The sequence below is a fragment of the Paenibacillus xylanexedens genome (genome assembly GCF_017874615.1).
Taxonomy (GTDB): domain Bacteria; phylum Bacillota; class Bacilli; order Paenibacillales; family Paenibacillaceae; genus Paenibacillus; species Paenibacillus xylanexedens.
On sequence record NZ_JAGIKV010000008.1, the window covers coordinates 1 to 115,343 of the forward strand.

General features: G+C 47.2%; 106 protein-coding genes (1 of these 106 running past the window's edge). 31 read left to right on the forward strand and 75 right to left on the reverse strand.

All coding sequences use genetic code 11. The annotated features are described in order from the left end of the window. Nucleotides 1–637: 637 nt before the first annotated feature. The 11 genes from J2Z28_RS12070 to J2Z28_RS12120 all read right to left on the reverse strand — a co-directional run bounded on the left by J2Z28_RS12070 (nt 638) and on the right by J2Z28_RS12120 (nt 12,030). Nucleotides 638–2,305 carry a hypothetical protein gene (locus J2Z28_RS12070; RefSeq protein WP_211082688.1) on the reverse strand — a complete coding sequence of 556 codons (1,668 nt, stop codon included), beginning with the start codon at nt 2,303–2,305 and terminating at the stop codon, nt 638–640. Nucleotide 2,306: 1 nt separating this feature from the next. Then, nucleotides 2,307–3,092 (reverse strand): ABC transporter ATP-binding protein, encoded by a 786-nt coding sequence (locus J2Z28_RS12075; protein ID WP_211082689.1) that lies wholly within the window; start codon nt 3,090–3,092, stop codon nt 2,307–2,309. Nucleotides 3,093–3,326: 234 nt separating this feature from the next. Further along, the gene (locus J2Z28_RS12080) at nt 3,327–4,835 is read right to left on the reverse strand and encodes an RICIN domain-containing protein (protein WP_244988252.1); all 1,509 of its coding nucleotides are present in this window, start codon (nt 4,833–4,835) and stop codon (nt 3,327–3,329) included. A gap of 34 nt (nt 4,836–4,869) precedes the next feature. Then, entirely contained in the window at nt 4,870–5,061 is a 192-nt protein-coding gene (locus tag J2Z28_RS12085) for a hypothetical protein (RefSeq protein WP_211082690.1), read from the reverse strand. 135 nt (nt 5,062–5,196) lie between these two features. Continuing rightward, nucleotides 5,197–5,826, reverse strand: coding sequence for a PepSY domain-containing protein (locus J2Z28_RS12090; RefSeq protein WP_211082691.1), 630 nt, complete (start codon nt 5,824–5,826; stop codon nt 5,197–5,199). Nucleotides 5,827–6,055: 229 nt separating this feature from the next. Continuing rightward, nucleotides 6,056–6,856: a PepSY domain-containing protein gene (locus J2Z28_RS12095; RefSeq protein WP_211082692.1), complete on the reverse strand. Its 801-nt coding sequence runs from the start codon at nt 6,854–6,856 to the stop codon at nt 6,056–6,058. 376 nt (nt 6,857–7,232) lie between these two features. Next, nucleotides 7,233–8,609, reverse strand: coding sequence for a sensor histidine kinase (locus J2Z28_RS12100; RefSeq protein WP_211082693.1), 1,377 nt, complete (start codon nt 8,607–8,609; stop codon nt 7,233–7,235). Beyond that, the gene (locus J2Z28_RS12105; protein ID WP_211082694.1) at nt 8,606–9,361 is read right to left on the reverse strand and encodes a response regulator transcription factor; all 756 of its coding nucleotides are present in this window, start codon (nt 9,359–9,361) and stop codon (nt 8,606–8,608) included. The genes J2Z28_RS12100 and J2Z28_RS12105 overlap by 4 nt, the downstream gene beginning before the upstream one ends. A gap of 55 nt (nt 9,362–9,416) precedes the next feature. Next, complete coding sequence (locus tag J2Z28_RS12110) at nt 9,417–10,061, reverse strand: SDR family oxidoreductase (RefSeq protein WP_211082695.1); 645 nt, start codon at nt 10,059–10,061, stop codon at nt 9,417–9,419. Between the two features lie 316 nt (nt 10,062–10,377). Next, the gene (locus J2Z28_RS12115) at nt 10,378–11,559 is read right to left on the reverse strand and encodes an NAD(P)/FAD-dependent oxidoreductase (RefSeq protein WP_211082696.1); all 1,182 of its coding nucleotides are present in this window, start codon (nt 11,557–11,559) and stop codon (nt 10,378–10,380) included. Nucleotides 11,560–11,583: 24 nt separating this feature from the next. Further along, nucleotides 11,584–12,030 (reverse strand): DUF1641 domain-containing protein, encoded by a 447-nt coding sequence (locus J2Z28_RS12120; RefSeq protein ID WP_017691658.1) that lies wholly within the window; start codon nt 12,028–12,030, stop codon nt 11,584–11,586. Nucleotides 12,031–12,715: 685 nt separating this feature from the next. On the opposite strand from J2Z28_RS12120, the gene J2Z28_RS12125 reads away from it, so the two are divergent. Beyond that, nucleotides 12,716–12,892, forward strand: coding sequence for a CsbD family protein (locus tag J2Z28_RS12125; protein ID WP_074092719.1), 177 nt, complete (start codon nt 12,716–12,718; stop codon nt 12,890–12,892). A 165-nt stretch (nt 12,893–13,057) separates the two neighbouring features. Here J2Z28_RS12125 and J2Z28_RS12130 read toward each other — a convergent pair whose 3' ends face one another. Then, the gene (locus tag J2Z28_RS12130) at nt 13,058–14,059 is read right to left on the reverse strand and encodes an NAD-dependent epimerase/dehydratase family protein (protein ID WP_211082697.1); all 1,002 of its coding nucleotides are present in this window, start codon (nt 14,057–14,059) and stop codon (nt 13,058–13,060) included. Nucleotides 14,060–14,211: 152 nt separating this feature from the next. Between J2Z28_RS12130 and J2Z28_RS12135 the strand changes: the two genes are divergently transcribed. Then, nucleotides 14,212–14,730, forward strand: coding sequence for a cupin domain-containing protein (locus J2Z28_RS12135; RefSeq protein WP_211082698.1), 519 nt, complete (start codon nt 14,212–14,214; stop codon nt 14,728–14,730). 26 nt (nt 14,731–14,756) lie between these two features. Here the strand turns inward: J2Z28_RS12135 and J2Z28_RS12140 are convergent, their stop codons facing one another. The 8 genes from J2Z28_RS12140 to J2Z28_RS12175 form a co-directional block, all read right to left on the reverse strand. Beyond that, entirely contained in the window at nt 14,757–15,839 is a 1,083-nt protein-coding gene (locus J2Z28_RS12140; RefSeq protein WP_211082699.1) for a DUF1835 domain-containing protein, read from the reverse strand. 67 nt (nt 15,840–15,906) lie between these two features. Next, nucleotides 15,907–16,566: a TVP38/TMEM64 family protein gene (locus J2Z28_RS12145; RefSeq protein WP_211082700.1), complete on the reverse strand. Its 660-nt coding sequence runs from the start codon at nt 16,564–16,566 to the stop codon at nt 15,907–15,909. A gap of 268 nt (nt 16,567–16,834) precedes the next feature. Next, nucleotides 16,835–18,469, reverse strand: a complete 1,635-nt coding sequence (locus J2Z28_RS31790; protein WP_415841447.1) for an HNH endonuclease — start codon at nt 18,467–18,469, stop codon at nt 16,835–16,837. Between the two features lie 382 nt (nt 18,470–18,851). Then, a complete protein-coding gene (locus tag J2Z28_RS12155) occupies nt 18,852–20,024 on the reverse strand; it encodes an acyltransferase (protein WP_211082701.1) in 1,173 nt (390 codons plus the stop codon). 280 nt (nt 20,025–20,304) lie between these two features. Next, on the reverse strand, nt 20,305–21,651 hold the full coding sequence (locus J2Z28_RS12160) for a cryptochrome/photolyase family protein (protein ID WP_211082702.1): 1,347 nt from the start codon (nt 21,649–21,651) through the stop codon (nt 20,305–20,307). Nucleotides 21,652–21,687: 36 nt separating this feature from the next. Then, complete coding sequence (locus tag J2Z28_RS12165; protein WP_244988253.1) at nt 21,688–23,043, reverse strand: response regulator; 1,356 nt, start codon at nt 23,041–23,043, stop codon at nt 21,688–21,690. 67 nt (nt 23,044–23,110) lie between these two features. Next, nucleotides 23,111–26,206, reverse strand: a complete 3,096-nt coding sequence (locus tag J2Z28_RS12170) for a hybrid sensor histidine kinase/response regulator (RefSeq protein ID WP_211082703.1) — start codon at nt 26,204–26,206, stop codon at nt 23,111–23,113. Between the two features lie 239 nt (nt 26,207–26,445). Next, nucleotides 26,446–26,874: an SRPBCC family protein gene (locus J2Z28_RS12175; protein ID WP_244988254.1), complete on the reverse strand. Its 429-nt coding sequence runs from the start codon at nt 26,872–26,874 to the stop codon at nt 26,446–26,448. 227 nt (nt 26,875–27,101) lie between these two features. Here J2Z28_RS12175 and J2Z28_RS12180 point away from each other — a divergent pair, with 227 nt between their 5' ends. After that, nucleotides 27,102–27,869: a class I SAM-dependent methyltransferase gene (locus J2Z28_RS12180; protein WP_211082705.1), complete on the forward strand. Its 768-nt coding sequence runs from the start codon at nt 27,102–27,104 to the stop codon at nt 27,867–27,869. Between the two features lie 311 nt (nt 27,870–28,180). Here J2Z28_RS12180 and J2Z28_RS12185 read toward each other — a convergent pair whose 3' ends face one another. Next, a complete protein-coding gene (locus tag J2Z28_RS12185) occupies nt 28,181–29,215 on the reverse strand; it encodes an NADH:flavin oxidoreductase/NADH oxidase (RefSeq protein ID WP_211082706.1) in 1,035 nt (344 codons plus the stop codon). A 48-nt stretch (nt 29,216–29,263) separates the two neighbouring features. After that, complete coding sequence (locus tag J2Z28_RS12190) at nt 29,264–29,455, reverse strand: tautomerase family protein (protein WP_211082707.1); 192 nt, start codon at nt 29,453–29,455, stop codon at nt 29,264–29,266. Nucleotides 29,456–29,944: 489 nt separating this feature from the next. On the opposite strand from J2Z28_RS12190, the gene pepT reads away from it, so the two are divergent. After that, nucleotides 29,945–31,183, forward strand: a complete 1,239-nt coding sequence (gene pepT, locus J2Z28_RS12195; protein WP_211082708.1) for a peptidase T — start codon at nt 29,945–29,947, stop codon at nt 31,181–31,183. Nucleotides 31,184–31,319: 136 nt separating this feature from the next. Here pepT and J2Z28_RS12200 read toward each other — a convergent pair whose 3' ends face one another. Continuing rightward, on the reverse strand, nt 31,320–32,012 hold the full coding sequence (locus J2Z28_RS12200) for a Crp/Fnr family transcriptional regulator (protein ID WP_211082709.1): 693 nt from the start codon (nt 32,010–32,012) through the stop codon (nt 31,320–31,322). A 664-nt stretch (nt 32,013–32,676) separates the two neighbouring features. On the opposite strand from J2Z28_RS12200, the gene J2Z28_RS31795 reads away from it, so the two are divergent. Further along, entirely contained in the window at nt 32,677–33,135 is a 459-nt protein-coding gene (locus J2Z28_RS31795; RefSeq protein ID WP_415841452.1) for a methyl-accepting chemotaxis protein, read from the forward strand. 148 nt (nt 33,136–33,283) lie between these two features. On the opposite strand, the gene J2Z28_RS12210 is transcribed toward J2Z28_RS31795, so the two are convergent. Beyond that, nucleotides 33,284–34,720: an alanine/glycine:cation symporter family protein gene (locus J2Z28_RS12210; protein WP_211082711.1), complete on the reverse strand. Its 1,437-nt coding sequence runs from the start codon at nt 34,718–34,720 to the stop codon at nt 33,284–33,286. 289 nt (nt 34,721–35,009) lie between these two features. Here J2Z28_RS12210 and J2Z28_RS12215 point away from each other — a divergent pair, with 289 nt between their 5' ends. Continuing rightward, a complete protein-coding gene (locus tag J2Z28_RS12215; protein WP_211082712.1) occupies nt 35,010–35,939 on the forward strand; it encodes a response regulator in 930 nt (309 codons plus the stop codon). 173 nt (nt 35,940–36,112) lie between these two features. Here J2Z28_RS12215 and J2Z28_RS12220 read toward each other — a convergent pair whose 3' ends face one another. Continuing rightward, nucleotides 36,113–36,289: an aspartyl-phosphate phosphatase Spo0E family protein gene (locus J2Z28_RS12220; protein WP_017691636.1), complete on the reverse strand. Its 177-nt coding sequence runs from the start codon at nt 36,287–36,289 to the stop codon at nt 36,113–36,115. A gap of 435 nt (nt 36,290–36,724) precedes the next feature. Between J2Z28_RS12220 and J2Z28_RS12225 the strand changes: the two genes are divergently transcribed. Then, the gene (locus tag J2Z28_RS12225) at nt 36,725–37,348 is read left to right on the forward strand and encodes an acetate uptake transporter (protein ID WP_091012490.1); all 624 of its coding nucleotides are present in this window, start codon (nt 36,725–36,727) and stop codon (nt 37,346–37,348) included. 212 nt (nt 37,349–37,560) lie between these two features. After that, nucleotides 37,561–38,073, forward strand: coding sequence for an acyl-CoA thioesterase (locus J2Z28_RS12230; protein WP_026081401.1), 513 nt, complete (start codon nt 37,561–37,563; stop codon nt 38,071–38,073). Nucleotides 38,074–38,080: 7 nt separating this feature from the next. On the opposite strand, the gene J2Z28_RS12235 is transcribed toward J2Z28_RS12230, so the two are convergent. Next, on the reverse strand, nt 38,081–38,719 hold the full coding sequence (locus J2Z28_RS12235) for a TetR/AcrR family transcriptional regulator (protein WP_017691633.1): 639 nt from the start codon (nt 38,717–38,719) through the stop codon (nt 38,081–38,083). A 195-nt stretch (nt 38,720–38,914) separates the two neighbouring features. On the opposite strand from J2Z28_RS12235, the gene J2Z28_RS12240 reads away from it, so the two are divergent. Next, nucleotides 38,915–39,682: an SDR family NAD(P)-dependent oxidoreductase gene (locus J2Z28_RS12240; RefSeq protein WP_017691632.1), complete on the forward strand. Its 768-nt coding sequence runs from the start codon at nt 38,915–38,917 to the stop codon at nt 39,680–39,682. Nucleotides 39,683–40,133: 451 nt separating this feature from the next. On the opposite strand, the gene J2Z28_RS12245 is transcribed toward J2Z28_RS12240, so the two are convergent. From J2Z28_RS12245 to J2Z28_RS12255, 3 genes are all read right to left on the reverse strand, one after another. Further along, nucleotides 40,134–40,421, reverse strand: coding sequence for a hypothetical protein (locus J2Z28_RS12245; protein WP_415841448.1), 288 nt, complete (start codon nt 40,419–40,421; stop codon nt 40,134–40,136). 138 nt (nt 40,422–40,559) lie between these two features. Then, nucleotides 40,560–41,897, reverse strand: a complete 1,338-nt coding sequence (locus J2Z28_RS12250) for a sensor histidine kinase (RefSeq protein WP_211082713.1) — start codon at nt 41,895–41,897, stop codon at nt 40,560–40,562. Further along, entirely contained in the window at nt 41,897–42,574 is a 678-nt protein-coding gene (locus J2Z28_RS12255; protein WP_017691629.1) for a response regulator transcription factor, read from the reverse strand. The genes J2Z28_RS12250 and J2Z28_RS12255 overlap by 1 nt, the downstream gene beginning before the upstream one ends. Nucleotides 42,575–42,827: 253 nt before the next feature. Here J2Z28_RS12255 and J2Z28_RS12260 point away from each other — a divergent pair, with 253 nt between their 5' ends. From J2Z28_RS12260 to J2Z28_RS12270, 3 genes are read left to right on the forward strand one after another with little or no spacing between them, the layout of a single operon-like run. After that, nucleotides 42,828–43,658: a polyphosphate polymerase domain-containing protein gene (locus J2Z28_RS12260; protein WP_211082714.1), complete on the forward strand. Its 831-nt coding sequence runs from the start codon at nt 42,828–42,830 to the stop codon at nt 43,656–43,658. After that, entirely contained in the window at nt 43,651–44,331 is a 681-nt protein-coding gene (locus J2Z28_RS12265) for a DUF4956 domain-containing protein (RefSeq protein WP_211082715.1), read from the forward strand. Before J2Z28_RS12260 ends, J2Z28_RS12265 begins: the two co-directional genes overlap by 8 nt. 27 nt (nt 44,332–44,358) lie before the next feature. Next, nucleotides 44,359–46,668: a carbohydrate-binding domain-containing protein gene (locus J2Z28_RS12270; RefSeq protein WP_211082716.1), complete on the forward strand. Its 2,310-nt coding sequence runs from the start codon at nt 44,359–44,361 to the stop codon at nt 46,666–46,668. Between the two features lie 229 nt (nt 46,669–46,897). On the opposite strand, the gene J2Z28_RS12275 is transcribed toward J2Z28_RS12270, so the two are convergent. Both J2Z28_RS12275 and J2Z28_RS12280 read right to left on the reverse strand, forming a co-directional pair. Next, nucleotides 46,898–47,476 (reverse strand): class I SAM-dependent methyltransferase, encoded by a 579-nt coding sequence (locus J2Z28_RS12275; RefSeq protein ID WP_211082717.1) that lies wholly within the window; start codon nt 47,474–47,476, stop codon nt 46,898–46,900. 26 nt (nt 47,477–47,502) lie between these two features. Continuing rightward, complete coding sequence (locus J2Z28_RS12280) at nt 47,503–48,174, reverse strand: FHA domain-containing protein (protein ID WP_211082718.1); 672 nt, start codon at nt 48,172–48,174, stop codon at nt 47,503–47,505. 449 nt (nt 48,175–48,623) lie between these two features. On the opposite strand from J2Z28_RS12280, the gene J2Z28_RS12285 reads away from it, so the two are divergent. Continuing rightward, the gene (locus J2Z28_RS12285; RefSeq protein WP_211082719.1) at nt 48,624–48,779 is read left to right on the forward strand and encodes a hypothetical protein; all 156 of its coding nucleotides are present in this window, start codon (nt 48,624–48,626) and stop codon (nt 48,777–48,779) included. A gap of 379 nt (nt 48,780–49,158) precedes the next feature. Here the strand turns inward: J2Z28_RS12285 and J2Z28_RS12290 are convergent, their stop codons facing one another. The 4 genes from J2Z28_RS12290 to J2Z28_RS12305 form a co-directional block, all read right to left on the reverse strand. Continuing rightward, nucleotides 49,159–51,747 carry a DUF2339 domain-containing protein gene (locus J2Z28_RS12290; RefSeq protein ID WP_211082720.1) on the reverse strand — a complete coding sequence of 863 codons (2,589 nt, stop codon included), beginning with the start codon at nt 51,745–51,747 and terminating at the stop codon, nt 49,159–49,161. 177 nt (nt 51,748–51,924) lie between these two features. Next, nucleotides 51,925–53,235, reverse strand: a complete 1,311-nt coding sequence (locus J2Z28_RS12295) for an MFS transporter (protein WP_211082721.1) — start codon at nt 53,233–53,235, stop codon at nt 51,925–51,927. Between the two features lie 276 nt (nt 53,236–53,511). Then, complete coding sequence (locus J2Z28_RS12300; RefSeq protein ID WP_211082722.1) at nt 53,512–54,156, reverse strand: bifunctional 2-keto-4-hydroxyglutarate aldolase/2-keto-3-deoxy-6-phosphogluconate aldolase; 645 nt, start codon at nt 54,154–54,156, stop codon at nt 53,512–53,514. A 65-nt stretch (nt 54,157–54,221) separates the two neighbouring features. Next, nucleotides 54,222–55,019 (reverse strand): IclR family transcriptional regulator, encoded by a 798-nt coding sequence (locus J2Z28_RS12305; protein WP_211082723.1) that lies wholly within the window; start codon nt 55,017–55,019, stop codon nt 54,222–54,224. A gap of 289 nt (nt 55,020–55,308) precedes the next feature. Between J2Z28_RS12305 and J2Z28_RS12310 the strand changes: the two genes are divergently transcribed. Beyond that, nucleotides 55,309–55,896, forward strand: coding sequence for a P-loop nucleotide/nucleoside kinase family protein (locus J2Z28_RS12310; RefSeq protein WP_211082724.1), 588 nt, complete (start codon nt 55,309–55,311; stop codon nt 55,894–55,896). A gap of 152 nt (nt 55,897–56,048) precedes the next feature. Here the strand turns inward: J2Z28_RS12310 and J2Z28_RS12315 are convergent, their stop codons facing one another. After that, entirely contained in the window at nt 56,049–57,086 is a 1,038-nt protein-coding gene (locus J2Z28_RS12315; protein ID WP_211082884.1) for an LCP family protein, read from the reverse strand. A 115-nt stretch (nt 57,087–57,201) separates the two neighbouring features. On the opposite strand from J2Z28_RS12315, the gene J2Z28_RS12320 reads away from it, so the two are divergent. Continuing rightward, nucleotides 57,202–58,176 carry an aldo/keto reductase gene (locus J2Z28_RS12320; protein ID WP_062836693.1) on the forward strand — a complete coding sequence of 325 codons (975 nt, stop codon included), beginning with the start codon at nt 57,202–57,204 and terminating at the stop codon, nt 58,174–58,176. A gap of 144 nt (nt 58,177–58,320) precedes the next feature. Here J2Z28_RS12320 and J2Z28_RS12325 read toward each other — a convergent pair whose 3' ends face one another. The 3 genes from J2Z28_RS12325 to J2Z28_RS12335 all read right to left on the reverse strand — a co-directional run bounded on the left by J2Z28_RS12325 (nt 58,321) and on the right by J2Z28_RS12335 (nt 59,986). Further along, nucleotides 58,321–58,782 carry a MarR family winged helix-turn-helix transcriptional regulator gene (locus tag J2Z28_RS12325; protein ID WP_211082725.1) on the reverse strand — a complete coding sequence of 154 codons (462 nt, stop codon included), beginning with the start codon at nt 58,780–58,782 and terminating at the stop codon, nt 58,321–58,323. A 134-nt stretch (nt 58,783–58,916) separates the two neighbouring features. Further along, nucleotides 58,917–59,594: a TIGR00266 family protein gene (locus tag J2Z28_RS12330; RefSeq protein ID WP_017691614.1), complete on the reverse strand. Its 678-nt coding sequence runs from the start codon at nt 59,592–59,594 to the stop codon at nt 58,917–58,919. Further along, nucleotides 59,591–59,986 carry a winged helix-turn-helix transcriptional regulator gene (locus J2Z28_RS12335; RefSeq protein ID WP_017691613.1) on the reverse strand — a complete coding sequence of 132 codons (396 nt, stop codon included), beginning with the start codon at nt 59,984–59,986 and terminating at the stop codon, nt 59,591–59,593. Before J2Z28_RS12335 ends, J2Z28_RS12330 begins: the two co-directional genes overlap by 4 nt. A 164-nt stretch (nt 59,987–60,150) precedes the next feature. Between J2Z28_RS12335 and J2Z28_RS12340 the strand changes: the two genes are divergently transcribed. After that, a complete protein-coding gene (locus tag J2Z28_RS12340) occupies nt 60,151–61,365 on the forward strand; it encodes an MFS transporter (protein ID WP_211082726.1) in 1,215 nt (404 codons plus the stop codon). A 196-nt stretch (nt 61,366–61,561) separates the two neighbouring features. Continuing rightward, a complete protein-coding gene (locus J2Z28_RS12345) occupies nt 61,562–62,419 on the forward strand; it encodes an aldo/keto reductase (RefSeq protein WP_211082727.1) in 858 nt (285 codons plus the stop codon). A gap of 153 nt (nt 62,420–62,572) precedes the next feature. Here the strand turns inward: J2Z28_RS12345 and J2Z28_RS12350 are convergent, their stop codons facing one another. The 9 genes from J2Z28_RS12350 to J2Z28_RS12390 all read right to left on the reverse strand — a co-directional run bounded on the left by J2Z28_RS12350 (nt 62,573) and on the right by J2Z28_RS12390 (nt 74,538). After that, nucleotides 62,573–64,672, reverse strand: a complete 2,100-nt coding sequence (locus tag J2Z28_RS12350; RefSeq protein WP_211082728.1) for a glycosyl hydrolase family 18 protein — start codon at nt 64,670–64,672, stop codon at nt 62,573–62,575. Continuing rightward, nucleotides 64,673–66,244, reverse strand: a complete 1,572-nt coding sequence (locus J2Z28_RS12355; protein ID WP_244988255.1) for a chitinase — start codon at nt 66,242–66,244, stop codon at nt 64,673–64,675. 372 nt (nt 66,245–66,616) lie between these two features. After that, the gene (locus J2Z28_RS12360) at nt 66,617–67,681 is read right to left on the reverse strand and encodes a pectinesterase family protein (protein WP_211082729.1); all 1,065 of its coding nucleotides are present in this window, start codon (nt 67,679–67,681) and stop codon (nt 66,617–66,619) included. Then, nucleotides 67,678–68,790 carry a glycoside hydrolase family 88/105 protein gene (locus J2Z28_RS12365; protein ID WP_211082730.1) on the reverse strand — a complete coding sequence of 371 codons (1,113 nt, stop codon included), beginning with the start codon at nt 68,788–68,790 and terminating at the stop codon, nt 67,678–67,680. Before J2Z28_RS12365 ends, J2Z28_RS12360 begins: the two co-directional genes overlap by 4 nt. An 88-nt stretch (nt 68,791–68,878) precedes the next feature. Beyond that, entirely contained in the window at nt 68,879–69,847 is a 969-nt protein-coding gene (locus J2Z28_RS12370; protein ID WP_211082731.1) for a LacI family DNA-binding transcriptional regulator, read from the reverse strand. A gap of 39 nt (nt 69,848–69,886) precedes the next feature. Next, nucleotides 69,887–71,482: an extracellular solute-binding protein gene (locus J2Z28_RS12375; RefSeq protein WP_074092752.1), complete on the reverse strand. Its 1,596-nt coding sequence runs from the start codon at nt 71,480–71,482 to the stop codon at nt 69,887–69,889. A gap of 68 nt (nt 71,483–71,550) precedes the next feature. Then, nucleotides 71,551–72,432 carry a carbohydrate ABC transporter permease gene (locus J2Z28_RS12380; RefSeq protein WP_211082732.1) on the reverse strand — a complete coding sequence of 294 codons (882 nt, stop codon included), beginning with the start codon at nt 72,430–72,432 and terminating at the stop codon, nt 71,551–71,553. 29 nt (nt 72,433–72,461) lie between these two features. Next, entirely contained in the window at nt 72,462–73,367 is a 906-nt protein-coding gene (locus tag J2Z28_RS12385; protein ID WP_047841090.1) for an ABC transporter permease, read from the reverse strand. Between the two features lie 367 nt (nt 73,368–73,734). Continuing rightward, nucleotides 73,735–74,538 carry an AraC family transcriptional regulator gene (locus tag J2Z28_RS12390; protein ID WP_211082733.1) on the reverse strand — a complete coding sequence of 268 codons (804 nt, stop codon included), beginning with the start codon at nt 74,536–74,538 and terminating at the stop codon, nt 73,735–73,737. A 117-nt stretch (nt 74,539–74,655) separates the two neighbouring features. Between J2Z28_RS12390 and J2Z28_RS12395 the strand changes: the two genes are divergently transcribed. Beyond that, entirely contained in the window at nt 74,656–75,879 is a 1,224-nt protein-coding gene (locus tag J2Z28_RS12395) for an MFS transporter (protein ID WP_211082734.1), read from the forward strand. Between the two features lie 78 nt (nt 75,880–75,957). Next, the gene (locus J2Z28_RS12400) at nt 75,958–76,740 is read left to right on the forward strand and encodes an ABC transporter ATP-binding protein (protein WP_211082735.1); all 783 of its coding nucleotides are present in this window, start codon (nt 75,958–75,960) and stop codon (nt 76,738–76,740) included. A 199-nt stretch (nt 76,741–76,939) separates the two neighbouring features. On the opposite strand, the gene J2Z28_RS12405 is transcribed toward J2Z28_RS12400, so the two are convergent. From J2Z28_RS12405 to J2Z28_RS12425, 5 genes are all read right to left on the reverse strand, one after another. Further along, a complete protein-coding gene (locus J2Z28_RS12405; protein ID WP_211082736.1) occupies nt 76,940–77,668 on the reverse strand; it encodes a class I SAM-dependent DNA methyltransferase in 729 nt (242 codons plus the stop codon). A gap of 146 nt (nt 77,669–77,814) precedes the next feature. Then, the gene (locus J2Z28_RS12410; RefSeq protein WP_211082737.1) at nt 77,815–79,110 is read right to left on the reverse strand and encodes a glycosyltransferase family 2 protein; all 1,296 of its coding nucleotides are present in this window, start codon (nt 79,108–79,110) and stop codon (nt 77,815–77,817) included. A 160-nt stretch (nt 79,111–79,270) separates the two neighbouring features. Beyond that, nucleotides 79,271–80,146: a diguanylate cyclase domain-containing protein gene (locus J2Z28_RS12415; protein WP_036612242.1), complete on the reverse strand. Its 876-nt coding sequence runs from the start codon at nt 80,144–80,146 to the stop codon at nt 79,271–79,273. 112 nt (nt 80,147–80,258) lie between these two features. Then, nucleotides 80,259–81,368: a glycosyl hydrolase family 8 gene (locus J2Z28_RS12420; protein WP_211082738.1), complete on the reverse strand. Its 1,110-nt coding sequence runs from the start codon at nt 81,366–81,368 to the stop codon at nt 80,259–80,261. A 101-nt stretch (nt 81,369–81,469) separates the two neighbouring features. Further along, on the reverse strand, nt 81,470–81,910 hold the full coding sequence (locus tag J2Z28_RS12425) for a MarR family winged helix-turn-helix transcriptional regulator (protein WP_244988273.1): 441 nt from the start codon (nt 81,908–81,910) through the stop codon (nt 81,470–81,472). 210 nt (nt 81,911–82,120) lie between these two features. Here J2Z28_RS12425 and J2Z28_RS12430 point away from each other — a divergent pair, with 210 nt between their 5' ends. Beyond that, on the forward strand, nt 82,121–82,564 hold the full coding sequence (locus J2Z28_RS12430) for a GNAT family N-acetyltransferase (protein WP_211082740.1): 444 nt from the start codon (nt 82,121–82,123) through the stop codon (nt 82,562–82,564). 166 nt (nt 82,565–82,730) lie between these two features. On the opposite strand, the gene rlmN is transcribed toward J2Z28_RS12430, so the two are convergent. The 3 genes from rlmN to greA all read right to left on the reverse strand — a co-directional run bounded on the left by rlmN (nt 82,731) and on the right by greA (nt 86,121). Then, complete coding sequence (gene rlmN / locus J2Z28_RS12435) at nt 82,731–83,825, reverse strand: dual-specificity RNA methyltransferase RlmN (protein WP_211082741.1); 1,095 nt, start codon at nt 83,823–83,825, stop codon at nt 82,731–82,733. A gap of 179 nt (nt 83,826–84,004) precedes the next feature. Then, a complete protein-coding gene (locus J2Z28_RS12440; RefSeq protein WP_211082742.1) occupies nt 84,005–85,360 on the reverse strand; it encodes a sodium-dependent transporter in 1,356 nt (451 codons plus the stop codon). 284 nt (nt 85,361–85,644) lie between these two features. Beyond that, nucleotides 85,645–86,121, reverse strand: coding sequence for a transcription elongation factor GreA (greA, locus tag J2Z28_RS12445; protein ID WP_017691594.1), 477 nt, complete (start codon nt 86,119–86,121; stop codon nt 85,645–85,647). A gap of 293 nt (nt 86,122–86,414) precedes the next feature. On the opposite strand from greA, the gene J2Z28_RS12450 reads away from it, so the two are divergent. After that, a complete protein-coding gene (locus J2Z28_RS12450; RefSeq protein ID WP_415841453.1) occupies nt 86,415–87,284 on the forward strand; it encodes an arylamine N-acetyltransferase family protein in 870 nt (289 codons plus the stop codon). A gap of 163 nt (nt 87,285–87,447) precedes the next feature. Next, a complete protein-coding gene (locus tag J2Z28_RS12455) occupies nt 87,448–88,131 on the forward strand; it encodes a 4'-phosphopantetheinyl transferase family protein (protein WP_211082744.1) in 684 nt (227 codons plus the stop codon). Nucleotides 88,132–88,297: 166 nt separating this feature from the next. Here J2Z28_RS12455 and J2Z28_RS12460 read toward each other — a convergent pair whose 3' ends face one another. Further along, on the reverse strand, nt 88,298–89,044 hold the full coding sequence (locus J2Z28_RS12460; RefSeq protein ID WP_211082886.1) for a Bax inhibitor-1/YccA family protein: 747 nt from the start codon (nt 89,042–89,044) through the stop codon (nt 88,298–88,300). Nucleotides 89,045–89,251: 207 nt separating this feature from the next. Next, on the reverse strand, nt 89,252–89,608 hold the full coding sequence (locus J2Z28_RS12465) for a nucleotide excision repair endonuclease (RefSeq protein WP_211082745.1): 357 nt from the start codon (nt 89,606–89,608) through the stop codon (nt 89,252–89,254). A gap of 672 nt (nt 89,609–90,280) precedes the next feature. Here J2Z28_RS12465 and pdxR point away from each other — a divergent pair. The 3 genes from pdxR to J2Z28_RS12480 are packed head-to-tail and all read left to right on the forward strand — an operon-like array spanning nt 90,281 to nt 93,120. Beyond that, a complete protein-coding gene (gene pdxR / locus J2Z28_RS12470; RefSeq protein WP_211082746.1) occupies nt 90,281–91,732 on the forward strand; it encodes a MocR-like pyridoxine biosynthesis transcription factor PdxR in 1,452 nt (483 codons plus the stop codon). A 12-nt stretch (nt 91,733–91,744) separates the two neighbouring features. Further along, on the forward strand, nt 91,745–92,665 hold the full coding sequence (locus J2Z28_RS12475; protein WP_211082747.1) for a D-alanine--D-alanine ligase: 921 nt from the start codon (nt 91,745–91,747) through the stop codon (nt 92,663–92,665). After that, a complete protein-coding gene (locus tag J2Z28_RS12480) occupies nt 92,662–93,120 on the forward strand; it encodes a GNAT family N-acetyltransferase (protein ID WP_244988256.1) in 459 nt (152 codons plus the stop codon). The genes J2Z28_RS12475 and J2Z28_RS12480 overlap by 4 nt, the downstream gene beginning before the upstream one ends. 132 nt (nt 93,121–93,252) lie before the next feature. Here the strand turns inward: J2Z28_RS12480 and J2Z28_RS12485 are convergent, their stop codons facing one another. The 5 genes from J2Z28_RS12485 to J2Z28_RS12500 all read right to left on the reverse strand — a co-directional run bounded on the left by J2Z28_RS12485 (nt 93,253) and on the right by J2Z28_RS12500 (nt 98,343). Further along, nucleotides 93,253–94,038, reverse strand: coding sequence for a glucose 1-dehydrogenase (locus tag J2Z28_RS12485; protein WP_076251972.1), 786 nt, complete (start codon nt 94,036–94,038; stop codon nt 93,253–93,255). Nucleotides 94,039–94,181: 143 nt separating this feature from the next. Further along, on the reverse strand, nt 94,182–95,645 hold the full coding sequence (locus tag J2Z28_RS12490) for a GNAT family N-acetyltransferase (RefSeq protein WP_211082748.1): 1,464 nt from the start codon (nt 95,643–95,645) through the stop codon (nt 94,182–94,184). Between the two features lie 244 nt (nt 95,646–95,889). Beyond that, nucleotides 95,890–97,398 carry a copper amine oxidase N-terminal domain-containing protein gene (locus J2Z28_RS12495; protein WP_211082749.1) on the reverse strand — a complete coding sequence of 503 codons (1,509 nt, stop codon included), beginning with the start codon at nt 97,396–97,398 and terminating at the stop codon, nt 95,890–95,892. A gap of 208 nt (nt 97,399–97,606) precedes the next feature. Further along, nucleotides 97,607–97,735 (reverse strand): hypothetical protein, encoded by a 129-nt coding sequence (locus J2Z28_RS31485; RefSeq protein ID WP_017691584.1) that lies wholly within the window; start codon nt 97,733–97,735, stop codon nt 97,607–97,609. Nucleotides 97,736–97,875: 140 nt separating this feature from the next. Then, entirely contained in the window at nt 97,876–98,343 is a 468-nt protein-coding gene (locus J2Z28_RS12500) for a DUF1877 family protein (protein WP_211082750.1), read from the reverse strand. Nucleotides 98,344–98,439: 96 nt separating this feature from the next. Here J2Z28_RS12500 and J2Z28_RS12505 point away from each other — a divergent pair, with 96 nt between their 5' ends. Both J2Z28_RS12505 and J2Z28_RS12510 read left to right on the forward strand, forming a co-directional pair. Next, nucleotides 98,440–98,904: a DUF4385 domain-containing protein gene (locus J2Z28_RS12505; RefSeq protein ID WP_211082751.1), complete on the forward strand. Its 465-nt coding sequence runs from the start codon at nt 98,440–98,442 to the stop codon at nt 98,902–98,904. 104 nt (nt 98,905–99,008) lie between these two features. Beyond that, nucleotides 99,009–100,316, forward strand: a complete 1,308-nt coding sequence (locus J2Z28_RS12510; protein ID WP_211082752.1) for a VWA domain-containing protein — start codon at nt 99,009–99,011, stop codon at nt 100,314–100,316. A 22-nt stretch (nt 100,317–100,338) separates the two neighbouring features. Here the strand turns inward: J2Z28_RS12510 and J2Z28_RS12515 are convergent, their stop codons facing one another. Further along, a complete protein-coding gene (locus J2Z28_RS12515; RefSeq protein WP_211082753.1) occupies nt 100,339–101,154 on the reverse strand; it encodes an SDR family NAD(P)-dependent oxidoreductase in 816 nt (271 codons plus the stop codon). Nucleotides 101,155–101,403: 249 nt separating this feature from the next. Between J2Z28_RS12515 and J2Z28_RS12520 the strand changes: the two genes are divergently transcribed. Next, nucleotides 101,404–102,063 (forward strand): TetR/AcrR family transcriptional regulator, encoded by a 660-nt coding sequence (locus tag J2Z28_RS12520; RefSeq protein WP_211082754.1) that lies wholly within the window; start codon nt 101,404–101,406, stop codon nt 102,061–102,063. Between the two features lie 132 nt (nt 102,064–102,195). On the opposite strand, the gene J2Z28_RS12525 is transcribed toward J2Z28_RS12520, so the two are convergent. The 4 genes from J2Z28_RS12525 to J2Z28_RS12540 form a co-directional block, all read right to left on the reverse strand. Beyond that, a complete protein-coding gene (locus J2Z28_RS12525) occupies nt 102,196–103,257 on the reverse strand; it encodes an LLM class flavin-dependent oxidoreductase (RefSeq protein WP_091035571.1) in 1,062 nt (353 codons plus the stop codon). Between the two features lie 191 nt (nt 103,258–103,448). Beyond that, nucleotides 103,449–103,706 (reverse strand): hypothetical protein, encoded by a 258-nt coding sequence (locus tag J2Z28_RS12530; protein ID WP_074092774.1) that lies wholly within the window; start codon nt 103,704–103,706, stop codon nt 103,449–103,451. Between the two features lie 109 nt (nt 103,707–103,815). Continuing rightward, entirely contained in the window at nt 103,816–104,628 is an 813-nt protein-coding gene (locus J2Z28_RS12535; protein ID WP_211082755.1) for a class I SAM-dependent methyltransferase, read from the reverse strand. Nucleotides 104,629–104,781: 153 nt separating this feature from the next. Beyond that, a complete protein-coding gene (locus J2Z28_RS12540) occupies nt 104,782–105,123 on the reverse strand; it encodes a zinc ribbon domain-containing protein YjdM (protein WP_211082756.1) in 342 nt (113 codons plus the stop codon). Between the two features lie 238 nt (nt 105,124–105,361). Between J2Z28_RS12540 and J2Z28_RS12545 the strand changes: the two genes are divergently transcribed. Further along, nucleotides 105,362–106,513 (forward strand): VanZ family protein, encoded by a 1,152-nt coding sequence (locus tag J2Z28_RS12545; protein WP_211082757.1) that lies wholly within the window; start codon nt 105,362–105,364, stop codon nt 106,511–106,513. Between the two features lie 167 nt (nt 106,514–106,680). On the opposite strand, the gene J2Z28_RS12550 is transcribed toward J2Z28_RS12545, so the two are convergent. The 7 genes from J2Z28_RS12550 to J2Z28_RS12580 all read right to left on the reverse strand — a co-directional run bounded on the left by J2Z28_RS12550 (nt 106,681) and on the right by J2Z28_RS12580 (nt 113,906). After that, nucleotides 106,681–108,138, reverse strand: a complete 1,458-nt coding sequence (locus J2Z28_RS12550; protein WP_211082758.1) for a carboxylesterase/lipase family protein — start codon at nt 108,136–108,138, stop codon at nt 106,681–106,683. 280 nt (nt 108,139–108,418) lie between these two features. After that, nucleotides 108,419–109,513 carry a metallophosphoesterase family protein gene (locus tag J2Z28_RS12555; protein WP_211082759.1) on the reverse strand — a complete coding sequence of 365 codons (1,095 nt, stop codon included), beginning with the start codon at nt 109,511–109,513 and terminating at the stop codon, nt 108,419–108,421. Then, nucleotides 109,513–109,851 carry a DMT family transporter gene (locus J2Z28_RS12560; RefSeq protein ID WP_083684565.1) on the reverse strand — a complete coding sequence of 113 codons (339 nt, stop codon included), beginning with the start codon at nt 109,849–109,851 and terminating at the stop codon, nt 109,513–109,515. The genes J2Z28_RS12555 and J2Z28_RS12560 overlap by 1 nt, the downstream gene beginning before the upstream one ends. Next, nucleotides 109,848–110,618: an HAD family hydrolase gene (locus J2Z28_RS12565; RefSeq protein ID WP_211082760.1), complete on the reverse strand. Its 771-nt coding sequence runs from the start codon at nt 110,616–110,618 to the stop codon at nt 109,848–109,850. The genes J2Z28_RS12560 and J2Z28_RS12565 overlap by 4 nt, the downstream gene beginning before the upstream one ends. A 96-nt stretch (nt 110,619–110,714) precedes the next feature. After that, complete coding sequence (locus J2Z28_RS12570) at nt 110,715–112,088, reverse strand: ABC transporter substrate-binding protein (protein WP_211082761.1); 1,374 nt, start codon at nt 112,086–112,088, stop codon at nt 110,715–110,717. Between the two features lie 37 nt (nt 112,089–112,125). After that, the gene (locus J2Z28_RS12575; RefSeq protein WP_243391263.1) at nt 112,126–112,971 is read right to left on the reverse strand and encodes a carbohydrate ABC transporter permease; all 846 of its coding nucleotides are present in this window, start codon (nt 112,969–112,971) and stop codon (nt 112,126–112,128) included. Between the two features lie 59 nt (nt 112,972–113,030). Continuing rightward, on the reverse strand, nt 113,031–113,906 hold the full coding sequence (locus J2Z28_RS12580; protein ID WP_036671737.1) for a carbohydrate ABC transporter permease: 876 nt from the start codon (nt 113,904–113,906) through the stop codon (nt 113,031–113,033). 198 nt (nt 113,907–114,104) lie between these two features. Between J2Z28_RS12580 and J2Z28_RS12585 the strand changes: the two genes are divergently transcribed. Both J2Z28_RS12585 and J2Z28_RS12590 read left to right on the forward strand, forming a co-directional pair. Then, nucleotides 114,105–114,671, forward strand: a complete 567-nt coding sequence (locus J2Z28_RS12585; RefSeq protein WP_211082762.1) for a GbsR/MarR family transcriptional regulator — start codon at nt 114,105–114,107, stop codon at nt 114,669–114,671. Nucleotides 114,672–114,911: 240 nt separating this feature from the next. After that, nucleotides 114,912–115,343, forward strand: partial view of a hypothetical protein gene (locus J2Z28_RS12590; RefSeq protein ID WP_244988257.1) — the 5' portion only. Its footprint extends 288 nt past the window's final position; only the first 432 of its 720 coding nucleotides appear in the window; it begins with the start codon at nt 114,912–114,914; its stop codon lies off the right edge, out of view.

Below are 115,343 nucleotides of genomic sequence, written 5' to 3' on the forward strand. Positions count from 1 at the left end.
GCCAACCGTCGCTCGCATATGGACTCCCGCGCTTAGGGCTTCGGCGAAAAGCAGCATTTTGTGATGGGCTTGACAAAAACGTTCATAGCAACGAACCTGATACACGCTATTTGGTCCTTTTAGCATGAATCTAATATCTAACAAATCTTAGGCACGTTATTGTGCCTGGATTGGTTCTTTTTCAAGCTAAATAGCTACTTTTCCGAAGGATAGCGTTCCTGAGGTTCGTTAGAATTTATATTTCAGATTTTCACCCTGAATAGGTTGTCTCAGGTTCGTAAGCGCTGCGGCGAAGGTTTCCTTGGGGTAGTATCACCTATCAAAAAGAGCTAACCTAGACGTAAGTGTCCCGGTTAGCTCTTTTTAGCTCTTTTTAGCCCTTCTTGGTTCTTCTTAGCACTCTTAACTCTTCTAGGCTCTTATCACTTCGTCCTTCTACTTTCTAATCCCTTATCGCTTTTGCTCTTGCTCTTGCTCTTACTCTTGCTCTTGATTCCTTGATTCTTTGGCTCATTTTTTTCCAATCGCTCTCTGTACGGATTACATTAAGTTTTCTTGTAAACCGTCCCTCTCAACGTAATCCACCTCTTTTCTTTCCTTCTTTTACTCTTTTATTCTTCAGTTCTGCTGCAACTTCTCAAACAGCAACCGACCTCTTCCTCGCCGTCTTCTTCTCTCGAAACAGCAGCGTCCACAGCAACACATTCGCTACGATCAGTAGCGCACCATAGATCCATACGCCCCCTGACACCGAGCGGAAAAAGACATGGACTCCCCATAACATGGCAAGCACAGGGAGGGCGGCGAATACATACCAGCCATCACTTTGCTGTGCCATACTGAAGGATTGGGAGAACGGCGGCTTACGCAGCAACAATTTGCCTGCCAGTGGGACAAGCGCCGTAGCTGTCAGCATAATAATTGCAATATCCGGCAGTATCCGTGATCCAAATGTCCAGGTAAACAAAATGGCATTTGCCAGAAATATAGGCAGGAACATGTTGCATAAGAAAGCCTTCAGAGCGCCTTTATATAACGCGCTATCGTTCGCCATCGGTGCAGCGCGAAAGGTCCAGAACGCCTTGTATTGTCCCGAAAATTTCAGCATGACCACCACCGTTACAACCAGCATCAGCACGATGTAAAAGGTGTATACAAACGAACTTTGTCTAAACTCCGCCCAAGTAGAAGATTGCAATTCGGTAAACCAAAATACATAAGGTAAAACAAATGATAAACCAAGCGATGGATACACCTTCAGCTTGAATTCCCGTTCATTACGCATCATGCTGGCTGACAGACGGAAGCATGCTTGCTCCTCTCTGGAACGACTGACCACCTTGGAGATCAAACGATCCCATCTTCCGCGTCTGCGTCCGGAGGACTGACCCGAATGTGCCATTTTTTCCAAATACAATTCAAAGGAAGGCATAAGCTTCACATATACGATCATACTCACCACAGGAACCAAGACTGCCAGTGCTGTGAACGTATAGATCCACACATTCCCGCCCCCTGCAAACAACCATTCATATGCGGCCGCATACCATAACGGAGGCAACAGCAACTGCCACCATGCCGGGGTAAATACCATACCAAAATCAATAATACTGAACGAACGGATGACCAGCTGATAACCGATTGCAATCCCCACGGAAAGCAGAATCTGTACCATATTGATCATATCCTTCAGCTTCTCACCATCCAGAAACTTCATCATGAACAGATAGATCAAGGACGTTGTCACCAGAATCAGCATATTGATCAGAATCAGTTCTACAAGGAAAATCAGAAAAAATCCGATCCCATGCGTCACCAACGCGGCAATTAGCGGTATACCGGTTAATGAACCGGTCAGTAATAGCAGATATATGCCCGCATGGATGGCTCGGGCCATACCCACCGTTCGTCCATTAACGGGCTTGGTCATAATGATATTTCGATCCCTAATGTCCAGCAGCACAGAGGAAAAATCCGAGATCATGGACGTCATGATCATAAACATTAATATGCCAAACACAAGGCCCATCTGAAGCATGAAATGCCCCGTATCCCAGACGATGAAGGGAACCATCATCAGTCCCATTAATCCATACAACCACAGGGATCGAAGAAACTGATTCCCTTCCTTGCGCTCCTTTTTCCCTGAATTGTTGGACAAAATGGTAGGTACTCTGCGTTGATCCATCTGGAATTTCACCCGCAAAATCAGGCGAAGCACATCATAATCCGCCCCTGTTCTGGCGATAATCGGACGAAAGCGATCCAGAATCTTGAGTGTGCGGAAGTCGGAGGATTCCTCCATATCAGTACACCTCCTGCACAATCGATACAAATCGCTCTGCAATGGCTTTGTGCTCATTGAAGCCTGTCAATTGATTAAATACTTCCTCCAACGTCCCTTCCATGGACTGCTGTTGGAGCTGCTTGAACGTACCGTCTGCCACCACGCGTCCTTCAGCGATCAGTACAATTCGACTGCTGATCTTCTCCACCACATCCATGATGTGTGACGAATAGAAGATCGTTGTGCCTTTGGCTGACAATTGTGACAAAATCTCTTTGACCACCATCACACTATTGGCATCCAATCCGCTGAGTGGTTCATCCAGAAATAGCAGATCCGGGTCATGCAGCAGCGCAGAGATTAACAGCACTTTCTGACGCATACCTTTGGAAAAGGATGCAATGCGGGAATGATATGATTTTTCCAGCCCAAAACAATCCATCAATAGCTTGGCTTTGTAATCCGCATCTGCATAGGACATACCGTATAACTCTCCCGTAAAAGTCAGATACTCCGCAGGCGTTAATTGTTCGTACAATTCCGCCACCTCCGGAACATAGCCGATTCTGCGCTTATACTCTACATCCCCATCCGCAATATCTTTACCAAAGATCCGCACCGTGCCTACATATCCTTCAACCAGCCCGAGTAAAATCTTAACCGTTGTACTTTTGCCAGCCCCGTTTGGGCCAATATATCCAATCATCTCACCGCGATTCACTTCCAGATCGATGCCGTTCAACACATAACGTCCGTTGTATCTCATACGCAAGCTTTCAATGGATAGCACTTGTTGTTCACTCACTTCGTTATCCAGCTCCTGTCTCTATCTTTTTCTACAATTCTACTAGTTTACCACAGATTGGGATGGTAATGATCGGAAATAGGTCACGATATGAGCCATCAGCTGGATATCCCTTTCGAGTAAAAGCATCACGTAACATGCGTGAATACAGCACAAAGCCCCTGTCCCACCTTATGGTAAGAGACAAGGGCTTCCACTTTATGTTGAACCTTATTTTATAATATCTAAAACGTCTTATTGCACCTTAACAATCTGAAAATGCTGATTCGTGCCGCCATTATCCGTCCACTGGATGGCCGCAGCCCCATCTGCCAGGGATTGACTGGAGATGTCCAAGACCTTGCTTGTACTGCGGTTCTTCAGTTTATAATAACCACCACCTACACTGACGAGCTGCCATTGCTGGCTGGCCCAGCCACCATCATTCCACTGTTCAATGACAGCCCCGTCGTTCGTGGAACCATTCTCCACGCCAATTAGCTTGCCACTGGAACGGTTGATGATTTTGACATAACCGCCACCCGCATCGGTAATCTGCCACTGTTGACTTGTCATCCCCCCATCTGCTCGCTGCTCCAGATCCGCACCGTTGGCGGAAGAACCCCCGATGACATTCAGCAATTTGTTACTCTTACGACTAATCAGCTGATATGAAGCATTCGGGTCCCAGACATCCGGTGTACTCACTCCGGTCACAGTCCCTGTTGCTGTATCAATCGTAATACTGCTGGCCCAGTTCATCGCCAGACTGGTTGCGCTAGGGAACGATAGGGGCAGCCAAACATACTTGGAATCCTGCACAGGTCCGCTCCATGCACCAGCCCAGCGATCACCCATGTAGAGATAGGATGTGGTCTGTGAACCTTCTACTGGAACAACATAGGTGGATTGAGAACCATATGTTGTGCTGTCTCCAAAATTGCTTAGGCCGCTCCATGTGCCTGTAATGCTAGAGGCTGTCGCATATTTGGCCTGATTTGGATTCCAGCCGGTTGCACCTGAGGTAATCAGGAAGTAGACACCGTCTTTTTTGAATAGGGCTGGTGCTTCACGATATTGTCCGGGCCATAGTGTTGTGACAAGGGATTCAACACCCAGGAAATCTGGGGTCAGCTTATATATATTCAGATCTGCATTCACTCGGGTCGCGGAGATCAGATAAGCGGTTCCGTTATCGTTGTACACCGTCATATCTCTGGAATCATACCCAAGTGGACGATAACTGCCCACATACGTGTAGTTGCCATCAACCGTATTCGAAGTAGCTACCGCTACTCGGGCCTCGCCATAATCCAGACCATTCTCCTTGTGCATCCACAGCACATATTTGCCGGTAGCACTGTTATAGATGACTTTTGGACGTTCAATGTTGGAGATATTTAGCTCGGCTGCCGAGCTGCTGGTGAGCACATCATTGCGATACTCCCAGTTCTTCAGATCCGATGAACGATACACGGATACGGCCTTGAACGTTCCATTCGTATTACGGTTCTCCCCAAACCAATAATAATACCCATTTGCCTTGATCATCCCGCCCCCATGAGCATGAACGACATTACCATTGGTATCCTTGAACTGTATCCCGTTCGTTACACTGAGCGGAGCAGCTGAAGCATTCGGTCCGGGTGCGAGCAGCATCCCTATTGATTGCAGCGCCAAAACCAAAGCAAGCAGATAACTTAAGCGCCGGGTAAAGCGACGTGAATGTGTATTCTTTTTCAACCATCCATCGTTCATAGCCATATCGTAATGCACCTCCATGTTTTTTGTGAAGCGCTTACATAAAAGAAAATCGATATGTCTCATCTGCCTCCGATCGATGATGCATTTCAGCAATAGAATTCCTGGCAATAATGGCTGAGCGTTCACCTCCCTGATTCCGATTGTATCCGCCACGTTCCTGCTCGAATAGTGAACAATCCGGCGGAAGATGTACAATTTTATAATCCGCTCTCTCGATCAACAGCAAAAAGACGCTTCCCCCGAAGCGTCCTCTGCTATACCTGCCCTGCCCCTCCATGATGTAACGATCTCTAGCTGTGTGCGGCTGTTCATAGGCAGGTTTTTATATGATGTTTTATCGGCGTATACTCGCCCTTATTGCTTAATCTTGGTCGTCAAAATCCTGGTCAAACGATAACACTTTACCTGTGTTGGCATCGATATCTACATCTGCTTCACCTTGAGCGGTTCTCAGCTCGATCTCATACACATAGCGACCATCATCATGATCCAGCTCGACTTTGGTTACTTTGCCACCCGTAACTTGTTTCAACGCAATGTTTGAAGCTTGGGTTGCCGTCAATTTGACCTGCTTGGAAGCAGAGTTATTGGACGTGTTGCCTGTTGCAGTACCTTTATAATCGTCGTCATCATCGTAGTCTTCATCATTCACAACCGCAAGAATTTTGCCTGTATAAGCATCCAGACGAACGACAACATCATTGGTTCCTTTTCTGTCGATCTCAACTTCATAGAACGTTTGGCCGTTTCTACGCTCCAGATCCACGTCATCCACTTTACCATCGGCTGCTTTTAACGCCAACGCTTTCGCTTGTGATGCATTCAGCATTTCACCTGTGCTGTTCTGATTCTGTGTTACAGATTGTGTTGTTGACGTTGGTGTAGTTTGCACCGATTGTCCGTTCACATTCCCGCTAGCCGCTACGGCCGATCCACCAAGTAATACTGCTGCTGACAAGCTACCAATCCAAAGTTTATGTTTGTTCATCATCATCATTCATCTCCTCGTTGTTGTTGTTTTCGTTCTCGTCTACATTTATAGAATAACCTGCAGGAATGAGAGATCAGCGAGAGTTAGATTAGAATTTGATGAGAAAATGAAGAGAATGCTCATTTAACAGGTATTCATTGTTCATCTAATTGAAAAAGATGACCCCTAAACTAGGAATCATCTCTCTAAAGCAGTTTAACACTATATTTAATGTGTTCCTTGTAACATGTTAATCATCGTCCTCATCCCAAGTCACCGAACGAATTGCTCCTGAGATGGCATTCACTTGCACAATAGCCTCCCGGCCATCCTCCAAATCAATTTCAACCAGATAATATGGATTCCCGCTGTTGGTTCCACGCAGTTCGATGTCGTCCACTTCCCCCGGAACCTCCGCAAGTGCCTTCTGTTTGGCTTGTTTCTCGCTCAGAAACTGAGGTTTGGGATCATCCTTGGTTGTTTCAGTTGTCGGGGCTGCTATTGTTTTGGAAGCTATCGTCTCTCCCGTGTATGGATCAATCGTGAGTTCTTCTCGGCTGTTATCCTTTGCCTTCACTACCGCGGTGTATACCGGACTGCCTTGCTGCTCCACAAGTTCAAGCGAGACCAATTGGTTATCTGTTTGTTGTTTTAACAACGCCGTCTTGATCTGCTCTCGGCTCCATAACGTCTTCTCTTCCGCTTGCGGGTTCGACTCCAGCCGTTTAATGGAATTCACAGCAGCTGTAACGGCATCCACTTGCACATCATATAGGCCGGTCTCCGAACGGAGCTGCATGATATACGTCCCTTCCTTCAACGTCGAATTTACAATCTCTCCTGGATATTGATCAAGCACCGATTGTGCTGCCGCATCTGCCGTAAGTACCGCACCAGTTGATTGCCAAGGCTTCCACCACACCACAACTGCCACAATCAGCACAACGAGAAGCCCTGCACCCCACCAGAGTGACCTTCGCGATTTCGCCCATCCAATGTTCCCTTGTTCATGCCGTTTCATCTCCGGTGGTCGCTGCTCATGCTCTGTCATCACGTTTCCCCCTTATAACTCTCCCAATAGCCCGAGTTCATCTGTTATATATTCGGTCTGGAGTTTAGTTACCAATGGCTACTACATAAAATGAACTAATCTTTTACACAGTAACGGAGAGGACAGAAATAACCTGAAAAAGCGAAGCTAAAAGCTTTCTGAAAGAAAGCTACTTCGAAAGCATACACTTCGCCTAAAAGCTTTCTGAAAGAAAGCTACATCGGAAGCATACGCTATCCCCGGATTTTCCCCTTGAGAAAAGGGAATCAAAAAAATCTGGGGATAACAGCGATTGGAAGGTTGTTCTGTCATCGTAGTGTCAGTGTGAACAATCTTTAGTTCAGTTTATTTAGTATATAAGAGAAGAATGAGAATTTCATGAGAGCGGCCCGTTCTGAACCGATAAAGGCAAAATAATTGAAGCCTCGGTGCCTTCACCCTCGGTGCTGGTCAGTTCGATCCGTGCTCCAACTGCCCCTGCAAGCTCTTTGGCAAGTGACAATCCCAGACCTGAACCGCTTGCGCCTAAGCTGCGTGTCCTGGCCGGATCAACCCGGTAGAATCGGTCAAATACCTTCTCCAGCTCGTCCTCCCGCATACCAATCCCGGTATCCACGATCCGAATACGGCACTCTTGCCCCTTGGCTTCCAGCCTGACTTCAATTGCATCTTCACTATACTTCCGGGCATTATCCAGCAAAATAAACAAAAGCTGCTTCAGCTTGCTCTCATCGCTGATCGCCCAGATTGGACCTGGATCTTCACACCGGACTTCGCGGTGATAGGCTTCGCGAAACGCACGTGTGGAGTCTGTAGCCAGTCTTGTGATATCCACACGCTCCAACTGTACATTCCACTGCTCTGGCTGCTTTGCAAGCAGTAACAGTTGCTCGGTCATCTCTCTCATGCGAACCGATTCGGACAGAATCGCTTCCACCGCTTCATCAAATACCTCGGGCCGCTCTTTTCCTCGCCGCTGTAGCAGACTAGCGTAGCTCTCAATAATGGTCAGCGGTGTTTTGAGCTCATGAGATGCATCGGATACAAATCGCTCCTGTCGCTCAAAGTTGGATTCGAGCAGATCCATCATCCGGTTGAACGTCTGTCCCATCGTTTTCAGTTCATCCTTCGATCCTTCCTCCAGTGGAAGACGCTTGAATTGTCCGCTGGACTGTATGTCAGTCATCGTGCGTGTCATCTGCTGAATCGGTCTGGTCATCCGGTTCGCCAGAATCCGACTGGAGATAATGGCTGGGATGAGAGCAACAATCGTGACCGCCACAAGCACAGTTCGCAGTACAGACAGACGATTCTCCGTCTCTGCAATGCTCTCGGTGACCTGTACATTCACCACCTCGCCATCAGGCCAGATGACCGGGACTGATACCCACACATAACCAATCTGCTCAACCTGGGTATACTCCGATTTCTTCTCACTTTCGTACTTATAGGGCAGCTTGCTCAGCTGCTCGGAAGCTGCTGTTGTCGTCACCGGGGAACTGGTGCCGTCTTCATTAACAATCCGAAGCATGCCGTTCACAGGCGCGTAGGCCCGCAACAAGTCATCCGGCGGAATGGAGCCGGCAGACTGACGCACTCCTTTGACAATAGACTCCGCTTCCGCTTCCACCCGATTAACCTCGTTATCAATCGACATCCGCTCAAACACGATGTAGACCGACAGGTTCACCGCGATTAACAGCACAGCAAATAATACAGACGAATATCCGTAGATTTTACTGCGCAGGCTCATAACTGTTCCTTCAGGACGTATCCAACGCCCCGTACGGTATGTATTAAGGGCGGTGTGAATCCGTTATCCACCTTTTTGCGCACATAACGGATGTACACATCCACCACATTGGTATCTCCATAATAATCGTATCCCCACACGGCCTGCACAATCTGGTCACGACTGAGCACCTGACGTTGATTCTGAAGCAGATACACGAGCAGGTCGAACTCACGTGGAGTAAGCTCAATAGCCACACCATCTCGGGATACCTCTCGCGTTCCTTCATTTAGTTTCAACCCGGCAGCCGTCAACCAGCCCGCCTCAGCTTCTTCCTTATGCCCTGAAGAGTCATTCCCCATATCAGCAGGTGTAGACGAAGAAGCGGAAGAAACAACAGACGCCACTACACTAAGCCGCAATGCAGCCCGAACTCTGGCAAGTAGCTCTTCAATCTGGAACGGCTTGGTGATGTAGTCATTGGCTCCGAGATCCAGGCCGGATACTTTGTCTTCTACAGAATCTTTGGCAGTGAGCATAATGATCGGAACCGTAGCATCTTTGGCCCGAACTCGCCGCAACACTTCAATTCCACTCAGACCAGGCAACATCACATCAAGCAGAATTAGATCCCACTGTCCTTCTGCATACTTCTCCAGTCCTTCTGTTCCACTACCAGCCTTGCCCACCTGATATCCCTCATACTGTAGTTCCAGTTCCAGCAGACGTGCTATTTTGGGCTCATCCTCTATGACCAGCACGGCTTCGTTCATGCAGCGCTCCCCCTCATCCCCATCATTTCATTCTCCCGTTATCTTACAATAACATCTACAATTTGCCCAAGGCATCTTCAACCGGATGCTCCCCCGCAATTAGATCAAAGGCCATCCGGTACGTCTTCTCTTCCTGCAAAGAAGCCACGATTACGCGGGCTACATCTTCACGCGGGATGCTTCCTGGCTCCAGATCGGTTCCAACTGCAATCTTGCCTGTGCCCGGTTCATTCTTGAGACCACCTGGACGTATAATCGTGTAATTGAGATCACTTGCGAACAACACACGATCCGCATAATGTTTCGCCACGTAATAAGGCTTAATGGACTCTGACCATTTCTCCCGTTGATCTGCGCCATACGCACTGACCAGAATATATCTGGAGATTCCCTGCTGCTCTGCGGCTTCCATCGTCTTGACCGCACCGTCGAGATCAATAAGCAGTGTTTTGTCCTGACCGGTAGATCCGCCAGAACCCGCCGTAAACACAATGGCATTATGATCCTTCATTGCCTCAGCCAAGTCCTCAACACTACCCTCCAGATCACCGATCACCACATCGGCACCGAGTTCCTTCAGTGCGTCCGCCTGCTCCGGTTTGCGGATCATGGCCGTTACTTTATGTTTGCCTTCCTGTACCAGCTGCTCCACCACAAACTTACCGATTTGTCCATTTGCTCCTATAACTAAAACGTTCATACGTCATTTCTCCTCTCAGTTGAACGGACCGTTTGTTGCGGCTCCCCGTTCCTTTTATTTAAAGATGCTCATCCTATAATTTAAACGAAAGCCGGCGCTTCTAAGCGCCGGCTTCATGTCCATGCCCGTTCAGTACATCTATGAAATGTGAAGTCTTCCGTTGTCCCATTAATATGCCATATACCCTAGGTGGTTTATACGCCACCTCACATCGACCACTTCTGCCGCGCCCATTTACATCTGGATATCTGCAATTCTCTATAAAAGTTACAACCAAAAAAGACGCCCAAAAGGGCGCCCTTGAATGGCATTAAGATTAATAAGCCAGTGCGAACAAACCGTGAATATGAGCCAGGTAACGGATGTTACTTGCTTCTTTCATCATGGTTGCAGGCAGACCTTTCAGACGAGTCTGGTTGCCACCGATCATGCCGACAGCATCTTTACGACCCAGACTTCCCAGCGTACCGGAGAATACTGGTGTGAAGGATTCCATTGCGCCACCTTTGAACATTACGCCCAAGTTGTGACCGATGGTTTCACCCATTTGCCAAGCCAATTGTGCTGTTGGAGGGTACGGGCGAGCGCCTTCACTAGGGAAGACCACTGCGCTGTCACCAGCAACAAACACGTCTTTGTGAGAAGTAGATTGCAGAACTTCCGTAACTTTCGCACGGCCACGATCCACTTCAATTCCGCTGTTAGCAACAACCACGTTGCCTTGTACGCCACCTGTCCATACGAGCGTGCTCGTAGGGATGGAGCTGCCGTCTTTCAGCAGAACTTCGTTTTCTTTCATCTCAGTAATCGCTACGCCAACGATGAAGTTAACGCCACGTTTCTCAAGACTTGATTTAGCACGCTCAACCAGCTCTGGCGGGAATCCTGCCAGGATGGAAGGACCTGCCTCAACCGTGTGCAGGGATACTTCTTTGAAATCGATCCCTTTTTCTTGACATACTGCAGGAAGCAGGTCAGCGAATTCGCCAACAAGCTCAATACCAGTCAAGCCGCCGCCACCAATAACAAACGTAGCGTCTGCTTTGTTGCCGGACTGTTTGTAAGCATCAAGACGCGCTTCAACGTGTGCACGAATACGGTTTGCATCGCTAACCGATTTGAGCGTGAAGCTGTACTCTTGCAATCCCGGAATTCCGAAGAATGCCGTTTCGCTGCCCAAGGCAACGACAAGTGCATCGTAAGAGTATGTGGAGCCGCTGGTCATCAGAACTTTTTTCTCGTCCGGCTTGATTGTATCCACCGTATCGATTTTCAAGTTCACGTTTTTGCCACGCAGCAATTTTTCGAGTGGAAGAGCAACTGCTTGTTCAGCAATGCTTCCCGCTGCAAGACGGTGCAGTTCCGTGATAATTTGGTGTGTAGGGTAACGGTTCACGACAGTAATTGTCGCTTCTTCCGGAGACAAGTATTGACGCGCAGTCAATGCAGTCAACAGACCGCCGTATCCTCCACCCAAGATCAAAATTTGCTTCGACATATCCATCCTCCGTTCTTCTAAGTCTTAACGTTTCGGTTGTTGACGCTCGTTCAAGATGCTCAAGAAAGATTGAGCAAAACGAAGCGATTGTTGTACGTTTGGATCTTTAAGCATTTTCAGCATAGCGAACAAGCCAACTGAAGTTTGCTCTGTTTGCGCACGGTCATTGGCTTCGATAGCAGCAGAAGCTACACCTTTAGCTTTGTCTACAACAGGCTTAGCGAACTCGCCCATTGCGCTCATTGTGTCGCTGATCAGAACTTTGTCTGTTGCTACACTTTGTGCAAAGTCATAAGCTTTTGTCATAGCAGTAACCATTTCAGCCAATTTAGGCAGGTTCTCCACCAGAACGGTTAAAGACTCCTGTACCTCAGGCTTCATCAGTTGATCCAGAACGTCCAAGGACTGGCGCTCGGAAACGTTGGCACCTTCTGTAACTGGCACCTCTTGTTGAGTAGGCGATTGTGACATAAGAGAAAGTCCTCCTTTACTTTGGGATAGAAGTCCGCGACTTTCATGATGCCTGTCAAGCAGAGCCGAACCACAAAATACATCGAATACATCTAAATGTACCAAATTTCACACAATAGGATGAGCGTAGCTCAGGGCCACTCCCATATCATGCATTGTATCTTGGATCTATTGCGGACAACATGTGTTGACGCACAAAACGACAAGCAGGCCGAAACCGAACTCTATACCCTTATATTACACCTCTTACACATGAACATGAAAAAGAAATTTTTTACACTTGTGAAGATATTGTGAACATTGTAACAAAATCGATTTTTTTGTCAACCCATGAAGGCAAGCTAACGCCGTCGATCCTCCTGTCCAAGATCCGTATTCCTACCACATGTGGTATGAAGACAAGATCACATATGACCAGATATGCGATATGTACACAAGGAAGGATTCGTTTATCCAAAATTTCAGGAATTGTTTTCCAATATCACAATTTTCATGCAACGAAATTGGTCACTGTCGTTATTATGCAGCGTTGGGCTCAGCCTTATTCCATCATTGAGACATCTTTTCTATTTCAAGTATGAACCTCTTGCGTTACGAATGCAAAACTTGGAACAAAGCCATTGCGTTTAGAATGCGGACATCCCGGTTAATAAGGACTACACCAGAAACGAAGGAGATGTTCGATATGAGTAATTCAACTGGCGACAAAATCAAAGCAGGCGTAAATAAAGCCAAAGGCGAAGTGAAGGATCAGATCGGTAATGCAACCAACAACAGATCCCTTCAGGCTGAGGGTAAAAAAGACAAAGCCAAAGGTGCTGTACAGGATAAAATTGCCGACATTAAAAAAGATCATCACTAGATCCTTTTAATGTGAGGTCCAACAGCACGAAGATTTCGTGCAATAGATCGTTTTAAAATAGCCTGACCGTCCGTGTTCGGATGAAATTCGAAAATGAGACGGAGGCGCAAAAAAGCCAAGGAAGGTGTTACTCAATACACCCTTCCCTGGCTTTTTTTGTGCATTTTATACTGCTGGAACTGCGTATCTTGCCATATCGATAATGAAACTGCGCGTTTCCCTTGTTGTATGGTATTCACGGCTGAACTGTCTGACCCATTCGGGATGTTCCCGATACCAACGGAAGGTTTTTTCCAATCCCTTTTCCAACGTGGTTTGTGGTAACCAACCCAATTCCGCTCGCAATCTGCCTGAATGTACGACCAGACTGGACCCTCTGGACTGGGTTGGTTCTTGCTCCCGAATCTCTACAGCAGCTACGGATCGATCCATTGGTTTCAATATCTCCCCGATCTCCTGCATGGTTGTTCCAAGCCCTGTTGATATGTTGTAGACCTGTCCGTCTTTGCCTTTCAGCATGATCTGTTCAATGGCCCGGAGGGCATCATCTACATACAAGAAATCACGCACTGCCGATCCCTGGATATCCAGAGGCAGTCCGTCCAGCATCCGACCAAAATTTCGGGGAATAATACGGTCTGGCAACTGCCATGGACCATAGAGGTTGGTCAAACGAAAGAGTTTGACTGGAAGCTGGTAACATTGAGCATAGGAGTGAGCCAGCATTTCACACGCGACTTTGGACGCGGAATAAGGAGAGACGGGTGCATACGGATCTGATTCGTGATAAACTCTGCCCCAATCGCCGCCATACACTTCAACGGATGAAGCCAGCAAGACTGGAATGTGATGTTCCGTAGCATATTGCAGGACAGACTGTGTGCTGAGTGTATTATTGCGGAAGACTTCCCCTGGCTGATGATACGAATAATCCACGTGTGGCATGGCCGCCAGATGGATAATGTAATCTGTTCCTGGAGGTAGATGAATCCGGTCTGATGCAAGGTCACAACAGATGAACGCCATCTCATGCAGAGGAGAGATATGAACAAGCCTCTGACAATAATCATCCCGATCCAGAAGGGTAATTCGATGCCCCTTTTGCGCCAAATACTGTGAAAGATTAAATCCCACAAATCCAGAAGCCCCTGTAATCACAATGTTCACACACGATTCCCCCTTGCGATTTATACAACGAGTGCATTGAAGAGAGTTTATGTACTGAGTATACCCTTAAAATGATACATTTTGTATCATTTTACAATTGTTTTTTGTTCGTCCTTGAGGTTATCGGGTAATTTATAGGGAGGTGATGTGAGATGAATGAACGGAAAAAGGACATAGAGACGTTATTCTTTCAGGATGACGGTGTAATTCCCAATCATCCGACCCTGCCTGTGCTTTTGTATAAGAACGTATGGGCTGAAGAGGCCCTTCACGCAAAATCGTTGCTGAACCGTAATGGATGGGGAAATAGCTGGTTGAATGGTGTGTTCAACTATCATCATTATCATAGTAATGCTCATGAGGCTCTTGCTGTGGTGAGTGGATTCGTTAAACTGATTTTAGGTGGAGAAAATGGTCAGAAAGTTTACCTTCAAACAGGCGACGTTGTCGTGCTTCCCGCTGGAACAGGGCATAAACGTCTGGAGTCCAGTACTGATTTTCGTATTGCCGGTGCTTATCCTGGCGGTATGAGTTACAACACACGCACAGGTGAGGAAGACGATCGTGCCAAGGCTCTTCAGGAAATCCGAAAGGTCCCAATCCCGGATACCGATCCGGTCTATGGGCAGCACGGACCGCTACTAGAAATCTGGAATGGTAAGAAATCATAATAGATATGAAGATAATTCAATCCCTTTCAGCGCCCGGCAAGCCGAATACTGTAATACCTCATTGCAAGTGGCTTTCCATCCATTTCAAGTTGGCCTTGCAGCACCAGTTGTCGTAGACGGTACTCCACAAACGCATCACTTATATGCTGGCTACTTGTACCAATCACTTCACCCACAATACGAGCTGCTCGGATATACTTGCCTGACTCCCAGTTCGGTGTCAGTTCCCTCACCTTCTGCATAATGTACTCGTCCAAAGCATCTTCAGTTAAGCTCCGAATCACGCCATTCTCCACCATACGTAATAGCCCAGGCTGTACCGAAAGTTCCAGCCAATCCTGCTCCAGTTGGCGGCGCTCTTGCTTGGACAATGGCTCTTGCTCAGAGCAAACGTGCCACATCGCCAGAAGCTTTTCCGGAAGAATCTCGCCTGTGTGGAGCACATCGTATTGAACTTCAGGTTTATCAAATAATTGCTTATATAAGCCACTCGTTTCGATAAGATATATGGGACTCCCGGTGTTCCGCAATAGATACATGGCATAGAGTAGTCCCGTCTTCTCCCGTGCATTATTCGCATACCAGATAATGATCGACGTCTTGGAATCAAAGGACTGTATTGTGGCGTTGAGCTCAAATAATGATTCCAGTTCATGCATGCCATATGCCTCACGGTCATTGAGACACATTCGTTCGGTCAGCCAGAGATGCCTGCGTTGCAAGTCTGCACGCCGGGTGAGATCACCCAACGGACCCACAGCATAATCATCATCATCCATAGAGAAAAAACTCCGTTTTTCCTGATCAGGTAATGTACTCATCCCCATTTTTAGACTACCTAGAGGTGAGTCTCCAAACGTGATATGAATTTCATTTGGCTTCTCGACCTCGGCCAAAGCCTGTTGCTCTAGCCTACCCAGATCCAGAGGTGTATCCAAATCCCGAAACAGAGATTGCATTGTTTGCGCGAAATCTACTCTTTCTCCTTGCTCTGCCTGCCGCTTGACCACGAGTTCTGATTTCATGTAGAGCACACGCAGTAATGAACGAAGTTCATCTTCATTCATGCGATTTAACATTCGACTGAATGCAAAGATATCGTCAATCATGCTGATCCTCCTTCCTGCCAACGTCAATATTGTCAGAATCAATTCTGCGCACTGATAGTTCTTACATTTATGAGGAAATTGATTTTCCACCGGGTTGATTCAGATCATGCAGCTCTTCACCATCTGACGATGAACGGGTAAAATGTCGCTCCAGTTTGCGGCTTGCCCACAGGGATACCGCAATGAACAGCAATACGCCTACCCAGCGTACAGGGTGCTCCAGAAATTGTTCCACATTGGAACCGATATACGTAACTGAGAAGATCATGATCGCTTTACCACAGCCCACCGCAAGCAAGAAGGATAATAATCGCATTCGTGCGATACCTGCCGCCACATTAATAATGACGAACGGACCTACCGGGAAGATACTCAGCAGAAAAACATAACTGAATGCATTCCTTCGAATCCATACCATACTGCGTTGCACACGGGGTTTGCGTGCCCATCGCTCTACAAAAGCGGATTTCCCGATCTCCCGTACGATCAGGAACGTAACGGTACAACCGAGGACCATACCGATCCATGAATATAAAAACCCTGCCCACAGACCGTATACCGCACCGTTCACGCCTACAATTAATAGCGTTGGAAGTGGCGGTACAAATGATTTCATAAACGTAAGCAAAATTCCCGGTAACGGGCCCAGGGAGCGAAACTTCTCCAGCCAGAAACGAATATTTTCTTCCGTAATATATGACATAATGTCCAATGCTGCCGGGGTCATCTGCATCCATCCAATCTATACAGTCTAAGTTCTTAGGTTTGATGTTCACTATACATTTCATCATTCATATGGATGATGAAGCTTCTTTAGCAACTCCCTCCCAGTATAACGTACATCTTCGATGAACACCGTTGTCAATTTGAAGAAATTATTGCACAGCGAACTCACCTCCCACCCAAATCAGAATTAAATCAAAAAAGCACACCTCGACCTCTGTGGTCTTGGTGTGCTCTTTATATCAAAACCCCAATTCCATCTTCGGGGGCATTTATCCTTCTTCCAGTTGCGCTTCCTGCATGGCCAGTTCAATCAATTCTGCCTGATGGGCAGCATTCCATTCGGGAATACCGGAACGCATGAACTCTTCGGCATCCATCGCTGCTTTGGACTGGTTGCACAGATTACAGGCGCAGACACAGTTGAGCGGGGTGGTATGTCCACCTTTGGCACGCGGCAATAGATGGTCAATCGTATCTCCATACGATCCACAGAAGTAACAAGTGTAGTGATCCCGGGTCAGAATATACCGTTTGAAATCCTTGTTGCTGAACAATCGGCGAATCGTGTACCGATTGACCACCACAGCTGCTTTTTCCTTGACCAGCGTGGCCGCAAGCTCCATGTCCACTTCTTGATGCCAACGTCTGCCCTTGTCCGTCTTGCCCCTCATCCGTACCATGCCTTGCCGGTTGGTCCGGAGCGAAGCCGGATCTTCCGGGTCGATGGCTACCGGGGCCGACGGGGTCTGGCGGCGGGGACGGCCATCCGTGCCAGCCCCGTGGCTGCGGCTGGCATGCGCGGGTCGCTGCCCGGATGCAACGCGGGCAGCGTCTTCGCCGCTCGCCTTGGGCGCACGCGCCTGGCGCGGCTTGGACCCTGGCGAGCCAGGCTGGCGCACGGGCGCAGGAGGCCCTGCCTCCGCAGCAGCCCCCGGCGCTTGCCCGGGCTCGCGCCCGGCGGCGGCAGGCTGTGCCTCCGCCGCCGTAGGTGCAGCGACCGTGGTGGCATCGCCACGGTCGCTCAGTGCCGGCGCATGGGCCTCAGCAGCTACGCTGCGGGCCTGCCCTGCGCCGGGCGCGAGCGCGGCAGCACGCTTGCGGCGCCGCTTGCGCTTGCGTTTGGCTGCGGTCGGTTGATCCGCAGCCATGGGCTCTGCTGCCGGGCCTTGCGGCTCAGCCGGCAGCAGAGCTTGTTGGGCCGCCGCAGCTTGCTCGGCGGCCTGCACTGCAGCGGCAGCTCGCGCGCCTGCCCGCTGTGCACTGCCCTTCTCATTCGCAGCAGCATGCCCCCGCGAATGCCCTTCTTCCCCACGCCAGTGCTCACCTGGCTGTGGCTCATCTCCTACCTCACCTGCCAAACCATCATGCTCCAGACTCGTCTCTCTCAGCTCATTGCCCGTTATGCTCTCTGATCGCTTGCTCTTTCTCCGTCTTCTCCTCTTCTTCCGAATACCCGAAGAAGAGGGGGAGGAAGTCACCAAGTCAGCATGTTCATCGTCATTCGAAGATGACGATTCTACTGAAGGTTGAGACACCAGACTTCTTTCAGACTCAGACACCGTAGCAGATACCTGCTCCATACCATGGGAGGTACGACCTGCCTCATTTCTCGCAGATGCAGAGGGTCTGGCAGTAACAGCACGTGTCTCCAAGCCATCCCGTTGATGCTCGATCCGTTCATTCGTTCGTCCGCTCACGCTTGAACCTGACTCGTGGTCAGCCTGTCCACCAAGCTGGCGACAGCTGCGGCAGGCTCCACGCCTGGCTCCGGGACCTGCCCGCTTTCCGGTTCTGCGCCGGAATTCGGACATCGGCCGCTGTTGTCCGCAATACATACACGTTTTGCTCAGTCGCGCTTCTTGTTCCGTCTTTCCTTGCCGGAAAGGGGCTGGCCCCGTCTCCATGTTGTCACCTCGGTTCCGTATGAATCCGGTTTCTTTCTATTGTATCACATCTGCTCGTGAACACCCTCATGGCCATAGGCCTGATAGTCTTTCGAGTTGTACTCCTGTGTCTGTTCACTGCATTCGTGAAGAATGTGTTCCACATATTCCAATATATCTTGCATCGGTCTCCCGCATTTTTCGCATGTTGTCATTATATTCACCTTAATCCTGTCATCCATAATGTATTATCGTTCCGCCTTATGATTACCCCGCATACATGAAAAAGAAACACTCGTTCCCCACATCCAGCATATCTGTATAGACGAATAAACCGCTCCCTGCTCTCCCCTAAGGTAGACCAAGAAGCGGTTTATTATTCCTGTGTTGGAAATACATCTTATCAAGCGTCCAGTTGGCCCGAGTTCTGTTGTGGGACCAGACGTGGTTTGGGTTTTGGCAGATTGCCAAAGATGACCCATGCATATGGAACAAACCTTGCCGTCAATCCAACGACGATCCACGAAGCGATTAGAGCTACACCGAATCCTCCGGCATACCATAGATGCACTAACCACGATACTCCTGTTTGAGGTGGATAATTCCGATACACAAGCAGGAAGAATGGATGAATCAGATAGATGCCAAAGGACAATGCCCCAAGCCGATTCAGCGGCTTGACGATAAGTGACGGCCCTTTGCGATAGAGCAGATAGGCAATCTGGATAAGCACCAGCGCACAAGCAAAGGTATGCACATTCCAGAAGAATTCATACCACAGTGTGTTATATGTTGCGATCTTCAGACGCAGCAGGTAATAGATATACACATGGCCAAGTCCAGCAATGATCCATACCGCCCAGAGCAGAATCCATGAAGCTACGCGTCCTTTGGTTGCATTGGCCCGACTGATGACAAACCATTGCTTGATTTTAGGGAAATATACCCCGATAAAAGCACCCAGCATGAAATAGGAGAAGTATGAGAACGCCCAGCTTCCCTTGTTGGGTACCTGGAATCCATATTTATTACTTACGATGAATGCCCATTGAATCAATAGTCCAATCGGGACAGACCATTTCACCACAGAAGGATACTTCTTAAGCAACCATAACACCAATGGGAATAACAGATAAAATTGCATGTTAATAAACACAAAGTACAGATGTGTATAGGCCTTACCTGTAAACAATTTCGTGATAAAACTTACTGCCGATTCATTAAACGGACGGCCCTGATAATGCGTGAAATGCAGCAACACAAAATACATCAATGAAAACAGGAAATACGGAAGCAAAATATACACAAATCTTTTCTTGTAGAAGTTACTCACGAGTTTCTTGTCCAGCGGACGGGAATAATAGTTATAGAACAATACGAAACTGCTCATAAAAATAAAGGTTGGCGTACCATATTTCATAAAGATATTAATAAAGTTGTACAGCCAGTAGTAGCCTGAGCCCGTCATGTCCACCGTCGCGTAGGACGTAGAATGCACGCTGAGTACGCCGATAATTGCCAGGGCACGCACCAGATTCAGCTCTGGAATTCGCTCTCTTTTCAGTGTTTCACTCATGTTTACGTTTCTCCTTAATGTGTTCGTCAATAGGTCAGATATGACTTAATACAATAAAGCTCTCTACTATTAAAAGCCATAATGCTTAAGATGGATAGTCCATTTTCTTAACAATTCCTAAATTTTCAACACATTTCACACTATTTTCATGTCTATATATGTAAAAAAGACCGCGAGTACGCGGTCTGTGGAACATCCTGCTCTCAACCAAATGAATATTGGATCAACCGGATGAGAATGGTAAATTTGGATTTGAACATCATCACGCCCCTGACTGAGTCTACTTCCCACGACTCGCCAGAATCTGTTTATACACGTCAATAGCTGCCTGTCTCGATGCCTTCAGATCCACAATGGCATCCTTGCGCGGCTGATGGATGTCCTTGCTATGCAGATCCTTCAATTCAGGCAACCACTTGCGAATATAATCACCTTGCGGATCATACTTCTCGGATTGCGTTACCGGATTATTCACGCGAAAATACGGGGCCGCATTCTCACCAAGTGAGGCACACCATAACCAGTTACCACGGTTTTGAATGTTATCATAGTCACGCAACTTGCGCCTGAAATAGGTTTCACCCAAGGTGAATGGGCATTGCAGGTTTTTGGTGAGAAACATCGCCGTGAGAATCCGCAGCCGGTTTGGCATATGTCCGGTTTCATTCAGTTCCGTCATGGCTGCATCAATAATCGGAATGCCTGTCTCCGCCTTGCACCACCGTTCAAAGTGATCATCATGGAGAGACGAGAGATCGTACACCTTTTCATATGTAAAATAGTGACTCTCATAGACTGCTCGATACAGATAGAAGTCGCGGAAGCACAACTGCCTGATCCATTCCCCAGCCTCAGCCGTGCGATTCGCCGCATCATACATTTTGCGAATGGATACAGCCCCCACAGCTACGTAAGAACTGAGATGACTTGGCTCGTACGCCTCATATTCATCCCGATGATCCCCATATTCAGCAATTCGATCCGACAAAAATTGATTCAACAGCAGATGCGGGTCCTCGTCATTCGAACCACTGCCCTCCAGCAACTCCGAAGGTACCTGCATTGCATCCGGCCATTCAATCTGACGATCACTCACCTTCAACTCTGCAACCGTTGTTGCCGAAGGAGGGTTGGGATGTTCATTCATGAATTCCACCCACCTCCGATGAAAAGCCGCAAATACCTTATAAGGCTCCGACTTGCCTGTAAAATTGGCAAATCCATTCAGATCCATCAGCAGATGATCCGTCAGTTGTGTGAACGAAACCTCGTGCGCCTCACTAACTTTGCGTATGGCCCTATCCCGCTCGATTGCATATGGCGTCATCTCCCGATGCACCACAATCTCGTCAATCTCGCCTTTGAATTCGTTCAGGATGAATTCAACCACTTCAGCCGGTTTGCCGTAAGCAACATGCAGTTTTCGTTTGGCTTCAACATACTGTCTGCCTAATTCCGCTGCATGCTGCCTGAAATTCACACCGCTGTGTTCCTTCTCTCGGCCTTGCCGCAGGAGGAATGGATCATAGATGAGAACATGCACACTCTCTTCTTGGTGTTCCCGCAAATAATCAAATGCGGCCAGATCATCCGTACGCAAGTCTTTGCGGTGTATGAATAGCTTCATGCCTCACCCTCCTGTCTGAACTTAAGTTACATACGTTTATTTGTCCGTCAGGTTCTGATATAACCTGCTTGTTTCCGGTTCCGGCTGATGTCCCAGATCCTCATTCAATGTCAATTTAAATGAATGATATAAACGAAGTATGCCTTGCTGATCATCCATGGATGCATACACTTCCATCATGAGTCGACAGATCTCTTCCGAATAAGGCTCCCGTTCCTGCAATATCGTTAATTGCTCAATCACTTCCTTGCCACGACCATGCTCCATGTCCCATCTCGCGATATCCATAACCAGCCCTGTATACTTGCGTCTGAGTTCCCTTGCTTTGGCCTGTGCCCAACGATAATCATGTTCTTCCAGATAATCACCACGATATAGCGGAATCATATGCCTCAAGTCATCGACATTGTCTGATGTGATGACGTGGTAAACCATGGATTTTTCAAATTGATCCACATCACTTACCAGATTGCCTGATAACAGACGATAACGGTTCATATTGTACTCCAGCTTGCCTGTCATGTTCCATTCCTTAAGCAGCTTTCGAATCTGGTACACGGAAGTATGTAGATGGGTTAATCCCTTTTCCTGGGAAACATCACCCCATAGCTTATCCAGCAGAATCTCCTTGCTTACCCATTCTTCCCTGTGATGAAACAAAAAAGCAAACAATTCCTGTGATTTGGTTGTGCGCCACTTATGTTTCTTGGCACCCTGATCCAAGCTTCTGTAGATATCCAGATGTTTGAACGTAAGCAGCCCCGGAACTTCAGTATCCAACTCCACAGGTTCAGGTTCCGATCCCTGTACCTCTGCAGTGGCTGCAACTTGAGAATTATGCGACATTATGCCCGCGATTCGATCAACGGTTTTGGCCAATCGGGTCGAGCTGACCGGTTTCAGTACATAATCCAGTGCATGCAGCTCAAATGCTTCCACTGCATGGTCCGCATAAGCCGTAACAAAGATAATACGAATACTCTGATCCAATTGCTGTATATATTCAGCCGCTTCCAGGCCATTCATCTCCGGCATTCCAATGTCCAAAAATACAACATCTACACGTTCCTTTGCCAGAAAATGAAGACCATCACGAGCTGTTGAAAAACATTGCACGGGTGTAATTCGTCCGTCCGTTCGTAGTAGTCGCTCCAGATGAAGCTGCGCTGGCTTCTCATCATCGATCACAATGGCTCTCACCGTTCTTTCAGCCTCCTGCCATGAAAGATTCAATAGGAATACCGATTTTATCGGCATCCGCTTATTAGGGCGTGTCTCAAAACTCTGAAGTGCATCTTTTACCGCCTTTTCGCCCCCTGCTACGTCACTTTCCCTTGACGTGCCCCGGCACGCCTGCGTAAAACTTCCTGGCTTGGAACGAAAATTCGGCAAAATCTGCTTCCTTCGGAGTTTTCAGACACCCCCTAGTCTGTTAACCATAATTGCTTCACTTGGCACACTAATTGGAATAATCCACCTTTTGCACAGGGATACGGAATCGGATCTGCGTGCCTTTACCCACATGGCTATGAATCTCCAGCCCCTGACCATAGAGAGACATCAGGCGACGGTTTATATTTTGCAGCCCCACACCTCCCGGACCTTCCGTACGCCCAGACTTGACCTGAGCCATACGCTCAGGAGGGATGCCTACACCATCATCCTGGACCTGTACGACTACATGCTCGCTCTCTTGGAAAATCCTAAGATGAACTGTCCCGCCGGCTGCCCGCTCCATCACACCGTGGCGAATGGCATTCTCCACAAGTGGCTGAATACTGAGAGGTGGCAGATACAGATGTACGTCCAATTCCACCTCATACTCAACCACCAGTCTTTCCTCAAATCTCGCCTGTTCCAGATGCACATAAGACTCCACCAATTCCAGCTCTTTGGTCAAAGGAACAAGCTGCTCCCTGTTCTGAAAGTCAAAGCTTCCGCGAAGGTAATGACTCAATTCAATCAGCAGATCGGTTGCTTTGTCGGGATTCACTGCACAGGTCGCGATAATAACATTGAGTGCATTATATAGAAAGTGTGGCTTGATCTGGGCCTGCAAAAAGGCCATTTCGGTCCGAATAGCCTCCTGCACAGAACTCCGCATCTCAATTAACGTCCGAACCCGGGCACGCAATTCACCGGCATCCACCGGTTTGCTCAGGAAGTCATTGGCTCCCGCCTGGAATCCGTGTTTGATATCCTCAGGCAACCCACGGGCGGTCAGCATCAGAATCGGTAACTCCGACAAGGAACTGTGCTCGCGCAGTTTGCGACACAACTCAAGCCCTGACATCTTAGGCATCATCCAGTCCGTAATAACAAGATCAATGGACGGGAACTCCTCACGAAGTTTCAATGCGGTGGACCCACTGTCTGCTGCGATCACACGATACCGCTCCGTCGATAACAGATTAAGCAATACCTGTCGATTCACGGGATCATCGTCTACAATCAGAATCGTATGCTCCGCTTCCGTAAGATCATCCTGCTCATCTGACTCTCTTGTCACAAGCTCCTTCGCCCCTGCCCCCTGTGCAGCAACATATCGGGCGGCAGCTGGTTTTGAATGAGTTTGCAAAAGCGGCATCTTCATAACAGGCAGGGTGAAATGAAAGGTCGAACCCTGCCCCGGCTCCGATTCAACCCAGATCTCACCACCGCCAAGCTCAACGAGTTTTCGCGTAATACTCAGACCCAGTCCGGTTCCATTATTCAATCGCTCAATCGTGCCGTTACTCTGCTCATACGCCTGGAAGATATCCTCCTGTTTGTCCAAGGCAATGCCTACCCCTGTATCCGTGACCGATACCTTCACCCAGTCCCCTTCAACGCTGGCGTATAATCGAATCTCACCCTGCTCAGTGTACTTATAGGCGTTACCCAGCAAGTTATACAGAACTTGCCTTAGGCGATCTTCGTCTGCCTCAACAAGTGGCAAGGACTGGGGCCATTGTTGAATCAATATAACCGGCTTGTCCTCAAACGTGAAACCCGAGACTTCAACCACAGTACGAGCAACGGATTCCAGATCAACAGCTACCCGTTTTAACTCGATTTCACTATTTTTTAATTTGGCAAAATCCAAAATATCGTTAACCAGTAGTGAAAGGCGCTTACCGGTTGAAGTAATCATGGAGAGATTTTTGGCTTGCTTGGGCGTGACTGCTCCAGCCGCCCCTTCCAGCATCGATTGCGCAATATTAATGATGCCATGCAGGGGAGTTCGCAGCTCATGAGACGTGTTCGCCATGAACTCGTCCTTCAGGCTGTCGATGGCAAGCAAGCGCTCAGACAGAGCTTCCACGTCTCGGAATGATTGTGCGAAGCGGATTGCGGTCACAATCATCTGGGCAAATACAAATAATAAAAGTTCAATCAGCGCAAAGAACGCTGTGTCTAGGGTAGTGAACGCACCAAGCGTATACAACACAACAACCATGAGTATGCTCATCATACTCACGAGTGCAAAGTGGCTATCATTCGGTCGTCCTTTCAACCAATAGAAAATGGCTCGCAGCGTATATAACATGACAACAAGTGAGATCAGCAACATGGGAAGCTCAAGATACGAGAAAAGCGTTGGAGGAAGCGTAAGACCCACAATAGTCTGGGTAACGATTAGCACTACAGCCAGACGAACAAACCACTGATGAACTGCTCCTGGTACACGGGCATCCATATACCGAAGCAAAAAGTAATAGGCAAAGGCTGAACTAAGGAGCTGAATCCGAAGTATCTCATTATTGGTCAGGAACGGTACAAACGTACCCAGTAACTTCTCCCCATGTGTCAGAGCGTACACCGCACCAGAAAGGCTGAATAATCCGAGAAAACGAAGCTCCTTCTCCGTACGTCGTAATCTGAACAGAAGTAGAAAAAAGGCGGCTGGCAAGATAAAACCGAATAAGGCCATCAGATCCCTGAGCCAATCTTGTTGCTGACTTTTCAGAATACTATGCTCGTCTCCAAACAAAATGGGCGCTACAATGCCCCCGGAAGAATAACTATAGTTCGATACCTGAATGATAATGTCAGCCGTGTTACCCTCAATGGACGTGAATCCTGTAAAGGGCAGATTTAATTGTATATCTGTCGCCTTGGTCTTTCCTGGCAGGCCTTTGCCGCCAATCTCTTTACCATCGATAAATACCCGGTGGGCCATGCGTATATTCTGTGTGCGTATACCATAATCATTTTTCATCGTCCGGGGTGTAAGCTGGACTTGCAGGTGATAGGTTCCATACCCATGGGCCTGCCCCAAAGATTTGTTCCATCGGGCAGGAACCTGAGTGCCCGACGAAGCCGGCAATGGCTTGCGACCGGATACACTTGCTTCAATATCTGCCGGGCTCAGCAACTGCCCAGGGTAGAAATCCCAGACCCCCTTTAGAGACGCTGCACCCTTGCGATCAAAGTCCCATTGGGTCAGGTCAATTTTTCCATCTGTAGCCTGGGGGTTACTCTGCTCGCTAATTAACGTCTGGGCGATCCAACCCAGTGGAACAATGACAATACATATGAAGCTTATGGTCAGCATAATCCAGTGTTTTCTCATCTATGTATTCCTTCCATCCACAATGGCGAGAGACGTCTAATTTTGTCGATTTATCACTAAAATTCATGTTACACGTTTCTGATGCTCACGGAAATAGTTTCCGTATCATAATCGGTCAAATTCGTTATAATTTGAAGGATTTCTATCTTTTCCACCAGCTCTTGGCACACCAAGGAACCCCAGGCCGAATTTCACCGAGAAGAACGGGCGAAATGGCCTGGGGTTGATTGAATGAAGATTTATTTAACAACTTGAGCAAGCTTCTGAATGATTCCGGCCCATCCCTGTTCCATACGTTCGCGTACGATAGCGTGGGCCTGTCCAAACTCGGTTAGTTTATCCGCATCCCAACCGCTATGAATCAGTGTAAAATCCGTACCTTCGGGCTGTTCATTCAGTTGGAACGTCAACGTCCAGTCCTTACCCCAGCGGAATGACAGCTTGTGCAGCGGAAGAACTTCCGTCACCTGACATGGTGATTGGCCGAAAGGGCCTGCTTCCAATATAAACTCGTGACCTTCCACGGGTTCCAGATTGCCCGGCATGAACCAGGTTTTCAGTCCCTGCTCGGTCGAGACCATTTCCCACACCTTCTCTACAGGTGCATGGAGCATCAGTTCCTGCCGGATATCTGGCAGTGCACTTGATGAACTTGATGATGAATCCATTCGAATCACCTCCTTATACATTTCATTTCGTATAACTATCCGAATAGAAGTTGACCTCCGCTTTATCTCCACCCTATAATTGGAACATATTACATAAAAGGTGCGTGATTCCTATGATAGTCTGCTCTGAAAAATCCAATTCCAACCGTTACCGGAAGGGATAATCCTGCTCATTCCCCTTCCACGTTTTCATTTTAATACATTTACATGTGGGGGACACCTATACTATGTCATTCAGTTATTACGGTCCATTATGCACCGCCGTTTATGATCTCACGAAACCTGTGGGACACTCCTTGGGAGGAGACATTGAATTCTATCGCCATTATCTTCAGCGCTGCAAAGGACGTATCCTTGAAGCCATGTCGGGATCAGGCCGAGTGCTCATTCCTTTGCTTGAAGCAGGCTTGAAGGTGGATGGAATTGATTATTCAATGGATATGATCAACTCTTGTCGTTCTCGTTGTATGGAGCGGGCATTACCCACGCCTGAGCTGTTCGTTGCCGATCTGGAGAAGCTTGACCTTCCATATCGATACGAGGCAATTATCATTCCCGGAGGTTCTCTGCTCCTCATCCAAGACAGACAGGCATCGATTAACGTATTACGTAATCTATTTCAGCATTTAGAACCTGGCGGCAAGCTCGTGTTTGATCTGTTTCTGCCCGATGTGACACAACCCTCTTCTGTAGAAACATCAACCGTTTCATTACCCGATGGTGATACGATCACGGTAGAAGTGAAAAACATTGAAGTGAACCTTCTACACCAATATAAAGTGAGTCTGATTCGCTACGAACAATGGCATCAGGGTTCTCTTGTTGCTACGGAGCTGCAACAGCTTACCTTGCGCTGGTACGGCATAGAAGAGTTACGCCTAATTCTCGAACACATTGGTTTCTCTGACATTAAAGTGTACGCCGACTTTAACCGGGATCAACCACCCACGCAGTCGAATCAAAAATTCGTCTATGAAGCAACTCGAAGAGCGTAGCCATCCGTAATTGGATCGATATGCTGATGCTTCTCATTATACAGATAAGGCCACAGCATAAGGTTTAATCCATGCTGTGGCCTTTTTACTATATAAGATTTGCACTAACATTTACACGAGAACGCAGAGGGCAGAAATAACTTGAAGAAGCGAAGCTACAAGCTTTCTGCAAGAAAGCTACATCGAAAGCATACACTTCGCCTTTATCCTCAGATTTTCACCTTTGAAAAATTGAATCAAAAAATCTGAGGATAACAGCGATCGGAAGGTTATTCTGTCATCAGAGTGGTAAGTGTAAATGTTATTGCAAGTTAGTATCCACGAGAATATTGCTCCGCAATGGCAGCTTGATCCTTGCTGACACCCAGTTCCAGAGCGGCATGGTTCGCCCAGTACGGGTCACGCAGCATGCCTCTACCAACCGCGACCAGATCCGCATCACCGTTTCCGATCACCGCCTGAGCCAACGCTGCATCCTCCAGCATACCCACTGCGATTACAGGAACGTTCAGTTCTTCACGGAAGCGACGGGCAAATGGTACCTGATACCCCGGATAGTTCCCCGGTTTCCGCTGTCCCGAAGGTCCTTCGCCACCTGAACTGATATGGAACATGTCCACGCCTGCATCTTGGTAGGCGCGAGCGATATTGATCGTGTGGTCGATGTCATACCCGCCATCTGCGTATTCTACAGCCGAAATCCGCAAAATCAGTGGCATATCTGCTGGCATTTCTTTTTTCACTGCACGAATGACTTCAACGCCAAAACGGGACAGATCCTGCCCATATACATCCTCACGATGGTTCATCAGCGGGGAATGGAACTGGTGGATCAGGTATCCATGGGCGCCGTGCAGCTCAATGGTATCGACTCCAGCCTGTACTGCGCGGCGAACACCGTCTGCGAACTTCTGCACCATGGCTTCCACCTCTTCGATACTTAACGCGCGTGGCTCCTTGTATTTTTCTCCCGGGAATGTAACTACCGATGGGGCAACCGGCTGCGGAGCATCCTCTGCTTTTCGTCCTGCATGTGCGATCTGAATAGCTACTTTGGAGCCGTAGGCATGAATTCCATCTACAAGTTTGGTGAAGGCAGGCACATGCTCATCTGACCATATACCCAAGTCATTATCGGTAATACGTCCATCCGGATCTACATCGGTCATCTCGATTACAATCAGTCCTGTTCCTCCAACCGCACGGCTCACATAGTGAACCTGATGCCAATCGTTCGGAATGCCGTCCTTCGCAGTGACAGAATATTGGCACATTGGTGCCATGACGACACGGTTATTTAATTGCAGACTCTTGAATTGATAAGGGGAAAATAATTGTTCAGTCATTGATGTTGCATCTCCTGTTCCATGATCATGATATATATGAAGCCTTACTTATTTGTCTAAGTCCGAAAACAGTTTTCCGTTCTTGCCGTAATTGTCCTTCTCCAAATCCTCAATGAAGATAAAGACTTTGCTCGGATCAACATCCAGTGTCTCACAAGCCACCTGAGTCATACGTTCAATCAACTGACGTTTCTGCTCAGTCGTCTTGCCTTCCAGTACCTTAACCGTGTTAAATGGCATGTCTTGAACACATCCTTTCTTCATCATTTATTATGAACCTGACGTATAGAAACACAAGTACGTACATTTTTGTGCCTTGGTACCCTTTTTGATACCTAGTCATCCTCACAATTTCGGTTCTGCCCCATTCTGGAAATGACTGCAAAACATGATATGATAACCATAGAGAACCACAATAATTACTATACCCAATTTACATAAGTTGTGACTAACGGTTACACGATAACGGAGAGGGCAGAAATAACCTGTAGAAGCGAAGCTAAAAGCTTTCTGCAAGAAAGCTACTTCGAAAGCATACACTTCGCCTAAAAGTTTTCTGAAAGAAAGCTGCATCGAAAGCATACGCTATCCTCAGATTTTCACCTTTGTAAAAGTGGATCAAAAAATCTGGGGATAACAGCGATCAGAAGGTTATTCTGGCCTCGTAGTGGATCAGTGTAAAACAAGTAGCTCAACTTATATACTACTCAAGCTAGGGAGAGGTTATATATGAAAGATATATTAATTCAAAGATTGAGTACTTATGTTCAGATGGATACCCAATCCGATGAAAATAGCGAGACATGCCCTTCCACACCCGGCCAACTGGCCTTGGGCAAACTGCTTGTTGAAGAATGTACCTCCATTGGTCTGCAAGATGTGACGATGGATGAGAACGGATATGTCATGGCTACACTGCCATCCAATACCGACAAGGATGTTCCTGTAATTGGTTTCCTGGCTCACCTCGATACAGCGACCGACTTTACTGGCAAAAATGTCAAACCACAGGTTATCGATAACTATGATGGTGCTGATATTGTGCTGAACTCGGAGCTGGATGTAGTACTGTCCAACAAGGATTTCCCGGAGCTGCACGAGTATAAAGGCCACACCCTGATCACAACCGATGGTACAACGTTGCTTGGTGCAGATAATAAAGCAGGCATTGCCGAGATTATGACGGCGATGGCCTATCTGATTGAGCACCCGGAAGTGAAACACGGTAAGATTCGGGTTGCTTTTACCCCAGATGAAGAGATTGGCCGTGGACCGCACAAGTTTGACGTAGCTGCTTTTGGAGCTAAATATGCGTACACGGTTGATGGCGGACCGCTTGGTGAACTGGAATACGAGAGCTTTAACGCAGCTGCCGCCAAAATTACCGTACGCGGCACCAATGTACATCCCGGTACTGCGAAGAATAAAATGGTGAACTCTCTGAAAATTGCGATGGAATTGAATCGACGACTGCCTGTGGAGGAAGCTCCTGAATTCACGGACGGTTATGATGGTTTCTACCATCTGTTGTCTCTGGAGGGTGACGTTGAACTGACAAAGATGAGTTACATCATCCGTGATTTCGACCGGGCGAAGTTTGAAGAGCGCAAAACAAATCTATTGAATATCGCAAACGAACTGAAGACCAAGTATGGAGAGAAAAGCATCACGGTTGAATTGAATGACCAGTACTATAACATGCGTGAGAAAATTGAACCCGTACGCCAGATCGTCGATATTGCCCATGAAGCCATGACCCGACTGGACATCGAACCTGTTATTCGCCCCATCCGGGGAGGAACAGATGGTTCCCAGCTATCCTATATGGGCATGCCAACACCAAATATCTTCACTGGTGGCGAGAACTACCATGGCAAATTCGAATATGTATCGGTAGACAATATGGTGAAGGCAACCCGTGTCATTGTAGAGATCGCTCAATTGTTCGAACAACACGGAGATATCTAATTCACTTGAAGTGCAGTGCAAGAAGAGCACCCCTCGGTATATTCGGGAGGGTGCTCTTTGTTGTGCAATATTGTATTTTATTGTGTCGCGTCATGTCGCTTAGATATGCAGGCTTGGTCTTTATTTTAAAATACCATCACTCATATATATTGCCTCCTGCGATGACACGCAACTGTTCCAGATCACAGATCACTAGCTTCCGCTGCACTTTGCGAATAATATCTCGATTACACAGATCTTGAACAACTCTATTAAGATGTCTATAGCTGGTGCCCAGCATATCCGCCAGTTCGGTGAGCTTGGAGGTCTGGATCTCTTCCGTAGAAGATTCGTCCTGGCCCATTGTGGACAACAGATAGCTGGCAAATCGGCTCTCGACCGGATATAACATATTCAGACTCGACAGGTTGGAAAAGGTATACAATTTATGCGTAACTTGACCGAGCATGAAGTGGAGAAACTTAGGGTTCTCTGCATACGTATTCTGGAGAGCGCGGTAGCTGATACCCAGCAGGAGGCTTTTGCTCACAGACTCTACCGTATTCATGGCCTCCTTGCCATTTACCAGTTCTAAATCTCCCACGAGCGCCAGTGGTGTACTGAAACGAAGCAACAGAGACTTTCCGTTAGGCAGGGTGGTATAGATCTTGAGCTTGCCCTGCACGAGAAAATACAACCGCTCGGGTCGCTCACCTTTAGCACATATCATCTCGCCCTTCGCAGCCTCAAGTAGTCGCAACTCAGCGAGTGCAGGCTCGTCCAGCACCTGATCCAACCCATTCTCACGGGCGAGTTGCCGCACAAGTCCAAAGTCCATAATTTCTTTCATTCCGACTTCCCCTCCGTTGTCGTATATAACGTATGTAAAAGGACATATGTCCCATAATTAATATACATTCGTACAAATATCTTGATATAAAAATAGTTACAACTAACACTTATATCCAGTAAAACAGTTCAACTGGGAAATATTTTAAAATTTAATCATAAAATGTTCATTCTTTCATGCAAAATGCCGTTCACGAAAAGCCATTTCCGTCCGATGAAAGATAGAGCATTCCATAGATCGTTAAAAATAATACATTCAAATATTGAAAGGATGGTCCTCTTCCATGAACGTTGTAGATTCCCTGCTTAAAGTAATGCCTTATATCAGCCTGATCCTCAGAGAACCAGCTAGTTTAACTCTTTATGATCACGAAAAAGTATTAGAGGTCATTATGACAGATAAATTTGATCTTGGTTTTGAAAAAGGAATGACACTCTTGGAATCGTATCAAAACTTTGCCATCTTAAAAAATGGAAGAGAAGCTACTCTCGCTACTCTCTCCAAGGAAGTTTATGGTATCGAACTGGATATTTTGAACATTCCGATCTTTGATGATCACCAGAAAGTTGTTGCTGTTTTCTGTGTATCTTACGACCAGTCTAACCAGAACCAACTTGAAGATATTATACAAGAAAATCAAACCATCAATGGTAACCTCGTTGATATGGTACAACATGTCGCCGCTCATGCCGAAGAATTGCAAGCAACCAGTGAACAGATCTTGCAGAACACAAGACTTGCTGTTCAGAACTCTTCCCAAATCAACAAAGTAGCCGGGTTCATCCGTGAAATCTCTGAACAAACCAACTTGCTTGGCCTCAATGCCGCTATTGAAGCCGCTCGTGTTGGTGAAGCTGGTGCCGGCTTCGGCGTGGTTGCTTCCGAAGTACGCAAACTCTCCGTGGATGCCAAACAAGCTACAAGTGACATCGATACCAGTCTGAGAGATGTACAACAGGTCATCAAGCAGATGGAAGTTGAAGTCTCCCAGATTGCAGCCTCTTCACAGGAACAAGCAACACTTGTAGCATCCTTTACGGATGTGATTGAGCAGCTTAATGAAACAGGGGAACGAATGAAAACTCTGTCCGAACAACTGATCAGCTATTCGGTTAAAAAGTAATCAAAATATATCTTTTGATGGACTTTGAGTAGTGCAACGATACAATTTATATGCAACAAACAGGACTCGGGTTGCCCATGATGGATAATCCAAGTCCTGTTGTTTGTTGTGTCCATTTGTATATAACCAACTACGTTCAGATAAAATCTTAATTGGCTACATGTATTGATTTATCTCCAATAACTTCTTCTTCCGACTGCCAGCATTCCACTTCACCTGGAATATGAATCCGGTCCCGGGTAAAGACGGGATCACGTCCTTCAGCCTTTTGTTTCTTGTAGTCCTTCAACGCTTCGAAAGTCACCTTGGACAGCATCAGAATTGCAATCAGGTTCACCACCACCATGAGCCCCATGAACAGGTCCGCCAAATCCCATACCAGCTGTACTTTGGCTACCGCCCCAAACACCACCATCCCAATAACGCAAATGCGGTATACCCACAGCCAAACTTTGTTGGATTTGATAAACTCAATGTTAGTTTCTCCATAGTAATAATTACCGATTAGTGTACTGAAGGCAAACAGGAACACCATAACCGCCAGGAATCCCGATGCCCATGAACCAATATGTACACTTAATGCAGCCTGAGTTAATTCAATGCCACCCAGATCGGAACCTTTGTACACCCCGGATAGCAAAATAATCATGGCTGTACTTGTACATATCACTAACGTATCTGTCAGCACGCCAAATGCCTGAATAAGTCCCTGTTTCACCGGATGTGTTGCATCCGCTGTTGCAGCCGCATTCGGGGCGCTACCCATGCCCGCCTCATTGGAGAACAATCCGCGTTTCACACCGTTCATCAGCGCAGCGCCTAACGTTCCGCCAGCCACCTGTTCGATGCCGAAGGCATTTTTGACAATCAACGCAATCATGGCCGGAAGCTGAGTAATGTTCGCCAGCACCACAAAAGCCGCTACCCCAATGTACAATACGGCTAGTACAACAACGATGTATTCCGATGCTTTTGCAATCCGTTTGACACCACCCATGATAATTCCTGCAAATATCACAGCCATAATGATACCCACCGTTAACCGATCCGTGCCAAATGAGTTCTCAAATGCAACGGTAATCGTGTTAGACTGCACCGCATTAAAGACTAAACCGAATGACAACGTAATGAGAATGGCAAATAAAATTCCCATCCAGCGTTTGCCCAACCCACGTTCCATATAATATGCAGGACCCCCGCGGAATCCACTCTTATCCTTCACTTTATAGATCTGAGCCAGCGTACTCTCCACAAAACTGGAGGCTGACCCGATAATTGCAATGATCCACATCCAGAATATAGCACCAGGTCCACCCAGTGCGATAGCTAGTGCAATACCGGTAATATTCCCTGTACCTACACGGGCCGCCATACTAATACAGAATGCCTGGAAAGGTGAAATTTTGCCTGGTTCCTTGCTTTTCGGCTCTAGAAGCACCTTCACCATATCTCCAATCATGCGGAATTGCATGAATCGGGTCTTGGTGGTGAAGTATATACCACATACTACCAATAGTATAATTAACACTTTGGACCATAGAAAATCATTGAAAATGCCGACAATATCTTGTATTGTTTGCTCCATCGGTATGCTCCTTTTTATGGTGTATTTCAAGTACAGAGATGAGTCACGTGAAAAGTTTGTACCATTCTGCACAACACTAGCCCCAGACTTCGGGATGTTACTTATACTACAAGGACATCTACGAAAACCGACAAATACCTACATGCAATTTCTATATTTATTTTAAAAATGGGCTTTGATCGCCCAATCATTGTCATTTAACCTGACATGTCAGGTTCTATGCAAGAAGGAAAGGAACGATTACACTGGAACGAGAGTTCACCATTCGCAGAGAAAGGGAATGACTGACATGCGTTATTTTATAGTGGATGATGATCCTGGCGTTCGTTCCATGTTGATGGATATTATTGAGGATGAAGGCCTTGGCGATATTGCCGGGGAAGCTGAGGACGGAGCACAACTTCACGCGGAACTGTTGGAACTACATAAGGTGGATATCCTGCTGATTGATCTGCTGATGCCCCAACGAGACGGGATTCAGACTGTGCGAGCGCTTGAAGGAAGGTTTGAGGGCAAGATCGTCATGATCTCCCAGATCGAGTCGAAAAATATGATCGGAGAAGCCTATTCACTAGGCATTGAATATTACATTACGAAGCCGATTAATCGGTTGGAGATTCTGTCTGTTCTGCGGCTGGTGAACGAAAGGCTTCGGATGCAGCAGTCCATCGCAGATATTCAGCGGACATTGCAGGGATTGTCCAGTTTGCATCCTAACGAGCGCACTGTGGCTCCGGTTCCGGACAAAACAATCACGACAGCCGGACATTTCCTGCTGTCCGAGATGGGCATGATCGGCGAAGCGGGCAGCAGAGATCTGCTGGACATGCTGGAATATCTGGAGCAGGTAGAGACAGATGAGCATAAGCTGTCCCCCTATACGTTCCCATCTCTCAAAGACATCTTTCAGAATGTAGCGGTACGCAAGCTGGGAGAGAACGCCTCACTCGCAGAGATTAACAAGGAGATCAAGGCATCGGAACAACGTGTTCGCAGGGCCATCTTCCAGACACTGAGTCATGTGGTGTCTCTGGGACTAACGGATTATACACATCCCAAGTTCGAGAACTATGCATCCAAATTTTTTGATTTCACCGAAATCCGCAAGAAAATGCTGGAGCTGCAAAACAATGTGGAGCCTTCCTTGTCCCAGACACGCATTAATACAAAAAAGTTCGTGCAGGTCCTATATTTGGAAGCCAAACGATTGCTGCATTAAACAGATACATGATGAATACGATGCAAAAACAAACGGGCATGAATATTACGCCGGTAGGATACCCCCTCTTCAACTGAGGCTGTCCATACCGGCTATATTCATGCCCGTCTGTACGATCAAGCGTTACAATCTATGTGATTTGTTCCGTGTATAAAATTAAAATCGCTTTGGGTTCAAGCCCGTGAATGGTTTCGGCTAATTCGGTTATACTCATTAATCAATTCGTCCAATGCCATAGACTGCCGAATTACATCGGGATGCCCAAGACCACCCTTGTTATGCTCTACCAGCATATGAAGGTTATGTCTGGCCTTCTCTATTTTATTTTTCAAATCCAAACTCATAACCATGACCCCTGATACCTCCTTATTCTGTGAACCATTTTAGTTTTTCCTGTCAATCTATAGTTGGATTAACATATGGCATAGGAGACAAGGATGTTTTGTATTCTTCTCCAAATTTTGATAAAGATTATTTTATCACACTAGAGCTTATCCGAAAATGGCTGATATGACGCAATTTTAGTGGTATTATCGAGGGTTGGATTCTAACGTCTGGCCTCATCATTCACCGCCAGAACGGATTGTGTCGTAAATGTGTATATTGAAAAAACAAAAAGTCTATTGGTTCAAAAGGTAATAAAATCCCTTTCCATAACGGGGTCATTCAGGTACAATAGGGCGATGTGTGTGTCCGGACCCGGCGGATACAAATGATGTAATTTAGAGGACGGCCAACGACGGCCATGGATCCTGATTTGATATTATTGGAGGCTTATCATCACCATGCAGACCGATTCACAGACTAAAGTCAAAATTGTTAACGCCGATCCCAGCGCAATGGGATTATTTGGGTTGGCTATCGTAACCCTGGTCGCTTCTTCCCAAAAGCTTGGTATTACGGATGGACTTAGCTACGCTATTCCTTGGGCGATCTTCCTGGGTGCTTTTGCCCAGCTATTCGCATGTATTCAAGATTCCAAACGCAACAATACCTTTGGCACAACGGCTTTTGGCGCGTACGCATTCTTCTGGTTCGCCATGGCTGCCAACTGGATGATCAAAATGGGCGTATTCGGCTCCACTCTCGCTGAACAGGCCGATGGCAAGCAGCTCGGATTTGCTTTTGCCGGATACCTCGTATTCACCCTGTTCATGACGATCGGTGCGATTGAAGCGAATAAAGTATTGCTTATCATCTTCATTCTGATTGACTTCCTGTTCCTTGGCTTGACCTTTGACGCTTTCGGCGTAGCTCCTCACATTTTCCACACCATTGCAGCATACGCTGAAATGGCGATCGGAATTGTGTCCCTGTATGGTACAGGTGCTTCGGTACTGAACGCTCACTTCGGTTATGCGTTCTTGCCGATCGGCAAACCGTCCGGCATTTTCAAGCCCAAGGCTTAATATACAGCAGCAAACCGCCAGCGCGCCGGTCCGCGCCTGGCGGTTTTTTTTGCAGTCCAACTTCATTTGAATATGTATCTGACCGACACCTATACTAGGGATAATAGATCAGAAATATATCCTGCAACACCTGAAATGAAATGTCACAGCAGCCATACTGTCAGGAGGAAAAAAGCATGAGAGAGATACCGAAACCAACGGAGATGGATCAGGTGGAGAAAAAATATGTGCGCGAAACACGTTGTTTCAAGACGGCACGGGTGTTCCCAACCGATGTCAACAATCATAATACGCTATTCGGCGGCAAGCTGATGTCCTACATTGATGATATTGCATCCATCGCCGCTTCCAAGCTATGCCGGGTCAATACCGTAACGGCTTCAACCGACTCTGTCGATTTCCTGTACCCGATTAATCCAACGGATTCGGTTACGCTTGAATCGTTCGCGTCCTGGACAGGACGAAGTTCCATGGAGATTTTTGTGAAGGTGATTCGAGAGGATCTGAAGACCGGAGAGAAGAAAATTGCAGCGACTGCATTTCTGACCTTTGTGGCCTTGGACGAAAATAATCGGAAACTGATTGTACCTCGTATCATCCCCGAGACGGAAGAAGAGAAGAAACTATACGAGACCGCTCCGGATCGGGCGGCCATGCGGAAACAACGACGGGAAGAAAGCAAAAAATTCGCTGACTTCCTGACCGTTACTTATCCTTGGGAATAAAAACATGTTAATCCAACAGCATACGCTCGTGAATAGTCCGACCCTTCTGCCCTGGTTCAATCAGCAGACGGGTCGGTTTGATGTTAATCAGTGCCGTAAGCTGCTCTCCCATATAATGCGCAGAATACTTGAATCCAATCTCCGCCCAGTGCATAATCACGCCCACCGTAGCAGATACCAGATAACTTAACATGATGTCATAATTAATGGTTTGCTCGCTATCTTCGGTCACTAATACAAAATCTTCGGTTAAGTACGTTCTAAACATATTGCATAGTCGGGAACCCATATCTGAATGCATCGTTATTAATGCACGGAAAATATCCTGATGGGCCTCAATATATTCAAATACAGGCATCGTGGATGGCAGCAATGCAGTCATGTCCACTTCTTTGAGCTGTGCGTATGGTTCTGCATAAGCTCGCCCCACTCCCTGCATGAAATCATCCAGAATGAACTGTAATAACTCCGGTTTGCCGGGAAAATGTAAATAGAAGGTTCCCCGGTTGTAATCCGCCCGCTCCGTGATGTCCCGAATGGTTAAAGCGTCTGCTCCTTTCTCCAATATCAAAGAAACCGCCGCAGCGATGATCGCATCCTGCGTTCTTCGTGCTCTCCGGTCCTGAGGATGTTCGATGATCAACATTTTCGCCTCCTTTGTTCATTATTGTAATATAAATGAACACCGCTTACATCTCTGTCCGATAGCTGACATATGCGCTGTCAATGATTATTGTCACACTGCTATGTATATCTTAACATTGAGACAGGAACGATAGACGACAGGTTGAAACTTTTTTTGAAGAATACCTGCCAATAATGAATAAGGAGCGGATATATCATGAGTACATCCTATACACATACAGCCGTTATTACAGGAGCAGCCGGAGGCATTGGTAAAGAATTGGCACGCCGCCTCGCTGAGCGCAAAATCAACTTGGTTCTGGTGGACCTGAATGAAGAAGCTATCCAGCAGACAATTACCGATCTGAACCTCGACAAAGAGCACGTAATCGCCGTAAAAGCGAACGTATCCCAAGAAGCAGACGTGAAAAACTATGTGCAAAAAGCACTGGATGCGTTTGGCCGAATCGATTATTTTGCCAACAACGCCGGGATTGAAGGTCCAACAGGACTGATCGAAGACCTGAGTGTTGAAGCACTCGACACTGTATATAACGTCAACATTCGTGGGGTATTCCTGGGTCTGCAAAATGTCATTCCAGTAATGAAAAAACAAAAATCCGGTGCGATTCTAAATACCTCTTCTCTCGCGGGTCTGATGGGTGCACCTGCTGTATCTCCATATATTATGTCCAAACATGCCGTGGTTGGCCTCACGCGTACCGCTGCAAATGAACTTGCACCTTATAATATTCGGGTTAATGCTGTATTGCCAGGTACAATCAACACACGCATGATGCGCCAGATTGAAGCAAATTCAGGTAACGTGGAAGATTATCAGTCCGCTACCGTATCCAGCATTCCAATGGGCCGTTATGGTGAACCGGAAGAAGTAGCAGCGGTCATGAACTTCCTGTTGTCCGAAGAAGCATCCTATGTAACAGCTTCTCTCTACACCGTAGACGGCGGCATGATGGGTCAATAAGAAGCTGTACACTGTAGGATGGTTCCGATAGAACTTCAATTCCATCCTTAGAAAAGTTATACCGACAGGTGTTCCCGAAGGAATGCCTGGTCGCTACAATCTAAAAAAGGCCTCAACACCACAGTATTGTGGAGTTGAGGTCTTTTTGACAGTACAACACTTGCCATGCATTAGGCTGCATCTGTGAGATTTCACTTTTGAAACAGCCATTTAACGCCTCGTTGCAACTTGTGATCACTCTAACGAATCTAGGGCACCTTATATCGGCTAAAAGCGCTTATTTCCCGAACTAAGGAATCTCAGACACGCTAATTCCGCAGAAATGCTGCAATTGCACCAAAAAGTCCTGAAATCCAGAGAATAACGTGTCAGAGATTCGTTACATTCCCAATCGAGCGAGAAATACCCGAATAAGGCGTGTCAGGTTCGTTAGATTTTGCCTACACTTAACTTAATCGACGTACCCTGCGTGACCCTTGTCCATCAAGTAGTCCATCTCAGCATCCAGGATGCTTTCTACGGTCAACTCATCCAGCTTCACATCTTTGCGACTAAGGATGTAATCCGCCAGATCATCGCCGTCAATATCCACATCGTTACCTTTAGTATTTTCGTGCGCCTTGTTGATATACGCTTGCTCATGCTTCAGCACAAGAGCAATGTTCGCCTGGCTTGCCTTCGTTTTATCTGCAATATATTGCATCATTTCTTGTTCATTAATTGCGTTTGCTTCTGCCACGTTCAGTTCATCTCCTTGATTCATACATACTGTTGCCATTGTAGCATAGGTTAACCCATTACAGGCAGAACTTATGCCTGACGAACGATTATAGAGCGGTAGCGAAGGTTAGTGTGGAGCCGGCTCATCACTCTGCCCCTACGACAACCGCACGTAAAATGTAGCACCCTCTCCGACCACACTTCGAGCGTACAGCTCTCCTTTGTGCTGATCCACAATGGAACGAGCAATCGCCAGCCCCAGACCATGCCCACCATGTTTGCGGGCTCTTGACGAATCCGTACGATAGAATCGATCGAAGATCCGATCCAGATGTTCCGGTGCAATGCCTTCACCAGTGTTGGATACGGCCAGCACGACATCATTATTCTGTTTCTGGAGGGTGACGTTTACCGACCCTTTGGGACCAGAATACTTCACCGCATTATCGAGCAGGATCAGAATGACCTGTTTGATCTGCTCACTGTTCCCATGAACCGTAAGATTCGGCTCAATGTTGTAATCAAGGGAGATGTTTTTCTCAAAAATAACGGCCTCCATTGGTAAAATAATACTCTCTACAGCGTCGCTCATATTAAACTTCGCATGAATCATCGTGGAGCGTGAGTCGTCCATCTGTGTCAAATAGAGCAGATCATTCGTAAGTCCGGTCATGCGCTCGGTTTCCGACTTGATATAGTGCAGCCACTTCGCCTGGTTTGCTATTGTATCCTCCTGATTCGCAAGCAGTACGTCGGTATTGGTACTGATGATCGCCAGAGGTGTCTTCAGCTCATGCGAAGCATCACCGATGAATTGTTTTTGCTTCTCAAACGCTTCCCTGACTGGCGCAATGGAGCGATTCGCAAAATAACGGCTCAGGAAGTAGATCACAATCAACATGATTAATCCAACAACAACAAATGTATAGATCAGATTCGTAAGAATACCTTGTTGCGCCGTCACATCAATGAATACGATCATATGCCCGGTACCACTCGAATCAACCACATAGGCCCAGTCCGTTCCATCCAGTGCAAATTGTCCAGTATGCCGTTCCGAATCACTAACTTTATTCTGGTCAACCTTTTGCAGCGCCTCCGTATAGAACGTATCTTCCATATCAAATTGAGAATGCGTATCCGTTACCTTCCACTGGTCATCCGTCTTGATCATGAACGAAACGGAACGTGCCGGAGGTGAGTTGAGATCACCCCACGGTCTTACATTATCACCACCCATGGCATCGGAGGGCAACGAACCTGAATTTGAACCTGTACCTGAGCCCGTCCCCATCCCCCCATCTTCCCCACGAGGCATCTTGGATGAATTATAAGGGCCATGATAGAAATCAGACATCTTGTACAACTCCATATTTGTCTCACGTTGCACATTCTGATACGTAATCGTATAGATCGTAGCAAATGCCACCAGCATCAAAATGGATATGGAGACCAGATTCACGATCAGGAATCGATTTCGGAGTTTCTTGAACATCAGGACGTCACCTCAAGTACATACCCGACACCCCGAATCGTGTTAATACGGACGGCAGAGTTCAGGAAGGTTAATTTTTTGCGCAAAAACGAGATGTACACCTCCACATTGTTATACTCCACTTCCGAATCAAATCCCCATAACTTCTCAATAATCTGCTCTTTGGAGGTAATCGCCTGTTTGCGGGCAATCAACAGCTCCAGCAGTTCATTCTCCTTCAGATTCAGCTTGATTTCCTTCCCCTGAACGCTCAGCTTCAACTGCGTTGTGTTCAGCTCAATGTCACCGAATTTCAGTCCGTCCTCGGGAACCACTTCGCCCTTCCGTCTTAAGGCTGCACGAATCCGCGCCAGCAATTCCTCTGTAGCGAAAGGCTTGGCGATATAATCATCGGCACCATAATCGAGGCCTGTGACTTTGTCCGATAGTTCACCTTTGGCCGTAAGCAGAATGACAGGGGTATGATTCCCTTCACTGCGGAGTTTCTTCAGGACGGTGATCCCGTCCATCTCCGGCATCATGATGTCGAGTAGTAACAGGTCGTAGATACCGCTCTGCGCATAATCGAATCCTGATCTGCCGTCGTGGACCATGTCCACGGAGTAGTTGTTTTTTTTCAAAATCTGCGATACAGCCTCTGCCAAATGAACCTCATCTTCCGCAATTAATATTCTCATGCTCTATTCATTCCTCTGCTTGAATTATTTCTCTCAACGGATCTGTTCTACATGTGCTTATTCTATTAATTAAACCTTGAATCAATCTTAATGCATTTTGTGCACGCGTACTATTATAGGAAGGTAAAAAAATGTTAACGCAATGTAAAATCATTTAAGATTCATTCAAGGTTGGCGCTCTAAGATACAGACATGGAAGCAATACACGATGCAACAAAACATACAACCCACCAACGAAAGGAATGAGTCCCACATGGCTATTGAAGTATTCAATCGATACGAGAGCAAATACCTTCTGACGGATGAACAGTACGCACATTTCTACAATGACCTGCTGAAATACATGGAGCTGGATGCCTACAACAAGAAACATGAGTACTACTCCATCAGCAACCTGTACTTCGACACTCCACAGGATTCCCTGATTCGCGCCAGTCTCTCCAAACCAAAATACAAGGAGAAGCTGAGACTACGGGCTTATGGAGTACCTGAAGAGAATGCCAAGGTGTATCTGGAGATCAAAAAGAAAGTATTTGGCCTGGTGAACAAGCGCAGAACAGCCTTGAAGCTGGATGAAGCTTACGAATTTGTCCGTTCGGGACAGGCACCGGAGCTGGCGGATTATATGAACAAACAGGTTGTGGAGGAGATCAAATACTTCCTTCGCCTCTACGATCTGGAACCGAAAGTGTATCTGGCGTATGAACGCAAAGCACTCTTCGACAAGAACAGCCGGGATCTCCGCATTACCTTTGACACCAACATTCGCAGTCGCAGATACGATCTGAAGCTAGAACAGGGAGATTACGGTGAACCGCTGGTGAAGGACGGTCGATGGCTGATGGAAGTGAAAGCCGAGAAAACCGTTCCGCTGTGGCTCTCGCAACTGCTCTGTGAGCATGGTCTGTACCGCACCGGATTTTCGAAATATGGCAACGAGTTCAGACATCTGGTAAGAACGACGAACCTGAATTACCAGACGGAGCGCATTCTTGTAGCAGGTACCGATTTCGACCCATCCATAGAACAAGAACAAGAACAAGAACAATTAATTAGAGAAAGAGAGAGTGTAATATATGCTTGATTCCATCTTCAACTCAGCTTTGACCGATACCAATTTGACGTTTAACAACGCCGTTATCACCATTGGTCTTGCCATCATTCTGGGGTTGATCATCAGCCTCACCTACATGAAGACCAACCAAAGCACATACTCCCAGAGCTTCACCTTAACGATGGTCGTCCTTCCCGTTATTGTCGCCATCATCATCCTGCTCATCGGCAGCAACATCGCTCGAGCTTTCAGCTTGGCAGGTGCCTTCTCGATCATCCGATTCCGCAGTGCTCCTGGTGATCCAAAGGACATTGCTTATGTATTGTTCACGATGGCTTCCGGTCTTGCCTGCGGTGTAGGCGCTTTTGGATACGCGGTGCTGTTCACCATTATCCTGTGTGTGCTGATGTTTGTTCTGAGTCGCTTCAACTTCGGCGGCAAGAAGAGTCAGCTGAAAACGCTGAAAGTCACCATCCCTGAGAACTTGAGCTATGAAGAAGCACTTAATGAAGTGTTCCATAAATTCAATGTACCATTTGATCTGAAAAAAATCAGAACGACAGAACTTGGCAGTCTCTATGAGCTGGTCTACAGTGTAACCATTCACGAAAGTGTTAGCCAAAAGGAATTCCTCGATGCCATCCGCACACGGAACGGCAACCTGGATATCTCCTTAACCATGAGTCCAACAACGGATTATTAATTTTTTTATTCGAAGGGGATGATCCATATGAAGAAGAACATCATAACAGGCAGCAAACTCTGGTCCATCGCCCTGATTACCAGCCTACTTGCAGCATGCAGTTCACCAGCAACGACGAGCACAACCGCCAATGCCGCAACGTCAACGACAGGAACAACCAAAACGGTATCTGTCAGCGAGCAAACTTCTGTAAAATACGCGGATCTGGTCTCTCTGGATGCTGACGATACCAATATCAGCTGGACTGAGGCAGATTCCACAGCGATTAAACTGAACGGCACAACTGCAACGGTAACCGGTTCGGGCGCCAAAGCAGCCAATGGCTCAGTAACCATCACTGAAGCAGGTACTTATGTACTCAGCGGTGAGCTAACCGACGGCCAGATTGTGGTCAACGTTGCCGATAAGGGCACCGTACATCTCGTATTAAACGGAGCAACAATTCATGATAACGACAGTGCTGCAATCTATATTCAGAAAGCCGGTAAAGCGGTAATTACACTCGAAAAAGGTACCCAGAATACCGTTTCCGATGGTAAAACGTATGTGTACGCCGATGCTACGACAGACGAGCCGGATGCTGCGATCTTCAGCAAAGCGGATCTCACGTTCAACGGTGCAGGTCAATTGATCGTCACAGGTAACTATAATGAAGGTATTACGAGCAAGGATGATCTGAAAATCATTAGTGGTAACATCAGTGTCAAAGCAGCCGATGACGGCATCAAAGGAAAGGATATGGTCGCCATTCAAGCGGGCACCATTACCATTCAGGCCGAAGGTGACGGCATCAAATCGACCAATGACACGGATACCACTAAAGGCTTCGTTGCCATCGCAGGAGGTACCTTCGATATTCAGAGTGGCAATGATGGTATTCAAGCCGAAACCGCACTCGTGGCAGATGGCGGCACATACAACATTGTAACAGGCGGCGGTAGCGCCAATGCACCAGCCAAAGTAGAAGAAGGTCCATTTGGCGGCGGTGGCGGTGGATGGGGTGGCGGAACACCTCCAACCGATATGGGCACACCACCGGATGGCGAACCTCCTGCAGATATGCCGGAGATGCCTAATAACAGCGGTATGAATACAGGTGCTACTACAAACGGCGCAGGAGCATCCAACTCTGCCAATACACCAACAACAACAACAACAACGGATAACAATGCCGATGCGGACACAGCAACAACAGCAACCGAGTCCACAAGTGCCAAAGCACTCAAAGCAGGTACAGACCTTACGGTTAATGGTGGTACGTATACCATTGATTCCATGGATGATTCCCTGCACAGTAACAATAACGTGACAGTCAACGACGGAACATTCAACATTGAATCCGGTGATGACGGCATTCATGCCGATCAGGAGCTGACGATTAACGGCGGAACCATCACGATTGCGAAGAGCTATGAAGGACTTGAAGGTGCAATCATTACCCTGAACGATGGGGATGTGGATGTAACGGTATCCGATGATGGCGTCAACGCTGCAGGTGGCGAGACGGAAACAGCTGCGAATACAGCGGCAAGTACAGATAGTACGACTACAGCAACCGATGCCGCAACGACATCCAACATCTCTGAAACGACAGGTACAACATCAACTACCGATCAGGCATCCCAAGGTACAGATGCTACTCAACAAGGACGTGGACCGGGCGGTATGGGCGGTGCAGCAGCGAGCAATAACGAATTCCACATTAACGGCGGTACACTCACTGTGAACGCAGGTGGTGACGGACTGGATTCCAATGGTTCCATTAACATGACTGGTGGTACGGTTATTGTGAACGGACCAACGGATAACGGCAACGGAGCATTGGATTATGACGGTACATTTGAGATTAGCGGTGGGTATCTCGTGGCTGCCGGAAGCTCTGGTATGGCACAAGGAACATCCGATGCTTCTACGCAAAATACCATTGTGATGACATTCCCTGCAACGCAAAAAGCTGGAACACTTGTACATGTACAAGATAGCGAAGGCAACAACATTCTGACATTCGCTCCGGCAAAAGATTATCAAACCGTGGTTGTCAGCTCCCCGGATCTTGCGAAAGACGGTTCCTATGTAATCTACTCCGGTGGTACGTCTACAGGTAAAGCCGTGGATGGACTCTACACAGATGGTACCTATAGTGGCGGAACTCAGGTGGTTGCATTCCAATCGACTAGTAATGTGACTTGGGTGAATGAATCTGGTGTAACCACTGCCAATACAGGTATGGGCGGTCCTGGTGGTGGCGGTGGACAAGGCGGATTCGGAGGCGGCAGAAACAGATCCCAATCCGGTACAACCTCTGAGAGCACTGGCGCTACTGATTCTGCAAAGTAATACGTGCGGTAAGCACTAATCAAGCAATCTCTTGCCCCAACTCAAAGGCGAGACAAAAAGGCCCCGAATCACTTCATAGTGAGTTCGGGGCCTTTTTCGTATCCTCATTCTTACGTGGTATCTGCATTACTATGATATGGAGCACACTCTTTCATCCATTAACGTTATGGCAGAAGGTTTACAGCACTCCAGCTGAGCAAACCTGATGATCACTTTCCTGTTCTTTTCTTTAAAAGGAATACACATACACCTTGGTACGCAGGGCATCCCGACATGTAATAGTGCGTAGCGGTTCTTTCCCTGGCAGGGCAAAACAGACGCTAATCACCTTGGCACCCGGCGGAAGCTCCCGACTGAATTTGTCCAGAAGTCGGGTCATCGCTCCCGGAAACAGATAACAGATCACACAATCCGCATGTTCATAGGAACTGGTGTAGATATCCCCGCGCATGAAGCGCAGCCTGCCCTTGAGAGAGTGCTTTTTTCCCTTGGCTCGACGTAAGCGAACACTGAGATAGGCAATCAGTTGGGAAGACCATAAGGGAATGATCGAATTCTCAATCCCGGTCAGCCTTTTACCAGGGCAATGCCTTACAACATCCAGTCCCAATGTACCCCATCCGGAGCCTGCTTCGAGCACATCCACGTACCCTGGAATGCAGTTTACCTCCTGTATAACCACCTGTCTGACACGACTGGATGTGGGCATCGGGGAGATCCCGTTTTTCCAACTGACAAGTACGATGGATATGACACCTATCAATGTCACCACGGCAATCAGCCATGGAATCAGGTAAATGATGAACATGAACTCATCCCTTTGTTATCACTCATTCATTCCGGCACATGAGACTTCATATATACCCCTTTTTTGTATACAGACTTAATGGTAAAATGTACACCCAGCTTACGATTCGTCCGATAGATTAACGAGTTAATCTCGTCGATCCCTACCGCTTCACTCTCCAGCATGCTCCGCTCCGGCCACACCTGAGCCACAATCTGCTCTCGGGTCACAAAATGGTCCAGTTGACTATACAGCAGCTTGAACAGCTGGTACTCCTTCTTGGACAGCGGAATCTCCACTTCACCGATCTGAACATTTTGCAGGTGATCCTGCAAGCGTACACCCTCACCCAGCAGATCCGACACACGATATTCCCTCGTCTCTCCAAGATCCCCTTCAGCGCGGAGCTGGATCAAACCGTTGACCAGCGTCAGGCTATCTCCTTCGCCAAACGGATATTTCTCATAGGGAACGAGGCGTTGCCCGTTCAGTTCGGTTCCATTTTTGCTATCCAGATCCTCGATCCATAGCTGTTGCTGTACATCATAATGGATGCGGCAATGCCGCTTCGATATCATCTGATTATAAACAGACAAGTCCAATTCACTACCGCCTGTGTAACGTCCCACCGTAATGGAGCGACCCTGGCTTACATAAGCGAACGAGCCGTCACTTTCCTGCCCTGGCGTACGAATGACGATTTTTGCCGTCTCCCGCATATTATTCTCCCACCTTCAACGATCACTCGATCTCTATAAGAGGTTGTTCAAAAAGCCCGCTTTTGATTACTACGGATGCCTAACGGCATCATCAGCATCGAAGATGGAATTCAGCCGAATAAGCATATGCTTACGAAGTATGTTTCCTTCGGAAACATTTTAGTTGCTCACGTAGTTTCCCTACGCTCTGCTACTCCATTTCTAGCTTCATCCCATCTTCTCGGTACTGAAAACCGGTCTTTTTGAACACGTACTATAAACATTTCGTAACAATAATGATAAGATCATCAGATTTGTTCCATTGTTTGCACCGCTATACTTCAATATAGTGGTATACAGGAATGATTTATGTTCGGTTCTACTCACTCTACTATACCAGACGTTGTGCTTTTTTTCTCATGACGGCCGGTTGTCTACTTTAGCTCATTCAACAAGAGAGGTACCTTCCAATGAACAAAAAAAACATTTTCATATACGTGCTGCTCGCCTTCGCCTTGTCCATGACATTAACCGTGCTCTCTCGTATGAGTGATGATGGCGGAGAATCACTGAAAGGCACCTCGGCTGCCGAAACCTCATGGTTACAAATGAAGATCCAGCCCTAAGTCTACTCTATTATAACGTGATCTCCGCGCAAAACGTTTCACGAATGTCATATTAGGCTAAGCCATAGACTCACATCAATAAGGCCCCAGATTGCTGGTAACAGCAGCCCGGAGCCTCATTTTAATCCAAAAAATCTATATTACACGACTTATTTCCCAAAGCGAAGTGAAGTGGACAGCGGACATTCCCACCATCTCACTCACACTCACGTCATTGCCGCTTCTTTCTGGCGCCCAATTTCCTCCACCCATATACAATGAGAGCTACAGGGCCAGCGAACCATAACAACTGCCAAAGCATAATTTTCAGGTCGAATCCCATCTTACGAATCCCTCCCCATATGATCGCAAAGGTAACTACAATCGTTCAAAACCCAAATCAATCTTGGTCTTCCTCCGGCACAGTCGGTTCGTCGCCGGGCTTCGCTGTCTCTCTCGACTGTACTTCCTCCATCCGGCTGGACACCTTCTGGTACAGGTAAGAGATCCCAAGCAATATTACGCCAAAGCTGAAATAGGCAAAGATTTTGCTGCCCGAGGTAAGCATCCCCACATCATAGAACACCATCTTCCCCGTAGCGAACAACGTTAGGCCAAGGCCGAGACGCCGAATCATGACATATTTTCTACGGAATCCATAGGCAATATAGAGAATCGCCAGCAGCAGATAGATCAGGCTGAACATCAGCCCCACATCACCCCAATGGAACTGGATCGTCAGAAATACGGTGATAACACCTAGCAAATATACTCCTGCGATAACCGGGTACCATTCAATGCTCTTGAACTGCCCGCGGATGCCTGCAATCAGCAGATCCCTTCCTGCAAAGAATACCCCTACGTTAAAGATAATTAGCACCAGCAAACCAACAATCTCCGCCGCCGTATGCTGCTGAACTTCCGGCTGAAGCGCTGGCATGGTTAAGGTTACGGCCAGTGCAATACAGCAGCCAATAGCATGCAAGAAGGTGGTATACACCTGCACGTATCGATCACGCAGCAGCTTCACCTTGCTCAGCCCATAGGCCAATGCAATGGTGAGCGCTGCAAACATGAGCAACGTGTAGAACATGTATAACAGGAACGTCCCATCGACAGCTCTGGTATACAATTCATTCGACTCATACAGCACGTATAACCACAGATTCGCAAGTGTCACATACTTGAATCCGTTCAGGAAGCCCAGCTCCAGCAGGTTGTAGTGCAATCTCTCCTTGGAAAATGAACTGCTGCCAACTGCCCAGGCATAATAAAGTGTAATAAGCAGGGTCCCCAGCGTGATGCTGGTGTATTTTAGCATAAAGTAAGAACGTTCCCCGATGAAGAATAGCGCCAGTAGATCGTAGTACACAAAAGTGATTAGACATAGAAGCACGATGCCCCATCCGGCACGTTCCACCGATTTGAGCCGTTTCAGATGTCCAAGCGTAACCAACAGAACCCCTTCGATTAACCAACCCATCGATAACCACTTGGCCCCGAATTGGAACGGAATAATCAGAATGGCAAAGGTCAGGGAAGTGATATAGAAGAGCAGAATCGTCTGTTTCTCCTGAGCCATATGGCGCTGGACGAATCGTGCGAGGCCCAGATACACCACGCAGAAGATCAACGCCAGCAAACCCTGAGCATCATTCCAATCCGCCACATCAAATAACACGTATAACATCAGACAACTAATGCTCGTATTCATGGCGAGTAGAGCGAAATCCCACCAGGTTAACTTCATCCGGTGTTTGAATGGATATGCCAGCGTGATACCTAGATATAATGCAAACGTCACAATGGAATACAACATGCCAATCTTCTCACTTGGCGAAAGCCATAATAAGATGAGCATGGATGGTGTGTTGAACATGAAACTGATATAGTGCACCACCGGCCACCGTTTGCCGAATGATATGAATACAATAATGCCGTTTAAGAGTAGCAGATAGATCATGGCTACATAGACAGCAGTGCCCTCAAGCCCGAACGAGAACATGTAGGAGAATAACGGAAGATATCCGCCTACCAAACCTAGTGAACAGATGGTCTTCGACTGGTATCTCAAGGACAACAATACGGAGATTGCCGATACAAATACAGACAGGGCAAGTCCCGTATATAACCCGATAATATGCAGTAAAAAGTAACTATAGAAGACGGAGCCGAACAACACGGATATCCCACCGCCGAGCAGCCCCATCGCAAACGTCTGCCTTTTGCGGCGGAACAGCCACTCTCCTCCAGCAAGCATTAGCGCACCGAGCAGGAAAAAGGCTCCGCTCTTCATCTCGTCATTAAACCAGGTCGAGTACGAATATTGGAACGCTGCTCCAACCCCCAGAATGAGGAGCAGGATGGCTACCTTGTTGATCCAGCTGAGTCCAATCTTCATCTCCATGCGATTCTGCTTGATCCGACGCTGAATGGTCTCTTCGCTTAATCCCTCTTCCGCCATCTGCTCATATCCACGTTCCATGTGCCCACGCAGAGCCTCTTCTCTCTCCTGTACGGCTCGTCTGTGCGTTTCAATGCGCTCTTTCACCTCAGCCGCAAGGTAAGCAATCCTCTCCTTCACCTCGTGGGAATCCTCTTGCAACTCCTGTGCGGCCTGGTTGTACAGCGCGTTCAGATTGGATTTGGTTCGATGTTCATGGAATGCAATTCGATCATTATGTACCGCTGTTTTCCCTTGAAAATAGGTCTCCATCTTCTCCCGGGATACCCGGATCAGATTCAGCTTCTCATCCAGCATCTGCTCGGATAACGCCGTGCGAAGACGTGCATTCTCTTCTTCCATCTTGCGCGAGCGAAGTTCGAGCTGTTGCAGCTTGAGTTTGTGAGCTTCATACTGTTCCTGTAACTGTTCATTCTGAACGATCAGGTCATCGGACTGGTATTCTTGGAGCAAGGCGTGATACTCCTTCGCCAGCTTCTTCTGCTGCTCCTGAACCTGTTGAAGCCGATCCTTAAACTCCTTCATGAGCTTCCTCCGTTGGTTGATGTTTAATCTTTTCCCTATATTTTACTATATGTATGCCATTCACTACAGCCCAAGCAACAAAAATAAAAAACATCAGCATTTCCGGTTTTTGCAATCAAAAACACAAGAATTTGCTGATGTTTTCTAAAATAGAAGTTAACTTCTCATTGAAGGGAATTAGTGAATTGCTTTAGCGATTGGTTTTTTCAAAAATACTCCGTAAGAGACGGCGCCCATGAGCAGCAGACCCGCTCCCAGCAAAAATACATTGTTGAAACTGCCTGTTGTATCCAAAATGTATCCGGTTACAATTGGAGCGAGTGCTGCGCCCAGAAATCCACCAAAGTTCTGGATGGCTCCAAGTGAAGCTACCTGTTCACCCGGCGCAATGTCTGCTGCCAGAGTCCAGATTACACCTGATGGCAGTTGGGATGCGAAGTAACCTACAGACAGAAGGACAATGCTCACCACAGTACTGTCAATGAACGGAATAGGTGCTACCGAAGCCGCCGCCAGAATAGCGCCACCTACGATGGGAACTTTCCGCGAAGTGACCACATTGACTCCTTTTCGAATGAAAAAGTCCGAGATAAATCCGCCTAACAGCACGCCGATAATACCCGCTACGAACGGAATGGAGGCAATCCAGCCTGTCTCTTTCAACGTAAAGCCCTGCTCCTTCTCCAGATAGCTCGGCAGCCAAGTCAGGTATACCCAGATCGTGAACATGATGCCGAAATTACCAATAATCATAAACCAAGTGCTTTTATGCTTGAACAGCGATCCCCAGTTGGCTTTCGGTGCATCCGCAGCCGCTTTTGCGTTTAAGGTCTGCTCCGCAACTGCATCTGTTCCTTTGATCATCTGCTTTTCCGCAAAAGTAGGGTCACGATATACTTTGAGCCAGATGAGCATGATAATCAGACCGATTACGCCGACAAAGATAAACATACCTCTCCACGTCATCGTTAACATCAGAACGGTCAATAGCGGCGGTGCAATCGCGTTGGCAATCTGTGAACCGGTGTTGATAATTGAGGTTGGGAGTCCACGCTCATTTTTCGCAAACCAGCGTTCTGTGACCTTCAGCCCAGAGGTGAAGAAGGGAGACTCGGACACACCGAGCAACATACGCATTGCATACAACAGAGAATATGTATTCATAAATGCACTGAGTATGGTAGCAATGGACCAAAGTCCTGATGCCCAGGCAAACATCTTTCTGGGACCGAACTTATCCACCAACCATCCGGCGGGCAGGTTCGCTAACGCATAAGGCCACAAAAAGGCGGACAACAGCAATCCCATCTGCGTGGAGGACAGCCCGAATTCGGCTGCGATGGTTGTATTGGCAATACTCAGGTTGGATCTGTCCAGATAGTTAACCACTGCACCCAGCAGCAATAACAGAATAATTCCCCACCTTAATCCCACTTTTGGGGCTTGAGGTACCGAGGCAGGGGACGGTGATGTCTTTAAGGTTGCCATGTAAACTCACTCTCCTCAACACATATAAATATAAAGATACTAAAATTATATATTATGAATAAATATGGTAATTAAAGGGCGTAGATAAGAAGATCCGTCCTGTAAACCTTAGACAGACACTTTTCAAGTATGCGTTTTCATAATGCAACATCCATTCTCATTATCCCAAAAGCACCCCCACTCCGCACCATGCATGTTCACAACGATTGGCGTGAAGTCTGCCCTTTATCGCTGTGAACTTCAACTGCAGGGTCAATCCAACCTGGATGAGAAGAATCAGCGTGCCGCGGCTACGGCCTGTAAAAATTCCTCAGCAGCCTTGGTTACTCGCCCATAATCGCCAGTATCTTTTGCTGCTTTGGTGATGTAACTCCCCACGCCAACCCCGACACAACCGGCATCCAGCCATTCATGTACATTTTGCGGCGTCACTCCACCAGTAGGGGCAATCGCTGCCTGTGGCAGAGGGGCCGAGATCGCTTTGACATATTGCGGACCTACGGACTCCGCCGGGAACAGTTTGACAATATCCGCTCCCGCTTCAAGGCTCTCTACAATTTCCTTGGCCGTGAACGCACCACTGACAGTAACCGCCTGGTAGCGGTTAGCTACCTTGATCATGTCTGGGTTGAGCTGTGGACTAACCAACATCTCCGCTCCAGCCAATATCGCTGCACGAGCCGTCTCACCATCCAGTATTGTGCCCGCGCCAATCAGAATGCCTTGGGACGCATATTTGCGAGACAACACCTTAATTACATCCAAAGCTCCCGGAACACTCATCGTAATTTCGAGCGCCCGAATCCCACCTTCAATTGCCGCTTCGGCGACGGACAACGCTTCTTCTTCACTTTCCGAACGGATAATCAATACGATTCCGGTTTCAGCGATGATTTTCATGTTTTCTAGCTTTCTCCACATCCAAATAACCTCCTGATTCCCGTTGTACCTTTTATTGGGTTTGATTCATTTCGATTCATTTCGATTCACTCTTCTGTCCTGGGATACAGTCGATCACCGCTATAACCCAGTTGGCCTGAAAGCTTCCAAGCAGCTTCCTTAACCAGTTTTACAATGTTCTCCTCGCGTTCCGGAGTCATATTGGAATACATGCTGGCAACACTGATTGCGGCGACGGGCTCATCCCACTGGTCATAGACAGCGGAGCCGATGCAATACATCTCCAGATGGTCCTCCCGGTCATCAATCGAGTAGCCGCGCTCGCGAATCTCCTGCATATCTTGCAAAATATCAGGAATGGTTACTTTGGAGAAGGATGTACGCGAAGGGAGCTCACCGCTACCTATAATCTCCAGCACCTTGCCGATGGGGAGCGCCGCCAGCAAAGCTTTGCCGAGCCCCGTTGTGTGCATATATCTGCGGGAGCCGAGTTTCGCTGTTGGTCGCATAACCGAATAACTCTCGGCCTTGTCCAGATATACAATCCGGCCCTTATCCTCAATCCCGAGAAATGCAGTGCTTCCCGTCTGGCGATTGAGTTCTTGAAGCAGAGGTCTTGCCATATGGGGGATACCCATATTGGACAAGTACGCCATGCCTGTCTCAAACACAGCAATGCCTAGCCGGTATGTTTTGAGACGTACATCATCCATTTCAATAAAACCCTTGTGCAGCAGTGTCTGTACCAGTTCAAACCCGCTGCTCTTGGGTAAGCTCATTTGTTTGCAAATTTCATTCAGTGTTAATGGAGCGCCACTTTTGGCAAATAGAACGAGTAAATCCGCGACTCGTTCAGCAGATTTATTCATGCGGATATTGTCCATATTATCTCCTTTAAATCTTCGACGTCGAAGTTCGCATATGTGAACTTAATTCACATCACCGAACGATGCCCTCATTATAGATCAGCCGCACTGAAAATATCAACCGCTTTCTTAAAACTTTTTTTGCATACTATTTCTCCAAAAAGGATTGTATTTCGGTTGAAAACGGTATACTCTAATAGCAAATGTTCACTAATGCGAATAAGGTTCGTATATGCGAACTTCAATTGGCGCTATAATACCGTTCATATTCATACGATCTTAATATTATGTAGAGGAGGGACCGTCCATGAAACCTGTCCTGATTTTTTTGATTGGCTCTGCCGGCTCGGGCAAATCCACCATTGGCAAAAAGCTTGCTGCCGAGCACCACTTTTGTTATCTGGATAAAGATGTCGTGTGCAATACGTTTACAGGGAAGCTTCTGGAAGCACAAGGGTATTCCCCTCATGATCGCGACGGCAACACCTATTACCTCGACACCGTTATGGACCTCGAATATGAAACGTTGTTAAACGTGGCGAATGACAATCTTCAATTGGGTAGATCTGTCATCTTGGATGCACCTTTTGTCGGTTACTTTCGCGAAAGCGATTACATTAATCATCTGGTTGCCAAATATGAGTGGCAATCTGTCCTACCCGTGGTGCTGAGAGTGGATGTGAATGTTGATGTTCTTCAACAACGCTTGAAGAGTCGCGGTCTGGAGAGAGACAGGTGGAAGCTGGATCACTGGGAGACGTTTGTACAGGGGATACAAGCCAATACATGCATGTGGGAGAATATCGAGGTCATTTCCGTGGACAACAGCTCAGATGAATTCGATCTCACACATCTGACCGCTTTGCTGCCTATGTCCGCTGCCATGTCATCTTAAAGTCCATATAACGGTAACTACTGAGGAACTGGAGTCGAAGCAAGTTAACGTAGCACCGTTATGCCATAAAAAAAGTACACGGAAAGCATAGTGCCTTCCGTGTACTTTGGTATATTCTATCGTTGCAGCAACCTTCTTCTACTGCTTCTATTCTAGGTTTTATCCGCTGCGGCTGAATCGGTTGACTCTGGTTCAATAATCTCAGTCGCATCCGGGTCCAGCCAACTGGCGATCATGCCACGCACATACTGCAGATCGTCCTCCGACAGATCATAGTACCATGTGCCACTGCGCGTTGCACCTTCCCCCTTCAGCATGTAATTGCTGATCGTTGGTATGCTATCTTTCATATATAAGGCCTCGGCAAATTTCACGATAAAGTCCGAGGTCATATTGGTTGTAAAATTCGATCCGGCAATCTGGATTACATCCGGGATCTTGGTCAGATTTTTGACCTCCAGCGCACGATTCATGAAGGCACTTAAGAAAATCCGGTGACGCATCGTCCGATTGAAATCGGAATCTTCCCGGTAACGCACATAACCAAGCGCTTCTTCGCCGTTATAGATCGGTTTATTCGCTTCAACAAACAGCTTCTCATGAATTTTGAGCTTGTTCTCAATATTTTTCTTGATCGGCAGTTCCACACCACCCACCGCATCAACAATATCCTTGAGCCCGTTAAAATTAATCGCGGCATAGAAATCAACTTTGTTCCCCAGCAAATTCTCCACCGTATCCATCGCCATCTTGGCTTCACCATGGGCATACGCTGAGTTGATCTTTGACTTCACATCCCGGCCGACAATCTCGGTATAGGAATCACGTGGAATGGACAGCAGCAGCACTTTATTGTCTTCTGGACGCACGACGGAATAGATGATGGTATCCGAACGGCTTGGTTCGTTATCTCGTTGGTCAATCCCTAGCAACAAAAGCGAGAATGGGTCGGTATGTTCCACGACAGGGGCATCCTTATCGCCAGCTGGTACAAAGGAGTCATCCAAGGCTTCCTTCACCGTAGCTGAAGCGAACATATTAAAGGCAAACACGACGAGTTGCTTTCGATAGATAAATCCGAGTCCTCCCAACACAAGCAGCACACTTAGGGTGATGATTAATGGCTTCTTCCATTTCTTCTTCGGTTTCTTCGGCTTCCGTCTTGTTAAATGTGCGGCACTGTTTTCCATCATATCTCCTTTAATAACGGGTTCTTAGAATCATTTAACTATATTAATAACACGTTTTCAATAGATTACGTTATAATCTGCATTACATAAATGTACATAAAGGGAGCGATGAATGATGGAGTATCGACGTTTGGGCAATAGTGGTTTGCGTGTGTCGGCACTGGGGCTTGGCACCAATGCGTTTGGCAAACGCGCGGATGAAGCAGCTTCTACCCGCATTATTCATGCAGCGATGGATCAAGGCATCAACTTTATCGATACCGCCAATATCTACGCAGGCACGGAATCGGAACGCATTATTGGACAGGCTCTCACAGGTCGACGGGAAAACGCGGTGCTTGCTACCAAGGCCGGATTACCCCGGCATGATGGTCCTCATGGGCGGGGTTCCTCCCGCTACCATCTGCAACAAGAGCTGGAACATAGCCTGCGGCGCCTGCAAACGGATTATGTCGATCTGTACCAGATCCATACCTTTGATCCGCATACACCACTGGATGAGACACTGCGCACACTGGATGATATGGTCACTTCCGGCAAAGTCCGTTACATCGGAGCCTCCAACTACGCAGCCTGGGAGCTGATGAAAGCTCTGGGCATCAGTGAACAGAAAGGTTATGTGCGCTACATCTCCACCCAAACCAGCTACTCCCTGGCAGACCGTACGCCTGAGTTGGAACTGGTGCCGATGTGTCTCGATCAGGGTGTAGGCATTATCCCGTATTTCCCGTTGGCAGGTGGTATTCTGACCGGTAAATATAACGGACAGACCAGTGTGCCTTCTGGTTCCAGAGCAGACACCGATCCGTCCTTCAACCGTTTCCTGCTGGAGCATAATATCCAACTGAGTGAACAAGTGAGTGCTAAAGCTGCCTCATATGGCTGCTCCCCGAGTGTGCTGTCACTCGCATGGCTGCTGACACGTCCAGCTGTATCCACAGTGATTGTCGGGGCTACACGCACCGAACAGCTGGAACATAATCTGGCTAGTCTGGACATGTCACTGCCCGATGAGCTGTTGGCCGATCTGGACCAGATTAGTGACTCTTTCCGTCGCCGCGAGCCGTTTGCGTCCTATCGAATCGATTGAGCAACCAAAATAGACCTCCCGACAAGATGAAGTCAGGAGGTCTATTTGTATTTTGCAGAGGTGCTATAATTATTAATAATTAGAAAAATTTCCATTTCCACTACATTCTGTAGTTTAATAAATTAAAAAAAGATATATTACGGATCAACTCTCTGTTTTTTGGCGAAGAAACTCCTGCATGATCTCCATATACTCTTCCTTACGATGATCCAAAGTTTCGAAGAATGCCTTGTCCGATTCCTCGACCAGATGAATTCCCTCCACAGCCAATCGGGTTCCTTCTTCCGTTGTTGTGATAATATTGGCACGCGTATCTGTCTGATGACGAGCGCGGGTAATTAATCCCCTTTTTTCAAGCGCACGTAGAACCTGAGAAGTCACGTTAACATCCACCTTGGCAAACTGAGCAATTTGAACCTGAGTAACTCCTTTGCCTTCCTCATCGTGTTCATTGAGCCATAAACAGGCGTGCAACAATACAAATTGAGGTTGTGTCAGTTCGAGGGGCTCCAGCACCCTGCGTACTTCCTTTTGCCACATGGCTGTAACCTGCCATAACAGATATCCCGGACTTTCTTGTGCGTTTTTATACCGTGAGCTTGTCATCTCATACCTCCATGATGTGCGACCTTATGCAACAGAATATATACCCGTCAGTCAATGAAGTAAATCCATTATTCATATAACGATGATGGAAACATATCCGTTGCAACTCTGTGTGTTCTTTCTCAAAAAAAAAATTAGCGCGCAGGGATAAACTGCTTCACCCATTGTCCGAATCCTTGCGGATTGCGGCTCTGTATAAGAATGGTTCCTTCTCCCCGGAACCGACATACCAGTCCTTCTCCACTTGTAACACTGGATAACCAGCCCTGTGAAGCTTTCTCAATACGGTAATCTACATAATGAGGCCATGCCACCAAATGGGCGTTATCGACGATCATTTCTTCACCTGCTGCCAGATTAATCGCATGAATGGCACCATAGGAAGACAGAAATACAGTTCCACGTCCGCTGATCTCAATAATGAAGAAACCTTCTCCTGAAAAGAGACCTTTTTTCAGGTTTTGCATTTTGGTATTCACCTGAATGCCTTCGGTTCCTGCCAGAAATCCGTCTTTCTGCACATAGAGTGAATAGGAACCGTCCAATTCAACAGCTTCTACATCGCCCATGCTTGAAGGTGAGAGCAGAATCTCTGCCGACCCGCCCGCAGCCGTCAGTTCCTGAAAGAAAAACTTCTCCCCGCTCAGCATCCGACCGAACCCGGCAAACATCCCACCTTCTGCTGAACCCTTCAGCTCAACCGTAGGAGTCATGGATACCATCGCACCACTCTCGGCCTTGAACCGCTCTCCCCGCTGCAAATGTACCTTGAGCATCGCAAAAGCACCATCATATAAAATCTCATAGTTCACGGTTGCACCAGCTCCCTATTGTCAGAGTTAAAATCATTGAGTCCATTATCTTCCAGAACTGCTGATTTGTCTCCGTATTCCTTCACAATATGTTGATCTCCCCAATTGCAGAGCGCATTGAGAATCGGTTCAAGACTTCTCCCGTAATCACTCAATTCGTATTCTACTTTGGGAGGGACCTGATTATATACGATTCGATTCACGATCCCGTCGTTTTCAAGCTCTCTCAGTTGCTGTGTTAACATTTTCTGTGTAATTGCGGGCATAATACGCTTAAGATCACTGGTTCGTCTTTTCCCATGTGTCAGATGACAGAGAATGACGCATTTCCACTTGCCACCGATTACCTCTAAGGTAGCTTCAACCGAGATGTTATATTTTTTTCTAACCATAACTTGCTTCCTCCCTGATGAATTGAATTACATCCGTCACATGCTGTATAGGCACCAAAAAGTACGTAGGGTACTAAAAAGTACGTACTATTCAATCTATACCGAATAACTCATAATAGCATTTGCCGGTACGTAAATCTACATTCTGGGGAGTTGAACAAGAAATGTTACAAGATTCAAAACGCAGCACATGGGCACTGCTAGCACTGGCCATTAGTGCATTCGCGATCGGTACCACAGAATTTATCAGCGTTGGGCTACTGCCCCTCATTGCAGATGACCTGGGCATTTCCGTAACTACAGCGGGACTGACCGTTACTTTATATGCATTAGGCGTTACCTTTGGGGCTCCTGTTCTGACCTCACTGACGTCTACCATATCACGCAAAACGCTACTGCTTGCGATCATGATTGTCTTCATTGCGGGTAACACGATGGCTACACTATCGACGGGCATCACCATGTTACTCATTGCTCGAGTAGTATCCGCTCTGGCACACGGGGTGTTCATGTCCATTGGCTCCACGATTGCAGCCGATCTGGTGCCTGCCAACCGTAGGGCGAGTGCCATTGCCATCATGTTCTCGGGTCTAACCATTGCCACAGTAACCGGTGTACCTCTCGGTACACTCATCGGCCAACATTGGGGCTGGCGCGCTGCCTTTATCCTGATTGTTGGGGTTGGCATCATTGCAATGATCGGAAACCTGATACTCGTGCCATCCACGTTGAAGCGAGGAACACGGACAGCATTTCGGGATCAGCTGAAGCTCGTTACAGGTGGACGCTTGCTGCTTGCTTTTGCCATCACTGCTGTTGGGTACGGAGGAACATTTGTTGTCTTTACGTATCTGTCCCCGTTGTTGCATGATATTAGCGGTTATTCTGAGAAAAAAGTAGCGTTCATTCTGTTGTTGTACGGAATAGCCATCGCTATTGGCAACATCATCGGTGGCAGAGCAGCCAATCGCAACCCGCTCAAAGTGCTCTTTTACATGTTCATCATTCAGACCATCATTCTCGGCGTGATGTACTTCACCGTCCCGTTTAAGTTGGCAGCACTGCTCACCATTATGGGTATGGGCCTGCTAGCCTTCATGAATGTACCTGGTCTTCAGATGTACGTTGTAACCTTGGCTGAACGATATGCACCACAGGCCAAGGATGTAGCCTCAGCCTTTAACATCGCCGCATTTAATGCAGGGATCGCTATAGGTGCCTATTTGGGTGGAGTAATCAATGATTCCATCGGTTTGATTCACACGACATGGGTCGGTGCCTTGATGGTTCTCGTAGCTGTAATCCTGACCGCCTGGGCTAAAATGCTGGAAAGCAAAGATCAACATGCATCCGTCAAAATGGAGAAAGCTTCGTTCTAATTTCCATTCCGACCATGGGTCTCACTCTTATATATATCAGTTCCAGTCTTCGAGGGGAACCGGTTTCACATGGTATTTTATTATACTATAATACGTTGAACCCAATTTGATCTACTATGATTTAATTTTGTATGATAAAACAACAAAAATTCAGCTTAATATGACTGATTTTTACACACTTTAAGGAGGAAATCTCATGACAACAGCTCAAACCGCACAACATTTACAATCCACAGTAACTCTGCATAACGGTGTTTCTATGCCTTGGTTCGGACTTGGTGTATTTAAGGTAGAAGAAGGATCTGAACTGATTGAAGCCGTGAAAAATGCGATTAAACATGGATACCGCAGCATCGATACTGCTGCAATATACGGCAATGAAGCTGGTGTTGGTCAAGCGATTGCAGAAGCTTTGCAAGAAAACAACCTGAAACGCGAAGAACTGTTTGTTACATCTAAAGTATGGAATGCAGACCTTGGATATGAAGAGACACTTGCGGCTTTTGATACAACCTTGAACAAACTGGGACTGGAATACCTGGACCTGTATCTGATTCACTGGCCTAAGGCAGGCAAATACAAAGCAGCCTGGAAAGCAATCGAGGAACTGTACGCAGCCGGCCGCATTAAGGCCATCGGTGTGAGTAACTTCCAGATTCATCATCTCGAAGACCTGATGCAGGATGCCAAAGTGAAACCGATGGTCAATCAGGTGGAATACCACCCTCGCCTGACTCAGGTTGAGCTTAAGGCTTTCTGTGAGAAGCATGGTATCCAGCTTGAAGCTTGGTCGCCTCTGATGCAAGGTCAACTGTTGGACAACCCAGTGCTCACGGCTATTGCTTCAGACAAAGGCAAATCGGTTGCACAAGTCATCCTGCGTTGGGATTTGCAAAATGGAGTCATTACTATTCCGAAGTCTACTAAGGAACAGCGGATTATCGAGAACTCCTCCATCTTCGACTTTGAACTTTCAAATGAAGAGATGGATCAGATCAGTGCTCTGAACGAAGATGTACGCGTTGGACCTGATCCGGACAACTTCGATTTCTAATGAACAGCCTTTTTGGAGCCTACTTTGTTTAACATAACATAACGAAAAACCACCGGACCAGGGCCGGTGGTTTTTCGTTATATTCTCTTCCCTATAGCCAAGCCTCGCTAAAACTGCACGTTTCAATTCAAAATGTTGTAATTCATTTTTTAACTATTGGACCTGCCACAATGCAGGGACATTGGATGGTTCCCACCCAGACAAGGATGTGTGGGATTGCAAACATTTATACGTCTTACCGCTATAGGTGACCAGCTGTCCTACAGTATAGGCTGTATTCACCTGCCAGGCGGAAACGCCCGGATTTGTCGTTCCTGCTGTTGTTTTCACGGTCACCGCATTGCTCGCAGCAGAACCATTACCCGCCGCATCCTTTGCTTTTACCGTAAATGTATACGAGGTATCCGCTGCAAGCCCGCTGATCGTTGCTGTCGTTCCGGTCACGGATGTCGCCAGAGCCGCTCCATTGTACACATCATAACCCGTTACACCCACGTTATCCGTGGATGCCGCCCAGCTCAGCGTTATGCTGGATGTTGTTTGCGCAGTTGATGCCAGATTGGTTGGTGCAGTTGGCGCTTGCGTATCACCTCCCGGCTGAGTCGTAGTGCTTACGGTTACAGCATTACTGGCTGCAGACAGATTGCCGGCCGCATCTTTTGCTTTGATCGTAAAGGTATAGGAAGTACCCGCGGACAGGCCGCTGATTGTTGCGGTCGTTCCGTTGACGGAGGCAGCAAGATTGGCACCATTGTAGACGTTATACCCAGTAACCCCCACATTATCCGTTGAAGCATTCCAGGCCAGCGTTACCGAGTTTGCCGTCACGCCTGTCGAACGGGCATTTCCCGGTACGCTTGGCGCCGTCGTGTCTGCTGGAGGCACTGTACCTCCGGTAGGCAGATCGGCTTTCAGTTTATTTTGAAGTGTTTTATTCCGGTCACCGCTAAGCTCCCAGAACATCGCTCCGCCGAGTCCTTTGCTTTTGATATAAGCGGTTTTATATCCAACAGACTCCGCATCATCATAGCTAATAAATCGCTTGTTGGTCGCATTATAGAGATATGGCACCTTGGCCGTGTCATTCCAGTAACGCGTGTACCCGTTTTTGTTAATGTAGTTGGTCTCCAGATCATAGAAATCAAAGGAGCCTGCTTCCCATGTTCCAACGGAAGAACCTCCCGTGCAGGTCTGATACTGACCATTGCTTGCCTGTGCGCATCCATCCCAGCCACGGCCATAGAATGGAACACCAAGCACAAGTTTGGCCGCTGGTACCCCAGCATTCAGATGCCCTTGTGCTCCGGCAGCCACATTAAATGTATTGGCATCTGGCACCCCAGCAGCCGAAGCCGCTGGGTCATAGTTCAACGGCGCGTTATGCGCGCTGACTTTTTGCCAGGCCCCGTTAAAATCGTATGTCATAATATTAATCCAGTCGACGATGGCAGCTATATTGGCAAGCTCTGTATTCGCAGCATAGGTCGTCGATGCACCGCTTGCAATCGTAAGCAGATACTTCTTGCCGTCCACAGCTCCGGCAGCATCCAGCTTCTCACGGATTTTGCTCAGAAGCAGTGTGTAATTCTGCTTATCCTCAGGACGTTTGCTGTTACCATCAAGTCCGCCTGATACCGGGTACTCCCAGTCCAGATCTACCCCGTCAAAATTGTATTTCCGGAGGAAGTCGACGGCAGAGTTTGCAAAAACCTCTCGCGTTGCAGCAGTCGCAGCTACATCAGAGAAGCGGTTGGACCATGTCCATCCTCCCACGGAGATGATTGTCTTCAGATTAGGATTGATCTGTTTCAGCTTGTTAAGCTGGTTGATATTGCCTGCAATGGGCTGATCCCACGTATCCCCTGCAAATGTCTTGCCGGTATCAATCCATGGATCGCCAAGCACAATCGTTCCATTGGGTACATTGATTGTCTGGCTCTTCTCATTCTGACACGTCCAGGTCACCGGGTTAGGGCCCGAAGGGTCCGGATTTCCATGAATACCGTTCCAGCAAATATCGGCAAAAGCATAGTTGATATGCGTGACTTTGGTTGGGTCGATATCCGTTACATTATAGGTTCTCCCATACGCAGCCCATGACGGGTAATAACCAACAATTTTATAAGAATCTGCAGCTGCTGCCGTAGCGGGTTGGAGCACAAAAGAAGGAATAATGACGGATAAGAGCAGGGATAGACCCAAGAGAAACTTTGCGGTTTTCTTGAAAGCAGTGTGTTTATTTAAATGTATCATCTAATACACAACCTCCTTTGTCGTTTGCGTACTCAGCCCGTTCAGGAACGGACGATGTGCGCTCGAAAACTGGTTATTCGTATATGCGTCCCAGTTGATTGACCAGGTCATAATCCCTTTTATCCCCGCATAGCCCGTAGACTGGTGCAGGAAATAGGAACCGCCGTACGACACACCTTTGATTAGATAATTCAACGCCTTTTGCAGATCGGCTGGCTTTGTATAACCACCTCCAGCAGCCTGTTGGGAAGCCGGTACACCGATTGCAATCTGATCCGGTCGCAAGGGACTAAAGAAAGGGCCTGTGCTGCCGCCTACATGAAAGCCTTGAAGCAACATCTCCGCCATGGCCACATGGAAATCAGCTGTTCCTTGGGCGTAAGAGCGCCCATCCAGCCCCACCATGGAGCCCGTGTTATAGTGCTGTACATGAAGCAGGGTCAGATCATTACGCAAGGCATGGATAACTGGCAGGTATGCTCCCCAAGGACCGCCGTAGCTCAGATATCCACCCTGTACATAGGCCGTCTCCGGCGCAGCCGTCAGGATGAAATTGGCGCCGAAGTGTGACTTAACCGCTTTCACGCCTTGGATGAGGTTAACAATTTTCGGTGTAGTTGGACTACGGAAATCGGTATCCCCTGCATTCAGAGACAGGGAGCTTCCTTCCAGATCGATATCTAGACCATTGAAACCATACGTGGAAATGATTGATTTTAACGAATCTTCGAATTGCTGTCTCTTGGTCGCATCGGTGAGCTCAATGGTACCGTTGGCTCCCCCCATGGAAAGCAGTACTTTTTTTCCTTGGCTCTGAAGGTAGGCAATATCGGATTTGAATTCGGCTACCGTTGCATTGTATGGAGTAAAAGCAAGTGTTCCGCTGCCATGTGAAATGGGTTCGGCAAAGGAGACATTAATGACGTCATAGGCTGTTGATACGTTACGAAGTCTGATGTTCGTTGAACCATTGTCGAAGTTATGCCAGTAACCGATCAGCCATTTGCCGCCGGTTGGCCCCGGATTGGAAGATCCATTGGAAGTTGTCACACTGAGGGAGTTGCTCGCAGTGGATATATTGCCTGCGGCATCTTTGGCTTTTACCGAAAAAGCATAAGTCGTGCTAGCTGTCAGTCCAGTGACTACAGCTGTTATAGTTGAAGTACTTGTCACAAGAACGCCGTTCCGGTACACCTCATACCCCGCTACGCCCACATTATCCGTGGATGCATTCCAGGAAAGACTCACGGAGGTGTCCGTGATGGAGGATGAAGTCAGACCCGCAGGAACAGAAGGTGGTGCCGTATCTGGCGTTGGCGTTTCCCCGTCCGAACCTTCCCCGACATATTTCCACAACGCGGGCACAACAGAGGGCTCCCATCCGGTCAAAGCTGTGTGTGCCTGAATACACTCATAATCTTTATTTTGATATGTTACGAGGTCTCCTTTCTTGTATGCGGTGCCTGCCTGCCACTGGGCGGCGGCATCGGCTCTCGGTGCAAACCACGAAATAAGTAGAAGAAATGCCAAAGCAAATGTAATGACCGGGCGGAATCGAACAGCTTGATTCAAGCAAAATCCCTCCTGTACTAAGGATACGTTCACCTTGCAAACAAAACTTCAATTGTCCACCTGCATCTGATCTGTGATCGATTAGAGCCAACCTCATTCAGTCATCTGATGTTGCGTGTCACTTCACTCCCTTCCTCCAAAATGGACCTTCCCTCTCGTGTTCTTTTTTTGCAGGCACCATCCAAATTTTACAGGGAATTTACAGATCCTCACCCTGTATTTAATCAGTAAAATGCAAAAGAGATAAGGGATAAAATAGTTCTATTGGGGGCGAAAAATGTAATATAGCGCACAAAAAAGGTTTTCTTTCAACTCCTTAGGAGACTTGAAAGAAAACCCTTGTTAGATATTGCGCAGAGAAGAGGGCGTATCTTACTGCCGCTGCTCCCCTCTCCTTTCCAAAGGCTGCCATCCATCCACGCCGGACAGAATTAGAGGTACAGTGTACTCGGCCGCTTCCTGATCGGTCAGTATTTTGGCCCAAGGCACACGATCAGCAGCACTTCCGGCACCAGGCCCGGCGCTGTTATATTCCGTATACTGAACGGTCTGCTCTGCATCCGTCTTGTTCCAGTTGTGCCATCCCTCCCGCTTCACATGAGCGCCGATCCAGCAGTTCAGAAAACAGACTTTGGCATGATGACGCCACGGTCTGCCCAGATACACCGACTGCGGCGGAGCATTGCTGGTCAGATCACAGTCCAGAAACACATAGCCGTAACGCACATCCTCCGGCGTAGAGGCTGCGGTAATCCAACCGTTCACTTGTCCATCCGCAGCCTCCGCTTCAGTCAGACGATTCTTCGTAAAGATCTCGCAGCCCTTAAACACCACCGTAGCCGAACCAAAAATAAAATCGATATCACCTTCGATGTAACAGTCCTCGAAATACTGCCGCAGTTTGCGCCGCTCGGCACCATCGCGTGGCCCGCCAAAATAACTGCGATCCATGGGCTGCTCCGGCAGCGGGCCGGTGAAGATCGTATCCTGATGGCCCATAAAGCGACAACTGCGGAAGGCCGCGCGGTCTCCATCCACGTACACCGCCAAAGCCTGACCCACTACCTTTCCCGGCCCGGCTGAGTTAACAAAAGAAAGTCTCTCTGCTGTAAAATCGTCTGCTCCGATGAAGGCTGTATAGGAATAAAAGGTATGATACTGCGACCCATCCGGGAACTTCTTGAGCGCATAATCATCATATGTAATGACAGTATGCTCCGCCCCCTCACCGATCAGATGAATCATAGGCTTCTCAATATCCAGCTTCTCGTAATATACGCCTGCCTTAATTCGGATCGTGAAGCTTTCGGTTCCGTTGTCCGGAACGGCATCAATCGCGGCTTGAATGGTAGGATAATCCCCCGTCCCATCCAGAGCAACGGTATAATATCGCGTCGATTGATCCATATCTATATTCGGTGACATCTGCTTGCTCATGGCAATCGCTCCATTTCCAGTGCAGCCAGCAATAGCGGAGCCATGCCCATAAAGGAATCGCTTACAATTTCTTCGCTCACATAGTAGCTGTAAGAGCCATCCCGATCCAGGCTTAGTCCTGCGCCATGACAGATCCCGTTTAACCGAACGCCGTCAGCCGTCTCCTCCACCAATCTGGACGAGAGTCCATGCCATCCTTTCTCCGCCGCCTCTCTGAAATGTGGCTCCAGATAACGCAACCGCACACCCTTCGCAAGTGCATATACAAACATGCTCGACCCGGATGCTTCCAGATAGTTTCCTTTGCGGAAGCCCTGATCCAGCACCTGGAACCATAACCCGCTCTCCTGCTCCTGCACCCGTACCAAAGCGTGGCACATCCGTTCGAAGATACCAATGATGGTTCCGCGCTTTGGATGATTAACGGGGAAATGCTCCACGCTGTCTACAATCGCCATGGCATACCAACCCATCGCCCGGCTCCAGAAGTGTGGCGAGCACCCTGTCGATGAATCTGCCCAGACCTGTTCCTTCGATTCATCCCAGCCATGATAGAGTAGCCCGGTCCGCGGATCACGGGTCTGGCGTTCGATCAGCAGAATCTGATGTGCAACTTCATCCCATAACTCGGGATGATGAAATGTCTTTGCATACTCGGACAGAAAGGGAGACGACATATACAGGCCGTCCAGCCACATCTGGAATGGATAGATTTTTTTGTGCCAGAAACCACCCTCCGACGTGCGGGGTTGCCCTGCGAGCTGTGCTGCCAGGAGATGCGCCGCTTCTGCGTAACGCTGATCTTCAGCACCATCCAGTAATGCAAACAGGTTTTTCCCCTGATTAATCTGATCCAGATTATATTCTTCCAAAGTATAGGTGCCAATAGAGCCGTCCGGCTGGATATACAGGTCCATATGTTTTTTCATAAAATCAACATACTCTTGCTTGCCATAATACTGGCCGGTTCGGGCCATCGCCATCAAGGTCATGCCTTCCACGTATGCCCATCGTCCCGAAGGGAACGCATGATAACCGTCCCCGTCACATTGCTGGATGATCGTTGCTGCAATTCGCTCAGACCAGGATAACTGTGTCTGTACCTGCATAAGCAATTCCTCCTTGAATGTTGTACTCACCTAATACATACATGTATGACTAACGGATAACCGCTTCACTCTTCAAAGGTTGCTGTCCTTATTGCCGGCACATTGCCGTTGAATTGCGAAGGTTCAGCTTGGGCTGAATAACTACCGGAACGTCGACCTGTTCATCACGGATTAACGAGACAATCAGCTCTGCTGCCTGTACGGCCAGTTCATCCAGAGACGGGCCAATTGTAGTCAAGGCCACTTCGGCATATTGCATATCCGGCAGATCATCATACCCGATTAACGAGATATCGCGTGGAACGCTGTAACCTGCCTCAAGCAAAGCCCGTAGTGCACCTCGGGTGACCAGGTTGTTCAGTCCAATAAAAGCTGTCGGCGAATCCGCCCCAAACGCATGATTACGTATGGCAAAATACCCGTCTTCCCAAGAGGAATGCGCTGGCAGCACATGGTCTTCGTTAAAAGCCAGACCCGTACGCTGCAACGCTTCCCGGTACCCCTCCAGCTTGACGTGCTGGGAGTTGCCGATGAATCCGATTCGGCTGTGGCCCAGCGATTTCAGATGCTCCACTGCTTTGAACAGCCCTTCTTTGCGATCAATCTTGATGTAAGGAGAGTTCGGCGCTTCATCTGTACCCAGCACAAAACATGGCATGTTGAGTGTTGCGAACTTTTTCCAGAACATCTCCCGATTGTCCAGTGCATAGTCCCACAGAATACATCCGTCCACGCGCAGCTGGCTGAAGACATCCACGCCATCATCCGCCACAACCAGGATCATCTGGTATCCCCGCTTCTTCAGCTCGGTGTGCAGACGGCCGGAAATGTTCGAGAATAACGGATTGCTCAGCTCATCCAGCACAAAACCGATGATGTTGCTCCTGCCGGTCGAGAGCTGCCGAGCCAACATATTTTTCCGATATTGATGTTTCTCCGCGACCGCAAGCACCTTCTGCTTTGTTGCCGGTTTGATCGCGGGATCATCATTCAGCGCCTTCGATACCGTGCTATAGCTCACCCCCGCCAGTTTGGCAATGTCTTTAATGGTTATCAAAATCAATCAACACCTCTCATACGCCTAAAACCCTATTTCCTATTTCTGTGCAGATTTATAACGATCATATTGTGCCTGTCTGCCCGCAATAACCTGCTCTATATTCATCTTCTTCAACGTCTCAATATAACTGTCAAACTGGTCCAGACTGGCGTCACCGCTAATAAACTTAAAGTTCATCTCTTCCACATATGTGGTGATGTCAGGCATCGCCATGCTTTCCACACTCGCTTCATCCGGCAGGGCATAGACAAACGGGAACGGTTCGCGCACATACGGCTCCAGTTCCTTATCCATCTTCGCATGCCAAGGGGCTACGACGGAATCGGCAGAATCGGTGGATTGGATGTTCGGCAGATTCACCGGACCAATGCCAAGCTTCTGGATGTATTCATTGTCCTTGCCTTTATCCGTGAATGTCTTCACGCCATTCTCTTCCGTATACGTGTCATCCTTGATGCCCCACGTATAATACGTCTGTGCTTCCTCACTTACGGCATAATCCAGAAAGCGGAAAGCAAGTTCGGGATTTTTACTATCACGTGTAATGCCAAAGATGCCACTCACTGGTGTACGTCCTACATAGAACTGATCCCCGTGCGGTCCTTTCAGTGGCAAAATGCCTTTGATGATTGGCTCTTCCGGATTGTAATCCTTGAACAACGGACTGTAGACCATCGACATATACCAGCTAAAATTAAACGTTGCTCCTGTCACATCCTGAGAGATGCGCGATGTGACCTGATCACTCGTGGTACTCGCATAATCCACCCCAAGCAGACCTTCCTTGTACAGTCCGTTCAGATAGGTCAAGTACTCCTTATAGGTAGGCTCATAATAGCTGAAATGTACTTTGCCCTGATCGTCTGCATAGAACTGGTTGGACAGATCAAGTCCAAACGCGGGGCCAAAGGCCATGGACACAAATTTTGCTTCCATGGACAGCGGAATCTCATCGGCTTTTCCGTTGCCGTTCGGGTCGTCTGTCTTGAACTTGCGCAGCATCGCCGTGAACTCATCCAGCGTGGTAGGCTCGCTTAATCCCAACTTATCGAGCCAGCGCACATTAACCATAAATACCGGCATATAGTTGCGGGTTAACGTCTGCTGCGGAATATAATACATTTTACCATCTGGCGTCGTTAAACTGGCTTTAACCGAAGGCGACTTTTCATATATTTTTTTGAGATTCACGCCGTACTTCTCTACCAGTTCATTAATCGGAATGAATAGACCGCTGTTAATGTACTTCATCAGCTGATCCTGATCCGGCAGGTACACGATATCGGGCAAGCCGGTACCGGCAGCCAGCCTCGGATTGACGGCATCCGCATAGTTCTGCGGCGGAATCAGATCCCAATCCACCGTCACACCGGCGTTGCTCTCAATTTTCTTAACGATGGCTGCGGTGGACAAGTCCACATTGGTCGTCCAAGCGTTGGTGCCGAGAATAGACAACTTGGCATCCGGTTGATCCGTCACCGGCCCTGCTCCGGTATAATTGAAGGCTGGCTCCGAACTGGACGGGGTGCTCCCCGCATCCGTTCCCGCCCCTGTTCCGCCGCTACATCCCGCCAGGCTGATTGCCAGTATCGCTGCGATTACACTTTTTCTTCCTGCCCCTTTAAATCTCATCCATCATTCCTCCTTGGTATGAACCATTTTGAACTCCCTTGAATGACATGACACTTAAGTAAGTAAAGCTATCCTTTCACGGCTCCGAGGGTAATTCCCTTAACGAAGTACCGTTGGATAAACGGGTAGATCGTAACAATAGGCAGAATGCTGACCACAATGGATACATAACGAACCTGAAGGGAGGAGACCGCCAGCGCACCGGATGTCATCGTACCGCCCATCTTCTGCATCACTTCCGGCGAAGCCATGATCAGCACTCTTCGCAGGAACATCTGTAAGGGCTGCATATCCTGTTTGCCCAGATATAATAGGGCCGAGAAAAAGTTGTTCCAGTGGAATACCGCATAGTACAGCGTGAGTACAGCCAGTGTTGGCTTAATGATCGGAACCGCCAGACGATACAGCATCGTCATCTCGTTGGCCCCGTCTATACTGGCACTTTCGAAAATTTCATTCGGAATGCCTTCGAAAGCTGAGCGGCAGATCATGACGTTAAACGTAATCACCAGCACAGGCAGCACCATAACCCAGCGAGTGTTGTACAGCCCAAGCGAGGTAATAAGCATGTAGACCGGAATGAGTCCACCCGAGAAATACATGGTGAAGGCGATGAAAAAATTCAGCTTGCGACGTAAGAAAAACTGCTGTCTGGATAATGGAAACGCGGCAAGACATGTTGCCACAATGTTCAACAGTGTGCCTACCACGGTGTACCAGAGGGTGTTGTAGAACGAAACCCACAACTCCTTGTATTGCAGTACCATTTGGTAACCTGACAGGGTAAATCCAACGGGCCACAATACAACTTTTTGTTTGTCGATGGCATCCACCGAGCTGAATGAAATACTAATGACGTACAGAAAGGGATACAACGTGACAACAACCGCCAGTATGGTCAGCAGGTAGACACATCCGTAGAACAAACGGTCACTTCTCGATTTTTGCATACAGGTCTCCTTTGGTCCGGGGTATAGTCTTACCAGAGTGACATCTTGGTCAGGCGGCGGGTCATGGAATTGGCAGCAAACACAAGGATAAAGGTGATGATGGAGTTGAACAGGCCGACCGCTGTGGCGAAGCCGTAATTCTGGCCCTCAATCCCCATCCGGTATACATAGGTGGACAAGACATCTGCCGTTTCGTAGGTGGCTCCGTTGTAGAGCAGATATACCTTCTCGAAACCTACACTCATAATACCGCCAAGCGACAGAAGCAGAAGAATGACGATGGTTGGTTTGATACTGGGAAGGGTCAGGTGCCATAGCTCCTGGAATTTGTTGACGCCGTCGATTTTGCCGGAATCATACATCTCGGGGTCGATCCCCATAATGGCTGCAATGTAGATGATGGAGCTGAAGCCAAAGCTCTGCCAGATGTCGGAACTTGTGAAGATGGTACGGAACCAGCTGGCATCCATCATGAAGTTCACTTTTTCCATGCCAAGACTCGCGATGAGGGTGTTCACGATACCGTCTGTTGGTGACAGGAAGTTAATAATCATGCCGGCTACAACAACAGTGGAGATGAAGTGAGGAAGGTACGTAACGGTCTGGGCAAATCGTTTGAATGTTCGGTTCTTGATCTCCACGATGCAGACAGCGAATAAAATCGGAATGGAGAAACCGAACAGGAGCGGCAAGAAGGCAAGCAGAAATGTGTTACGCAGCAGTCGCCAGAAGTAAATGGAATTCACGAACTGTTCGAACCAGCGCAGTCCCACCCATTCCCCGCTGAGCATGCCCTGCCCCGGCAAGAAATTACGAAATGCCAACAGCACGCCAGGCATCGGAAGGTACATGAAGATGAGGTAATACAGAAAGATAGGCGAAAACATCAGTAGCAAATATTTATCCCGTCTGATCAGGCTGAACAGCGTGGACATGCGTTTTTTCAACGTGAAACACTCCCCTTCACTACATAATTACAACGTTTGAATTTTTGAATAAAAAAGAACTGTCATTTCACTGACGTGTTTGTTATTCATCTCATTCACATTTTGTAACAACCTATATTATTATACGTAATAACAAGATATTAACTTGGAATAGTCCTCCTTACACCGTATTTCTTTCTTTTCAATGCTTGCCATAACCATAATTACAACGTTGTAATTTTAATCTAAATGTATACGCTTACATAAACTTTTTCCCATCTTAGCAAAGTCTTCAATGTTTGGCAACAACAAAAATCAGTGGCATGCTGTAACCTACTAAATACAGTCTCGCATATGCGAGACTGCCTGTTAAAATCTACACATGATTCCGATATTCCATCGGTGTCATAACATACACTCGCTGAAAGGCTCTGTAAAACTGACTGACGCTGGAAAATCCCAGTTCATAACTGATTGTGGTCACTGAATCTGTTGTATGGCGAAGCCTCCTGGACGCTTCTTCTACGCGCAAATTCAGCAAATATTGATACGGTGTTGTTCCCGTAAGAGCCTTGAAAGAACGCATAAAATGATACCGGCTCTGATGCGCGACCATCGCCATCGAATCAATATCCATTGGGCCTGTATAGGCACTGTGAATGTAATCCAGCACTCGTTGGAGATGAGGATCAATGAATGTACCGGGATTTACAGTCTTTTTTCCATTTTCCTGCCCCGTCAACATACGTTTTAGATACGTCTCGATCGCCATTTCTGTTTCCTGCACTTGCAGTATTTCGGGCACATCATCTAACAAAATGGAATTCCAGCCTCGAAACAGACTGCTGATCTCAGCAGGATCAAATGTCTGGGTAGGTCGAAACTCAGCTCGCCCCCCACTTAACTCCGCACCTTCGAAACTGCCTAATGGCGGTTTACGGAACTTGATTACAATGACAGCCGAATCCGACCCTATCTCAAAATAATGCTCAGTCTGGGGATGAGCAATAATCCCTATGCCTGCTGTTAGCGGGTATGCATGCCGTTCCTGTACCAGATGACACTGGCCTCTGACCGGCAGCGTTAACTGATACCAGTCGTCATGTACATGCGGCTCATTCGCAAACCCTCCGGTAGCTTTCCATAATTCTAACCCATTTAGCGTCATGTTTAATTCCATCGTTTGCTCACCTGCTGACATTATAGCAAATCGTGCTCACTTTCCAAGCACTTTTCACAAAGACATGATCTGCCCCCATCTTTTATCATAGAAAAAAATAATTCGAGGTGATCTCCCATGGCTCAGGCCACTTTAAGCAAAATGCAAATCAACTCCTCCGCCAATTGGGCGCTTGCCGGAGTCAGCTTCGCCCATCTGCTGAATGATGCGATGCAGACAGTGGTTCCGTCTGCATTCCCGTTATTCCAGCAGACCATGCAACTCAGTTTCGCCCAGATGGGCTGGATTGCCTTCACCCTGAATATTACCGCATCTGTCCTTCAGCCACTGGTCGGTTATATGTCAGACCGCAAGCCAATGCCAATCCTGCTTCCCGGAGGCATGTTATTCTCCCTGATCGGTGTTCTCGGCTTAGCCTTGTCTTCCGAGTTATGGATGCTGCTTGTTGCGGCAGCATTGATTGGTATAGGCTCATCCATCCTCCACCCCGAATCCTCACGCGTGGCTCATATGGCAGCCGGCCGTGGACGAGGAATGGCACAGTCGATCTTCCAGGTGGGAGGCAACACAGGACAGGCTATTGCTCCATTACTGGTCGCCTTCATCCTGCTGCCACATGGGCAGCGTAGTTTTCTATGGCTGATGGGCTTTGCCCTGATCGGCATCTTCATTCAGTCTTTGGTCAGTCGTTGGTACAGAGACCAGCTTGCCGAGACTCACATTCGTCAGCAACGCCCTCTAAAATCAAGCGGCCCAGAGCCAGCAGCTCGGCCTGTAAGCCGGGGATTCATCGCTTTTACAATGGGAATTCTCATCCTGCTGCTGTTCTCCAAATTCGTATATATTGCAGGCATGACCGGATACTACGCCTTCTATTACGCCGATGCATATGACTTGCCGCTCTCCCAGGCACAGATCTGTCTATTTGTTCTGCAATTTGCAGGCATGGTCGGAACCTTGCTCGGCGGCCCACTTGCTGACCGCTATGGACGTAAACCGATGATCTGGTTCTCCATTGCAGGCACTGCACCGTTTTCCCTACTACTACCTTATGCGGGCCCCGTCCTGTCGATGGTGTTGTGCGGAATGATTGGACTCATCCTGATGTCCGGCTTCAGCGTCATCATTGTTTATGCACAGGAATTGCTTCCTCGTCATATTGGAACGGTATCCGGATTGTTTTTTGGCCTGTCATTCGGCATGGCTGGACTTGGCTCGGTTGTGTTAGGTTCCTTAATTGACGTGACCAGCATTGCGTTTGTTATCAAGTTATGTTCGTTTTTGCCACTGCTTGGTGTGTGTGCTGTATTTCTGCGCAAGGACCAACCAAGAACAGCGTGATAACCGTTGAAACCTCTTTCGTTTTGTGGCTACAATACATCTAGGAGAATTGAGGATAACAGAAGGAAGGAATAACGCATGATTATTGATGTACAGCATGTTACTTGGAAAAGGGGACCACTTACCCTATTGAACGATGTGAACTGGCAGGTGAATGACGGTGAACACTGGGCGTTGCTCGGCCTGAATGGCTCCGGTAAAACAACACTCCTGAACATGATCACCGGGTATCTCTGGCCGACCGAAGGCAAGATATCCGTGTTAGGCCATGAATATGGTGATGTGGATCTGAGACAGCTTCGCAAATCCATTGGCTGGGTCAGTTCATCTCTGCAAGAGAAATTGCATGGCACAGACCGCACACAGTATGTCGTGATCAGCGGCAAACACGCCACCATTGGCCTGGATGACAAGCTGTCAGATGATGATCTGGATCAGGCACAGGAATTGATGCGAACGCTGGGCTGTCAGCACCTGTGGGATCGCGAATATCGTACCTGTTCTCAAGGCGAGAAACAGAAACTTCTTATTGCCCGAGCACTTATGGCCAATCCACGTGTACTTATTCTGGACGAGCCTTGCAATGGACTGGATCTGTTCTCAAGAGAGCGATTGCTGGAGAGCATCCGTGAATTATCACAGCGCCCAGATACCCCTTCACTCATCTATGTCACCCATCATACCGAGGAAATATTGCCTGTCTTTAGTCACAGCCTCCTGCTTCGCCGAGGTAAAATAGTCCATAGCGGATTAACTAGCGAGCTGATGAACACCGAAGTGCTTAGCGACTTCTTCGAGGCACCTGTGGAAGTTGATCGGCATGGAGAACGTGTCTATGTCAGAGCTGCGGCGGATTTATAATTGCGGGGTTATACACAGCAAACGTAACATAGCTGAAGAAACTTAACAGTAAAAAGCCCAATATCTTATCCACATGTGGATAGATTTTGGGCTTTTTACTCCTATATCTAGTGTTATCCACCGTTTTCTGTGTAGAACTTTCTAATTTATGAGTATAACTTTACGGTTCATCTATTTATCTATACGTTTCACCACTATCCTATTTTCGCACACCTAAAAACAGAAATAGCGGAATGCGTTGCCTGCGCAGATAGGTTTCCTCGTTTACAAAATAAGCACGTTGTGGTGCTGACTCGCGCAAATGTTCTACATGGAACCCTGCCCGCTGCAATGCCATAAAATACGATTCAATGGAACGATGCATCTTTTTCACAGAACCGCCCAGCCACTGCTGCTCCCGATATCCTTCTACAAAATACTGATCAACCACCCAATCCGTTCGAGTCCCGGAGGGTTGCAGTGTGGACGTGATCACAGGATGTTCTACCGAGAATATGAATGTGCCATTTTCATTTAACGTGTTATATATCTTGTGGAATAGGCTCTCCACATCCTCGATGTAGTGAACAGCCAGTCGGGATATAACCAGATCGTATGTACCTACCGGATAGGTCCAGTCTTCCATGAATGCCTGTTCAATCTGTGCATTCGTGCCTTTAACCGATTCGTTAGCTGCCCGCACCATATTCAGTGAACCTTCAACTCCCGTGTAAGTTGCACCCTCTTGACCAGAACGGAGCAATTCTACGCCAAACCTCGCATCCCCGCAGCCAAGATCCAGTATGCTCTTGCCCGCAACGTCTCCGATCAGCTCTAGCATAACGGGTTTCTCTAACGTATCATTGGCATTCTCCTGCCACTGGCGGCGTTCCATATACTTCTCAAAGTTTTCCTCATTATCGTAAAACTCAGGTCCCCTGTAGCCCATTCCACACGCCTCCGTTTCCTTTATGCAACGTTCAATATGTACAGCCTGAAAGAGTATACATAATGCCAACCAATCTTTCCATAGTAAAAAAGACTGCCTTCTGAACGAATCCAGAAAACAGCCCTTCATTTATAAGTTGATGTTTCTCAGCCAAAACGCTGCGTTTTGTACCATTTGGTTTCTCTCCGGAATAGCTTATCTCCAATAAGCGAGATAAATGCTTTGACGGATATGACCAGAAATAACTGGGCATATGTGAAATAGGAGAGGCAGGCCACAATAAAATTCTGCGTATTGCTTTGCCCAATATCTGCTGATAGTGCGAGATTAATTTGTAGTACATAAATGTAGTACATTAATGCCCATGCTATTACGAGATACACGTAAACATCCCCTGAGAACTGGAAGGGAGAAATGACATTCGGATTAAATAATGCAATAACCTGATACACTAGATTCGAGACAAAAATAATATCCGATACAATAATAGCGATCATAAACCAGAAATAACTTGCAGCATAGTACAGAACATGCAGTTTAATTCTCCAGCTAGTACGGTCAAATAAATGCTTCACATTGTCGATAACAACCTGATAATTTCCCTTGGACCAGCGCTGGCGCTGTTTCATATATACCGATAATTGCTCAGGTTCCTGCTGGTAAGCCTCTGCTTGTGGCGCTAATGCAATAAGCTGACCCCGAGTAAGAATATCAAACGACACGGCCGTATCTTCCGTGATCGCATCAGGGTCCCATCCACCAATCTCACGGATCAGTGCTGCCTTGATAATATAGTTCGTACCAGGAATCGTGCCCAGTTTGAATAACTCCCATAGCCCCGTATGGTGAACACGTTGGACCGTTACAAGTTCCAGATTAATGCAACGGGAGAGAAAATTCTGACCCCGATTACGAGCTTTGTTTCGACCAAATACAGCACCATACTTCTCCGGGTTTTCCAATGCTTTTTGTGTCAAAAACATCAATGCATTCCGCTCAGGCGCCGCATCTGCGTCATAGATACATATCCATTCTCCCCACGCCAGTTCAAGGCCATCATTCAAAGCTCCCGACTTCCCACCTGTACCGGCACGCTCCAGAATGGTAAAGTCACGATCTGCATAACTCGTCTTGGCCTTGAGTTCCTTCAGGCGCTCTGCTGTATTATCTGTACAATTATCTGCAATAACAATAACTTGAACTTTATGCTCAGGGTAGTTCAGACGCAATATATGCTCAACGGTAGACACGATAACTACCCCTTCATTATGCGCAGGCACCATGACAGTCACAGTGGGGTAATCATCCATACTTTCAGGAATTTGAATTCCCTTTTTTTCTTGTTTGTTAATGAAACGAATAGCTCCAGCCATAATGACAATCGACTCGGTGACGGATATCCAAATACTGAGGATGGACATCAACAGCAGGAAATCAGCCATTCAATTTCCTCCGATCATATTTCCTGTTAATTTTCCCTCGAAAACGAAGAGTCGCAAAGGTTAATATAAGAATCGTAATGGCAAAGAAACTGCTAACTACAATACATAATGGAACAAACCATGTTAAATAATTCACAGAAATACTCCTCCCCCATAGCATCTAGATGTATTCACCAATGAGATCTGTCTCTGTGTTCCGTTCCAGTGCCGCAATAACAGCATCGATATCCTCATACTTACTGAATTGTTCCTTCTGGAATACCAGTGCACCCGATCGAATAACCGTCTGCAACTCATTTCCCTTTTTATCGATGATTTGCAGATCCATCATGGCTTTTTTGATCCGTTGTGTCAGGATGGGCAAGTACTCCACATTGGTCATTGGACAGATAATCACAAAACGTCCTCGATCCACAAAAAATTTATAATCCTCAAACCGAATCTGCTTCTGTATGGTAGTGGATAGTTCAAGAAGGAACTGTGCATAACGTACGGAACCGAGTGATTCCAGTACCAACGGCAAAAACTCGATCTTGAACATCGCCATGCTGAATCCATATTGCTCCGAATAACGTCTGGCTAGATTACTTTGCTTAACAAGCGTATCCGCAAGTGCATCCTTATTGCCCAGAGAGGTATCCAGATCAATCTCCGGATTACGCTCCTGAAGCTCCTGCAGACGCTCCATGACACGCGCATTGCGCACAAGACTTGCCTTGATAAAAGCAGCCACAGCCACATTGGCTGGAATGAGCAGCCACCAAGAGAACGTAAGTACACTTACATCCGCGTAGGTAACAAGCCATACAAAATAAGAGACCAGATAGATAAATCCGGCGACGACAGATACCCCGACAGGTATCACAAAACCCAGGATCAGCGCTCCAAGTGACACAATGCTAAACACCACATCCAGTGTAGTATAACTCTGATTCATATAAATCTTAAGATAGACAACGAGCTGCTGGATTACGGCTAATCCAATCAAACTCGCATATCCCCATGCAATACGAAGGATGGGTGCTTTATTCCTCATAGGTTTCTTCTCTCCAGTAGATTGGTTAGTGATATTTCGAGTAAACAATATATGACATGAATAGACAAACATCATGTTAACACATTGTTGAATATATTAAATGACATTTTTATTACTTTTTAAGTAACTTTTGTAATTCAGTCTCCCCAAGCAAAGGAAACAGGTTATCAAACATATGTGTGTTTCCACTAAATACATATCCGCCTGGATAACTGGCGTCCAGACTACGCATGCTGATCATATGCTTATACAGCTGTTTCGCCCATTTTGGATCACCTGACTGAACCGCAAGCAGCATCGCGAGTCCATATACGGATGGAGATTGGTAAGATACCGCAGGTGTGCGAGTACTACGCTTATATTGTCCCGGCAGCTGATGACGGGTATTGAATTCTTTTTTCAAAAAAGCAATGAGCTTGTCCGGTTTGCGGCTGGTCGCAGTTAGATGGTTCGCTACGATCAGCTGATCAATCAGATTCACTGTGTCATCATATGTATACTCTTTCGTCCCCACATTGAATGTTTTCGGATAAAATATCCCGTCATCCGGCATACTCTTCAACATGGATTCGTACTTGGCATATGTGCCCGGCTCCAGCATTTCATGCTTCTCCATTAATTGGAGAGACGGTAGATCCACATAAACCAGGCTTAACATATCCGCGGAGTAACCATTGCCAAAATCGTGAAAATCAACATAATATCCTTTATTCTGAACCGACTGCGTCAGTGTACGGGAAATATCCGAGGCCGTTGCCAGTTTGGCTTCTCTTCCCTGTTGCCATTGATCTGCTGCCTTTAATAAGGCACCGACAATTCGGAAATCATCACCGAGCGCGTTGGTGGTCACGTGAGATTTTCCCTCAGCATCCAGCTTCCAGGCAATATATTTTTGCGGCATGAGGAAATAGGTCGTCAGCAGTTCATAGCTTTCCTCGAATAACGCCTGATCATTCTTGGCTACAGCATATTGCATCCAAAGACCAAGTGACTCAGATAAAGCCTCTCTGCCTGCTACGATGTCCGCTTTTTCGGATTTGGCATCCTGCAAATAGGACGCAAGTAAACCATTGGGATTGGTCATATGATCTTGGACAAAGGATACTGTAGGGGATAATTCATTCATCACGAACCGCTCCTTCATGAAAATAATGAACGCTGCTGCAATACTGACCACCAATATGACCAACCACGTTACTGTTTTCCGGTTCATTCTCTTCATGATTCCCTCCTGTACTTTTGCTATTGTGAGATAATGACTCTGCTCCTTGAGATCGGTTCGGCTAGGGTCTGAGATGTAGGGGTCAAGGATAGAGGTATTGTTCATTCTAAGATATCCATGTAGGGTCGCCGTCCGCCCTTTTTGACAAATTTCCAGTCCACCTCGATATTATGTCGCATTCGGCGGAGAAGCATGACCGCGGTCTCGATCTCTTCCTCCGTCAGACCATCCAGAGTCACCTGATCCGAATGCACGCCCTCTTTACGAATGAATTCCCATGCTTCAAGCCCAGCTTTGGTGGGATACAACACCTTATTCTTTTTATTACCCATTGCTGGCTGTTTAATAATGAACCCATCGGATTCGAGTTTGCTAATAGCTCTGGCCGCCGTTGTGCGATCCACTTTGATCAGTTCAGCAAGCTGATTCGGAATAATGCCCGGATTCTCACAGATTCGATACAGATATAGATATTGTCCACGGGACAGGTTCAGATGCTGAAACTCAACATTACTGATTGAATCCAGACAGCGGGCAATCATACCAATTTCACGCAGCACTTCTTTTTTCTCAGTCAACACACTCACGCCCCTATAAAATTGTTGCATTCACAACATAAATAGTGATATAACTACAGTTAAATTGCATTAAATTTTAACCATGATACTCACATGGAACGGCTGCAATGATTATGCTATATACCAGTTTATCACGTCAGGATAACATTACGATCACCCAAAGGAGAAACATTCATGAATACAACGATTGTTGAAGTTACTAATCAGGAATTGCTTGATGCGTGCTTCGCCATTCGCACCGCTATTTTCGTCGAAGAACAAGGCGTACCCGCATCGGATGAATTCGATGCTTATGATACATTAGACGCGGAGGCGCGCCACATTCTGCTCTACGTAGACGGTGTACCTGCTGCTTCCTCCAGACTGCGCATTGTGGAACAAGTCGCCAAATTGGAACGGATCTGTGTCATGCTCGATTACCGCAAACACGGCCTGGGCCGTGTGCTGATCGACAAGCTGGAGCAGATGGCTGTTGCCGATGGTCTTGAGAAAGCCAAGCTGCATGCACAGGTACAAGCTTCCGGGTTCTACGAACGTCTCGGATATGCACCCGCGTCGGAAGTATTTATGGAAGACGGCATTCCCCATCTGCTGATGACCAAAAAACTGAAATCATGACATTCCAAAAAACGCCTCCGTTATCACTTCTCAGTGATATACAGAGGCGTTTTGCATTCAGGCAACGCATTCGCGAACCCAACAACGGTAGATGGCACGTACAAAGTACAGGCACTGATTATAACAACCAAGTATCCTAACTTACTTGCCAGATCCGCGTTGTATCTTATCCCAGTGCCAGACGGCCTGGCTCGGATTCGGCAGTGTTGTTCTTCATTTGTTTACTGCGCAACTGTCCGCAGGCAGCATCGATATCCGTACCATGTTCCATACGTACAGTGGAGTTGATGTTGTTCTTTTTGAGCGTATCATAGAAGCCCAGAATCGACTCTTCTGTACTCCGTTGATACTGACTGTGCTCATCCACCGGGTTGTATGGAATCAGGTTCACACTGACCATACTTCTGCGACTGGATAACAGTTCAGCGAGCTCCGCGGCATGCTCACGTTGATCGTTAACATCACGTAACAGGATGTACTCAAACATGATGCGTTTGTTGGTTTTAGCCAGATAATAATCCACCGCATCCATCAATTGCTCGATCGGGAAAGCCCGGTTGATCTTCATAATGTGCGTACGCAGTTCATTATTAGGTGCATGCAGAGAGATCGCCAGGTTGACCTGCAGACTACTGTCTGCAAATTCCTTGATCTTGTCCGGAAGGCCACTCGTGGACACAGTAATCCGTTTGGCGGCAAGTGCCAGTCCTTTGCGATCCTTAATGACTTCGATGAAATCACTCATGTGCTGGAAGTTGTCGAACGGTTCGCCAATCCCCATCACAACCACGTTCGTTACCCGCTCGTCTTGACCCGCTGCATCCAAATGTCGCTGTACATGCATAATCTGCTCCACAATCTCTCCAGCAGTCAGATCACGGCTCTTCTTGATCAATCCGCTCGCACAGAAGCTACAGCCAATATTACAGCCGACTTGTGTGGTCACACATACGGTAAGTCCGTATTTTTGTCGCATTAATACCGTCTCAATCAGGTTGCCGTCCTGCATCCGTAGCAGAAATTTCACGGTACCATCTGCCGATTCCTGCTTCACATGTTCGCTCAGCGAGTTCATTGTGAAATGCTCAGAGAGAACGTCCAGACATTCTTGACGGACATCGGTCATTGCCGGAAAATCGTGTACACGCTCGTGATATAACCATTCCCAAATCCGGGATGCACGGGATTTTTTCTGCCCATGCTCCGGTAGCCAGGAACGTAATTGCTCTAATGTTAATCCATATATGGATGATTTGTTCATTGTATAATCCTCTTTTCGCAAAAAAGCATATGGCTTATCGGTCCTACCCAAAAAACCTCTACTCCGTATTGTCCCAAAATTGACGAGGGAAAACAAGGGCTTTTGCATTTCTTCCAAGAGGCTTTATCCATGGTAAATCTGCACAACAGACCATATTTCACCCTATCGGGTCTTCACCATTAGAAGTGAATGATGCCGGATGTGTGTAGTAGAACCAGCAGAACCAGGATCGGAGCTACGTAACGCAGCATGAACAGCCACACCCGGAACCATCCGGAACGCAGGCCGGAAGCTTCAGCAGCCGTTTTCCAGAAGTATCCGGCAAAAATCGTCACAAGCAGTCCACCGACAGGCAGCAGGATGTTGGATGCTACAAAGTCCATCCAGTCGAACACACTCTTCGATCCAATCGTCCATTCAGGCAGCAAGCCGAGCGACAATACCGAAGGAAGTCCCACGATGAAGACCGCTAGAGAGATAACCCACACCGAACGACTGCGGCTCCAGGACAAACGTTCCATGAAATATTTCACCGGAACTTCCAGCAAGGATACCGCCGAAGTCATTGCCGCAATAGCCAGTAGAATGAAGAACAGTCCACCAAACAGGAAGCCGAGCGGCATGGCCGAGAATGCCGCCGGCAGAGCCACGAAGATCAGTGACGGTCCTTGGTCTGGTGCAATACCAAACGAGAATGTCGTTGGGAAGATAATCAGACCAGCAATGAACGCATAGATCAGGTCACCTGCACCGACGGCGACGGTTGCCGCACCGAGGGATTGATTTTTATCCACATACGAACCGTAGGTTACAAGAATACCCATCCCAAGTGACAGGGAGAAGAAGGCATGTCCAAGCGCCACCAGTGCAGATTCAGTTGTAAGCTGCGAGAAGTCCGGATTCAGGAAGAAGGAGACACCAGCTCCTGCACCCGGCAATGTAACTGCACGGATCATCAGGATAATAAGCAGCACCAACATCGCCGGAATCAGTACCTTGTTGAACTTTTCGATTCCGTTGGATACTCCTTTGGCTACAATCCAGCCTGTAATTAGAACCGCAACCAGTTGCCATACAATCGGCATATAGCCACCTATGAAGGAATCGAACTGTCCGGCATAATCCGGATTGTTAAACAATGTGCCACTGAATGACGTAATTGCATATTGCAAGGTCCAGCCTGCAATAATGACATAAAAGGACAGGATGATAAACGGCGTCAGTACCTGCAGCAAGCCGGCTGCGAGCCAGCCCTTATGTCCACCTGCTTTGATAAAAGCCGTAGCTGCACTACCTCTGCCACTGCGGCCAATCGCGAGTTCAGCCAGGAGCACTGGCAGACCGATGAGCAGCAAACAGACGATGAAGAGCAGGAAAAACGCAGCCCCTCCGTTCTCACCCGTAATGTACGGGAATTTCCACATGTTGCCCAGACCAACCGAACTACCAATGGCTGCCAGGATAAATCCAGCTTGGGAGAAACGTTCTCCTTTGCCAGCGTTGTCTTGATCTAGATTAGGCTTACTAAAATTCATCGTATCTACTCCATCACTTTAAAGTTTTCCCGTAATTATATACTACTCACCTTGTCAGGTCATTCGAAATTCGAAATTTGTCGAAATGTTATTTTTTTTACATAAAAAACACAAGGAAATCTCCATCTCATAAGTTCCTTAAACACAGTATGTGATAAAGTCCGTTAGTCCAACCGTATGAAGTTTCAACAAATCCATATTCCCAACCATTCAAAGCCCAATAGAATAAAAAAGAGGTGTCCCCTCAGCCACTTGGATGACTGCGGAGCACCTCTTTTTTTGAATTACACTTTAATTTGAAGTAACTCGTACTTGATAACGCCCATCGGAGCATTGACATGAATGACGCTGCCCACTTCTTTGCCCATTATCTCCTTGCCCAGCGGGCTCTCGTACGAAATTTTATTATCCGCAACATCGGCCTCTGCAGGACCAACCACTTTATATTCAATCTTCTCGGCGAACTCAATGTCATTAAGCAACACCGTCGATCCAATGCTCACTTTGTTGGAGTCTATATTATCTGAAGAGATGACTCTTGCTTTTGTCAGCATCTTCTCCAGAATCAAAATCCGGGTCTCCATAAAGGCCTGATCATCTTTGGCTGAATGATACTCACTATTTTCCTTCAGGTCACCGTAACTGATCGCCAGTTTTAGACGCGCAGCCAATTCCTTACGCTTCACCGACTTCAAATCCCTCAGTTCGTCCTCCAGCTTTTCCAAGCCTTCCTGTGTCAAAATCACTTCATCATTAGCCATTTTTCCATCTCCTAATCCTGCTATCTATCTATATTCTAACCTATATCCACTCCAAAGGGTTAGCATACCCCAGAAAAAGAAATAGCCCATCCATATATTGTATTTCAATGAGATCAGAACCATGCCCATCTCTTGAGATGAATTTCAAGGCTTTGTTCAATAATTGTACCGTTACAATCTGCGCAACTGATGATGTTGTTTTCATCCGTTCACTTTTACAATGAACTCAGGGCTGCAGAAGTTTATAAAAATGTTGGCTGCAGCCCACTATATGACGTGAGGTGATCTGAATGATTGAACTATTGAATACAGCTGAAATACAGGCCTATCTGAAACGGATCGGCATAGATGATATAAAGGAACCTACACTGAAATTCTTATTTGAACTCCAGCGAGCACATGTACAATATTTATCCTGGCAAACGGTCGATATTTTTGCAGGTCGTCCTGCGGAAATCAGTCTTCAAGATTCAATTCAGCTTATATTACAGGGACGCAGCGGCTACTGTTTTCATCTAAATGGTGCATTTAGTGTTCTTCTCCGCTCGCTGGGTTATACGGTTGATTGGCATCGCGGTGGAGTACAGCCTCATGGGGAACAACCCCGCGTGAACTCATTCCATCTCGGTCTATCTGTGCTTCTGCCAGATGCTGACCCGACAGTTGAACGCTGGATTGTAGATGTAGGTCTCGGCGGAATGCCCTTTGAACCTCTGCCACTTCGTTATGGAACCTATGGTTCAGCTCCGTTTACGTACCAATTGATGCCATCATCTGTTTTGGCTGGGGGATGGAGGCTTGAGTACGAGCCGAATGGGCCAAGTGAAGGAGTCGACTATGCTCCTGAAGCAATTTCCAGCCTGGAGGAGTTCATTCCCAAACATGAATTCTACAGTCGGGCGGCCGAATCACCTTGGCATAACGTATTTTTGCTTCGTCAGCGGAATGAGATCCGCAGTAATGAACTACGTGGATGTATACTCCGAACACATGATATCGAAGGAATCCGGAAAACGGAGATCCGGAATTATACCGAGTGGCGTAACGTATTAACTGAACTATTCCATGAACCCTTGGTGAATTACAGCGAACTGGAATGCCAAGATATGTGGGAGCGAGTGCAGTCTGCGCATACAGAATGGAAACGAGTACAGGAAGCATGATGAAGAAGATGCACAACCTGAGGCCTTAACATAAAAAGCGAGACAACCGGCTTGCTTTTTAGGGGCATCCGTATAGTGATGATTTGGGAGGAAGAGTTGAGGGGACGTTCCATATAAAGGAAAGTTACTGATCCACGCCGAATATGTCCTCAGGTGATTAATGATGATAACTATTCGTGTACTTCAAGTTCCAGAAGTATTGCCCGAGGCGAAATGGAACCAATTGCTATCGCAAGTTTCTGCGGAGCGATGTGCTCAGGCTTCGCGTTTTCTGCGTCAGGCTGACGCGTATCGCTCCGTGCTGGGAGAAATATTGACTCGTGTGACTTTGAGCAAGTTAACTGGACTGAGACCTGCTGACCTTTCTTTTACCCGTAATTCCTACGGCAAACCTTCGCTCAGTCACCATTCGGATGTACAATTCAACGTCTCCCATTCTGGTGATTGGATTGCGCTGATCTCCGGCAGTACAGATGAACTGGGCGTGGATGTGGAAAAAATAGCTCCAATTGACATGCAGATTGCAGAGCGTTTCTTCTCTCCTAAGGAGAGCCAGTTCTTAGCTGCCGAGCCTGACGATCGTCGGCTGGAAACCTTCTACCGTCTATGGACGCTGAAGGAAAGTTATATCAAGGCAGTGGGTATGGGGTTGTCCATACCCCTGAACTCATTCGCCATCCTTCCCAATGAGCGGGAAGATTGGGATTGCAAACAGGCTGCGGCACATCGCTTCTATAGTCGGCGACTGGATGATGGACATATGCTTGCGGCATGTTCGGCTGGGGGAGAACTGCCGAGCAAGCCGGAAATCGTAACCTTAGAGGATCTGTATACAGAGTTAGTATAGAGTGGTGCTGGGCCTCAACGAATTGGAATCAGTTGAGTTTTGTAAGGGCGGCCATTAAGGAAATTCTGCTAATGTTAATCAAAAAAAGCTAACGACGTGAGTATCACGCGTTAGCTTTTTAGCTTTAAATTTACAATCCGTTTACGTCTCTGACGTATGGATAGGACTAATCCCGGCTCCGCAATTTGCCAAGCAGACGGATAATCTCAATGTACAACCATACGAGCGTCACCATCAATCCAAATGCACCGTACCACTCCATGTACTTGGGCGCACCACGTTCAGCACCACCCTCGATGAAGTCGAAATCCAGGACCAGATTGAGGGCAGCCACAATGACGATAACGACCGAAATACCAATGCCGATCAAGCTGTTATCATGCAGATAAGGAATTGAAATGCCGAAGAAACTAAGTACAAAGCTCAACAGATACATGATCATGATACCGCCAGTTGCAGCCACGACCCCAAGCTTGAAGTTCTCCGTAGCTTTGATCAATCTAGTTTTGTATGCCACCAGCAGAGCGATGAATACAGCCATGGTCAACAGAGCCGCCTGTAAGGTAATTCCGTTATACAGGGACTCATAGGTTGCAGAGAGTGCTCCAAGGAAAAGGCCTTCTGCCACAGCATAGATAGGTACTAGATACGGTGCCGCTACTGGTTTGAACGAAATCACAAGTGCCAGAATGAAACCAACGATCAATCCGCCATAAGCGAGCGGCATCACTTGTTGTCCGTTAAAGAACATCATCCATGTTGCAAACGCACTGCCCAGCAGGATCACAAGCGTAATAAACGCTTTGTTAACCGTACCGTTGATCGTCATGTAATTCTGATACCGATCTTCTCCATATCCTCTGTTTTCAAACGTGCTGTCTTTAAGTGTAGGGTTACCGCTACGACCGATCAACACAATCACCTCTTCATATGCATTTGATATATCTGTGATACTAAGTTTGGGCGTACTACGGTTCAATTCTACAAGCTACTCCCTCGAAAAGATCGGGATGGCACCAGAAGGAATCGGATGCAATCCTTCGATTGCATCCTTACCCACTGGCGCAACACTTAGGACATATGTCCCAGACATTGCATGTTCATGTGCTTTTTAAGCGTTTTATTTGTACAAGACTTTATCTACATTGTATTTCGCACGCATCGTGTTGATGATATAGGTCTCGTAAATTTCACGATCTACTGGATCTTCAATCACGCATACTTCAATCTTCGTTACTTCCTCGCGGTGATTCTTGATTGGTGATACAGTGTCTTCAAAATGCTTTTTGATACGTGGTCTTAATTTTCGTGCTTTCCCGACAAATAACAACTCTCCAGCGGCATTGTAAAACATGAAAATCCCGCCTAGTTCCCGGGTAATCAGGTGAAAATCAGTAAATCCATAAATGTGGCTAAGCTGTGGATCAGCCTGCTTTGTGATGGTTACATCCGGTGTTGGCACGGTAATATTAATCAATAGGCTCACTTCCTCATTATCTATAGGTTTACATCCTATCACATATTATAAAGGGACACCATTTCAATCTATATGAAGTACAATTCACGCAATTTTCGCTATTACGACAAATATTTCAAAAAAAAGGTTAACTTCCCTGATTCAAAGTGGTACTATAGGGGTATGAGGAAGAAATTGGGCACTGAGACATACGTCTTTATATCTACCTCCGTCTATTGTACCCTATGATTGAAACTCTTTTTCATGCTGAATTCTGTTACGTGATCACGACAAGAGTACAGTTAGCAAGAACCCTAGCTTATAGATTGTGGATTCATCATCTAATCGACCCTTGCAGCAAGCAAACCTAGAAAGACCTAGATTCATGATTCACTGTAGATTTTAAGTATCACCTAGAAAGCCTGCAATTATAGTCGTACTGAAGTTAATAGACACACGTAGAAGGTCAGATAGCTATCGATCCTAGAGAGACTAGTCATGCAATACAACTGTAGAAATTATAGCAGCAGTACTATAGAAAATGGATCAAGTTTCACCACCAGGCCCCGGCATACTGCCAGGGCTTTTTGCGTTTGTGCGAACAACCAACCACACGCTCAGGGAAACAGAGGTATCGTGGTTCTTTCTGCTGGGTTTATAATATGGCAAGATACCAGTAGAGGGAGTGATGGGATGTATTCCGATCTGCAACTGACGGAGGACCGCCCTGTATATATACAAGTCAAAGATTATATGAAGCGATTGATGCTCAAAGGCGGCCTGCAAGCCAAACAAAAGCTGCCCTCGACCCGTGAACTCAGCACACTCATGAAGGTTAGTCGCAGCACGGTCCTGCTCGCTTATGCCGAGCTTGAAGATGAAGGTCTGATCTATGCAGTCAAAGGCAAGGGCAATTACGTCAGTGCCTCCATCGAAACACCTGAGGCAGCAGCGAACTGGGAACTGGACTGGACGACAGAGGTAAGCGAGTATGCAATTCAGGCAGAGCAGTACGATCTGATGAAGCATGGCTCCGGAGCAGAGCGCGGTGAGATATCGTTTACCAGCATAGCACCGGATGAAAAGCTGTTTGATCTGCACAACGTGAAACGGGCTTTTCTGGATCGCATGTCACTTGAAGGCGAAGTACTGCTGAATTACGGATATGCGCAAGGATACAGACCGCTGATGAACTATTTACTACGATATATGGAGAACAAAGGTGTTGACCTCCGTGGCAAGGACATTCTGATCACCAACGGATTCACGGAAGGTTTCGATCTGGTGCTTGGAGCGTTGCGCAAAAAAAGCGGAAAAGCGCTCTGCGAGAATCCAACGCACCACACGGCGATCAAAAATCTAAAGTTGCACCAGTTCCACCTGACCGGTGTGAACATGGAGCCGGATGGCTTGGACTTGAAGCAACTGGAACATGAACTTGAGGCAAGTCCATATGATCTGGCATATCTCGTGCCATCCTATCACAATCCAACCGGGATTGTGACGTCCCCTGCGAAACGGGTAGAGATCATCCGGTTGATGAACAAGTATCAGGTACCGATTATTGAGGACGGGTTCAACGAAGAATTGCGATATTCCGGTTCGCATGTCTCTCCCCTGATCGCCAGCATGGGCAAAGGCAATGGACTGGTGTATCTGGGCAGCTTCTCCAAAGTCCTGTTCCCAGGTCTGCGGGTAGGTTGGATTATTGCGGATGCGGCGCTGATTGATTATCTGGAGAGTATGAAACGGGCACGCAGCATCCATACCTCCACGCTGGACCAATCGTTATTGTATCAATATCTGAGCAACGGTAATTTCGAGAAATATTTGAAGCGAGCTCGCACGGAGTATAAGCGAAAATATGAATTGGTTGTGCGTTGCCTGAAGCAGTATCTGCCAATGTGCCGGATTTCCGGTGCGGGTGGTCTGCATCTGTTCGTGCAGTTCCCGTCCGAATACAGAACCCGTGAACTGCTGGCGGCCTGTAAAGTGAAAGGTGTGACGTTCACACCAGGGGATACCTTTTATCTGGAACCCGGTCAAGGTGTAAACACGATGCGTCTGGGTTTCTCCAGAGTCAGCGATGAGAATATACGTAAAGGCATTCGCATCATTGGCGAGACAGCAGCTCAAATGAGATAAGGAGGATTTTACATGAAAGTTGGCGTGATTATGGGCGGTACATCTTCAGAGCGGGATATTTCCCTGCTCACCGGACAGGAGATGATGGCAAACCTGAATAGAGACAAATACGAGGTTGTACCCATTGAGCTGAATACCAAGCGTGATCTAATCGACAAGTCAGCGGGGATTGATGTGGCACTGCTTGCACTGCATGGCAAATACGGCGAAGACGGTACGGTTCAAGGCACATTGGAATCCCTGGGTATTCCCTACACAGGCTGTGGTGTGCTGGCAAGCAGTGTATGCATGGATAAAGACATGTCCAAACAACTCATGCAGCATGCAGGTGTGCTTACCGGGGAATGGCAGCGGGTGAACCATATGGAGGAACTGTCCTCTATTGCTGTTCAACAATTAACGTACCCCGTGGTGGTCAAACCCAATTCAGGCGGTTCCAGCATTGGTACCCAGGTCGTGAAGGAAGCTTCCGTCCTGCCGACTGCTGTAGAGGCTGCCCTCGCCTGGGATGATACGGTCATGATTGAACAGTATATCGAAGGTGAAGAGATTACCTGTGCTATTCTGGATGGTAAGATGCTGCCAGTGATCTCCATTCGTTCGAACGCCGAGTTTTTCGACTATGCTTCCAAATATGATGACCACGGGGCCGATGAGCAGGTTGTGCAATTGCCTGTGGACCTTCACCATCGCGTTGAAGCCGCGGCCTTGGCCTGTTATCAGGTGCTCAAATGTAGCGTCTACGCACGCGTGGATATGATGATTCGGGAAGGCATGCCGTATGTGCTTGAAGTGAACACGCTGCCGGGTCTTACCCGTAACAGTCTGCTGCCCAAAAGTGCAGCCGCTGCAGGCATTTCTTTTGCAGAGCTGCTGGATACCATTATTGAACTTTCATTGAAGGAAAGATCCAAGGAGGATACAACATTATGAGCCTGGATGTGACGATTAGACATAGCTCCCCTACCGATCTGCAAGATATGGTCATTCTGATGGACCAACTTGGTTATCCCACCACGTACGCGGAGATGGAGGAGCGCTATACCCATATCTCTACGGACGCAAACTTTACTACACTGGTTGCTGAAGCACGAGGCCGCGTAGTTGGACTGATCGGATTACAGACGTCTTATCTGTATGAAAAAAACGGAAGACACTGCCGTATCTTGGCATTGGTTGTACACGATCAGTTCAGGGGCTCAGGCATCGGCCCATTGCTCATTCTGGAAGCTGAGCAATGGGCCGCCACACATGACGTGGACTCCCTGTCTCTGAACAGTGGCAATCGCCCAGAACGTGAAGCTGCACATGAATTCTATCGCCAGATGGGCTTTACAGCCGGGAGTACCGGGTTTAGCAAAAAGCCGCAGATTCTACAGCACACTTAATCTGCCGGATACGGGATACGCGCCCTTGAATATCAAACCAAAAAAAGAACGCCCCAATCCGCACATTGGCGAAAAAGGGCGTTCTTCAGTATATATCTATGCCGCATTGATGAACCATTGATGATTATGGGATCAATATTTGGCTGACTGCGCACCATCAATCGGAATAATGGCTCCATTGATAAATGGTGCTTCGCCGGACAGCAAGAAGGCAACGAGACGCCCTACTTCCTTCGGTTCACCCAAGCGCTTCGCCGGGTTGTCCTTCACGAACTCTTTGGATGCTGACTCCCAGTCATTCGGATTGATCTGTTTGAACGAGCCGATAACCATATCTGTCAGAATGGCTCCGGGTGCAATTGCATTAACGCTGATCCCATGCTCGGCGTATTCAATCGCTGCATCTTTGGTCATGCCGGCTACGGCATGTTTGCTCGCTCCGTAGGCAACCAGGTTTGGCACGGCGCGAATCCCTCCAACAGAGGACGCGTTCACGATGTAGCCTTCGCCCTGTTTTTTCATCACAGGTAGAACGTGCTTCAACCCGAAAAATACACCCTTCAGATTGATATCGATAACTTTATTAAACATCTCCGTCTCGTAGTTTTCAATCAGGTTTTGCTTGCCTTCAATGCCTGCATTGTTGAAAAATGCATCGATACGTCCGAACTCATTGACCGTATCACTAACATACTTCTTCACAGCTTCTTCGTCAGATACGTCACCTTCGATTAACAGAAACTCGGCATGCTGTACCTCTTCCGAGATCACACGCTTGGTCTCTTCCAGCGCCTTCATGTTCACATCCACCAGGGCAAGCTTCGCCCCTTCACGTGCAACTTCCACAGCAGCTGATCGTCCAAGACCGGAGCCACCGCCTGTAATCAGGACCACTTTACCCGCAAATCGTTCAGTCATACTCCATAGACCTCCCTTTGCTGTTTTGACATCCTCCATACGTAAATACCCATTTCTTCATTTGCTCTAATCTAACGGGGAACAGTTACAGCCATCATCTCAACCGGATTAGTATGCTTCCGTATTGGCCCTGCCATTCCTCCTCAGGACTTCATAGCCTCATAGGCTGCAAGTAATTTCTCTACTTCTACTCCATTGATCTTCATCCCGGTCACTTGACATTGTTCCAACTGAACCCCAGATAGATCGCAATCGATAAAACGACTTCCCCCAAGATCACAATGCGCCCAATGCATGGGTACACGGTCAGATCCAAGATGTGTGTCCTGGAATTGAACGCCATCCAAAGCACAGAATTCAATCTTGCTATCGGTTAGGCGTAAATCAGCCAGCAATATATTGGTCATATTTAGATTGGTAAATTTGCTTCCACTCAGGTTGCAGTCAGTGATCCGACTATTGGTCAGGTTACTGGTGCTGTAACGGACTGAGTCCAGATTAGCTTGAACATATTCAACCACCGACTCACCCGAGTCCTTGGCTAATGTCTCATCACATGTTGGATCAAAAGGATCAGTTGACATGTTTTTCTCATATCCAAACTCATCCTCAGATGCATAGATACGAACATATCCCATTTTTTCGTAAAAATGATGATTATCCAGCTGCCGACCTGAGGTCTCCAGCTTCCAGGTTTCAATCTGCGGAAATTCAGCTTCAATAAACCTCATGACTTGAGTTCCCACGCCACGGCCCTGGCATACGGGGTCAATATAGATCTTATCGATCCTGGCATGTTTTCGTCCAAGCACGTTAACACTCACTCCACCAATGGCACATCCGTCGGATTCTACAACATAATAATCCCATTCACGGATCACGTAACGATGCATGCGAACTGACGAATAATCAGGCGGGCATAGATTGTTATCGATATCCTTCTCATTATCCGCCCAGACTTTTATGACATGATCAAAAGCACGAGTGCAAATCTCTGTAAGTACAACAGCATCTTCCTGCTCTGCTCGTCGTAAGCGAATTTCAGAATGTACCTGCTTCGGTTGCACCGGTTCGGACTTTACTTTAAGCAGTTCAAAATAATCGTAGTTCTCCTGATCCACAAGTTTCCTGCGAGAGATATAACGAAAACCCGCATGCTCCAGAACTTTGCGTGACGGCTGGTTGAACGGCTTCACAATACCCACAATTCGATCCAGCAAGGTATGCTCAAATAAATATGCTGTTAGGGCATGCACCGCCTCTGTGACATATCCTTTATTCCGGTAATCACGGGAGATAGCGTAGGCCACTTCACGGTCAGCACGATCCAGCAGGTCATTTGGAAATACGCCACACCAACCAATGATACGCTGATCTTTATTGTGTACAACGGCAAGCAGGATACGTACATCTTCCGGGTTGAACTGTTCATATCTGCCAACGACAAATTTCAAAAATTCGCGCAACTGCTCCTCGGTCATCTTCCAATCTGGCAGGACATCTGTGATTTCAGGTTGTTGGGTTAGTGCATACACGGCAGCCTGATCTTCAAGCGTAAATGGACGCAACGTAACGGAGTTTGAATGGATGAATAATTGACTTTTCATATACAACACCTCTGGGGATTTATTTAGGATGAAACGACAAAGAGAAGCACCTCCAATAGAGGCACTCCCCGATCCGTTTCATCATTTCAGAAACGCCGAAGCTCCTCGTAATGGGTCAAAAGGACACACGTATCCCGTTCATGGTCAAACGGAATTTTTGCGGTGTTCTTTTCACGATCATTACGAGAAATCTGGCATACTCTGAAATCCCCTCTCATACTAAGGCTTACTTACAACGTCTCACTTAAGGACGGTCAATGTAAATCCAGCCTGTTTCTTGTTCCTTATCTACAGTAGCTCCAAGGGATTCAGCCATAAAGCGCAGCGGCACATACGTCTTGCCGTCTTTGCCTACATAAGCGGATTCCACCATAGTCACTTCTTTACCAGCAACGGTTGCCTTCTTGGAACCTACGGTCAGGACAATCTCATCACCAGTGATGTCGTCAATGACAACAATTTGGTTTGAGCCTTTGGTCCATTTCACTTCAGCATCCAATTCTTCAGACACGTAGCGAAGCGGAACAAATGTTGTGTTCTTAACCGTGATCGCCCCAGCGTATTCATCATCCGGGAAGAGCACTACACTTTTACTCGTGATCCCAGCCTCATCTTTCAGCAATTGGTATGCCAGTGAATTGGAATCAAAATTGCGCAGCATCTGTCCAGGCGTAATATCATCCTTCATCAGATCCATAACGCCGCCCGAAACATCCACTTCATCAACTGCAACTGTGCCACCGATATTCCACTGTTCACTATCTCCACTTACCGTTACAGAGTTCACCGGCAGATCCTCAGAAGCAGGCAGCGCTACTTTCAGTTCAAAGTTTTGCTTGCGAATATCCAGCTTGCTGTCGAGATAAAAGTCCAATTTCAGTTTGGTTTCTGTGCCAAATACCGTTTTGAATTCGGGGGTCTCATTCAACAGGTTGTTCAGCTCCTGATCATAATTGACCAGCATACTGTCCAGTCCTACTTTGATGATGGCATATAGTGACGCAACGGCTTCATCTTTCGATTCAGGAACGATCGAATTCAGCGTGTCGTCTCCCCCACCTTCTACCTCATTCACTGCTTCCAATACAGGGTAGAACACATCGTACAGATCTCCAATCAGGTCTTTCAGTCCTTGCTCATCCTTCGAAATACTCGTCAGGAACGGTTTAACCATGGCAAGCATCTCTTCACCACTAACTTCCAGATGCAGCTTGGAGAGGCTAAGTGCTTCGCCATTCACGGATTCCTGTACCGGTGTTACGGAGATGTTCTTCGGATTGGACAGATGCTTCAGGACAAAAGAGAACAGTTTCGGGGAAAGTTCCTCGAGTTGTTTCTCCAGAGCCTTCGTATCTACCATTGGAAGCGCTTGTGCATCCTGCAACGTATCCAGAGATATGTACAGCGGTTTCTGGGCTCCGTCCAGATCAATGACCAATTGGGACTCATTCATGGACAGGTGGAAAGGTAACTTCGTTCCCTCCATGCTCAGTGTACCTTTGATCGATGCTGTCTTCGCATCTTTCATTTTGGCTTGATCAATATCCAGGGAAATGGAATTAATTAGTTCGATCATTTCAAGGTCTTTATCTGTAGCAAATTCCTTAGCCGGTTCTATGTTTATATTCATGGATTGTCTGGATTCACCGGACTTGATACTCGCGCCATTGGCCATTGCTTTGCCAACGTCTACTCCACCCACAGCCTGACATCCTGTAAGAACAACCATTAAAAGTACTAGTGGCACTGCCATCCATTGGACTAACTTCCGATTCGTAATATGAACTCCTCCTTAGAAAAATATGGTTCATTTCCATTATGAAGGTATGGGTAATTCTTGTAAACGGATACGCAAAAAAATAAACCAAAAGGCCGGAGCATGTCCGACCTCTGGTCTATCTATATTTCAGCATATCGTATGTTTCGATAAAACATCCTGCTTCATTGTGCAATGCTGGGAGTTATTCTTGCTCCTGATCTTCTGCGAGTTTCTCATCCGTTTCTTCATCTTCCGCAGTTGCGGGAGTCTCGAATTGATCCGGCTCGTCCTCTTGAATCGCTTTGTTCTCTTCGTTCTGATCCTGTGTCATATCGCATTCCCTCTCTTCTACCGGATTGTCATGTCATCAAGGCCTGAGCCTTGTGTCTATCAATAACCCGAATAGGCTTAGTTCAAACCTACTTCAGTCAGTGTCGGCCATAGAATTCCCATCTTAATTTTAGTGCTCATTTAGAAAACATAAAAGATGATCCCGTTCCCACTTGCAGCCGTGGCCTGAAACAAGGCCTGGACATCATCTACAGTCTGAACGATCTCCTGAAATGTCTCTTCCGCGTCCCAATCTTCCATGACAGGATAGACACCTTCAGCGATCATCTGGTCCAGACTATACCGTTGCTTCAATTCCTCCGGTGTGAGCTGCTCCAATGCCATGTAGGCTTCCAGCACCTGCTCGTTACTAAGCAAAAATAGATCCATGTCCAAATAGTTTCCCGCGTATTGCTCACCTGCGAGAGGCACCACATAACCGAGAGGTGGTTCCCCCTGTACCAGGTTACCGTTCAGCGTGAACTGCAGCATTTGCCATGTTTTATCGATATCCAGATCCACTGCACAATCATGCACACTAACCTCACCTGACTTGATGGATTCAACTAGCTCCTTCGTAACCACAAGATATCTGCCGGACATTCCCATACCGTTATCCCTCCTGTGTAATTGATTCTGTTGTTCCCCATTAACCGTGCTTGATGTAAAAGAATCGGGGTAATCCCTATCAAGGAGGGCGTATACATGAAAAAATTTGATTACAGTCTCAATTATGATGAGTTGGATCTGCGCAAACATCCTGAGTTGTACACCGTAGGTCGGGGCGAGCAGGGTGTTCTGATGGTAGAGCCGTACAAAGGCGAGATTCTGCCACACTGGCGGTTCAAAACACCCGAGATTGCGACAGAGTCATCGGAGAAAATCTATGAGCTATTTTTGGACTATAAGAAAAAGGGAGATTTCGTGGGTATGGATATGGCTCGCAAATTTCTCCAGATGGGTTATACACGGGCCAGGCGGTATACAAATCACAAAGGAGGACGCAAATACTCGAAGGAGGATGGCTCGATCCTGCCCTATCAGAATGATAAGGTGAAGGCAGAAGCCGCCGCCATATTCAAAGCGCAATGGGAGATTGCGAAGACCGATCCAGACTATGTGAAGATGAAGAAGGAGCATCAGGAAAAGTACGAGTCTGATGAAGCGTAGGATCAACGGTGAAAAGATTGACTTATGGAAACATTTGTCTCAGAATCGATCTTGTTACTGTACATTTTCAACCATTATATTGGAGAAGAGAGGCGCATCCGATTATGACAGATTCGTTCATCCACTTAAACACAGGCCAGAATATCAGTATCAACGAATGTGCTCAACTTCAGGTAACCATTCAATGTACTTTATCTCCTTCTCCCTTGGATGTTAGCTGCTTTATGGTGAACGAAGAGGGAAAGGTCCCATCTGACGACTATTTTGTATTTTATAATCAGAAGGCCGATCCCCATCAAAGTGTACTTCTGCAACAGGCAGAGGAACTGAAATCCTCTTTTGTACTGGATACAAATCAATTACGGCAGGCCCCTGTGGAAAAATGTGTGTTTACGGCTACTCTGGATGCGGGAGGGACTTTCGCCGATGTTCAGGCATGTCAGGCGATTGTACAAGCGGGTTCCCAGCAGATCACCTATGAGATCACGCAGGTCACTGCGGAAACAGCACTTATTCTCATTGAAATCTATAAGTATCGTGACGGGTTCAAAGTTCGTGCGATTGGACGAGGTTTCTTTGGTGGATTGCAGCCGCTGGCAGAGTCATTTGGTGTTGAAATTGAGAGTAACGACACCTCGGAAGCCGAACAGGTTCTTCTCACAGCACAAGCTGAAGTAGCAGCGGCCTCTCCAGAAGTCTTGGCACCTGTTGCTGCACCAAACACGAATCATCCACCGCTTAACCTGACCAAGATTGATCTCCTCAAGCGTAAAGTAACCCTGTCTCTGCAAAAGAAAAAGATTGAACCTATCCAGGCACGTGTTGCCGTTGTATTTGATGCATCAGGCTCCATGTACCATCTGTATCGCAAAGGCATCGTGCAAGAGGCCTTCGAGCGTATCCTGGCGATTGCATCAGCGTTTGATGATAATGGGGAGTTGGACGTCTGGTTCTTCGCCAAAGACTTCTTGCGTGCACCTAGCGTCACCGCCAGGGATTTCGAGAATTATATTGAACGCACATATACGCTGGGAAGCAAAGGCGGTACCAATAACGAACCTCCTGTGATGCAGGATGTCATTCGCAAATACACGATCGAGGAACCCAATGTGAAGATGCCAACGTATATTATCTTTTTTAGCGATGGTGGAGTCAGTCAAAAAGGGAAAATCATGCGGCTTATTACCGAAAGCTCAACCAAAAACCTGTTCTGGCAATTTGTTGGCCTAGGCCAAGCCAATTACGGTATTCTGGAGAAACTCGATGACATGACTGGACGTTTCATCGATAATGCTGACTTTTTTGCTCTCGACGACATTTCCAAGATCAGCGATGAAGAATTGTACGATCGTCTCCTCACTGAATTTCCAGGTTGGATAAAGGAAGCTCGGGCCAAAGGCATTTTGGCCTAAAGCTTTTACCCTATACCACTAATCAGGTTTGTATTTTTTTTGGTTTAACACCCTCGGAACGTGGACGGAGCATACTTCCTACGATTCGCAACATGGACTTGCGTGGTATGAGGCGGGTGAGCTGTGCTGTCCAATAATTCCTGGCCCCCGGCACAGCATAAGGTTTGCCTGACTCCAGTGCCCTCATGGCTACGGCCACGACATGCTCAGGTGTATCACGTTTGCCCACCGAGGCTTCATCAGCACCTACTACATCAAAGAACGAGGTCTCGGTTGAGCCTGGGCATAGTGCCAAAAACTGTACGCCACGCTTCCTATTTTCTTCGTATAATGCCTCTGTAAAAGAAAGTACAAATGCCTTCGTTGCTCCATACACAGCCATATACGGATCAGGTTGAAAGGCAGCCGTCGAAGACACATTAATGACAGCACCATTTTTCTTCTGTAACATGCCTGGCAAGAAAAGATGTGTCATGTTTGTCAAGGCGAGCACGTTCAACATAATCTCGTCCTGTTGCCTTGAACCATCAACCTGTTCAAAACATCCATGGGTAGCAAATCCCGCATTGTTGATCAGCATATCGATGTGTATTCCCCGATTCTGACATTCCTCATATACGTTCTGAGGTGCCTCTACTTCGGAAAGATCCGATACGATTACCTCAGCCCTTACTTGATATGTACGTTCTATTCGCTCTGCCAATTGATTCAGTTTGGATTCTGTTCTGGCCACCAGCACAATATTTTTACCCTTAGAAGCCATTTCGAGTGCAAAAATTTCCCCAATACCTGAAGAAGCACCTGTAATAAGTACCCATTGATGCTGTTCCTTTATCATCTCTCATCCATCCTCTATGCATAATTTAAACACTTGTTTTCATTAGGAAACACTGTTTCTGTATAGAACCATCGTAACCAAATTGCATGACGCTGTCAAATGCATTTGTTAAATTTGGGCTTAGAACGGGGTGCTCACTTACTAAACTCGGATTAAATTGACGTTATCCGGCGTAAAACAGTAGAATGACCATAAGCGAAGGAAACGTAGTTTCTGTTCAACAACAATACGGTTACGAGGATGAAATCAATGAAGGATCTTAATTCGGGTTCCACGGAATCTGCACATACGGTAACAACCTTTCAGGAAGCCAGACTGCAGCACTCGGATAATCTGCGGCAAAATATCGTACATGCTGCTGCTGCTTTACTGCAAGAGCATGGACCAGAAGCTGTCACGGTACGCCGTGTAGCTGAACGCATGGAGTGCTCCACCAAAATCATATATAACCTTTTTGGCAAAAAAGAAGGGTTGGCCAAACATCTGTATCTAGAGGGATGCTCCCTCATGGCCCAGCGTTTTGAAACTATACCCCGGCAGGCATCGTTCGAACAATATTTCCGTGATCTGGCCTACGTCTACTGGGACTTCGGCATTTCTCAATCCAGCTTCTATCAGCTGATGTTTGGAGGATCTTTTTCCGAATTCAAACCAGATGGAGAAACCTTACAGGGAACAGCGACTGCACTTAAGCAAGTGTCTGCCTTAGTGGAGGTAGCCATTGAACAGGGAATGCTTCAGGTACAAGATCCCATGCTTGCAGTTCGGATGATCTGGGCTCCCTTACACGGTGTTATTCATCTGTATTTGGGAGGCCATATTGAGAGCGAAGAAGCTGCCAAAACCCTCTATGATCATTCGTTGTCAATGGTTATACACTCCCTTGTGAGTACATCTGCGAATGGATAGACATTAAACCTGTGCTGTTTTAGATACTTTTAGAAGATAAACGAAAAAGGAGCAGACCCATTGGCGTAATACGCCTAGGGCATGCTCCTTTATTTGGTTGACTCTATCTAGTTCCGTATCGATTTCAGTCGATTAACGTGCCTCTTGGTTCTCCGCTTCCCAACGTGCAATTTCTTTACGCACGATTGGAGCGACTTCTTTACCAAGCAGTTCGATCGCTCTCATGACCTCGTTGTGCGGCATGGTGCCGAGTGGGGTGTGCAACATGAAGCGTGTAATCCCAACTTCCTTGCGCAGGTAAATAATTTTCTGAGCTACGGTCTCCACATCACCTACATACAAAGCACCCTCAAGGCTACGCGCCGCATCAAATGTCGCACGGCTGTAGTGTCCCCAGCCACGTTCACGGCCCAGTATGTTCATGACCGCTTGCGCTGGCGGGAAGAATTTCTCCACGGCTTCGTCTGTTGTATCGGCAATGAAGCCGTGAGAGTGAGAAGCAACCGTCAGCTTGGAAGCATCATGTCCCGCATGTGCAGCTGCTTTCTTGTACAGCTCCACCAGTGGTGCGAATTGCACCGGACGACCACCGATAATGGCAAGCACCAGTGGCAAACCGAGCAGTCCTGCACGAACTACCGATTCCTGATTACCACCACTGCCAATCCATACCGGAAGTTTTTCCTGTACAGGGCGCGGGTAGATGCCCAGATTGTTAAAGGAAGGGCGGTGTTTGCCTTCCCAGGTTACTTTTTCCGAATCACGCAGCTTGAGCAACAAATCCAGTTTCTCGTCGAATAACTCATCGTAGTCGTTCAGATCGTAGCCGAACAATGGGAACGATTCAATAAATGATCCCCGCCCTGCCATAATCTCTGCACGTCCGTTCGAAATGCCGTCCAGTGTAGCAAAATCCTGATATACCCGTACCGGATCATGCGATGACAGCACCGTTACCGCACTCGTCAAGCGAATATTCTTGGTCTGTGAAGCTGCGGCCGCCAGAATGACAGCTGGTGATGAAGCGGCGTAGTCGGCACGATGATGTTCTCCCACGCCATATACATCCAAACCCACCTGATCTGCCAAAACAATCTCTTCAACAACATCGCGAATGCGCTGCGCATGACTGATAAGTTCTCCTGTTTTTACATCCGGATTCGTCTCCACAAATGTACTAATTCCGATTTCCATTGTCTGTTCCTCCCTGGTATGAAGCGATCCGTTGTTCATCTTACCTATTGTAAGTAGATCACCTTTTGTTATGTATCTTAATATTGAACTATTTTGATGAAAAACACAAGTACCCCCTGTTTCCAGAGGGCACATTTATGTTTATTTTCTATAATTATGGCTTGATCAAATTCCATAAACCTCTGAAATTTTCATCGAGGACCTCTCATGCCAACATATCGTTCTCTTGCCACAACTTCTGGACGTGAAGTGTGAAAAAAGCAGTATTCCCGTCTGGGATCTTCCTGATGCAATTCACCATAACGTTTTAGTGCCTTTGTAGAATCATCAAATGAATCAATCACTGCCATCTCTTCAATGTAACGCTGGCCTTCTCTAGAGTACGCCTTGGTTGCCTCAAAAACGACCCATTCATTAGGGAATCGCTCCTGAACTTCCTTCCATTGCATAGTGACACCTCCAGACCATTAGATAGAAATATTATATCATGTGCAAACAGCATTCTATGGACTGATATTCTAAAATACATAGATTTTTAGAGCATTGCCTGTAAGTCTATTATTTCTTCCTCCCGATGTACAGCAGATGAGACGAGATTCCCAATATGGAAGGGTCTTTGGCGGCTTCAATCATATATTGAATGAGTTCTTCGTACTCGCCACGCTCTTTCCAATATTGCTGTTGCTCGTCCATGAGCATCGCTCTAAGGCTGGATGAACCAATCAAATCAACGGTTTCAAATCCATGTTGCTCCATGAAGGGTGTAACGTCCTGAATATTAAAATAGTATGCTCCCGTAAATCGTCCTTGATCCTGATGATCGAATATACCCTTTTCCACAAAAGATCGGATTGCTGCCATGTTATCATTTGGTTTCCATTGCTGCGGAGATTGTAACGAATTGATACTCATGCGCATTCGGCTTTGCATAGCTACAAACACCACGCCCCCTCGCTTGGTCACACGGTACAACTCCCGCACAGCAGCCGTGCGCTCTTCGTCTGTCTGCAAATGATATAACGGCCCCAGCATGAGGGACGCATCGTACGTCTCATCAGCCATACCGGAGAGCGAAGTGGCATCGAGAACATGGAACCCATCGAATTGCTGTGTCAAACCAAACTCCTGAGCCTTTTGCCTCGCAGTATCCACAGAGGAAGGTGTCAGATCCGATAAAGTGACCTGGTACCCCAGCTTCGCAAGCTCCATGGCATACTTTCCCGGTCCTGCGCCATTATCCAGAATACAACCAGTAGCGGGGAGATGCTGCCTGATGTAATGCATGTTAATGATGAACTCAATTGGTTCCCGCTCCAGTCTGCCCCACTCATCAAACCCGGAATAATATTCAATAATATGATCTCTCTTCATCGCTCTGACACCTGCCTTTTCTTATATGTAGACCACCCAACTATAATCAGAAAAATTAAATTCCAACCAGTATATATCTACTAAATATTTCCTGTCAAACAAAAAACGTTCAATTCCCATTGAATGCGGAACAGAACGTTTCTCAATATGATCTTATATCTTTTTCACAAACTCAGACTTCAACTTCATCGCACCCAAGCTGTCGATCTTGCAATCAATATCATGATCCCCATTAATCAGGCGGATATTCTTCACCTTCGTGCCTTGTTTAACCACAAGTGAGCTACCTTTTACCTTCAGATCTTTAATGACGGTAACGGTATCGCCATCACTTAGCACATTTCCGTTGGCATCGCGGATTACTTTTGCATCCTCTGCGTTATCATTGTCTGCTTCCAAAGACCATTCATGCGCACACTCCGGGCAAACCAACAGGTTACCATCCTCGTACGTGTACTCTGAATTACATTTGGGGCAGTTAGGCAAATTAGACATATGTATTAAACTCTCCATTCTACGATTGGCATTCCCGCAAGTATACGGGATTTCGACGGTATATTCCATACGCTTGGTCACTGCATGGATGGATTTAAACCAAATTTAAGGTTCATGCATCCCTCACTTTAAGGGTAACTACTTATGATGTAACTATTAGATACGCACTACACATACATGAATTTTTATGTCTCTATGAATTGTTATATTATATTTAATACCAAAGGAGTTCCTACTCATGTCCTCATATGTTTTCCCTGTGCAAACGGCTTTTTTGATCTTTGTTGTTGCGGCCATGTTCTTGCTGGTGCCTTGGTTGATCTATGGTTATCGCAAAGACGGCTTCTTCAGTTGGTCACGGTTTGGCATCAGCTTTTCGTTTATCTTTTATATTCTGGCCGCCTATTGCCTCGTCATTCTGCCGTTTCCGACTACGCGAGATACCTGTGCGCAGCAAGCCGCTGACACGATCTACTACAATCTGGTTCCATTCACTTTTGTCAAAGACATCATGAAGGAAACACCCATTGTATGGACCCAGCCTTCCAGCTATCTCAGCATGATTCAGGGCAGAGCCTTTCTGCAAGTTCTATTTAACGTCCTGCTTCTCATGCCGCTGGGTGTATATATCCGTTACTTTTTTCAAAAGAGATCATTCTGGAAGTACGCCCTGCTTGGTGGATTCGGGCTTTCCTTATTCTTCGAGATCACTCAAATCACCGGATTCTACGGGTATTATAATTGTCCTTACCGCCTCTTCGATGTAGATGATCTGTTATTGAATACTTCGGGAGCAGTCATTGGATTCTTCACAGCGCCCATCCTGCTTGCTTTATTCCCATCACGTGCAAGCATTCAGGCGAAAAGTGAACAGCTTGTGGAGCAAAACCGAGTGTATACTATGCCTCAATTGCTCGCGTTAATTATCGATGGAGTCGTTGTTGTCTTCCTTTCGAATCTGATATCGATCTTCACAGCATCTGATGTGATCAGTGATGCGCTAAGTACATCCATTGCTATGGTCATTGTACTGTTCTTCATACCTTGGGTGCGAAATGGGATAACTCCAGGCTCGGCCATCTTGCGATTCCGCTATGTGAATCGTCAGACCGGCACACCTACCAGTGAATCGTTATTCAAAAGATTTGCCGCACTCTATGTTCCATGGCTGCTCGTTACGATCATTCGCTTGGTCAACGATTATGCTTTTTCAGGTCATCAGGATGTTATGCTTCAGCCTTATCAAATGTGGATCTCCTTGGGAACATTCGGCATCTATATGTTAGTCTACGCCGTGCTCTTTGTTCATGTCTTGATCGTGCTCTTCTCCCGTGAAAAACGTTCCTTCTACTTCGATGAAGTGTCCCGCACACGTGCCTCTCGTAAATAATGTTTGGAGTATAACAAGGCATAATGTACCTCTAATTAGTGCTTACGTTCTGCTTACTTCGTTAGCCAGATTACAAAAAGAGGACGTTCATTCTCAGAATGAACGTCCTCTTTTGATCGGGCACATAGCAGTTATTCAGAGTATTCATACACAATAACCCACCTGCATTATAATCCTAACAGCTCTCGCTTGGCTGCATCCGGATCATGTACGACCTCAATCTCATGGTTGAAGATTAGTGTCGCACGATCCTGCTCATATTCAGGCCAGTTCACACCTGCAACTTCAGGTTTGCCGTTCTTGGCAAAGGAAATCCAGGCATCCTGTACCTTGAGGGCAAGTGCCGCAGCAGCTTCATCCGGCTCTGCATTCATGAATTTGAGGACATGCAGTGTATTAAACACAAAGAACATTTCGATGCTGTGAATTGCTCTTTTTAACAGGGGATGTTCCGGCATCACCCAATCAAATCGATACATCCACACTGGGGCATACTTCTGCTGTGCCGCAGCATATTGCAGCGCTGACCGCCAGAAGAACATATCGGTCATCACTTGAGCTTGTCCATCTGCCGTTTTTGGATAACTATCCGCGATGGCTACCCGGTTCTCCAGATCTGGCGTCATAAAGTCTACGCCCTGAACCATATCGATTTCTTTTGAAAAAGGCACATGTGGCTGGATGAACAGTGCACCCTCGTGTAATGTCGTACCAATCAGCACCGGAATATCCTGCGCTGAGCCTTCGCTCACTGCCTGAAGTGGCATCTGTGGTAGTGTCTGCCCATCCAATACAGGTTGGAACAATAATGCCATACCCGCCCCGCTCTGCTGTTTGACCGTTTCACCCGCTGCAATAATCTGCTCTACAGGAATTGTATTTAACTTCTGCAGGTTGTCCCGGTTCACCCCAAGAATCTTTAACATCCCTTCCCGCAACGCTGAAGCTTGCTCTGCCGGCATGAACTGGGATGCACCGCTCTCCATAATGGCACGTTGGAACAGTCCTTTGGCCGCTGGCATCGCCATCAGTGCTGCAATACTCATACTGCCTGCTGATTCGCCGAACACCGTAACTTGATCCGGGTTACCACCAAAAGCAGAGATATTATCCTTCACCCACTGTAATGCCGCAACTTGATCCAGCAGACCTGCATTGGATACATATGAATCACCCAATGGAGCCATATGCAGGAAACCCAAAGGTCCTAATCGGTAGTTGATCGTCACAACGATGACGTCCCCCCGAACCGCTAACTGTGTACCATCATACATCGGCTGGCTACCTGAACCTGTTACAAAGGAACCACCGTGAATCCATACCATGACCGGCAGTGGTGTTGCTCTTTTTTCCTTAGGTGCCCAGATGTTCAGATATAGACTATCTTCTGACTCATTCGGAATTTCTGTCTGGCCTTCTGATTGATGATTTCGTGGTTGTATATTCTCAGGTCCAAATTGATTGGCCTGTCTGATTCCATCCCATGACTCGGGCTGTACCGGAGCCTTGAAACGCAGCTCACCTACTGGAGGTTTCGCATAGGGAATGCCTTTCCATACGCTTGCATCGTGCAAAAGTTCGCCTTGAACTGTACCATATGTCGTTTGAACCTGAAGTTCTCTCATGCCGCTTCTACTTCCTCTCCGTAAATAGGTTAAATTAACGAGTACGTGCATATCATGTGTACTTATTTGAGTATAGTTTGTAGTCATACCTATTTACAACTTTACCCAACTCTAGCCTCCCCTGCTACGTTTCACGTGGAACTTTATGGGGTGGATGATCTGATACATATCCTTAAGATGGATACCAAAAAGGCCACCCTTTGAGCAATGTCATCAAGTTTTACTTGTCTTAATGGCATTGACCCTTAGAGTAACCCTTTCCTTTTTACCACCCAAATAACTACCCTTCTACAGGATAACTTACCGTAAACTCAGCACCCTCGATCCATTCACACGCGACAAAATCCCGTCCTTTCACAACAACTCGATCCTTATAAATCTCCACATGAAGCCCTTCGCTGCCCTCCAGATGCTCATCCTGATCCGTCCATAAATAACCTACTGACGACGCATTGAACATCGTTGGCATGTGGCCTGCACCATCGTACATCGTATGCTGTGCCTCCAACTGCCAATGGGTGTGACCCGAGAAAAGGATCGCTTGCGGGTAATTGGCCAGAACGGCCTTGAGTTCAACATCCTGATTCACACCATACCATCCCTGTTCCTTCAACGATCCAGCTACCGTATCCATAAGCGGCTGGTGCAAGAAAATGAAGATGGGATGTTCTGGCGTTGCACGCTCAGACAATTTGGCATCCAGCCACTCCAATTGTTCGGCCGACATATCACAATCCTTCGGATGAGGTTGCTCGGTGCCCAGGAAAATATAATGATACCCATCAATCCAATGGTCGTGGTAAGAGCCCTTCATGCCGGTTGTCCCTTCAAAATCACTTAATCGACGCTGCCATAACCCGGCGACTGTAATGGGGTCCATTCCTGAAGAGATAGTTTCCCCGTCTTGGCCCTCCTGCTCCGAAGGTGCAGCAGGCAACGTATAGGTCCCGCCGGATAGTTGCTCAATCAGTGCAGCTGATTCAGCAGCGGTTTGTTTTGTGACCAGCTCGATATCTGCTTCCTGCTCCAACAACTCGGCTACTTCATCTTCTTTCATCTCAAGCAAAACGATCGGTGGATCTTGCCATACCACGGCTCCAATATCATGATTACCTACCGTGTACCGAATATCCGGCAAGCTCTCCGCATGTTGCTTCCAGATGCGCTGCAACTCACGATATTCGCTCGGCAGCCCCCGATCCGTCACATCGCCCACATGCATAATCCCGCTGCTCCCCTGACTGAATGTTGCTATGTCGGCTAATGCTTGGTCCAGATGCCGGTTATGAATATGGTCTGCCTCATCTCGCACATGTGTGTCCGTAATAACCTGAAAGCTGGCAAGAGGTTGCTCCGGTGTATGTTCATTTCCCATCAAGAATCACTCCATTTCAGTCCAATAATGCCAATCAGAATAAAACCGATCCAGACCATAGACGTGAGCCGCAGACGTTCACCAAAAAAGTAATGCCCCACGACGCCAATGAGCGTAATGCCCACGCCAGACCAGATCGCATAGGCCACAGCCAGCGGCATATACTTCACTGCAAAGTTGAGAAACGTAAAACTTGCGCCATAACAGACAAACATCAACACCGAAGGCCATAACCGCGAGAATCCATCCGATACTTTCAGCAAAATGGTAGCGCTCAGCTCCAGCCCGATGGCCAGTGCCAACAGTACCCAGCCCAAGTAGGCGTGACTGTTCGTCATCGATTCAGCCCACCATTCAGCAATTCATGGAAGGATTGAATCGTTCTATCCGCCAAGCGGATTTTTCCCGGTTCTCCAATGCCAATCCTGTACCCCGCACCGGCGGTTCGTGCCATCTCCATGTCTCCGTCCGTATCTCCAATAACCACAGTATGTTGTACAGATACTCCCAACCGTTCACAGGCAAGCAGTAGCATATCGGGAAAAGGTTTGCCCCGCTCCACCAGATCCGTACCAATCACCACGTCAAAAAAGGAATCCAGTCCCATCCACTGTAAATGTTTAATTGCACTGGGTGTATCATCTGCCGTCACGACACCCATAGCGACACCTTCGCTACGGCACTGTTCAAGGAATTCTTGAACTCCCGGTAACGGACATGCCGGACGATGCTGCTCCATCTCTTCCTCCGCTCGCGCCAAACACTCCCGAACCATGATCTTGGCTTCCGCCCAGCTAAGACCCGCACGATATCCATGCCACGTCAGCACGGCATACACTTCATCCATGGTTCCCATCGCAAGTGGCCCCCGCACGTCATACCCATTCATTCGGCCTTGTTCATCGTGGAATGTACCCCAGATCTGTGGAAGTTCATCTGTATTGATACGAAGTCCCCTGGTCGCCAACTGATCTCTGAAGTCGTTCAACACACAATCGGTCCAGAACCCCCACATGCCCGTAAAATCAAGTAATGTCCCGTCCTTGTCGAACAAAACGGCTTCAATCGGATTTGGTAATCCGTCTACATACGTTTCATCTTGCATTGGTTAACTCCCTTGTCTGCGATCTTTATGAACGGAAAGGACGGTACAGCATGTACCGCCCCTTTCGCTTAATTCACGTGCCTGTATATAAGTTTATTATTTCGTTACACGATCCAGTTCCTTCTGTGCTTTCTCTTTCGCTTCCTTCAGCGCTTGTTCCGCTGGCATATTATTGATCTGTACCTGATCAGCTGCATCCTTCAATGCATCATTGATTTTGCCACCCGTTGGATCCTGGAATGGAGCCGAAGCGTGAGCTGCCTGTTGCAGTGGTACGGTGATCTGCGGATTTTCCTCACTGAACTTCATGAACTCTGGATCTTGTTGAGCCGATTGACGTACTGCAATATATCCGGTGTTCATGGACCATGAAGCTGTGTTTGAAGTCTCAGAGAAATACGTAAGCCATTTGTATGCTGCCTGTTGTTGTTCAGGCGTTGCAGCTGACGGAATACCTGCCGAAATGGCACTTGCTACCGGTTTTCCTTCACCAATACCTTCCCAGCCTGGTTGTTGCATTGCAGCGACTACGCTAAAGTCCAAGTCACCTTGGTCACCACTAGATCCGGTGTAACCTGCTGCTTTATTTTTCATCACATCATCAATCGTTTTGTACCAGTACTCCCAGCCCTGACCTCCATAGTGAATGCCCATAATCTTGTCTTCGTTAATCCATTTACGGAACAATTCCCATGTCTCGATCCATTCCGGAGAGTCGATCATAACGGTTTTTCCATCGTCGCTAAGAATCTGTCCGCCCTTACCCAGCACGGCATCAATCATATTGTCTCTACCCCACATCGGTTCCCAACCATAGAAGGTGGTCTTGCCATTTTCTTGCTTGCTCATCTTCGCTGCCGCCTCAGCCAGCTTCTCCCAAGTCGTCAGACTCGCTGGGTCGATTCCATTCTCCTTGAACGTATCCATACGGTAATACATGATCTGAGTTGTACCGTACATTGGCAAAAAGTATTGCTTTCCATCCACCTGTCCCTGGTTCAGGAATGTCTGAATGAAATCGTCTTTCTTAAAATTCGGATCAGCGGCAATCATCTCATCCATGGGTGCATAATATCCTTTGCGTGCCCAGTCTATATTGGAGCTGAGTACAGCGGCTGGAACCTTCTTGGAAGCAATTGCTGCTTGCAGCTTCTGTTCCGTTTCCGTGTAATCTGCTTGTACAATTCCTTTTACAACGACTTCGTTCTGGGAGGCGTTGAACGCATCAATCGTCTTTTTCATGTTATCGCCCAGATTACCACCCAGACCATACCAGAACTCAATCTCCACCGGATCTTTCGCCTGAGCTTCGGTTCCACTGGCAGCAGCCGTCGTGCCTGATTCTGCGGGTGCTTGTGTTCCACAAGCAGTCAGCAGTGCAAAGCTTGTCGCGAGTACCAGCGACATGCCACTCTTCCAGTTCAACCTCAATCTCTTTTTCCATGTCATGCTTGTCTGACTCCAATTCATTGTTGTTCCTCCCGTTTTAGGTGAATGGTAGTGCATATCAGTTCTTGTTCACACCAGCCGTGATATTCACGCTCTGCATGATGGTCTTCTGGGTGAACAGGAAGAGAATAAGTAGGGGTGCGATGGTGAAGGCACTCGCAGCCATAATCTGTGGCCAAGCCAGTCCATATGCCCCGCCCTCTACAAAGAAACTGCGCAGACCCGCCGATACCAGCTGTAAATCAGGGTCTTTGGTGATGAGCATAGGCCAGAAATAGTTGTTGTACTGCTCAATAAACGTAATCAGCACCATCACGGCGAAGCTTGAGCGAACAAGCGGCGTAATAATCGTCCAGAGAATCCGGAAGTGGGATGCACCGTCCAGCTGTCCGGCTTCCACCAATTCATGAGATACCTGCATGAACGCCTGCCGAATCAGGAAGATGGAGAACACGCTGACGCAGTTGGATACAATCAAGCCTGTGTAGGAATCCAGCAGGTTAAGCTCACTAAGTACCAAGTAACTAGGCAGATACACGGCCGTACTCGGTATCATATAACCCACCAGAATCAGGGATGTTAGTGCACCTTTGAGACGGAATTTCATATGTGTCAGGGCGTACGCCATCATACTGGAGTTGACGATCTGAAATAGACAGATGGCTAATGCCACCCCGGTACTGTTCAGGATATAACGGGCAAATGGTGCCGCATTCCAGGCATCCACATAGTTGCTCCACAGGAATGTCTCCGGCCAGAAGGTCGGCGGAAACTGCCAGATCTCATCATTGGTTTTGAATCCGCTAATGACCATCCAATAGAAGGGAAAGGCTGTACCCAGCGCGATAATGGCTAGCAGAAGGTAGCGGATTAATTTACTTATTTTAAAATTCGGTTGTGACACGTTCTGCAACTCCTTGCGCTTCATCCGTTTAGACTTTTTGTTGGGCAATGTCATTGTCATTAGTAGTGCACCAGACGTCTTCCAAGCAGGAAGGATACTCCCGACAGCAACACGCAGATCAGAATAATCACAACGGCGATGGACGAAGCTTCACCTACATTAAAGGATTCGAATGCAGACTGGTAATACATGTACAGCAACGTTCTCGTTGATCCTGCCGGTCCACCCTGCGTCATGACATTGATCTGGTCATAGGCTTGCAAGGACTGGATGGTAAGAATAATTGAGAGAAAAAACGTCGTTGGTGAGATCAGCGGCAATGTGATACTTCTGAACTTGTCCCAACCGTTGGCCCCATCGATTGAAGCTGCTTCGAGCAGATCGGATGGTAGATTTCGTAGCGCAACGAGATAAAATACCATCGCCCACCCAATCGACTTCCAGAGCGTGACGATCAGAACGGCAACCAGTGCCCAGTCCGCGTCACGCAACCAGCCGATCGGAGATACGCCAACCCAGCCCAGCATCAGATTAGCGAGTCCCACTTCGGGCTCGAAGATCCAGGACCACGCAATGGACACCGCAACTGTCGGGGTGACCCAAGGTGAGAAGAGTAATGTCCGGAAGATGCCGGATGATTTGATTTTGCTATTCATGAGCATCGCAAGTGCCAATCCGCCTACAATAGTTGGGATTACACTTCCCAGTCCGAATAACAAGGTTACTTTCAGTGATCGATAGAATTCAGAGTTTGTCAGCAGATAACTGTAATTGTCCAAACCAACAAACAGCTTGTCCGGGCTCATGAAGTCCCAATCGGTGAAACTGAGATAAACGATATATCCCAGAGGTCCCAGCCAGAAGATCAGCAATGGGATTAGAGCTGGCAGCGTGAATAGAACTGCTTCAGACTCCCTCCATAGTTTTAAACGCAAATCCCCCACTCCTTACTGTCCAATTTTTCTTTAATGATTGGGAATTTTTGAGTATAATCAGCTTTATACTTATTCTGTACAAAATTGATTGTACACTCGTATTGAAAATTTTAATTCCGGCTTATGTTAAAATTGGAGCAAGTCATGTAAAATATGAGGCAGCTAGTGGGAACGCTATCATAAACCAGAGGTGACATTGTGGGAAAAGAAACTGCCGGGAACCCGAACCATTCTTCGTTACCTGATCGGCATGCGCTGAGGGAGAGAGTCATTGAGGCCATCGCCAATACGATGGATCTATATGGGGTTAATCATACGTTTGGCAAATTGTACGGCATCATGTATTTTGAGGATCGACCGATGACACTTGAAGAGATGAAAAACTCGATGAATATGAGCAAGAGCAACATGAGCTATGCGGTTCGTTCGCTTACAGAATCACAGATGATCTATAAACTGGAGGAAAAGAAGGATCGCCAGGATCAATATCTGGCTGAGACCGACTTCTATCGTACGTTCCAAAATTTCTTCGGGGCCAAGCTCCAACGGGAAGTAGATGTCATGTTAGAAGGTATTCGTGAGGTCATTCCTGACCTGTCGACAATGATCCTTTCGGAGCATACCTCTTCTGAAGATCGAGATGATGCACTGCGTGATCTGCACAAACTCCAACACGCGGAGCAGTATTACGTCTGGCTCCAAGAATTCGTGGATAAGTTGCGAGACGGTAAATTTTACGAGAGTTCTCTTCCGAAGAATGACTAATGTGCAGTAGTGAAAGAGAATCGAGATCAGCTTAAAGCAAGATAGGAAAAGTAAGAATTCCAAAACGGTATGGGAAAAAATCCTGTGCCGTTTTTTGATACAAGCAAGGACAATTTCTTAATGGACTAACGACTACGTCGCCATCGGCATTATATTTGGGCAATCGGTAACACAAAATGGGCTAATGCATAGACTGGGACTAAATAAAAACCAGATTCTTATGCATTGGAGATGTGAACATTGAGTAATACAAAAAATAAGGTTAAGACTCAGCAAATTCCCATGAAAAAAATTGCTCCCGTAAGCATGATATCGGAGCTCCCAACCGTCCGCGGTAATGTAAGAACTTCCTCCTCAAATCCTAAGCCCATCTACTATGAAAAAGATACATCCTCGGCTATCAATGAATGTGTAGATCGCGCTTTTCGTATTCCGACCTTTTTGAGTACAACCAACACGGTAAATGACCTGCAAGGACAATTTCTGAACCGTCTTATTGCGGAAATTGAAGATGCATTGCTCTTCCCCCGCACATTGCCCGTAAGCGAACAATATCCGGAAAATATCCTGACGAATATACGGCGCTTGGTTTTTTCGAGCTATGGCTTGCTCGCCATCAACTTCCAACGATTTTTTGTTCAAATTCTTAAATCCAATGTAGGAGGGCCACCA

What these genes read in the sequence shown, in the direction of transcription:
- J2Z28_RS12070 (WP_211082688.1), bottom strand. Translation starts at nt 2,305, where the DNA reads ATGGAGGAATCCTCCGACTTCCGCACACTCAAGATTCTGGATCGCTTT.
- J2Z28_RS12080 (WP_244988252.1), bottom strand. Translation starts at nt 4,835, where the DNA reads ATGGCTATGAACGATGGATGGTTGAAAAAGAATACACATTCACGTCGC.
- J2Z28_RS12090 (WP_211082691.1), bottom strand. Translation starts at nt 5,826, where the DNA reads ATGATGAACAAACATAAACTTTGGATTGGTAGCTTGTCAGCAGCAGTA.
- J2Z28_RS12095 (WP_211082692.1), bottom strand. Translation starts at nt 6,856, where the DNA reads ATGACAGAGCATGAGCAGCGACCACCGGAGATGAAACGGCATGAACAA.
- J2Z28_RS12100 (WP_211082693.1), bottom strand. Translation starts at nt 8,609, where the DNA reads ATGAGCCTGCGCAGTAAAATCTACGGATATTCGTCTGTATTATTTGCT.
- J2Z28_RS12105 (WP_211082694.1), bottom strand. Translation starts at nt 9,361, where the DNA reads ATGAACGAAGCCGTGCTGGTCATAGAGGATGAGCCCAAAATAGCACGT.
- J2Z28_RS12110 (WP_211082695.1), bottom strand. Translation starts at nt 10,061, where the DNA reads ATGAACGTTTTAGTTATAGGAGCAAATGGACAAATCGGTAAGTTTGTG.
- J2Z28_RS12115 (WP_211082696.1), bottom strand. Translation starts at nt 11,559, where the DNA reads ATGTCGAAGCAAATTTTGATCTTGGGTGGAGGATACGGCGGTCTGTTG.
- J2Z28_RS12120 (WP_017691658.1), bottom strand. Translation starts at nt 12,030, where the DNA reads ATGTCACAATCGCCTACTCAACAAGAGGTGCCAGTTACAGAAGGTGCC.
- J2Z28_RS12125 (WP_074092719.1), top strand. Translation starts at nt 12,716, where the DNA reads ATGAGTAATTCAACTGGCGACAAAATCAAAGCAGGCGTAAATAAAGCC.
- J2Z28_RS12135 (WP_211082698.1), top strand. Translation starts at nt 14,212, where the DNA reads ATGAATGAACGGAAAAAGGACATAGAGACGTTATTCTTTCAGGATGAC.
- J2Z28_RS12140 (WP_211082699.1), bottom strand. Translation starts at nt 15,839, where the DNA reads ATGATTGACGATATCTTTGCATTCAGTCGAATGTTAAATCGCATGAAT.
- J2Z28_RS12145 (WP_211082700.1), bottom strand. Translation starts at nt 16,566, where the DNA reads ATGACCCCGGCAGCATTGGACATTATGTCATATATTACGGAAGAAAAT.
- J2Z28_RS31790 (WP_415841447.1), bottom strand. Translation starts at nt 18,469, where the DNA reads ATGGAGACGGGGCCAGCCCCTTTCCGGCAAGGAAAGACGGAACAAGAA.
- J2Z28_RS12155 (WP_211082701.1), bottom strand. Translation starts at nt 20,024, where the DNA reads ATGAGTGAAACACTGAAAAGAGAGCGAATTCCAGAGCTGAATCTGGTG.
- J2Z28_RS12160 (WP_211082702.1), bottom strand. Translation starts at nt 21,651, where the DNA reads ATGAAGCTATTCATACACCGCAAAGACTTGCGTACGGATGATCTGGCC.
- J2Z28_RS12170 (WP_211082703.1), bottom strand. Translation starts at nt 26,206, where the DNA reads ATGAGAAAACACTGGATTATGCTGACCATAAGCTTCATATGTATTGTC.
- J2Z28_RS12175 (WP_244988254.1), bottom strand. Translation starts at nt 26,874, where the DNA reads ATGGATTCATCATCAAGTTCATCAAGTGCACTGCCAGATATCCGGCAG.
- J2Z28_RS12180 (WP_211082705.1), top strand. Translation starts at nt 27,102, where the DNA reads ATGTCATTCAGTTATTACGGTCCATTATGCACCGCCGTTTATGATCTC.
- J2Z28_RS12185 (WP_211082706.1), bottom strand. Translation starts at nt 29,215, where the DNA reads ATGACTGAACAATTATTTTCCCCTTATCAATTCAAGAGTCTGCAATTA.
- J2Z28_RS12190 (WP_211082707.1), bottom strand. Translation starts at nt 29,455, where the DNA reads ATGCCATTTAACACGGTTAAGGTACTGGAAGGCAAGACGACTGAGCAG.
- pepT (WP_211082708.1), top strand. Translation starts at nt 29,945, where the DNA reads ATGAAAGATATATTAATTCAAAGATTGAGTACTTATGTTCAGATGGAT.
- J2Z28_RS12200 (WP_211082709.1), bottom strand. Translation starts at nt 32,012, where the DNA reads ATGAAAGAAATTATGGACTTTGGACTTGTGCGGCAACTCGCCCGTGAG.
- J2Z28_RS31795 (WP_415841452.1), top strand. Translation starts at nt 32,677, where the DNA reads ATGGTACAACATGTCGCCGCTCATGCCGAAGAATTGCAAGCAACCAGT.
- J2Z28_RS12210 (WP_211082711.1), bottom strand. Translation starts at nt 34,720, where the DNA reads ATGGAGCAAACAATACAAGATATTGTCGGCATTTTCAATGATTTTCTA.
- J2Z28_RS12215 (WP_211082712.1), top strand. Translation starts at nt 35,010, where the DNA reads ATGCGTTATTTTATAGTGGATGATGATCCTGGCGTTCGTTCCATGTTG.
- J2Z28_RS12220 (WP_017691636.1), bottom strand. Translation starts at nt 36,289, where the DNA reads ATGGTTATGAGTTTGGATTTGAAAAATAAAATAGAGAAGGCCAGACAT.
- J2Z28_RS12225 (WP_091012490.1), top strand. Translation starts at nt 36,725, where the DNA reads ATGCAGACCGATTCACAGACTAAAGTCAAAATTGTTAACGCCGATCCC.
- J2Z28_RS12235 (WP_017691633.1), bottom strand. Translation starts at nt 38,719, where the DNA reads ATGTTGATCATCGAACATCCTCAGGACCGGAGAGCACGAAGAACGCAG.
- J2Z28_RS12240 (WP_017691632.1), top strand. Translation starts at nt 38,915, where the DNA reads ATGAGTACATCCTATACACATACAGCCGTTATTACAGGAGCAGCCGGA.
- J2Z28_RS12250 (WP_211082713.1), bottom strand. Translation starts at nt 41,897, where the DNA reads ATGTTCAAGAAACTCCGAAATCGATTCCTGATCGTGAATCTGGTCTCC.
- J2Z28_RS12255 (WP_017691629.1), bottom strand. Translation starts at nt 42,574, where the DNA reads ATGAGAATATTAATTGCGGAAGATGAGGTTCATTTGGCAGAGGCTGTA.
- J2Z28_RS12260 (WP_211082714.1), top strand. Translation starts at nt 42,828, where the DNA reads ATGGCTATTGAAGTATTCAATCGATACGAGAGCAAATACCTTCTGACG.
- J2Z28_RS12265 (WP_211082715.1), top strand. Translation starts at nt 43,651, where the DNA reads ATGCTTGATTCCATCTTCAACTCAGCTTTGACCGATACCAATTTGACG.
- J2Z28_RS12270 (WP_211082716.1), top strand. Translation starts at nt 44,359, where the DNA reads ATGAAGAAGAACATCATAACAGGCAGCAAACTCTGGTCCATCGCCCTG.
- J2Z28_RS12275 (WP_211082717.1), bottom strand. Translation starts at nt 47,476, where the DNA reads ATGTTCATCATTTACCTGATTCCATGGCTGATTGCCGTGGTGACATTG.
- J2Z28_RS12280 (WP_211082718.1), bottom strand. Translation starts at nt 48,174, where the DNA reads ATGCGGGAGACGGCAAAAATCGTCATTCGTACGCCAGGGCAGGAAAGT.
- J2Z28_RS12285 (WP_211082719.1), top strand. Translation starts at nt 48,624, where the DNA reads ATGAACAAAAAAAACATTTTCATATACGTGCTGCTCGCCTTCGCCTTG.
- J2Z28_RS12290 (WP_211082720.1), bottom strand. Translation starts at nt 51,747, where the DNA reads ATGAAGGAGTTTAAGGATCGGCTTCAACAGGTTCAGGAGCAGCAGAAG.
- J2Z28_RS12295 (WP_211082721.1), bottom strand. Translation starts at nt 53,235, where the DNA reads ATGGCAACCTTAAAGACATCACCGTCCCCTGCCTCGGTACCTCAAGCC.
- J2Z28_RS12300 (WP_211082722.1), bottom strand. Translation starts at nt 54,156, where the DNA reads ATGTGGAGAAAGCTAGAAAACATGAAAATCATCGCTGAAACCGGAATC.
- J2Z28_RS12305 (WP_211082723.1), bottom strand. Translation starts at nt 55,019, where the DNA reads ATGGACAATATCCGCATGAATAAATCTGCTGAACGAGTCGCGGATTTA.
- J2Z28_RS12310 (WP_211082724.1), top strand. Translation starts at nt 55,309, where the DNA reads ATGAAACCTGTCCTGATTTTTTTGATTGGCTCTGCCGGCTCGGGCAAA.
- J2Z28_RS12315 (WP_211082884.1), bottom strand. Translation starts at nt 57,086, where the DNA reads ATGGAAAACAGTGCCGCACATTTAACAAGACGGAAGCCGAAGAAACCG.
- J2Z28_RS12320 (WP_062836693.1), top strand. Translation starts at nt 57,202, where the DNA reads ATGGAGTATCGACGTTTGGGCAATAGTGGTTTGCGTGTGTCGGCACTG.
- J2Z28_RS12325 (WP_211082725.1), bottom strand. Translation starts at nt 58,782, where the DNA reads ATGACAAGCTCACGGTATAAAAACGCACAAGAAAGTCCGGGATATCTG.
- J2Z28_RS12335 (WP_017691613.1), bottom strand. Translation starts at nt 59,986, where the DNA reads ATGGTTAGAAAAAAATATAACATCTCGGTTGAAGCTACCTTAGAGGTA.
- J2Z28_RS12340 (WP_211082726.1), top strand. Translation starts at nt 60,151, where the DNA reads ATGTTACAAGATTCAAAACGCAGCACATGGGCACTGCTAGCACTGGCC.
- J2Z28_RS12345 (WP_211082727.1), top strand. Translation starts at nt 61,562, where the DNA reads ATGACAACAGCTCAAACCGCACAACATTTACAATCCACAGTAACTCTG.
- J2Z28_RS12350 (WP_211082728.1), bottom strand. Translation starts at nt 64,672, where the DNA reads ATGATACATTTAAATAAACACACTGCTTTCAAGAAAACCGCAAAGTTT.
- J2Z28_RS12360 (WP_211082729.1), bottom strand. Translation starts at nt 67,681, where the DNA reads ATGAGCAAGCAGATGTCACCGAATATAGATATGGATCAATCGACGCGA.
- J2Z28_RS12365 (WP_211082730.1), bottom strand. Translation starts at nt 68,790, where the DNA reads ATGCAGGTACAGACACAGTTATCCTGGTCTGAGCGAATTGCAGCAACG.
- J2Z28_RS12375 (WP_074092752.1), bottom strand. Translation starts at nt 71,482, where the DNA reads ATGAGATTTAAAGGGGCAGGAAGAAAAAGTGTAATCGCAGCGATACTG.
- J2Z28_RS12380 (WP_211082732.1), bottom strand. Translation starts at nt 72,432, where the DNA reads ATGCAAAAATCGAGAAGTGACCGTTTGTTCTACGGATGTGTCTACCTG.
- J2Z28_RS12385 (WP_047841090.1), bottom strand. Translation starts at nt 73,367, where the DNA reads ATGTCCACGCTGTTCAGCCTGATCAGACGGGATAAATATTTGCTACTG.
- J2Z28_RS12390 (WP_211082733.1), bottom strand. Translation starts at nt 74,538, where the DNA reads ATGGAATTAAACATGACGCTAAATGGGTTAGAATTATGGAAAGCTACC.
- J2Z28_RS12395 (WP_211082734.1), top strand. Translation starts at nt 74,656, where the DNA reads ATGGCTCAGGCCACTTTAAGCAAAATGCAAATCAACTCCTCCGCCAAT.
- J2Z28_RS12400 (WP_211082735.1), top strand. Translation starts at nt 75,958, where the DNA reads ATGATTATTGATGTACAGCATGTTACTTGGAAAAGGGGACCACTTACC.
- J2Z28_RS12405 (WP_211082736.1), bottom strand. Translation starts at nt 77,668, where the DNA reads ATGGGCTACAGGGGACCTGAGTTTTACGATAATGAGGAAAACTTTGAG.
- J2Z28_RS12410 (WP_211082737.1), bottom strand. Translation starts at nt 79,110, where the DNA reads ATGGCTGATTTCCTGCTGTTGATGTCCATCCTCAGTATTTGGATATCC.
- J2Z28_RS12415 (WP_036612242.1), bottom strand. Translation starts at nt 80,146, where the DNA reads ATGAGGAATAAAGCACCCATCCTTCGTATTGCATGGGGATATGCGAGT.
- J2Z28_RS12420 (WP_211082738.1), bottom strand. Translation starts at nt 81,368, where the DNA reads ATGAAGAGAATGAACCGGAAAACAGTAACGTGGTTGGTCATATTGGTG.
- J2Z28_RS12425 (WP_244988273.1), bottom strand. Translation starts at nt 81,910, where the DNA reads ATGATTGCCCGCTGTCTGGATTCAATCAGTAATGTTGAGTTTCAGCAT.
- J2Z28_RS12430 (WP_211082740.1), top strand. Translation starts at nt 82,121, where the DNA reads ATGAATACAACGATTGTTGAAGTTACTAATCAGGAATTGCTTGATGCG.
- rlmN (WP_211082741.1), bottom strand. Translation starts at nt 83,825, where the DNA reads ATGAACAAATCATCCATATATGGATTAACATTAGAGCAATTACGTTCC.
- J2Z28_RS12440 (WP_211082742.1), bottom strand. Translation starts at nt 85,360, where the DNA reads ATGAATTTTAGTAAGCCTAATCTAGATCAAGACAACGCTGGCAAAGGA.
- greA (WP_017691594.1), bottom strand. Translation starts at nt 86,121, where the DNA reads ATGGCTAATGATGAAGTGATTTTGACACAGGAAGGCTTGGAAAAGCTG.
- J2Z28_RS12455 (WP_211082744.1), top strand. Translation starts at nt 87,448, where the DNA reads ATGATAACTATTCGTGTACTTCAAGTTCCAGAAGTATTGCCCGAGGCG.
- pdxR (WP_211082746.1), top strand. Translation starts at nt 90,281, where the DNA reads ATGTATTCCGATCTGCAACTGACGGAGGACCGCCCTGTATATATACAA.
- J2Z28_RS12475 (WP_211082747.1), top strand. Translation starts at nt 91,745, where the DNA reads ATGAAAGTTGGCGTGATTATGGGCGGTACATCTTCAGAGCGGGATATT.
- J2Z28_RS12480 (WP_244988256.1), top strand. Translation starts at nt 92,662, where the DNA reads ATGAGCCTGGATGTGACGATTAGACATAGCTCCCCTACCGATCTGCAA.
- J2Z28_RS12485 (WP_076251972.1), bottom strand. Translation starts at nt 94,038, where the DNA reads ATGACTGAACGATTTGCGGGTAAAGTGGTCCTGATTACAGGCGGTGGC.
- J2Z28_RS12490 (WP_211082748.1), bottom strand. Translation starts at nt 95,645, where the DNA reads ATGAAAAGTCAATTATTCATCCATTCAAACTCCGTTACGTTGCGTCCA.
- J2Z28_RS12495 (WP_211082749.1), bottom strand. Translation starts at nt 97,398, where the DNA reads ATGGCAGTGCCACTAGTACTTTTAATGGTTGTTCTTACAGGATGTCAG.
- J2Z28_RS31485 (WP_017691584.1), bottom strand. Translation starts at nt 97,735, where the DNA reads ATGACACAGGATCAGAACGAAGAGAACAAAGCGATTCAAGAGGACGAG.
- J2Z28_RS12500 (WP_211082750.1), bottom strand. Translation starts at nt 98,343, where the DNA reads ATGGGAATGTCCGGCAGATATCTTGTGGTTACGAAGGAGCTAGTTGAA.
- J2Z28_RS12505 (WP_211082751.1), top strand. Translation starts at nt 98,440, where the DNA reads ATGAAAAAATTTGATTACAGTCTCAATTATGATGAGTTGGATCTGCGC.
- J2Z28_RS12510 (WP_211082752.1), top strand. Translation starts at nt 99,009, where the DNA reads ATGACAGATTCGTTCATCCACTTAAACACAGGCCAGAATATCAGTATC.
- J2Z28_RS12515 (WP_211082753.1), bottom strand. Translation starts at nt 101,154, where the DNA reads ATGATAAAGGAACAGCATCAATGGGTACTTATTACAGGTGCTTCTTCA.
- J2Z28_RS12520 (WP_211082754.1), top strand. Translation starts at nt 101,404, where the DNA reads ATGAAGGATCTTAATTCGGGTTCCACGGAATCTGCACATACGGTAACA.
- J2Z28_RS12525 (WP_091035571.1), bottom strand. Translation starts at nt 103,257, where the DNA reads ATGGAAATCGGAATTAGTACATTTGTGGAGACGAATCCGGATGTAAAA.
- J2Z28_RS12530 (WP_074092774.1), bottom strand. Translation starts at nt 103,706, where the DNA reads ATGCAATGGAAGGAAGTTCAGGAGCGATTCCCTAATGAATGGGTCGTT.
- J2Z28_RS12535 (WP_211082755.1), bottom strand. Translation starts at nt 104,628, where the DNA reads ATGAAGAGAGATCATATTATTGAATATTATTCCGGGTTTGATGAGTGG.
- J2Z28_RS12540 (WP_211082756.1), bottom strand. Translation starts at nt 105,123, where the DNA reads ATGTCTAATTTGCCTAACTGCCCCAAATGTAATTCAGAGTACACGTAC.
- J2Z28_RS12545 (WP_211082757.1), top strand. Translation starts at nt 105,362, where the DNA reads ATGTCCTCATATGTTTTCCCTGTGCAAACGGCTTTTTTGATCTTTGTT.
- J2Z28_RS12550 (WP_211082758.1), bottom strand. Translation starts at nt 108,138, where the DNA reads ATGAGAGAACTTCAGGTTCAAACGACATATGGTACAGTTCAAGGCGAA.
- J2Z28_RS12555 (WP_211082759.1), bottom strand. Translation starts at nt 109,513, where the DNA reads ATGGGAAATGAACATACACCGGAGCAACCTCTTGCCAGCTTTCAGGTT.
- J2Z28_RS12560 (WP_083684565.1), bottom strand. Translation starts at nt 109,851, where the DNA reads ATGACGAACAGTCACGCCTACTTGGGCTGGGTACTGTTGGCACTGGCC.
- J2Z28_RS12565 (WP_211082760.1), bottom strand. Translation starts at nt 110,618, where the DNA reads ATGCAAGATGAAACGTATGTAGACGGATTACCAAATCCGATTGAAGCC.
- J2Z28_RS12570 (WP_211082761.1), bottom strand. Translation starts at nt 112,088, where the DNA reads ATGAATTGGAGTCAGACAAGCATGACATGGAAAAAGAGATTGAGGTTG.